This is a genomic window from Microbacterium sp. Root322, from assembly GCF_001425645.1.
GTDB lineage: Bacteria > Actinomycetota > Actinomycetes > Actinomycetales > Microbacteriaceae > Microbacterium > Microbacterium maritypicum.
Genome location: NZ_LMCS01000002.1, coordinates 674,428 through 786,017 on the forward strand (window position 1 = coordinate 674,428; position 111,590 = coordinate 786,017).

Annotated in this window: 110 protein-coding genes, 1 tRNA gene and 1 pseudogene (2 of these 112 only partly in view); 53 read left to right on the forward strand and 59 right to left on the reverse strand. The window is 68.7% G+C overall.

The features are described from left to right. Positions 1-212, forward strand: partial view of a DUF6412 domain-containing protein gene (locus ASC55_RS08120; RefSeq protein WP_055874279.1) — the 3' portion only. Its footprint begins 61 nt before the window's first position; 212 of the gene's 273 nt are visible here — the last part of the coding sequence; its start codon lies beyond the left edge, outside the window; its stop codon occupies positions 210-212. A gap of 66 nt (positions 213-278) precedes the next feature. After that, complete coding sequence (locus ASC55_RS08125) at positions 279-1,058, forward strand: YidC/Oxa1 family membrane protein insertase (RefSeq protein ID WP_055874282.1); 780 nt, start codon at positions 279-281, stop codon at positions 1,056-1,058. Here the strand turns inward: ASC55_RS08125 and ASC55_RS08130 are convergent. The 3 genes from ASC55_RS08130 to ASC55_RS08140 all read right to left on the reverse strand — a co-directional run bounded on the left by ASC55_RS08130 (position 1,030) and on the right by ASC55_RS08140 (position 3,396). Continuing rightward, on the reverse strand, positions 1,030-1,947 hold the full coding sequence (locus ASC55_RS08130) for an EamA family transporter (RefSeq protein ID WP_055874284.1): 918 nt from the start codon (positions 1,945-1,947) through the stop codon (positions 1,030-1,032). The genes ASC55_RS08125 and ASC55_RS08130 overlap by 29 nt on opposite strands. A gap of 50 nt (positions 1,948-1,997) precedes the next feature. Beyond that, entirely contained in the window at positions 1,998-2,882 is an 885-nt protein-coding gene (locus ASC55_RS08135) for an SDR family oxidoreductase (protein WP_055874287.1), read from the reverse strand. Between the two features lie 166 nt (positions 2,883-3,048). Further along, positions 3,049-3,396 (reverse strand): DUF7882 family protein, encoded by a 348-nt coding sequence (locus ASC55_RS08140; protein ID WP_017829293.1) that lies wholly within the window; start codon positions 3,394-3,396, stop codon positions 3,049-3,051. Between the two features lie 187 nt (positions 3,397-3,583). Here ASC55_RS08140 and ASC55_RS08145 point away from each other — a divergent pair, with 187 nt between their 5' ends. The 3 genes from ASC55_RS08145 to ASC55_RS08155 are packed head-to-tail and all read left to right on the forward strand — an operon-like array spanning position 3,584 to position 5,039. After that, a complete protein-coding gene (locus tag ASC55_RS08145; protein ID WP_055874289.1) occupies positions 3,584-4,063 on the forward strand; it encodes a hypothetical protein in 480 nt (159 codons plus the stop codon). Beyond that, positions 4,060-4,473, forward strand: a complete 414-nt coding sequence (locus ASC55_RS08150; protein WP_055865765.1) for a CBS domain-containing protein — start codon at positions 4,060-4,062, stop codon at positions 4,471-4,473. The genes ASC55_RS08145 and ASC55_RS08150 overlap by 4 nt, the downstream gene beginning before the upstream one ends. Then, positions 4,470-5,039, forward strand: coding sequence for a CinA family protein (locus ASC55_RS08155; protein WP_082524273.1), 570 nt, complete (start codon positions 4,470-4,472; stop codon positions 5,037-5,039). The genes ASC55_RS08150 and ASC55_RS08155 overlap by 4 nt, the downstream gene beginning before the upstream one ends. Before the next feature lie 19 nt (positions 5,040-5,058). On the opposite strand, the gene ASC55_RS08160 is transcribed toward ASC55_RS08155, so the two are convergent. From ASC55_RS08160 to ASC55_RS08185, 6 genes are all read right to left on the reverse strand, one after another. Next, positions 5,059-6,147 (reverse strand): alcohol dehydrogenase catalytic domain-containing protein, encoded by a 1,089-nt coding sequence (locus ASC55_RS08160; RefSeq protein WP_055874292.1) that lies wholly within the window; start codon positions 6,145-6,147, stop codon positions 5,059-5,061. 11 nt (positions 6,148-6,158) lie between these two features. Beyond that, positions 6,159-6,866, reverse strand: a complete 708-nt coding sequence (locus ASC55_RS08165) for a phosphonatase-like hydrolase (RefSeq protein ID WP_055874295.1) — start codon at positions 6,864-6,866, stop codon at positions 6,159-6,161. Then, on the reverse strand, positions 6,863-8,002 hold the full coding sequence (locus tag ASC55_RS08170; RefSeq protein WP_055874298.1) for a TIGR03364 family FAD-dependent oxidoreductase: 1,140 nt from the start codon (positions 8,000-8,002) through the stop codon (positions 6,863-6,865). The genes ASC55_RS08165 and ASC55_RS08170 overlap by 4 nt, the downstream gene beginning before the upstream one ends. Beyond that, positions 7,999-9,756 (reverse strand): phosphonate ABC transporter, permease protein PhnE, encoded by a 1,758-nt coding sequence (phnE, locus tag ASC55_RS08175; RefSeq protein ID WP_055874301.1) that lies wholly within the window; start codon positions 9,754-9,756, stop codon positions 7,999-8,001. Before phnE ends, ASC55_RS08170 begins: the two co-directional genes overlap by 4 nt. After that, the gene (phnC, locus tag ASC55_RS08180) at positions 9,753-10,583 is read right to left on the reverse strand and encodes a phosphonate ABC transporter ATP-binding protein (protein WP_017829301.1); all 831 of its coding nucleotides are present in this window, start codon (positions 10,581-10,583) and stop codon (positions 9,753-9,755) included. Before phnC ends, phnE begins: the two co-directional genes overlap by 4 nt. Before the next feature lie 110 nt (positions 10,584-10,693). Then, positions 10,694-11,623: a phosphate/phosphite/phosphonate ABC transporter substrate-binding protein gene (locus tag ASC55_RS08185; protein ID WP_055874302.1), complete on the reverse strand. Its 930-nt coding sequence runs from the start codon at positions 11,621-11,623 to the stop codon at positions 10,694-10,696. A 169-nt stretch (positions 11,624-11,792) separates the two neighbouring features. Between ASC55_RS08185 and ASC55_RS08190 the strand changes: the two genes are divergently transcribed. Next, positions 11,793-12,536, forward strand: coding sequence for a GntR family transcriptional regulator (locus ASC55_RS08190; RefSeq protein ID WP_031205666.1), 744 nt, complete (start codon positions 11,793-11,795; stop codon positions 12,534-12,536). Between the two features lie 254 nt (positions 12,537-12,790). Here the strand turns inward: ASC55_RS08190 and ASC55_RS08195 are convergent, their stop codons facing one another. Next, entirely contained in the window at positions 12,791-13,888 is a 1,098-nt protein-coding gene (locus tag ASC55_RS08195) for a sensor histidine kinase (RefSeq protein WP_235562458.1), read from the reverse strand. 272 nt (positions 13,889-14,160) lie between these two features. Here ASC55_RS08195 and ASC55_RS08200 point away from each other — a divergent pair, with 272 nt between their 5' ends. Beyond that, a complete protein-coding gene (locus ASC55_RS08200) occupies positions 14,161-14,817 on the forward strand; it encodes a response regulator (RefSeq protein WP_031205669.1) in 657 nt (218 codons plus the stop codon). Here ASC55_RS08200 and ASC55_RS08205 read toward each other — a convergent pair whose 3' ends face one another. Both ASC55_RS08205 and ASC55_RS08210 read right to left on the reverse strand, forming a co-directional pair. Continuing rightward, a complete protein-coding gene (locus ASC55_RS08205) occupies positions 14,818-15,681 on the reverse strand; it encodes an EamA family transporter (RefSeq protein WP_055874305.1) in 864 nt (287 codons plus the stop codon). A 238-nt stretch (positions 15,682-15,919) separates the two neighbouring features. After that, the gene (locus tag ASC55_RS08210) at positions 15,920-21,460 is read right to left on the reverse strand and encodes a DUF7507 domain-containing protein (protein WP_055874308.1); all 5,541 of its coding nucleotides are present in this window, start codon (positions 21,458-21,460) and stop codon (positions 15,920-15,922) included. Positions 21,461-21,610: 150 nt separating this feature from the next. Here ASC55_RS08210 and ASC55_RS08215 point away from each other — a divergent pair, with 150 nt between their 5' ends. From ASC55_RS08215 to ASC55_RS08225, 3 genes are all read left to right on the forward strand, one after another. Further along, positions 21,611-22,894, forward strand: a complete 1,284-nt coding sequence (locus ASC55_RS08215; protein WP_055874311.1) for a M18 family aminopeptidase — start codon at positions 21,611-21,613, stop codon at positions 22,892-22,894. A 68-nt stretch (positions 22,895-22,962) separates the two neighbouring features. Beyond that, the gene (locus ASC55_RS08220; RefSeq protein ID WP_055865793.1) at positions 22,963-24,405 is read left to right on the forward strand and encodes a purine-cytosine permease family protein; all 1,443 of its coding nucleotides are present in this window, start codon (positions 22,963-22,965) and stop codon (positions 24,403-24,405) included. Then, on the forward strand, positions 24,402-24,965 hold the full coding sequence (locus tag ASC55_RS08225) for a cysteine hydrolase family protein (RefSeq protein WP_055874314.1): 564 nt from the start codon (positions 24,402-24,404) through the stop codon (positions 24,963-24,965). The genes ASC55_RS08220 and ASC55_RS08225 overlap by 4 nt, the downstream gene beginning before the upstream one ends. Positions 24,966-24,974: 9 nt before the next feature. Here ASC55_RS08225 and ASC55_RS08230 read toward each other — a convergent pair whose 3' ends face one another. Continuing rightward, the gene (locus ASC55_RS08230) at positions 24,975-25,685 is read right to left on the reverse strand and encodes an MBL fold metallo-hydrolase (protein WP_055874317.1); all 711 of its coding nucleotides are present in this window, start codon (positions 25,683-25,685) and stop codon (positions 24,975-24,977) included. A gap of 81 nt (positions 25,686-25,766) precedes the next feature. Here ASC55_RS08230 and ASC55_RS08235 point away from each other — a divergent pair, with 81 nt between their 5' ends. Beyond that, entirely contained in the window at positions 25,767-26,291 is a 525-nt protein-coding gene (locus tag ASC55_RS08235; RefSeq protein WP_055865800.1) for a TetR/AcrR family transcriptional regulator, read from the forward strand. Between the two features lie 54 nt (positions 26,292-26,345). On the opposite strand, the gene ASC55_RS08240 is transcribed toward ASC55_RS08235, so the two are convergent. After that, on the reverse strand, positions 26,346-27,719 hold the full coding sequence (locus tag ASC55_RS08240) for a pyridoxal phosphate-dependent decarboxylase family protein (RefSeq protein ID WP_141388180.1): 1,374 nt from the start codon (positions 27,717-27,719) through the stop codon (positions 26,346-26,348). Positions 27,720-27,729: 10 nt separating this feature from the next. Next, the gene (locus ASC55_RS08245) at positions 27,730-28,416 is read right to left on the reverse strand and encodes a TetR/AcrR family transcriptional regulator (protein WP_082524274.1); all 687 of its coding nucleotides are present in this window, start codon (positions 28,414-28,416) and stop codon (positions 27,730-27,732) included. Between the two features lie 68 nt (positions 28,417-28,484). On the opposite strand from ASC55_RS08245, the gene ASC55_RS08250 reads away from it, so the two are divergent. The 6 genes from ASC55_RS08250 (at position 28,485) to ASC55_RS08275 (ending at position 35,162) form a co-directional block, all read left to right on the forward strand. Next, the gene (locus ASC55_RS08250; RefSeq protein ID WP_055874323.1) at positions 28,485-29,525 is read left to right on the forward strand and encodes an agmatine deiminase family protein; all 1,041 of its coding nucleotides are present in this window, start codon (positions 28,485-28,487) and stop codon (positions 29,523-29,525) included. Beyond that, positions 29,525-31,240, forward strand: coding sequence for an amidase (locus tag ASC55_RS08255; protein WP_055874327.1), 1,716 nt, complete (start codon positions 29,525-29,527; stop codon positions 31,238-31,240). Before ASC55_RS08250 ends, ASC55_RS08255 begins: the two co-directional genes overlap by 1 nt. A gap of 63 nt (positions 31,241-31,303) precedes the next feature. Continuing rightward, positions 31,304-32,155 carry a tryptophan 2,3-dioxygenase gene (locus tag ASC55_RS08260; protein ID WP_055865810.1) on the forward strand — a complete coding sequence of 284 codons (852 nt, stop codon included), beginning with the start codon at positions 31,304-31,306 and terminating at the stop codon, positions 32,153-32,155. Further along, a complete protein-coding gene (locus tag ASC55_RS08265; RefSeq protein WP_055874331.1) occupies positions 32,155-33,111 on the forward strand; it encodes a hypothetical protein in 957 nt (318 codons plus the stop codon). The genes ASC55_RS08260 and ASC55_RS08265 overlap by 1 nt, the downstream gene beginning before the upstream one ends. A 1-nt stretch (position 33,112) precedes the next feature. Beyond that, positions 33,113-34,351 carry a kynureninase gene (locus ASC55_RS08270; RefSeq protein ID WP_200935159.1) on the forward strand — a complete coding sequence of 413 codons (1,239 nt, stop codon included), beginning with the start codon at positions 33,113-33,115 and terminating at the stop codon, positions 34,349-34,351. After that, positions 34,341-35,162, forward strand: a complete 822-nt coding sequence (locus ASC55_RS08275; protein WP_055874334.1) for a PaaX family transcriptional regulator — start codon at positions 34,341-34,343, stop codon at positions 35,160-35,162. Before ASC55_RS08270 ends, ASC55_RS08275 begins: the two co-directional genes overlap by 11 nt. Here the strand turns inward: ASC55_RS08275 and ASC55_RS08280 are convergent. Continuing rightward, on the reverse strand, positions 35,159-35,653 hold the full coding sequence (locus ASC55_RS08280; RefSeq protein WP_055865818.1) for an FBP domain-containing protein: 495 nt from the start codon (positions 35,651-35,653) through the stop codon (positions 35,159-35,161). The two genes, ASC55_RS08275 and ASC55_RS08280, sit on opposite strands and share 4 nt — an antisense overlap. Before the next feature lie 297 nt (positions 35,654-35,950). Here ASC55_RS08280 and ASC55_RS08285 point away from each other — a divergent pair, with 297 nt between their 5' ends. Next, positions 35,951-36,298 (forward strand): hypothetical protein, encoded by a 348-nt coding sequence (locus ASC55_RS08285; RefSeq protein WP_055865820.1) that lies wholly within the window; start codon positions 35,951-35,953, stop codon positions 36,296-36,298. Positions 36,299-36,324: 26 nt separating this feature from the next. On the opposite strand, the gene ASC55_RS08290 is transcribed toward ASC55_RS08285, so the two are convergent. Further along, positions 36,325-36,702, reverse strand: a complete 378-nt coding sequence (locus ASC55_RS08290) for a hypothetical protein (protein ID WP_218683010.1) — start codon at positions 36,700-36,702, stop codon at positions 36,325-36,327. A 215-nt stretch (positions 36,703-36,917) separates the two neighbouring features. On the opposite strand from ASC55_RS08290, the gene ASC55_RS08295 reads away from it, so the two are divergent. After that, positions 36,918-37,124 (forward strand): CsbD family protein, encoded by a 207-nt coding sequence (locus ASC55_RS08295; RefSeq protein WP_017829324.1) that lies wholly within the window; start codon positions 36,918-36,920, stop codon positions 37,122-37,124. Positions 37,125-37,199: 75 nt separating this feature from the next. On the opposite strand, the gene ASC55_RS17610 is transcribed toward ASC55_RS08295, so the two are convergent. Next, positions 37,200-37,364: a hypothetical protein gene (locus ASC55_RS17610; protein WP_017829325.1), complete on the reverse strand. Its 165-nt coding sequence runs from the start codon at positions 37,362-37,364 to the stop codon at positions 37,200-37,202. 123 nt (positions 37,365-37,487) lie between these two features. Here ASC55_RS17610 and ASC55_RS08300 point away from each other — a divergent pair, with 123 nt between their 5' ends. The 4 genes from ASC55_RS08300 to ASC55_RS08315 are packed head-to-tail and all read left to right on the forward strand — an operon-like array spanning position 37,488 to position 41,163. Beyond that, positions 37,488-37,754, forward strand: coding sequence for a DUF7218 family protein (locus tag ASC55_RS08300; RefSeq protein ID WP_017829326.1), 267 nt, complete (start codon positions 37,488-37,490; stop codon positions 37,752-37,754). Between the two features lie 8 nt (positions 37,755-37,762). Then, positions 37,763-38,881, forward strand: coding sequence for a carboxylate-amine ligase (locus ASC55_RS08305; RefSeq protein ID WP_055874337.1), 1,119 nt, complete (start codon positions 37,763-37,765; stop codon positions 38,879-38,881). A gap of 51 nt (positions 38,882-38,932) precedes the next feature. Then, positions 38,933-40,330, forward strand: coding sequence for an MFS transporter (locus tag ASC55_RS08310; RefSeq protein ID WP_055874340.1), 1,398 nt, complete (start codon positions 38,933-38,935; stop codon positions 40,328-40,330). A gap of 2 nt (positions 40,331-40,332) precedes the next feature. Beyond that, entirely contained in the window at positions 40,333-41,163 is an 831-nt protein-coding gene (locus ASC55_RS08315; protein WP_055874343.1) for an endo alpha-1,4 polygalactosaminidase, read from the forward strand. Between the two features lie 13 nt (positions 41,164-41,176). On the opposite strand, the gene ASC55_RS08320 is transcribed toward ASC55_RS08315, so the two are convergent. Both ASC55_RS08320 and ASC55_RS08325 read right to left on the reverse strand, forming a co-directional pair. Continuing rightward, positions 41,177-42,028 carry a phytanoyl-CoA dioxygenase family protein gene (locus tag ASC55_RS08320; RefSeq protein WP_055874345.1) on the reverse strand — a complete coding sequence of 284 codons (852 nt, stop codon included), beginning with the start codon at positions 42,026-42,028 and terminating at the stop codon, positions 41,177-41,179. A 47-nt stretch (positions 42,029-42,075) separates the two neighbouring features. Next, positions 42,076-42,969 carry a helix-turn-helix domain-containing protein gene (locus ASC55_RS08325; protein ID WP_055874348.1) on the reverse strand — a complete coding sequence of 298 codons (894 nt, stop codon included), beginning with the start codon at positions 42,967-42,969 and terminating at the stop codon, positions 42,076-42,078. 154 nt (positions 42,970-43,123) lie between these two features. On the opposite strand from ASC55_RS08325, the gene ASC55_RS08330 reads away from it, so the two are divergent. Together ASC55_RS08330 and ASC55_RS08335 are read left to right on the forward strand one after the other, a co-directional pair. Further along, on the forward strand, positions 43,124-44,167 hold the full coding sequence (locus ASC55_RS08330; RefSeq protein WP_055865841.1) for an iron-containing redox enzyme family protein: 1,044 nt from the start codon (positions 43,124-43,126) through the stop codon (positions 44,165-44,167). After that, positions 44,164-44,370 carry a CDGSH iron-sulfur domain-containing protein gene (locus tag ASC55_RS08335; RefSeq protein WP_055865842.1) on the forward strand — a complete coding sequence of 69 codons (207 nt, stop codon included), beginning with the start codon at positions 44,164-44,166 and terminating at the stop codon, positions 44,368-44,370. Before ASC55_RS08330 ends, ASC55_RS08335 begins: the two co-directional genes overlap by 4 nt. A 14-nt stretch (positions 44,371-44,384) precedes the next feature. On the opposite strand, the gene ASC55_RS08340 is transcribed toward ASC55_RS08335, so the two are convergent. From ASC55_RS08340 to ASC55_RS08355, 4 genes are all read right to left on the reverse strand, one after another. Next, entirely contained in the window at positions 44,385-45,197 is an 813-nt protein-coding gene (locus ASC55_RS08340) for an ABC transporter permease (RefSeq protein WP_055874351.1), read from the reverse strand. 7 nt (positions 45,198-45,204) lie between these two features. Continuing rightward, the gene (locus ASC55_RS08345) at positions 45,205-46,032 is read right to left on the reverse strand and encodes an ABC transporter permease (RefSeq protein ID WP_017829335.1); all 828 of its coding nucleotides are present in this window, start codon (positions 46,030-46,032) and stop codon (positions 45,205-45,207) included. A gap of 77 nt (positions 46,033-46,109) precedes the next feature. Continuing rightward, positions 46,110-47,294, reverse strand: a complete 1,185-nt coding sequence (locus ASC55_RS08350) for an extracellular solute-binding protein (RefSeq protein WP_055865850.1) — start codon at positions 47,292-47,294, stop codon at positions 46,110-46,112. A gap of 48 nt (positions 47,295-47,342) precedes the next feature. Beyond that, positions 47,343-48,410: an ABC transporter ATP-binding protein gene (locus tag ASC55_RS08355; RefSeq protein WP_055865853.1), complete on the reverse strand. Its 1,068-nt coding sequence runs from the start codon at positions 48,408-48,410 to the stop codon at positions 47,343-47,345. Between the two features lie 117 nt (positions 48,411-48,527). Here ASC55_RS08355 and ASC55_RS08360 point away from each other — a divergent pair, with 117 nt between their 5' ends. From ASC55_RS08360 to ASC55_RS08375, 4 genes are read left to right on the forward strand one after another with little or no spacing between them, the layout of a single operon-like run. Further along, complete coding sequence (locus ASC55_RS08360; protein ID WP_055874353.1) at positions 48,528-49,331, forward strand: FadR/GntR family transcriptional regulator; 804 nt, start codon at positions 48,528-48,530, stop codon at positions 49,329-49,331. Positions 49,332-49,368: 37 nt separating this feature from the next. Beyond that, complete coding sequence (locus ASC55_RS08365; protein WP_055874356.1) at positions 49,369-50,076, forward strand: cache domain-containing protein; 708 nt, start codon at positions 49,369-49,371, stop codon at positions 50,074-50,076. A gap of 38 nt (positions 50,077-50,114) precedes the next feature. Beyond that, on the forward strand, positions 50,115-50,900 hold the full coding sequence (locus ASC55_RS08370; protein WP_055874360.1) for a DNA/RNA non-specific endonuclease: 786 nt from the start codon (positions 50,115-50,117) through the stop codon (positions 50,898-50,900). 56 nt (positions 50,901-50,956) lie between these two features. Further along, positions 50,957-51,640: a helix-turn-helix domain-containing protein gene (locus tag ASC55_RS08375; protein ID WP_055874363.1), complete on the forward strand. Its 684-nt coding sequence runs from the start codon at positions 50,957-50,959 to the stop codon at positions 51,638-51,640. On the opposite strand, the gene ASC55_RS08380 is transcribed toward ASC55_RS08375, so the two are convergent. From ASC55_RS08380 to ASC55_RS08400, 5 genes are all read right to left on the reverse strand, one after another. Continuing rightward, positions 51,616-52,014 carry a VOC family protein gene (locus ASC55_RS08380; protein ID WP_055874366.1) on the reverse strand — a complete coding sequence of 133 codons (399 nt, stop codon included), beginning with the start codon at positions 52,012-52,014 and terminating at the stop codon, positions 51,616-51,618. The two genes, ASC55_RS08375 and ASC55_RS08380, sit on opposite strands and share 25 nt — an antisense overlap. Before the next feature lie 67 nt (positions 52,015-52,081). Next, complete coding sequence (locus ASC55_RS08385; RefSeq protein WP_055874369.1) at positions 52,082-53,170, reverse strand: alkene reductase; 1,089 nt, start codon at positions 53,168-53,170, stop codon at positions 52,082-52,084. Between the two features lie 65 nt (positions 53,171-53,235). Beyond that, positions 53,236-53,730: a MarR family winged helix-turn-helix transcriptional regulator gene (locus ASC55_RS08390; protein ID WP_017829344.1), complete on the reverse strand. Its 495-nt coding sequence runs from the start codon at positions 53,728-53,730 to the stop codon at positions 53,236-53,238. 54 nt (positions 53,731-53,784) lie between these two features. Next, on the reverse strand, positions 53,785-54,273 hold the full coding sequence (locus tag ASC55_RS08395) for a MarR family winged helix-turn-helix transcriptional regulator (RefSeq protein WP_055874372.1): 489 nt from the start codon (positions 54,271-54,273) through the stop codon (positions 53,785-53,787). Further along, positions 54,242-55,969 carry a DHA2 family efflux MFS transporter permease subunit gene (locus ASC55_RS08400; RefSeq protein WP_082524276.1) on the reverse strand — a complete coding sequence of 576 codons (1,728 nt, stop codon included), beginning with the start codon at positions 55,967-55,969 and terminating at the stop codon, positions 54,242-54,244. Before ASC55_RS08400 ends, ASC55_RS08395 begins: the two co-directional genes overlap by 32 nt. Before the next feature lie 121 nt (positions 55,970-56,090). Between ASC55_RS08400 and ASC55_RS08405 the strand changes: the two genes are divergently transcribed. Beyond that, positions 56,091-56,987, forward strand: coding sequence for an alpha/beta fold hydrolase (locus ASC55_RS08405; RefSeq protein WP_055874374.1), 897 nt, complete (start codon positions 56,091-56,093; stop codon positions 56,985-56,987). 13 nt (positions 56,988-57,000) lie between these two features. On the opposite strand, the gene ASC55_RS08410 is transcribed toward ASC55_RS08405, so the two are convergent. Continuing rightward, complete coding sequence (locus tag ASC55_RS08410) at positions 57,001-57,762, reverse strand: glycosyltransferase family 2 protein (RefSeq protein WP_055874377.1); 762 nt, start codon at positions 57,760-57,762, stop codon at positions 57,001-57,003. A 154-nt stretch (positions 57,763-57,916) separates the two neighbouring features. Here ASC55_RS08410 and ASC55_RS17290 point away from each other — a divergent pair. Beyond that, positions 57,917-58,211, forward strand: a pseudogene (locus ASC55_RS17290) (integrase core domain-containing protein); the annotation flags it as partial. On the opposite strand, the gene trpS reads toward ASC55_RS17290, so the two are convergent. From trpS to ASC55_RS08440, 6 genes are all read right to left on the reverse strand, one after another. Beyond that, positions 58,208-59,248 carry a tryptophan--tRNA ligase gene (gene trpS, locus ASC55_RS08415; RefSeq protein ID WP_055874380.1) on the reverse strand — a complete coding sequence of 347 codons (1,041 nt, stop codon included), beginning with the start codon at positions 59,246-59,248 and terminating at the stop codon, positions 58,208-58,210. The pseudogene ASC55_RS17290 and the gene trpS sit on opposite strands and share 4 nt — an antisense overlap. A 161-nt stretch (positions 59,249-59,409) precedes the next feature. Continuing rightward, on the reverse strand, positions 59,410-60,711 hold the full coding sequence (gene aspS / locus ASC55_RS08420) for an aspartate--tRNA(Asn) ligase (protein ID WP_055874383.1): 1,302 nt from the start codon (positions 60,709-60,711) through the stop codon (positions 59,410-59,412). A 214-nt stretch (positions 60,712-60,925) separates the two neighbouring features. Continuing rightward, positions 60,926-61,783, reverse strand: coding sequence for a hypothetical protein (locus tag ASC55_RS08425; protein ID WP_055874386.1), 858 nt, complete (start codon positions 61,781-61,783; stop codon positions 60,926-60,928). Between the two features lie 28 nt (positions 61,784-61,811). After that, positions 61,812-62,192 (reverse strand): hypothetical protein, encoded by a 381-nt coding sequence (locus ASC55_RS08430; RefSeq protein WP_055874389.1) that lies wholly within the window; start codon positions 62,190-62,192, stop codon positions 61,812-61,814. Between the two features lie 117 nt (positions 62,193-62,309). Further along, on the reverse strand, positions 62,310-63,809 hold the full coding sequence (locus ASC55_RS08435; RefSeq protein ID WP_055874392.1) for an arylsulfatase: 1,500 nt from the start codon (positions 63,807-63,809) through the stop codon (positions 62,310-62,312). A gap of 86 nt (positions 63,810-63,895) precedes the next feature. After that, entirely contained in the window at positions 63,896-64,789 is an 894-nt protein-coding gene (locus ASC55_RS08440) for a formylglycine-generating enzyme family protein (protein ID WP_055874394.1), read from the reverse strand. A gap of 77 nt (positions 64,790-64,866) precedes the next feature. Between ASC55_RS08440 and ASC55_RS08445 the strand changes: the two genes are divergently transcribed. From ASC55_RS08445 to ASC55_RS08460, 4 genes are all read left to right on the forward strand, one after another. Next, positions 64,867-65,178: an NIPSNAP family protein gene (locus ASC55_RS08445; RefSeq protein ID WP_055874397.1), complete on the forward strand. Its 312-nt coding sequence runs from the start codon at positions 64,867-64,869 to the stop codon at positions 65,176-65,178. A gap of 134 nt (positions 65,179-65,312) precedes the next feature. Next, the gene (locus tag ASC55_RS08450) at positions 65,313-66,359 is read left to right on the forward strand and encodes an NAD(P)/FAD-dependent oxidoreductase (protein WP_055874400.1); all 1,047 of its coding nucleotides are present in this window, start codon (positions 65,313-65,315) and stop codon (positions 66,357-66,359) included. Between the two features lie 264 nt (positions 66,360-66,623). Next, positions 66,624-66,890 carry a hypothetical protein gene (locus tag ASC55_RS08455; protein ID WP_055865915.1) on the forward strand — a complete coding sequence of 89 codons (267 nt, stop codon included), beginning with the start codon at positions 66,624-66,626 and terminating at the stop codon, positions 66,888-66,890. A 14-nt stretch (positions 66,891-66,904) separates the two neighbouring features. Beyond that, positions 66,905-67,768 carry an FHA domain-containing protein gene (locus tag ASC55_RS08460; RefSeq protein ID WP_055865917.1) on the forward strand — a complete coding sequence of 288 codons (864 nt, stop codon included), beginning with the start codon at positions 66,905-66,907 and terminating at the stop codon, positions 67,766-67,768. A 72-nt stretch (positions 67,769-67,840) separates the two neighbouring features. On the opposite strand, the gene ASC55_RS08465 is transcribed toward ASC55_RS08460, so the two are convergent. Further along, positions 67,841-68,668, reverse strand: coding sequence for an SDR family NAD(P)-dependent oxidoreductase (locus ASC55_RS08465; protein ID WP_055865919.1), 828 nt, complete (start codon positions 68,666-68,668; stop codon positions 67,841-67,843). A 60-nt stretch (positions 68,669-68,728) separates the two neighbouring features. Here ASC55_RS08465 and ASC55_RS08470 point away from each other — a divergent pair, with 60 nt between their 5' ends. From ASC55_RS08470 to ASC55_RS08485, 4 genes are all read left to right on the forward strand, one after another. Next, positions 68,729-69,310, forward strand: a complete 582-nt coding sequence (locus ASC55_RS08470; protein WP_055874403.1) for a hypothetical protein — start codon at positions 68,729-68,731, stop codon at positions 69,308-69,310. Positions 69,311-69,378: 68 nt separating this feature from the next. After that, positions 69,379-72,279: a YhgE/Pip domain-containing protein gene (locus ASC55_RS08475; RefSeq protein WP_055874406.1), complete on the forward strand. Its 2,901-nt coding sequence runs from the start codon at positions 69,379-69,381 to the stop codon at positions 72,277-72,279. Next, positions 72,276-74,456 (forward strand): YhgE/Pip domain-containing protein, encoded by a 2,181-nt coding sequence (locus tag ASC55_RS08480; RefSeq protein WP_055874409.1) that lies wholly within the window; start codon positions 72,276-72,278, stop codon positions 74,454-74,456. Before ASC55_RS08475 ends, ASC55_RS08480 begins: the two co-directional genes overlap by 4 nt. Before the next feature lie 28 nt (positions 74,457-74,484). Then, positions 74,485-75,102 carry a TetR/AcrR family transcriptional regulator gene (locus ASC55_RS08485; protein ID WP_055865929.1) on the forward strand — a complete coding sequence of 206 codons (618 nt, stop codon included), beginning with the start codon at positions 74,485-74,487 and terminating at the stop codon, positions 75,100-75,102. A 45-nt stretch (positions 75,103-75,147) separates the two neighbouring features. Here the strand turns inward: ASC55_RS08485 and ASC55_RS08490 are convergent, their stop codons facing one another. The 3 genes from ASC55_RS08490 to ASC55_RS08500 form a co-directional block, all read right to left on the reverse strand. Further along, positions 75,148-75,648, reverse strand: coding sequence for a BLUF domain-containing protein (locus tag ASC55_RS08490; protein WP_235563159.1), 501 nt, complete (start codon positions 75,646-75,648; stop codon positions 75,148-75,150). Beyond that, positions 75,645-75,899: a hypothetical protein gene (locus ASC55_RS08495; protein ID WP_055874412.1), complete on the reverse strand. Its 255-nt coding sequence runs from the start codon at positions 75,897-75,899 to the stop codon at positions 75,645-75,647. Before ASC55_RS08495 ends, ASC55_RS08490 begins: the two co-directional genes overlap by 4 nt. A gap of 63 nt (positions 75,900-75,962) precedes the next feature. Next, positions 75,963-76,313: a hypothetical protein gene (locus ASC55_RS08500; protein WP_157559421.1), complete on the reverse strand. Its 351-nt coding sequence runs from the start codon at positions 76,311-76,313 to the stop codon at positions 75,963-75,965. A 361-nt stretch (positions 76,314-76,674) separates the two neighbouring features. On the opposite strand from ASC55_RS08500, the gene ASC55_RS08505 reads away from it, so the two are divergent. The 4 genes from ASC55_RS08505 to ASC55_RS08520 all read left to right on the forward strand — a co-directional run bounded on the left by ASC55_RS08505 (position 76,675) and on the right by ASC55_RS08520 (position 79,979). After that, on the forward strand, positions 76,675-78,075 hold the full coding sequence (locus ASC55_RS08505) for a threonine/serine ThrE exporter family protein (RefSeq protein ID WP_055865931.1): 1,401 nt from the start codon (positions 76,675-76,677) through the stop codon (positions 78,073-78,075). A 103-nt stretch (positions 78,076-78,178) separates the two neighbouring features. Beyond that, positions 78,179-79,249, forward strand: a complete 1,071-nt coding sequence (locus tag ASC55_RS08510) for a hypothetical protein (protein ID WP_055874416.1) — start codon at positions 78,179-78,181, stop codon at positions 79,247-79,249. A 190-nt stretch (positions 79,250-79,439) separates the two neighbouring features. Continuing rightward, positions 79,440-79,715: a hypothetical protein gene (locus ASC55_RS08515; RefSeq protein ID WP_327038408.1), complete on the forward strand. Its 276-nt coding sequence runs from the start codon at positions 79,440-79,442 to the stop codon at positions 79,713-79,715. Positions 79,716-79,835: 120 nt separating this feature from the next. Next, positions 79,836-79,979 (forward strand): hypothetical protein, encoded by a 144-nt coding sequence (locus ASC55_RS08520; RefSeq protein ID WP_157559422.1) that lies wholly within the window; start codon positions 79,836-79,838, stop codon positions 79,977-79,979. A 30-nt stretch (positions 79,980-80,009) separates the two neighbouring features. Here the strand turns inward: ASC55_RS08520 and ASC55_RS08525 are convergent, their stop codons facing one another. The 5 genes from ASC55_RS08525 to ASC55_RS08545 form a co-directional block, all read right to left on the reverse strand. Beyond that, a complete protein-coding gene (locus tag ASC55_RS08525) occupies positions 80,010-80,582 on the reverse strand; it encodes a hypothetical protein (RefSeq protein WP_055874425.1) in 573 nt (190 codons plus the stop codon). 34 nt (positions 80,583-80,616) lie between these two features. Then, the gene (locus tag ASC55_RS08530) at positions 80,617-82,290 is read right to left on the reverse strand and encodes a DUF7927 domain-containing protein (protein WP_055874428.1); all 1,674 of its coding nucleotides are present in this window, start codon (positions 82,288-82,290) and stop codon (positions 80,617-80,619) included. A gap of 14 nt (positions 82,291-82,304) precedes the next feature. Next, positions 82,305-82,601, reverse strand: coding sequence for a DUF7882 family protein (locus ASC55_RS08535; protein WP_017829372.1), 297 nt, complete (start codon positions 82,599-82,601; stop codon positions 82,305-82,307). A gap of 96 nt (positions 82,602-82,697) precedes the next feature. Then, positions 82,698-83,735: a methionine synthase gene (locus tag ASC55_RS08540; RefSeq protein ID WP_055876038.1), complete on the reverse strand. Its 1,038-nt coding sequence runs from the start codon at positions 83,733-83,735 to the stop codon at positions 82,698-82,700. Positions 83,736-83,755: 20 nt separating this feature from the next. Next, positions 83,756-84,760, reverse strand: a complete 1,005-nt coding sequence (locus tag ASC55_RS08545; RefSeq protein WP_055865944.1) for a DUF1852 domain-containing protein — start codon at positions 84,758-84,760, stop codon at positions 83,756-83,758. A 122-nt stretch (positions 84,761-84,882) separates the two neighbouring features. On the opposite strand from ASC55_RS08545, the gene ASC55_RS08550 reads away from it, so the two are divergent. Next, complete coding sequence (locus tag ASC55_RS08550) at positions 84,883-85,824, forward strand: LysR family transcriptional regulator (protein WP_055874430.1); 942 nt, start codon at positions 84,883-84,885, stop codon at positions 85,822-85,824. A gap of 361 nt (positions 85,825-86,185) precedes the next feature. Here ASC55_RS08550 and ASC55_RS08555 read toward each other — a convergent pair whose 3' ends face one another. After that, complete coding sequence (locus tag ASC55_RS08555) at positions 86,186-86,986, reverse strand: hypothetical protein (protein WP_157559423.1); 801 nt, start codon at positions 86,984-86,986, stop codon at positions 86,186-86,188. A gap of 98 nt (positions 86,987-87,084) precedes the next feature. Continuing rightward, the gene (locus ASC55_RS08560) at positions 87,085-87,504 is read right to left on the reverse strand and encodes a hypothetical protein (RefSeq protein ID WP_151485794.1); all 420 of its coding nucleotides are present in this window, start codon (positions 87,502-87,504) and stop codon (positions 87,085-87,087) included. Positions 87,505-87,740: 236 nt separating this feature from the next. Here ASC55_RS08560 and ASC55_RS08570 point away from each other — a divergent pair, with 236 nt between their 5' ends. Further along, complete coding sequence (locus ASC55_RS08570; protein WP_157559424.1) at positions 87,741-90,167, forward strand: hypothetical protein; 2,427 nt, start codon at positions 87,741-87,743, stop codon at positions 90,165-90,167. Between the two features lie 182 nt (positions 90,168-90,349). On the opposite strand, the gene ASC55_RS08575 is transcribed toward ASC55_RS08570, so the two are convergent. Further along, a tRNA-Ser gene (locus tag ASC55_RS08575) sits at positions 90,350-90,440 on the reverse strand. 51 nt (positions 90,441-90,491) lie between these two features. Further along, complete coding sequence (locus ASC55_RS08580) at positions 90,492-91,538, reverse strand: hypothetical protein (protein ID WP_055874444.1); 1,047 nt, start codon at positions 91,536-91,538, stop codon at positions 90,492-90,494. Between the two features lie 133 nt (positions 91,539-91,671). On the opposite strand from ASC55_RS08580, the gene ASC55_RS08585 reads away from it, so the two are divergent. Continuing rightward, a complete protein-coding gene (locus ASC55_RS08585; RefSeq protein WP_055865960.1) occupies positions 91,672-92,448 on the forward strand; it encodes a hypothetical protein in 777 nt (258 codons plus the stop codon). 22 nt (positions 92,449-92,470) lie between these two features. Here the strand turns inward: ASC55_RS08585 and cydC are convergent, their stop codons facing one another. Genes cydC through ASC55_RS08610 form a run of 5 tightly spaced genes read right to left on the reverse strand, consistent with a single transcriptional unit; the run spans position 92,471 to position 98,999 of the window. Continuing rightward, entirely contained in the window at positions 92,471-94,162 is a 1,692-nt protein-coding gene (gene cydC / locus ASC55_RS08590) for a thiol reductant ABC exporter subunit CydC (protein ID WP_055874446.1), read from the reverse strand. Further along, entirely contained in the window at positions 94,159-95,841 is a 1,683-nt protein-coding gene (gene cydD / locus ASC55_RS08595) for a thiol reductant ABC exporter subunit CydD (protein WP_055874449.1), read from the reverse strand. The genes cydC and cydD overlap by 4 nt, the downstream gene beginning before the upstream one ends. Continuing rightward, a complete protein-coding gene (cydB, locus tag ASC55_RS08600; protein WP_055865966.1) occupies positions 95,838-96,866 on the reverse strand; it encodes a cytochrome d ubiquinol oxidase subunit II in 1,029 nt (342 codons plus the stop codon). Before cydB ends, cydD begins: the two co-directional genes overlap by 4 nt. 14 nt (positions 96,867-96,880) lie before the next feature. Further along, positions 96,881-98,296, reverse strand: coding sequence for a cytochrome ubiquinol oxidase subunit I (locus tag ASC55_RS08605; RefSeq protein WP_055865967.1), 1,416 nt, complete (start codon positions 98,294-98,296; stop codon positions 96,881-96,883). After that, complete coding sequence (locus ASC55_RS08610) at positions 98,283-98,999, reverse strand: helix-turn-helix transcriptional regulator (RefSeq protein WP_031205691.1); 717 nt, start codon at positions 98,997-98,999, stop codon at positions 98,283-98,285. The genes ASC55_RS08605 and ASC55_RS08610 overlap by 14 nt, the downstream gene beginning before the upstream one ends. A gap of 100 nt (positions 99,000-99,099) precedes the next feature. Here ASC55_RS08610 and radA point away from each other — a divergent pair, with 100 nt between their 5' ends. Then, the gene (radA, locus tag ASC55_RS08615) at positions 99,100-100,467 is read left to right on the forward strand and encodes a DNA repair protein RadA (RefSeq protein ID WP_055874452.1); all 1,368 of its coding nucleotides are present in this window, start codon (positions 99,100-99,102) and stop codon (positions 100,465-100,467) included. A gap of 18 nt (positions 100,468-100,485) precedes the next feature. On the opposite strand, the gene ASC55_RS08620 is transcribed toward radA, so the two are convergent. From ASC55_RS08620 to ASC55_RS08635, 4 genes are all read right to left on the reverse strand, one after another. Beyond that, the gene (locus ASC55_RS08620) at positions 100,486-100,896 is read right to left on the reverse strand and encodes a hypothetical protein (RefSeq protein WP_017829417.1); all 411 of its coding nucleotides are present in this window, start codon (positions 100,894-100,896) and stop codon (positions 100,486-100,488) included. Between the two features lie 338 nt (positions 100,897-101,234). Next, complete coding sequence (locus ASC55_RS08625; RefSeq protein ID WP_055865970.1) at positions 101,235-101,885, reverse strand: hypothetical protein; 651 nt, start codon at positions 101,883-101,885, stop codon at positions 101,235-101,237. Positions 101,886-101,950: 65 nt separating this feature from the next. Continuing rightward, the gene (locus tag ASC55_RS08630; protein WP_017829419.1) at positions 101,951-102,451 is read right to left on the reverse strand and encodes an amino-acid N-acetyltransferase; all 501 of its coding nucleotides are present in this window, start codon (positions 102,449-102,451) and stop codon (positions 101,951-101,953) included. Between the two features lie 98 nt (positions 102,452-102,549). After that, a complete protein-coding gene (locus ASC55_RS08635) occupies positions 102,550-105,084 on the reverse strand; it encodes an ATP-dependent Clp protease ATP-binding subunit (protein WP_055865971.1) in 2,535 nt (844 codons plus the stop codon). 218 nt (positions 105,085-105,302) lie between these two features. Here ASC55_RS08635 and ASC55_RS08640 point away from each other — a divergent pair, with 218 nt between their 5' ends. From ASC55_RS08640 to ASC55_RS08655, 4 genes are all read left to right on the forward strand, one after another. After that, complete coding sequence (locus ASC55_RS08640; protein ID WP_055865974.1) at positions 105,303-105,920, forward strand: DUF2975 domain-containing protein; 618 nt, start codon at positions 105,303-105,305, stop codon at positions 105,918-105,920. Beyond that, entirely contained in the window at positions 105,920-106,567 is a 648-nt protein-coding gene (locus ASC55_RS08645) for a hypothetical protein (protein WP_055874455.1), read from the forward strand. Before ASC55_RS08640 ends, ASC55_RS08645 begins: the two co-directional genes overlap by 1 nt. After that, positions 106,564-106,800: a helix-turn-helix domain-containing protein gene (locus ASC55_RS08650; protein WP_017829424.1), complete on the forward strand. Its 237-nt coding sequence runs from the start codon at positions 106,564-106,566 to the stop codon at positions 106,798-106,800. The genes ASC55_RS08645 and ASC55_RS08650 overlap by 4 nt, the downstream gene beginning before the upstream one ends. Before the next feature lie 142 nt (positions 106,801-106,942). After that, positions 106,943-108,367: a dicarboxylate/amino acid:cation symporter gene (locus tag ASC55_RS08655; RefSeq protein WP_055874459.1), complete on the forward strand. Its 1,425-nt coding sequence runs from the start codon at positions 106,943-106,945 to the stop codon at positions 108,365-108,367. Positions 108,368-108,463: 96 nt separating this feature from the next. Here the strand turns inward: ASC55_RS08655 and ASC55_RS08660 are convergent, their stop codons facing one another. Then, positions 108,464-110,194, reverse strand: coding sequence for a cation:proton antiporter (locus tag ASC55_RS08660; RefSeq protein ID WP_055874462.1), 1,731 nt, complete (start codon positions 110,192-110,194; stop codon positions 108,464-108,466). Between the two features lie 53 nt (positions 110,195-110,247). Here ASC55_RS08660 and ASC55_RS08665 point away from each other — a divergent pair, with 53 nt between their 5' ends. Beyond that, a complete protein-coding gene (locus ASC55_RS08665; protein WP_200935160.1) occupies positions 110,248-111,294 on the forward strand; it encodes an LLM class flavin-dependent oxidoreductase in 1,047 nt (348 codons plus the stop codon). 125 nt (positions 111,295-111,419) lie between these two features. Then, positions 111,420-111,590, forward strand: partial view of a hypothetical protein gene (locus ASC55_RS08670; protein WP_055874468.1) — the 5' portion only. 39 nt of this gene lie beyond the right edge of the window; the window shows 171 of its 210 coding nt (coding positions 1-171); it begins with the start codon at positions 111,420-111,422; its stop codon lies beyond the right edge, outside the window.

Genomic DNA, 111,590 nt, shown 5'->3' on the forward strand with positions numbered 1-111,590 from the left:
TGCCCGATGCGGCAGCTCTCGGCCTCGCGATCGCGGTGCTCGCGGTCACGGCCCTCACGCTCGCGATCGTGCTGAGCGTGCGCCCCGAAGCCACCGCAGACGCCCCGCATCCGCTGCGGGCGATCGACATCGGCACCCTCCTCACGCAGAGCGATCCTGATGCCGCAGGCCACCCACGGCCTCGGGCGCCGGGAGTCGCGAGCGCCGCGTAGTCCGTTCACACGACGGGATCACGCGGCCTTCGCCGACCCTTCCCGACGCCACGAACGGACTCTTGCATGGACATCTTCGCCTTTCCCCCTCTCGCCGCCCTCCTCGACGCCGCCTACGGCGCCCTGACCGGGCTCTCCGACCTGCTCACCCCTCTCGCCGGAGCCTCGGCCGCCGCCCTCGCCGTCATGCTCGTCACCCTGCTGGTGCGGGCGCTGCTCATCCCCGTCGGCATCTCCCAGGCCAAGGCCGAGCAGACCAGGGCGCGCCTCGCGCCGAAGCTGCGCGAGCTCCAGCGCCGCCACAAGAAGAACCCCGAGCGTCTGCAGAAGGAGACGATGGCGCTGTACCGCGCCGAGAACACCTCGCCGTTCGCGGGGATGCTCCCGGTGCTGGCGCAGGCCCCCGTCGTCGGCATCCTGTACACGCTGTTCCTGCGCCCGGAGATCGCGGGACACGCGAACGAGTTGCTCGCGCACGACCTGTTCGGCGCACCTCTGGGCACGAGTCTGATCGCGGCGCTCTTCGGCGGCACGGCGACTGCGGCCACGTTCCTCGTCTTCGGGGTGCTCCTGGCGGTGATGATCGCGGCCGCGGAGGTCACCCGCCGCATGTTCCGCCCGACACCGGTCGACGCCGACGACTCCCCGCTGAACTCCCCCATCATGCTGCGCGTCGTCTCGGCGATGCACTACATGACCGCGGTCTTCGCCGTGTTCGTGCCGCTCGCCGCCGCGCTGTATCTCACCGTCACGGTGGTCTGGACGCTCGTGCAGCGCATCATCCTGCGCCGGCGGTTCCCGCTGCCGGCGCAGGGTGTCAGTCGGGCAGCGGTATCGGCGCGGTGAAGGGACCGGAGGGACCTCCGTCGCGGCGGTTCCTCCGCACACCGAGCGTGGTCCCCACGCTCGCGGCGATCACGAGGGCGATGGCCAGCAGCCGCAGCGGGGTCGCATCCTGCCCGAGGATGAGCCATCCGGCGAGGGTGGCGAAGGCGGGCTCGAGGCTCAGCAGCACGCCGAACACTCGTTGCGGCAGACGGCGCAGCGCCGCGAGCTCGAAGCTGTAGGGGATCACCGACGACAGCACCGCGGTGATCGCCGCGAGCAGCAGGAGTTGCGGATCCATCGCCACCGTCGATGCGGCCGGGATGCCGACCGGGATGAGCAGCACCGCGGCGACCACGAGCCCCATGGCCAGGCCGCTGCTGCCGGGGATGAGCGCGCCGACGCGGGCGCTCATCCGGATGTACATGGCCCAGAAGCCGGCCGCGATGAGGATGAACACCACCCCGAGCGGGTCGAGCGGTTCGGCGCCGATCAGGCCGTCGATGCCCAGCACGACCATGCCGAGCAGGGCCACGCCGACCCAGGTGAAGTCCGAGAGCTTCCGGGTGAGCACGGCGGCGAGCACCAGTGGCCCGAGGAACTCGATCGCGACGGCAGGACCCAGGGGGATGCGATCGATCGCGGCGTAGAAGAAGCCGTTCATCGCGGCGAGGGAGACGCCGAAGAGCACGGCGGCCAACCACTGCGGGCGGGTCCACTTCCGCGGCCGCGGCCGCACGATGACGACCAGCAGGACCGCGGCGATCGCGACGCGCAGCGAGGTCACACCCCAGGGCCCCAGAACCGGGAACAGCTGAGCGGCGACCGCGGCCCCGAAGGGAAGAGAGAGGCAGGAGCCGATGACGAGTGCGACCCCCACGAGGGGGCTGGACGCGGCGGGCTTCTGCACCAGACAAGCTTAGGCGGCGGCCCCTCTCCGGGCCGCCGCCTCGGCGCGGATCAGAGGGACTTGCCGCCGGTGACCGCGATGACCGATCCGGAGGTGTACGACGATTCCGCCGACGCCAGGTACACGTAGGTACCGGCGAGCTCCGCGGGCTGGCCCGCCCGCCCCAGCGGGGTGTCGGCACCGAAGGTCGCCAGCCGTTCGGCATCCCATCCGGTCGCCGGGATCAGCGGCGTCCAGATCGGGCCTGGTGCGACGGCGTTGACGCGGATGCCCCGCGGGCCCGCCTCTTCCGCGAGGGCCTTCACGAACGCCACCTGCGCGGCCTTCGTCATGGCGTAGTCGATGAGTCCCGGCGAGGGGTTGTAGGCCTGGACGGATGCCGTCACGATGATGCTCGCTCCGGGCGGGAGGTCGGGATAGGCCGCCCGTGCCGAGAACAGCATGCCGGCGAGGTTCGTGTCGAACACCCGGCGCATCCGCTCCGTCTCCAGGGTCTCGAAGCCGTCGATGTCGTGCTGGTAGCCGGCGTTCAGCACGAGCACGTCCAGTCCGCCGAGTTCGCGCCGCGTCCGGGCGACGATGTCGGTTGCGAACGTCTCGTCGCGCAGGTCACCCGCGAAGCCCACTCCTGCGCGCCCCGTCTCGCGCACCAGGGCGAGCGTGTCCTCCGCGTCGTCCTGCTCTTCGGGCATGTGCGCGATGGCGACGTCGGCGCCCTCCCGTGCGAAGGCGATCGCGACGGCTCGTCCGATGCCCGAGTCTCCGCCCGTGATGAGGGCGCGGCGTCCCTCCAGACGACCGTGGCCGACGTAGGTGCGTTCGCCGTGGTCCGGTTCCGGGCGGGTCTGTTCGGTCAGGCCCGGCTGATCCTGGTGCTGTGCGGGAAAGCCCTCTTCGCGGTGCGCGTGGCGGGGGTCGGTGGTGTCGTCGGTCATGGGTCCCACCCTCTCCGATCGTCTCGTGCTCCGTCAGGGGGTTGACAGCTCCGGCCGACCGACCAGCTCTCGTCGACACCCATGCTCGACGACGAAACCCACCGGCGGACGCGCGTCCACGAGTGGGTTTCGACGATGCAGGTGGGTCTCGAGGCGAGCCCGAAGGTCAGAGAGGAGGGGTGACCGGGACCTCGCCGGCGCCGGGCTCCTCGCCCGCCTCGGCGGGCTCGGGAACGAGGTAGAGACCGCTGGGCGCGTTCGCGGTGAACGCGAGCGCCTCGATCCAGGCCCGGTTGATGGAGGGCTGACGGCTGCCGAAGTACTTGAACACGAGAGAGCTGCCGGGCTGGATCCACACGGTGGTGCGCCCGCCGCCCACGCTCGCGTCTTCGCGCCAGCTGAAGGGGAAGGGCTCCCCGCGCCGCAGCTTCGCGGTGATCACGAGCTGCAGGTGGGTGAGGGCGCGGTCCTCGATCTCGGTCTTCACGCCGCCTTCGTAGACGAACTTTCCCATTGGTGGTGCTCCTTGGTCGCTGCCTGGCCGGGACGACGGCTTCGCTCCATTCTCGCGCACTCCGCCGCCGGATACCTCCTGTCCCCGCGGTCGCGCCCGATGCCCACTCGACGCCCCGAAGTCAACCCCCTCGGCGAGACGTCGCCCGGAGCCTAGCCTCGGGACACTCGACTCGAAGGGCACTGCCATGAACGACCGACACATCGACGACCGTCCCGACGAGGGCTACACGCCCACCACCACGCACGCCGCCTGGGGCGCGGGCAACCCCCGACTGCGCATCACCAGGGACGACGAGCGCACCGAGTTCGCGCTGAGCGACGACGTGGTTCGGATCGGCTCCGCCGAGGACAACGAGCTGCGCCTGGCCGACACCGATCCCGTGCATGCCACGATCACACACGACGACCGCGACGAGTACGTGCTGACGCTGCACGGCGAGGGTGAGACGAACGCGAGCCTGGGCGTTGACGCGACCCACGCCGACGAGAACTCCGAGACGCTGCGCACCGGAGCGCACTTCACGGCGGGCCCGTGGACCCTGGTCTTCGCACGCGAGGAGTTCGCCGATCACGGACGGCCGTACGGAGGCCGTGCGGGTGGGGAGTACTCCGACCAGCCGTTGCAGCCGCCGCGTCCGGACTACGACGAGGGCGAAGAGCGATGACCACCGCGCGCGACCTCATGACTCCGAGGCCGCGCTGCATCGGGGTGAACGATTCCTTGCGCATCGCCGCCTCGGTCATGGCGGATCTGGATGTCGGAGCCCTGCCGATCTGCGGCGAGGACGGCAAGCTGAAGGGCATGCTCACCGACCGCGACATCGTGGTGGGTGCGATCGCCCTGGGCATGGACCCGGAGACCACCCCGGCGTCAGCGCTCGCTAAGGGCAAGCCGGTCACGGTGGATGCGGATGACGACATCCGCGTGGCCCTCGACCGGATGCAGGAGAACCAGGTGCGACGGCTGCCCGTGATGACCGACCGTCGTCTGGTCGGCATCGTGAGTCAGGCCGACGTCGCACGCTCGCTGTCCGCATCGACGACCGGCAAGACCGTGGAGAGCATCTCGCGGTGAACCTGCACGACGACACCCCCGATGCTGCGCAGGCCCCCGGCGCCGAGGCGATGAGCGGCCCCGATACGCGCGGCCACATCGCACGGTTGAGCGAACTCGCCGCCGCCCGGGGGCTGCGCATCGCCGTGGCGGAGTCGCTCACCTCGGGCATGCTCGCGCACACGATCGGCGCCGGCGAGGGTGCCTCCGAGTGGTTCGCCGGCGGCATCGTCGCCTACATGACCGCCGTGAAGGAGCGCGTTCTCGGGCTGACGCCCGGGACGGATCCGTGCTCGGCGGCGTGCGCCGAGCAGCTCGCCGTGGGGGCACGTCGCCTGTTCGACGCCGACCTCACCGTGTCGACCACGGGCGTCGGCGGCCCCGACGCGCAGGGCGGGCATCCCGCAGGGACCGTCTTCCTGGGCTGGGCCACCGCCGAGGACCAGGGCCACCGCAGGCTCGCCCTGGTCGGCGACCCCGAGGAGATCCTGGCCGCGACCGTCGATGCGGCCGTCGGCCTGCTCGCCTTCCACGCCGAAGGGCTGCGCCCACTCGGCCCCCGACGAGGGCAGGACGACGGCGTCTAGGGCCTGTGTCCCGGGCGCGTCACTGCCCCGGAACGAGTCCGATCCGAAGAGGAGCCCCCGGGGAGGCCGCCTCCACGAGCGCCGCGTCGATCTCGAAGAGTCCGCGCACCGCGCCGACCGCGTCCGCGAACGGGTAGGCCCGCCCTCGTCCGGCGAGGAAGGCCACGGCTTCGGCGAGTTCGGCCCCCGTGTAGTTGTGGATGCCGGCGACGGTGACCAGGCGCCGCACGATGCTCTCGGCGTCGAACGGCACCGGATCGGCCGGGAACACACTGCCGACGAGCACGACGGTTCCCCCGACCGCGACGCCCGAGAGAGCCTCGCCCACCGCGTGCCCCGAGGCTTCGATCACGACGTCGGGCTCGCCGTCGAGGGCGGTCGCACCGAAGCGTGCGGCGAGGGCACGTCGCTCGGGGTTGGGATCGAGCACCTCCACGGTCGCACCCTGCTCGGCGGCGATGGCCGCGGCGGAGAGTCCGACCAGTCCCGCGCCGTGGATCCGCACACGCGCTCCGTCGAGATCGCGGTCCTTCGCGGCCCTGGCCACCGCAGCCCAGGCTGTCGCCGTGGCGCAGGACGCGGGCGCGAGAACGGAGGCGGGGAGCGCCTCGGGAACCCGCACGATGGCCGTCCCCTCTCGCAGCTGCACGTGACTCGCGAAGGCTCCGGTGAGGTCGCCGTGCGCCCCGACCTTGTCGTGCCCGTACTTCCCCAGGTCGCGGCACTTCTGCGGCATCCCCTGCAGGCACCGGTCGCAGCTCGCGCACGACACCGTCACCGACCAGACCACCCGGTCGCCGATGCGCAGCGGAGTGCCGTCGACCGTGTGCGCCCCGCCGTCACCGGTCGCGATGACCCGTCCGACGCTCTCGTGTCCGAGCACCAGAGGAGTCGGGGCCGAGCGGCGCCCCTGCACGGTGTGCACATCCGAGCCGCAGATCGTCGACATCTCGACGGCCACGAGCACGTCGCCGTCACCGAGCGCGACGCCCGGCACGGCGATCGTCTCGTGCGGATGGCCTTCGCCGACCCACACCATCGCGGTCGCGGCAGGGCGCAGCGCGACGTCCCGGCGATGGCCGGGAGGACGGATCAGCAGCGTTCCCATGTCGAGTCCTCTCAGGAGGTCGCGACGAGCGGGAGCAGGTCGCGCTGGGCGAGCACACCGCGCAAAGCGGTGACGTCGCTCAGCACGGCATCCGCCCCCGCGGCGCTCAGAGCCGGGCGATCGTGCGCGCCGGTCAGCACACCCGCGACGAAGCCGGCGCCGGCCCGACGTCCCGACTCGACGTCGCTGACGGTGTCGCCGGCGACCGCGACCGCGTGCACCGACGAGGTCTGCGTGCGCAGCAGCGCCGTCAGCACGAGGTCGGGTGCGGGACGCCCGCGACCGGCATCGATCGGCGACAGGGCGAGATCGATCAGCTCGCGCCAGCCGAGTCCGTCGAGCAGGGCATCCCGGGTCACCGGAGCGAAGCCCGTGGTGAGCACGACCTTCAGCCCGGAGTCCTTCAACCCCTGGATCGCGTCGGCGGCGCCGGGGATCTCGGAGACGCCCTGCTCGGAGACGATCTCGGCATAGGCGCCCTCGAAGGCGGCCGTCGCCCGTGCTGCCGCCTCGGCATCGCCGCCGGAGAGGTGCGTGAAGACGTCGATCTTCGACTGCCCCATGGTCACGCGCACGTAGTCCAGCGCCTCGTCCCACGGCATCCGGTCCGCGACACCCGTGCGCTCGGCGGCGCGCTGGAACGCCTGCTCGACGACGCCGTCGTCGAGCACTGTGGTTCCCGCCATGTCGAGCACGACGAGTTCGAGAGGAGTGGTCATGATGTTCCTTCCATTGCTGCCGCCCACCCGAAGGCGGCGGCGAGGTTCTCTTCGGCAAGTCCCAGGCCCGTGGTCATCCCGATGCCGGTGGTCGCGGCGAGCACCAGCACGCCGTCGTCGCCACGATCGATCAGGAATTCCTGCGGCCCCTTCGCGTACACGCCCTGCCAGCGCTCGATCACGCGCGGCGCCGGGGCGTCGAACAGCGCTTCGGCCTCCGCGAGGAAGGCGGTGAACGCAGCCTCGGGCTGGAACGGCGCCGGGGCCGTGGCGGTGGAGTGCGAGTCGCCGATGATGAGCGTCCCGTCGGGAAGCTGCGTGTACATCTGGTTGAGGTCGATCGCGGCGAGGTCGGGGCGCTCGGCGTGCAGGCGCTCGCGCAGGGCCCCGGCTTCCGGCCCGTCGGCGAAGCGGCCGTACCGCACGAGGGACCAACCGGTGAGCAGGGGAGCCGCGAGCGGATGCCGGAACGACACGGCCGCCCGCATCATGTCGAGGGCGCAGCGCACGACCCCGTGCCGCTCTGCGACGTCGGGGAGCAGCTGATCGATGTCGTGGTTCACGGCGACGACGACGCTGCCGCAGGTGATCGGACCGCGCGTCGTGTCCACGTGCCCCTCCCCCACGGCGGTCACCGCGGTGCGGAACCGGAAGTCGACGCCGAGCCCCGCGAGGTGGCGCACGATCGCATCGGCGGCCGTGCGGGGGTCGGTCTGCAGGTCGCTCTCGATGTGCGCTCCACCGACGAGGCCCTCGGCGCGCAGCGGAGCGAGGCGCCGCAGCTCGTCCGCCTCCAGCAGTCGGATCCCGCCCTCGCGGGATGCGGCTTCGAGCACGGCGAGCTCGTCATCGTGGCGGGCGGCGACCAGCGTGCCCGACTCGCGCAGCCAGAAGCCCGCGTCCCGGGAGAGACGCAGCCACAGCTCGCGGGACACGTCGGCGTAGTGCCGCGCCTGCCCGCCCTGCGCGCCGATGCAGAGGTGTCCGAAGTTGCGGATCGTCGCCCCGACGGGAGCATCGGTGCGGTCGACGACGATCACGCGCAGGCCGCGCCGGACCGCCGCGTACGCCGCTCCGAGTCCGACGATGCCGGAGCCGACGACGACCACATCCGCCGTGTCGAGAGGGCGGTTCATCGGAACACCTTCCGCATCCACATCGCGAGTCCTTCGACCACGAGCACGGTGGCGAGGATCATCAGCACGATCGCCGTCACGGTCTCGTAGCGGGAGCCCTGGCTGGCGTTGAGGAGGTAGTAGCCGACCCCGCCGCCGCCGACGATGCCGAGGATCGTCGCCGCGCGGATGTTCGTGTCGAGCATGTAGAAGCTGTGACCGATGAGCGCCTGCATCCCCTGCGGCACGGTGGCCGAGGTGTAGGTCTGCAGACGTGTCGCCCCCACCGCGCGCAGCGCCCGCTCCGGTCCGCGATCGACCTCTTCGAACGAGTCGGCGATGAGCTTGCCCAGCAGTCCGATACCGCCGATCGCGAGGGCGATGACACCCGCCTGGGCCCCGAGACCGGTGATGACCACGAGCACGATCGCGAGGATCAGCTCCGGGATCCCGCGGATGCCGACGAGCAGGAGTCGCGCCGTCCCTCGGGCGCCAGAGCTCGGGGCGACGTTGCGCGCCGCGAGCGAGCCGAGCAGGAGCGAGGGGAGCAGGGTGAGCACGGTGGCGGCGAGAGCGATCGCGACGGTCTCACGCATCGCCTGGAACATGGCGCTGGCGTCATAGTTGCCGAACGACGGGGGCCAGAACTTCCCGGCGACCTCGGGCAGCTTGGCCCAGAAGGTGATGAGGTCCATCCAGTTGATCTGGCTGACGACCACGCTGCCGATCACCACGAGCACGGCGACGACACCGGCGATGGTGTGGCGCACGCGCTGTGCGGTCCAGGGCCGGCGCACCGCCGTCTGCGGGCTCGCGGCCCAGGCGGGGCGGCCGACGGCTGCGGACGCGGAGCGGCTGCTGAGGCGCGGATGCAGGATCCTGTCGATCCACGACCGGGTGTGCGCCTGCTCCCCGAGCATCGCCCCGCGGACCATGCTGGAGACGATCTCCATCGCGACGCACAGGATGAAGATCACCAGGGCGATTCCGAGGCCCTTGCCGTAGTTCAGCGACTTGAACGCGTACGACATCTCGAGGCCGAGCCCGGCGACGCCGACGTAGCCGAGCACGACACTGCCGCGCAGGTTGATGTCGTTGCGGTGCAGCACGGTGGCCACCCAGCTGGGCAGCACCTGCGGCAGGATGCCGGAGGTGAACTCCTGCATCTTCGAACCGCCGGCGGCGCGGATCGCGAGGCGCGGCCCTTCGTCGATCTGCTCGATCGCGTCGGCGAACATCTTCGAGATCATGCCGATGGAGTGGATGCCGATGGCCAGGATGCCGGGAAGGGTACCGAGGGAGAACATCAGCACGAACGCCATCGCGAGGACCACGTCGGGCAGAGCCCGGGTGAGCACGCCGATGAACCTCGCGGCGGCTCGCCATCCGTTGCCCGGGGTCGTGTTGGAGGCGGCGAGGTAGGCGATCGGCACCGACAGCACGGCTGCGAGCAGTGTGCCGACGAGCACGAGACCCACCGTGAGCGCGATCAGCCAGGCGAGGTCGCCGGGAGCCGGGAAGCTGAGTCCGCCGACGCGGGCCATGAAGTTCTCGGCATTGCCCCAGCTCTGCACCATCGCCGGGATCGAGATGTCGACGTCGCGGACGGCGAGGATGCCGAGCACCACGAGGGCTATGAGCGTGAGGGAGGCGGCGATCCGCTCGGGCGAGATCGGGCGCCGGGGGGCGCGTTCGGCGACCGTCGGTCCGCTCCCCTGGTGGGACGATCCGCCACCGCGGGTCGCGGAGTCGGTCGACGCGTCGAGCGCCGTCATGATGCGGCCACCTGCGCCGCTGCCTCGACCAGCTCCTCCTGCACGGCGCGGATCTCGGCCGTCGTGGTGGCCACGCGACCGTAGATCTCCATGACCTCGGCCTTGGTGAGGTCTCCGGTCGGGGTGTCCAGCACCACTTCACCGTGGCGGAGCCCCACGATGCGGTCAGCCCACGAGATGGCGAGGTCGACCTGATGCAGGCTGCACACCACGGTGAGCCCCTCATCGGCGGCGATCTCGCGGATCAGGGCCATGACCTGCTCGCTCGACTCGGGGTCGAGCGAGGCGACCGGCTCATCGGCGAGCAGGATCGCGGGCTTCTGCATGAGAGCGCGGGCGATGGCCACGCGCTGCTGCTGCCCGCCCGAGAGGGTGTCGCTGCGCTGGTAGGCGCGGTCGAGCAGACCGACGCGGTCGAGGTGCTCGAGTGCGGTGAGCTTCGCTGCTCGCGAGTAGCCCCAGAGGCCGAGGCGCGGCCCGCGCACACCCGATAGCGAACCGGTGAGCACGTTCTCGAGCACGGTCAGGGAGGGCACGAGCTCGAACTGCTGGAAGATGAAGCCCACGCGGCTGCGGAGGTCGCGCAGCGCCCGCCCCTTCAGCGTCGGGACCTGGGAGCCCAGCACCTCCACCGAGCCGGAGGTGGGGATCTCCAGGCCGTCGAGGTGGCGCAGCAGGGTCGACTTCCCCGAGCCGGAGAGGCCGAGGAGCACGACGATCTCGCCGCGGGACACCTCCAGAGAGGCCCCCTTGAGTGCAGTGGTCGTCCCGAAGGTCTTCGTCACGCCGTCGAGGCGGATGAGGGCGTCGGATGCCGAGGCGGTCATGTCGTAGCTCCTGTGGTGTCGTGAGTCGTGCGGTGGTGCCCTCCGTCTCGCCCGCACGAGAGGCGGACGAGACGGAGGGCGCCGGGTAAGGCGAAGGGGTCAGGCCGGGCTCAGCCCTGGCACTGCTCCGCTTCGGTCTCCTTGCAGATGTCGCGGATCAGGTCGTAGTACGCGTCGTCGACCGGCTTCGTGGCGTAGAAGACGCTGCGGAAGGCATCGGTGTCCGCGCCGTCGACCCCGGCGGCGATGATGTCGTCGATCGTGATCTCGGAGAGACCGTCGATGAGCTTCTTCGAGACGTCATCGGGGAGCGTCGACGAGTAGACCAGCGGCGCACCGGGGACCATCGTCTCGTCGATGACCTTGACCTTGTCCGACTTCTCGACTTCGGAGTCCTCGGCGAAGCCCGCCTCGCACTCGACGCCCTCGCCGACCTTGGTGACGCTGACATCGTGCTTGCCGGCGAAGACCGGGGTGATGTCGGTCTTGGGGTCGATGCCGGCCTTGAGCAGGTTGTACGACGGGAACAGGTAGCCGGAGGTCGAGGACGGGTCGACGAAGCAGACCTTCTTGCCCTTGAAGTCCTCGATGCTCGTGATGTCGCTGCCCGCGGGCACGATCGCCTGCGAGTAGTAACCGGGCTCCTGGCCCTCTTCGGTCACGATCGAGGAGATGGGGGTGAGCTTGGCGCCGTTGTTGGTGGCGGTCACGTAGGTGAAGCCGGAGAACGACGCGACGTCGACCTTGCCGGCGACGGCGGCCTCGATCAGGGCGGCGTAGTCGGTGGACTCGTGGTACTCGACCGTCTTGCCGGTGATCTCGGCGATGTAGTCCATGAGCGGCTGGTAGTTCGTCTCGGTGTCGACCGAGTCGGGCACGACGCCGAAGACGAGCGTGTTCTCATCGACAGCGAATCCGCTGGCGGAGGACGACTCGTCGGCGCCGGGAGTGCCGGCGGCATCTGCCGAGCCGGAGCACGCGGCGAGGCCGAGGGCGAGGAGCGCGGCGCCGGCGAGGGCGGGGAGAGCGCGAAGCTTCATGAGGACCTTTCAGGGTGTGAGGGGTGATCCACGGAAGACTCTCTCAGGTGCCGAGGCGAGATATGTACCTAACTCGGAAGAGTTCAGGGCTCGTTTACCGAGCATTCTTCTGGATGAACACTCCCGGAACGCGGTCGCGCCGCTCGAACTGACGAAGTAATGTACCTATGTGGCTGAAGCTGTGTACACCCAGATCGCCGATGACCTTCGCGCGCAGATCGCTGCGGGCGCGCTGCGTCCCGGCGACGACGTCCCGACCGAGGCCGACCTCGCCGAGAGGTGGCATACCTCGCGCGGGCCGATCCGCAACGCCCTGGCCGCGCTGCGCGGCGAGGGCCTGATCGAGACGAGCCGCGGCAGACCCGCTCGCGTCGTCGCCCGCAAAGCCAACCAGGCCGTCGACGTGTCGGTGCCGTTCACGCGGTGGGCGCGCGAGCTGGGCGTCACCCCCGGCGCCCAGACGCAGGAGTTGAGCCTGCGCCGTGCCGGCGAGCTGGGAGCGGCGCTGGGCGTCGACGCGAGCGACACGATCGTGAGCGTGGTGCGGCTGCGCCTGCTCGACGGCAGGCCCACCATGTTGGAGCGCCTCAACTACACCGAGGTCGCCGGACGCCGGCTGTTCGAGGTGAACCTCGACGAGGTCTCCATCACGGAGTACCTGTCATCGGTCGGGCATCCGATCGTCACCCTGCAGCACGTGATCGATGCCGTGGCCGCCGACGATCAGGATGCCGCACTGCTGCGGGTGCCCCGGGGTACGCCCATCCTGCGCCTCACCCGCACATCGCGCGACGCGGAGGGGCGGATCTTCGAGGCTTCGGAGGATCGGTACCTCAGCGAGGTGGTGCGCTTCACGGTCGCAGCCTCGGGGATCTCCACGGACGGCCACTACATGCGAGCGGTGGGCGGCTAGCCGGGCATGCGGAACCCCGTGGCGGGAGGCCGGAGAATCGGCCGTTAACGCAGAAGGCGATCGCGAGCGCGCAAAGTGTTTCAGAAGCCAGAAAGACCGCGCCCGCGATCGCAGCGCTGGGGACGCTTTATCTGGGGAGCTTTCAGACTACGGCTGATCGCAACGCGTTCCACAGGGTCGAACGTCGAGACTTCTCTAGACTTTCGTCTAGGCTCTCGCGGATCGTGGAAAGGGTGCTCACACACTCTAGAGCATCAGACGACGGGAAGTCGGGCCGACACGACCCAGAATCCGTCGACTTCGCCGGCGCTGAACTCGCCGCTCGCTCCCATCACCCGCTCCGCCATCCGGCCGAGGCCGGTGCGACTGGAGGAGAGCTCGCGGCGTGGGGTCGTCGGGAGGGGGCTGCGCAGCGTGAGGTGCGCGACCTCGTCGTCCACGGCGAGGTCGATCTGCACCTCGCCGGGGCCTGCGTATTTGAGGATGTTGGTGGCTGACTCGCGCACGATGCGCGCGAGGACGATCTCGACCGCACGCGGGATGCGCTCGTCACGAGGGTCTCCCTCGCGGGCCACGGAGTGACCGGCCGATTCGAACTCTCCCTGCGCCTCGTCGATCGCTGCCGCGAGGTCGCCGGTCTGCACACTGGAGGACTGCGGACCGTCGTCCGCGAGTTCGATCACGAAGCGGAGATCTGTCATCGCCTTGCGCGCGGCGACGCGGATCGCTTCTTGCGAGTCGTTGCTGGTCTCGGGGTCTTCGAGCATCTGCACGTGCAGCGCCACCACCGTGAGGTGGTGCGCGATGCTGTCGTGCAGCTCACCGGCGATCCATCGCCGCTCGGCGAGTACGGCCTGACGTTCCTGCTCGGCTCTCTCCTCGAGCTCACGCTCGAGACGACTCCCCCGGGCGAAGGCGAGCCGAAGGGCGAACCCGACAGCTCCTGCCACGGTGGCGAAGATGAGATACAGCGCGACGTTGACGCCGGAATCGGCGTCGCCGTTGGCCACGATGGCCGCCGCGACCAGGAAAACGCCGGTGTAAGAGAGGATCAGCGATGTCCACCCCAGTCTCATGACGAAGCCGGCCGCGACTGCGGCGGCCGTCAGGACCTGGAGCTCTGATCCGGTGAGGAAAGACGATGCGAACACGACCCCGAGGGCACATGTCGCGATGAGTGGCTTCCAGAGGTAGAGGACGAACGCTGCAGTGGATGCAACGCTCACCAACAGTGCGACCGGGTTGACACCCGGTGTGGTGAAGAAGCCTATGAGGTCCGTGGCGACGGTGATGGTGACGATGACCAAGACGACGATGCGCTCGATCGCGCTGAGCTTCTCACCGCGGGTCAAGCGGAGCGTATCCGCCGATCCTCGAGTGGATTGGTCGAAGGCCATGGTTCACTATCTCCTTTTCGCCAGGTACTCTAGCGGTGAAGACCGAAGAACTTGCCAACCTGCTGCCAGAAAGTCATTACATTCACCTCCATTATGTAGTCGTTTGTCGATGTCTGTATTCATCTTCTCGGCGATCTGCGTGGCGCACATCTGTCTCACGTCCAGAGGTTTTTGGCCAAAGGTCTACATGACGTCGTCCGGGCGCCCGCGCCGTTAGGCTTCCCCCTATGCAGGAAATCCGTGTCGTGATCGTCGACGATGATCCACTGGTCCGTTCGGCGTTGTCGCACTTCGTGTCGCGCGACCCGGAGATCACCGTGGTCGCACAGGCGGAAGACGGCGTGGAGGCGATCGCCACCGTCGAACGCGAGCAGCCCGACGTGGTGATGATGGACGTGCAGATGCCCGAGATGGACGGCATCGAAGCCACCGGTGTGATCGCCGAACGCTGGCCTCACGTTCGTGTGCTCGCCGTCACGACGCTCGATGGCAGCGACACGGTGCTTCCGATGCTGAGCGCCGGCGCCTCCGGCTACCTGCTCAAGGACTCCAGCGCCGACGACATCGTCACCGGCGTCCGCGAGGTGCACAGCGGTGCCAGCTCGCTCTCCCCTCGCATCGCCTCGATGCTCATCAAGCACGTGCGCGACTCGACCCCCGTGGCGGCGGATGCCGCCGCACTCGAGCCGCTCACCGAGCGCGAGGTCGAGGTGCTGCACTGCCTGGCACAGGGCATGTCGAACGCCGAGATCGCCAAGGCGCTCATCGTCTCCGAGGGCACGGTGAAAGCCCACCTCGGACGCATGATGTCCAAGTGGCACCTGCGCGACCGCGTGCAGATCCTCGTGACGGCCGCGCACGCGGGTCTCGTCAGCTTCCGCTGATCACCACGCGAGCAGCACGATCCCGGCGACCACGACGAGCGACGCCGCGATCCGCCAGGCCGGGCGCGACTCCCGCAGCACGAACACCCCGAACAGGCTCACCAGTACGACGCTGACCTCGCGCAGCGGCGCCACCAGCGCGACCGGGGCGATCTGGATCGCCGTCAGCACCAGGATGTACGACAGCGGCGACAGGATGCCGAAGGCGAGGATGCGGCGCCACTGCGTGCGCCCGAGCGCGCGGACCGCACTCCAGCGCCTGCGCACCGCGATCGAGTAGAACGGGATCTGCAGCAGCGTGGTGCCGACCATGAAGGCGACCGGCGAGAGGTTCCAGGTGCGCACGGCGTGCGCATCCCAGATCGTGTAGACCGCGATCGCGACCCCGGTGAGCAGACCGAACACGATGCCGGGATCGAGTCGGCGTGCGCCCGCTCCTCTCCCCCTGTCGACGAGGCCGATGGCGACGACGCCCACGATCACGGCGGCGACGCCGACGAGAGCGACCAACGACGGCCGCTCGCCGAGCAGCAGCACCGCCACGATCACCGAGAGGAACGGTCCGGTGCCCCGCGCGGTGGCATAGACCGTGGAGAGGTTGCCCTCGCGGTAGCCGCGCTGCAGCACGGCCATGTACCCGACGTGCAGCACCGATGAGACGACGACACCGAGGGCGAACGACCACAGATCGTCGGCGCCGAGACCACCGCTGAACGGCACGGCGCCGATCCAGACGACCGTGCTGGCGACAGCACCCCACCACAGGAACGGAGCACCGGCCCTGCTGATGCCGTGGGCGATGATGTTCCATGCCGCGTGGGCGATGGCCGCACCGAACACCAGGACGAATGCGAGTGAGGACATGACGAGACCCTTCCGTCCGGCGCACGGCGCGACGAACAGGGTCCTCCGGGCTTTTGTCCTGTCAGATGACGACTCTCCTGCGGAGGAGTGCCGTGGCGCCGCTCGGACCAGACGGGTGCGAACCCCGGAACCCTAGGCGCTATCGGGACGACCCTATCGCGCCAGGATGAACACCGGGGAAACGACGAAGCGCCCCGCTCGATCATCGGGCGGGGCGCTTCGTGCGGATGGTGCGGGATCAGACGCCGATCTCGCGACGACGCACACGGGCGATCAGCAGCACCAGGGCTCCGACCGCCAGCAGTGCGAGCGCCCACCCGATCCCGGTGATCACGCCACCCGTGGCCGCCAGCCCGTTCAGGTCGACCGTGGCGGTCGCGGCTGCCGTGACCGTCACCGCCCCGCCGATCGCGCTCGCTGTGGCGACGTTCACGACCGTGCTCGCCGCGACGTCCGCCGTGGTGAGGCGGTAGGTGACCGGGCCGCAGTTCGCGGTCGCACCGGGCGCGAGATCCGGGATCACGCAATCGAGGGCGCCGCCCAGCTTCGGATCGTCGATCTTCACGTCCGTCAGGGTCACCGCTCCCGTGTTGGTCACGGTGAACCGGAACGCGATCGTGTCCCCGGCGTTCATCTTCCCGTTGCGATCGACGTCGACGTAGTCGCCGCCGGTCTTGGTCAGGGCGATGGCCGGCTGCGCCACGAGCGGCGTCACCACGGTGTCGGTAGCCACCGGCGGGATCTCCGAGGTGCCGGTGCCCGTCGCCGTCGCCGTGTTCTCGATCTCCCCGGCATCGATCTCCGCCTGCGTGAGCACCGCGGGCGATCCTGCTGAGCAGACGGTCGATTCCCCCGGCGCGATCTCGGTGGCATCGCAGGTGATGACCCCGGCGAGACGCGGGTCGCTGACGGAGATACCCGTCAGGGTCGTGGTTCCCGCGTTCGTCACGGTGAACGTGTAGGCGATCGTGTCACCGGCATCCGTGCGTCCGTTGCCGTTGGCGTCGACCACGGCAGCGGCAGACTTCAGCAGGGAGATGTCGTCGGTGCCGGCGACGGGGACGTCGACCTCATCCTCGTCCTCGGCGCTGCCGTTGCGCGACTGCCCCACGACGGTGGCCACGTTGTGCACGGTCCCGTCGTCGACGTTCTGCTGCGTGAGCGTGTAGTCGACCGGTCCGCAGGTGACCTCGTCGCCCGGGTTCAACGCGAGGCCGTCGAGCGCGGCGCAGTCGACCGCACCGCCCAGGAGCGCATCGTCGAGCACGATGTCACGGAGCACCGTGGTGCCCGCGTTGCGGATCCCGAACGTGTAGCCGACCGTGTCTCCGGCGCCCACCCTGCCGTCCGCTCCGAGCACGATCGCTCCGGCCGTCTTGGTGAGCTCGATGGCGCTCGTGCCCGTGATCACGACATCAGCCGAGGCGTCGTCGGCGACCGGTCCGAGCGGGCTCGTCCCCGTCGTCGTCGCCGTGTTGCGCACGATCTCTGCCTCCACGTCGGCCTGCGTCAGCGTGTACGTGAGCGGACCGCAGTCGGCCGCTGCGCCCACGGCGAGGGTGCCGATCGTGCACAGTGTGCCGGCGCCCAGCAACGGGTCCGAGATCACCACACCGCTGAGGGTTGTGGTGCCGCGGTTGCGTACCGAGAAGGTGTAGTCGACGGTGTCACCCGCGCCGATGAAGCCGTCGCCGTTGACGTCGAGCACGCGCCCGACGTTCTTGAGCAGCTCGATCGTGGCCGTGCCGGTGATGTCGACGTCGGCCTGCGCGGTGTCGGTCACCGTTCCGATCGGGGCGTTCGCGGTGACGGAAGCCTCGTTGTGCACCAGGCCGCCGTCGACGTCCTCCTGGGTGAGCGTGTAGGTGATCGGCGTGCACGACACCGACTGCCCCGGTGCGAGTTCTACTGCGCTCAGCTCGGGGCACGTGACGGTTCCGCCGAGCATGGCGTCGGTGATCACGGCATCGCGCAGCGTCGTGGTTCCGTTGTTCGTCACGGTGAACGTGTAGTCCACGGTGTCACCGGCACCGACGGCGGTGTCACCGTCCACATCGACCACGGTCGAGGGGGCCTTGGCGAGGCTGATGCTGTTGGTCGCCGCGATGGTGACGTTCGCCTCGGCATCGTCGGTCGCGGGCCCCTGGGAGGACTGCGCGGTCACCGACGCGGTGTTGCGCACCGTTCCGGCATCCGCGTCCGCCTGTGTGAGCGTGTACGACACCGGCGCACACGTGACCGAGCCGCCGGGCAGCAGCGGAGCGGAGAACGCCGCACAGGCCACAGCGCCGCCGAGGAGCGGATCGGTGATGGCCGCGCTCGTGAGCGTGACATCACCGGTGTTGCGGATCGTGAAGGTGTAGGCGACCGTGTCGCCGGCACCGATGCGCGCATCCCCGTTGGTGTCGGTCGGGATACCCGCGCTCTTCACGAGCTCGACCTGCGGCGCACCGGAGACGGGGACGGTCACGGTCGAGGTGTTGTCGCTCGGGTCGGGATCGGGCGTGCTCGAGGTGACCGTCGCGGTGTTCGACAGTGTCGCACCCGAGGTCGACGGGTCGACCGTGCCGGTCACGGTCACCGTGAAGGTGGCATCGACGGCGAGCGTCGGCCGCGTGCACTCGAGCTGCGATCCCGTGACGGTGCATCCGGAGGTGGCGGTCGACGGGTTCAGCAACCCGGCGGGGAGCGCATCGGCGACCGTGACGGCGGAGGCGACGCTCGGTCCGTTGTTGGTCACGACGATCGTGTAGGTCACGGCGCCGTTGAGCGGAGCAGGGTTCGCCGAGATCGTCTTGACGATCGCGAGGTCGGCGGACGGCGTGACGGTCACGGTCGCCGTGCCGGTGTTGTTCGACGTGTCGGGATCCGGCGTCTGCGAGGAAGCGACGGCCGTGTTGACCAGCTGCCCCTCCACGTGGACGGTCGCGGTCACGGTGATCGACGCCGATTCTCCGGGAAGCAGCGTCCCCACCGTCCAGCGCGCATCCTCCATCGACCAAGTGCCGACCGACGGCGTGGCACCGGTGAGCATGAAGCCCGCGGGCATGAGCTCGTTCAGCACCACGCCGGAGGCGGCAGACGGGCCCTCGTTGGTCACGGTCACCTCGAACGTGGCCGTTCCGCCGAGCGGGACGGACGGGGTCGAGGTCGTCTTGACGACGCGCACATCGGTGTTCGGCGCGAGCGTGACGTCGACGGTCGAGGTGTTGTCGCCGGTGTTCGGGTCGGGCGTCGCCGATGTGGTCGTCGCCGTGTTCGAGACGATCCCGGTGGCCGTCGTGCTCCAGGTGCCGGTGACCTGGACGACCACCGACCCACCAGGGGCGATGTCGCCGAGTTCGCACCCGACGGTTCCGCCGACGATCGAGCACCCGGAGCCGTTGACGGTGGCATCCAGGAAACCGGCGGGCAGCGTATCGGTGAGCGAGGCGCCACGGGCGACGGATGGACCGCCGTTCGCGACCGTGAGCGTGTAGGTGAAGGCGCTGCCGGGCTCGCCGGTCGCCGGAGCCGTCTTGACGATGCTCAGGTCGGCGCTCTGGACGACCTCGACGTCGACGGAGCTGGCGTTGTTCGTGGTGTCCCGGTCGTCGGCGGGGGCTGCCACCGCCGCGGTGTTCGTCACGGTGCCGATGGGGGCGTCCGCGGCGACGACGGCGTGCACGACGACGTTCGACGGCCCTCCCACGAGGAACGAGGCCCAGTTGCACGTGATCGAGCTCGCGGTGGACGTGCACGTCGCGCCGGGAGGAGCATCCACTCCGGTCACGGAGAAGCCGTCCGGCATGGTGTCGGCGAGCACGACGTTGACGGCGTCCGAGGAACCGAGGTTACGCACCGCGAGGGTGAAGTCGATCGCATCGCCCGCCGAGACCTGCGCCGCGGAGGCCGTCTTGACGACGGACATGTCCGCGATGATGTCGGGCTCGAAGCTGGTCGACGACACGTTGTTCGCGGGGTTCGTGTCGGTCGTGCTCGTCGTCACGGTCGCCGTGTTCTGGAGGACGGCTGTGGCACCGGAGGCGACCTGGACCACCACCACGGTCTCGACGGCCGTCGCGCCCGGCGCGAGCGTACCGATCTGGCACGTGAGGACCGAGGCGTCCACCGTGCACGCTCCCTGTTCGGGAGTGGCGCTGATGAAGGTCGACTCGGGGTCGAGGGGGTCGGAGATCACGACGTTGCGCGCCTCGGACGGCCCGGCGTTGGACACGGACAGGGTGTAGGTCACGTTCTGACCGGCGACCGGGTCCGACGGGGAGAACGTCTTGATGATCGATACGTCGGTCGCCGTCGTCAGCGTGCCGATGACGCTCGCGGTGTTGTTGCCGAGGTTCGGGTCGGTGCGGGTGCCGGAGACGGTGGCCGTGTTCGACAGCGAGGCTCCGGGATCGCTCGACGGCGAGAGCGTGCCCGTCACCTGGATCTGCACGCTCTGACCGACGGCCATGTCGGGGACGGCGCAGCTGACCGCCGCCGCGACCGTGCAGGTCGCGCCGGGAGAGGTGGCGGAGACGTTCGTGACACCGGAGGGGATCGGGTCCGTCACGGTCACCCCGGTCGCCGTCTGCGGCCCGTTGTTCGTCACACCGATCGAGAACGTGACCGGCTGTCCGGCGACGAGCGGATCGGTGTCGAGCGACTTGGTGATGGCGAGATCCGCCGCCGCGCCCACGGGCGTCTGGGTCTCCGGGCTGACCGAGGTGCGGTCCTGGCCCACGACGTCGTCGCGGAAGGCGACCCGCGCCTCGTTGACGATGGTGCTCGCCGCAGCCGAGAGGTTGACCTTGGCGTCGAACGTGTAGCTGGTGCTCGCGCCCACACCGATGGATCCACCGGCGGTGGCGGTGCCGCCGGTGCCGAGACGCACCTGCACCGTGCGGTTGCCCGAAGTGTACGAGCCCCGGTCGTCGCCGGCGCCATCGGTGAGTGAGCCCGCGCCCGCACCGCTGATGATCTTGAGGGAGCCGGGCACGAAGTCGATCCCCGAGGCGAGCACGTCGGACGACACCGACTGCAGGGCCGGGTTTCCGCCGCCGTTGTTCGTCGTGACCGTGTAGCGCAGCGTGTCTCCCACTTCGGCGGTGGTGCCCCCGCGCGTGAGGTTGGTCACCGACTTGGTCGTGAGCAGGCACGGCCCTGTTCCGAAGGTGATGTCGTCGAGGAAGTTGCCGACGGAGGAGACGCCCCCTGCCGAGCTGACCGCCTGGAAGCCGAAGCGCGTCACCGTCTGCCCTGCGGGGACGGTGTAGGTGCCGGTGTGGGAGCCCCAGGCCGCACTCCCGTCCGAGAGGTTGGGGCCGTTCTGCACGAGAGTGCCGGTGGGCGACCCGATCACGACGCGCATCACATCGGTGCCGCTGCGTCCTCGGTGCTTCAGCGACCAGGAGAGCGTCTGCCCCGGGGTCGTCGCGACGTCCTGGAAGAGCCTGCTCGGAGAGTTGGCGTTGAGCTCGGCGAACTGCCGACCCGCGGCCGCGGTGACGCCGTTGAAACCGCTGCTCCAGAGCTCGATCTGGTTCAGGCTGTCGGTGGTCGACCACCCGGGAACCAGCGGGGCCGACGTGAGCGACACCGAGGCGTTCGGGAGCACCGGCGCCTCGAAACCGCCGTTGACCAGCGCCACCGTTCCCTGACAGCTCGTCGGGTCCTGCGCGGCCGAGGCCGGTGTCGGTGCGATCGCGTCGGTCACGACGGTGAGGCCTGCTGCCAGCAGCAGTGCTGATGTGGCGCCCGCGACGGCGCGACGAATGGACAGACGTGTGTTCGCACGCATGTGAAAGCTTCTCCCCGAATACCGGAGACCCCGAACCGGCGTCTCCCCCAGTGGAAGGCTAACCCGGGCGGGCGCGAAAACGATAGCGCCGTTGCCGAACGGAGACCGCGACTACGCTCGAAGGACCGCGCTCTTCAGGAAGGTCACGACATGCCCGTCACCCCCGCAGCCCTCGCCCACGCCGAGGATCTCGCCGACTTCGTCGCCGCGTCGCCCTCGAGCTACCACGCGGCGGAGGAGGTCGCGCGACGGCTGGCAGCCGCAGGGTTCACGCGGCTGCGCGAAGAGGATGCCTGGCCGACACCGGCCGGCGGTCGGTACGTGGTCGTGCGCGATGGTGCGGCGATCGCCTGGGTCGTGCCCGCGGATGCCGTGGCGACCACACCCGTGCAGATCTTCGGTGCGCACACCGACTCCCCCGGTTTCAAGCTCAAGCCCCAGCCGACCACCGGTTCGCGCGGCTGGCTGCAGGCCGCCGTCGAGGTGTACGGCGGCCCGCTGCTGAACTCGTGGCTCGACCGCGAGTTGCGACTCGCCGGGCGACTGGCTCTGGCGGACGGCCGTGTCGTGCTGGCGGACACCGGTCCGCTGCTGCGACTGCCGCAGCTGGCGATCCACCTCGACCGCGGCGTGAACAACGGCCTGGCCCTCGACAAGCAGACCGAGACGCAGCCGGTGTGGGGACTGGGAGAGGCGACAGACGCCGACATCCTCGCCGAACTCGCCGCGTCTGCGGACGTCTCCGCGTCCGAGATCCGCGGCTACGACGTGGTCGTCGCCGACTCCGCACGCGGAGCGGTCTTCGGCAAGGACAGCGCGTTCTTCGCCTCGGGCCGCCTCGACGATCTCGCCTCGGTGCACGCCGGTGTGGTCGCCCTCGAGGCGCATGAACCGGCACCCGGAGCGCCGATCGCCGTGCTCGCCGCGTTCGACCACGAGGAGCTCGGCTCGGAATCGCGCTCGGGCGCCGCCGGCCCCTTCCTCGAAGACGTGCTCGAGCGCCTGTACGCGGGACTCGGCGCCGACGGATCCGCACGGCGCCAGGCCTATGCCTCGTCGTGGTGCCTGTCGAGCGACGTCGGCCACTCGGTGCACCCCAACTACGCCGCCAAGCACGATCCCGTGGTGCAGCCGGTGCTCGGCTCCGGCCCCATCCTGAAGATCAACGCCAATCAGCGCTACGCGACGGATGCGATCGGCACGGCGTCGTGGCGGACCTGGTGCGAGCGCGCCGGCGTCGCGACGCAGGAGTTCGTGTCGAACAACAGCGTGCCGTGCGGCTCGACGATCGGCCCGATCACGGCGACCCGCCTCGGCATCCGCACGGTCGACGTGGGCATCCCGATCCTGTCGATGCACTCCGCACGAGAGCTCGCCGGGGTCAGCGACCTTCACGATCTGGCCCGCACGGCGCAGTCGTTCTTCGCCGGCTGACCCCGGCGGCGGATCCACCCCCTCACGAAAGCCACCCGGCCGCTCCCCGGCAGTGCCAGGATGTGAGGATGACGGACATCAAGCCGGCCCTCATCGAGCGTGCGGGCATCGAGATCATCCCCGAGTCCGAGCGCACCGCGAAGCCTCGCGACCTGTTCTGGCCGTGGTTCGCCGCGAACGTGTCGGTGTTCGGCATGTCGTACGGGTCGTTCGTGCTCGGCTTCGGCATCTCGTTCTGGCAGGCGACCATCGTCTCGGTCATCGGCATCGTGGTGTCGTTCCTGCTCTGCGGGCTCATCGCCATCGCCGGCAAGCGCGGCTCGGCGCCCACCATGGTGCTCTCCCGCGCGGCGTTCGGCGTGCAGGGCCAGAAGGTGCCGGGCATCGTCTCGTGGCTGACCTCGATCGGGTGGGAGACGTTCCTCGCGATCCTGGCCGTGCTCGCCACCGCGACCGTGATCACGCAGCTCGGAGGCGACGGCGACAGCGTGTGGCTCAAGGTCGTCGCGACCGCGATCGTCGCCGCACTGATCGTCACGGCATCCGTGCTCGGCTATCACACGATCATGAAGCTGCAGTCGGTGCTCACGTGGATCACCGGCGTCGTGACCGTGCTCTACATTATCCTCGCCGCACCGGCGATCGACCTCGCCGCCGTGCTGGCCCGACCCGACGGCGGCATCGGCCAGGTGATCGGGGCACTCGTGATGGTGATGACCGGATTCGGCCTCGGCTGGATCAACATCGCCGCCGACTGGTCGCGCTACCAGAAGCGCACGGCATCCGACGGAGCGATCGTCGCCTGGAACACGATCGGAGGATCGGTGGCACCGGTGATCCTCGTGGTGTTCGGTCTGCTGCTGGGCGGATCCGACGAAGATCTCATGAACGCGATCGCTGCGGATCCGATCGGCGCGCTCGCCTCCATCCTGCCGACGTGGGTGCTCGTGCCCTTCCTGCTCACCGCCGTGCTCGCGCTCGTCTCGGGAGCGGTGCTGGGCATCTACTCCTCCGGGTTGACGCTGCTCAGCCTCGGCATCCGCATCCCCCGTCCGTCGGCTGCGGCGATCGACGGCGTGATCCTCACGATCGGCACCGTCTTCGTGGTGTTCTTCGCCACCGACTTCCTCGGTCCGTTCCAGAGCTTCCTGATCACGCTCGGTGTGCCGCTCGCCTCGTGGGCCGGAATCCTGATCGCCGACATCCTGCGCCGGAAGAAGGACTACGACGAAGAGGCCCTGTTCGATCAGAACGGTCGCTACGGCGCGTGGGACTGGACCTCGATCGGCACCCTGGTCGTGACGAGCGTGATCGGCTGGGGCCTGGTCGTGAACAACTTCGCCGAGGATGCCGCGTGGAACAACTGGCAGGGCTACCTGCTGTTCCTCATCGGCGGCAGGGACGGCGAATGGGCGTATGCGAACCTCGGGGTGTTCTTCGCGCTGGTGCTGTCGTTCCTCGTGACCTACTTCGCCAGGGCCGCGAAGATCCGGCGCCAGGAGGCGGTGTGAGCGCTCCGGCGACCGGGGGCACCTGGCTCGTGGTGATCGATCCGCAGGCGATCTTCGCCGCGCCAGACTCCGCGTGGGGTTCACCGTTCTTCGGCGAGGCGATGCCACGCATCCGCGCCCTCGCGGACGCGTTCGGCGACCGTGTGCTCGTCACCCGCTGGATGCCGACGGCCGATCGGTCCACCTCGTGGGGTGACTACTTCGCGGCATGGCCGTTCGCCGACCAACCGCCGAGCGACCCGCTGTTCGCCCTGGTGCCCGAAGCCGCCAGCCTCTCCCCGCATCCGAGCATCGACCTGCCGACGTTCGGCAAGTGGGGGCCCGAGCTCGAGGCGATCGTCGGACGCGGAGGGCATCTCGTGCTCGCCGGGGTCTCGACCGACTGCTGCGTGATCTCGACGGCACTGGCCGCCGCCGACGCCGGCGCTCACGTCACGATCGCGGCCGACGCGTGCGCCGGATCGAGCGCCGAGAACCATGCGGCCGCCCTGCAGGTGATGGGGCTGTATCCCCCGCAGATCATCGTCAGCGACACCGATACCGTGCTCGGCACCCCCTGACCGCGAGCGTCAGGCCGAGGCCCGCACCGCGGCGGCGATGTCGGCCGGGGAGCCGTGCCAGGGCGCTCCGTGGCCGGGAAGCACCCACGATGCCGAGACTCCCGCCAGTTTGTCGAGGGAGGCGAGCGCCCGCTCCGGCTCGTCGGTGAACGGCGCGGGCTGAGCCCCGGTCCGCCCTGTCAGCACGTGCCGGGTGGTCAGCGCATCGCCGACGAACACCGCGTCGACGGCCGGCACGTGCACCGCGATGCTCCCCGGCGAGTGGCCGGGCATTCCGATGACGACCGGAGCACCGGGCAGATCGAGCACGTCGCCGTCGGCGACTTCCGTGACGACGGACACGTGCGGTGTGCGCAGGGCGCTCTTGCGCAGGCCGTAGGCGAAGAAGCCGAGCGTGGGCCCGATCCTCGCCGGTCCCATCGCGGTCTTGGGCTTCTCTCCGGTGCGGACTCGATGCGCGTCGGCCGTGTGGATGTACACCGGCACCTCCGCCTCGGTGCGCAGCCGCTCGGCGAAGCCGATGTGATCGCCGTCGCCGTGGGTCAGGACGAGGCCGCGGATATCGGACAGCGGACGACCGATCAGTTCGAGCTCGCGCTGGAGGTCGCGCCAATGCCCGGGAAGGCCCGCATCGATCAGGGTGATCCCCTCCGGCAGGTCGATGAGGTACGAGGCGACGATGTCGTTGCCCAGGCGGTGCAGGCGGGGTGCGAGCTTCATGACGGATCCTCTCGGGATGATTGCGATGGCTACGTTACGTAGCTATGATGGCTATTGTCAATAGCCATCCAGGAGGATCCGATGCCGACACCCGAACGCACGTCCACCGAGGAGATCGTCGCGGCGGGGCGGGAGATCCTCGAGGTCGCCGGCCCCTCGGGCCTCACGATGCAGGCGGTCGCGGATCGGGTGGGCGTCCGCGCCCCCTCGCTCTACAAGCGGGTGCGGGATCGGGACGCCCTGCACGCCGCCGTCGCCACCGCGTCGATCGACGCTCTCACCGCGCGGCTCGAAGCTGCGGGCGACGACATCGGTGCGCTCGCGCACGCCTATCGCGGCTTCGCACAGGAGCACCCCGAGGGCTTCCGCCTCATGTTCACGATCGCCGCGCCGCACGATGCCCTCGAGCGCTCGGCCGCTCCGCTGATCCGCGCAGCATCCGCCCTGGTCGGCGAAGAGGACGCGCTCGACGCTGCCCGCCTGTTCACCGCCTGGGCGACCGGGTTCCTGCAGATGGAGCTGTCCGGAGCGTTCCGCCTCGGCGGCGACGTCGACCGCGCTTTCGACTACGGCCTGCGTCGACTCACCGCCGGGATGGCCGGCTGAGCCGCAACAGGCACGGGCATGACCCCACCGGCGCGCGCACCAGCGGCGGCGGGGTTACTTCATCGTGTCGAGGATGCCGACGAGGTCTTCGAACGTGGTGAGCGGGTTCAGGATCGCGAATCGCGTGTTCGGGCGCCCGGCGTGCGAGCTCGGCACCACGAACGCGCGCTGCGAATCGAGCAGCGCCGCCGACCACCGGTCGTAATCGGCGCGCTCCCACCCTTCCCGCTCGAACACGACGATCGACAGCTGCGGATCGCGCACCAGTCGCAGCTCGGGGCGACGGGCGATCTCGTCGGCGATGCGTCGGGTCAGCGCGAGTCCCGCACTCACGGCATCACGGTAGGCGGTGACGCCGTACGTCGCGACCGAGAACCACATCGGCAGGCCTCGCGGGCGGCGCGTGAGCTGGATCGAGTAGTCCGAGGGGCTGAACTCGTCGACCTCGGTCAGGATGTCGAGGTACTCGGCGTGCTGCGTGTGCGCCCGTCGTCCGCTGTCGGGATCGCGGTAGATCAGAGCGCAGCAGTCGAACGGCGCGAAGAGCCACTTGTGCGGATCGACGATGACCGAGTCGGCGCGCTCGACGCCCTCGAAGATGTGTCGCGCCTCGGGTGCCAGCATGGCGGTGAGGCCGTAGGCGCCGTCGATGTGCAGCCAGAAGTCGAACTCGTCCTTGAGGGCCGCGATTCCCTTGATGTCGTCGACGATGCCGAAGTTGGTCGACCCGCCGGTGGCGACCACCGCGCAGATCTCGTCGCCGTGCTCGACGAGGGCCTCGCGCACGCCATCGGCGCGGAGCACGCCGTCGTCGCCTGCCGGGACCAGCAGCACGTCGACGTCCATGATCTTCGCGGCCGACTTGTTGGAGGAGTGCGCCTCGACGCTGCACACGATCTTCCACCGGGTGGGCAGCTCTTTGCCTTCTGCGATCAGCCGGGCCTTCGCGGCCTCGCGTGCGGCGACCAGCGCCGACAGGTTCCCGATCGTGCCGCCCTGCACGAACACCCCGCCTGCGGTCTCGGGCAGCCCGAACTCGCTCGCGAGCCACGACAGCACCTCGTTCTCGGCGTGCACGGCCCCCGCGCCCTCGAGCCAGCTTCCGCCGTACAGCCCCGACGCGGAAACGACCAGGTCGAACGCGATCGCGGCCATGGTCGGCGCGGTCGGGATGAACGACAGGTACAGCGGGTGGCTCGTGGTCAGGCAGGCCGGAGCGAGGACGTGCTCGAACACGCTGAGGGCGCGCGCGGCGCCGAGTCCCGCATCGGTGATCGTGGGCCCGACCAGACGGTTCAGCTCCGCCTCGGACTGGGGCTTGTCCAGCGGCACGTCGGAGGCGAGCATGCGGCGGCGCGAATAGTCGAGCACGGCGTCGACGATCGCGGTCGATTCGGGCGAGGCCGCGTGCATGCGCACAGCATCCATGGGCGTTCCTTTACTTGTCATCGGATCGGGGGTCCGTGGGTCGGGGGTCGGTGGAATGGGAGACGGTGGCGCGCGAGCCGGTGGCCTCGGGCGTCGCGCTGTCGAGCACCGCAGCGAGCGCCCGCCTGGCGAGGTCGGCACGGTCGCGGGGCGCCCACTTCACCAGTGAGTGCGCGTTCATGCCGTCGACCATCGCGAGCAGCAGCCAGGCTGCGGTGTCGGCACGACCGGCGGCGATGGCTCCGGCCGCAGCGGCACGGGCGAAGATCTGCTCGAGCGCACTCTGCCACCCGTCCATCTCCTGCCGCACGCGCGCGGCGAGCGCATCGTTTCGGGCTCCGAGCGCCCAGGCCTGCACCCAGATGAGGGTGACGTCGTCGCGGTCGGCATCGAGGAGCGTCTCGATGAGTCGCAGCAGGCTCTCGCGCAGGTCGTCGGTGTCGTCGAACGCGGCGATCACCTCTTCGCGCTCGGCCGCCACGATCAGCCCGAAGACGTCGGCGACGAAGGTGTCCATCCCCGGCCGGTAGTGCGCCACGAGTGCGGGGGTGACCCCGACGCGAGCCGCGACCGCGCGGACGGTGAGGCTCTCGAGTCCGCTCTCGCGGGCAAGGCCGATCGCACCGTCGAGGATCGACTGATCGCGCTCCTCCGGCGACATCCGCCGAGTGGACGTACCTGTTGACGTGGTCTTCATCAGGGGTTACCGTAACACCTGTTGATCGCATGTTCAATAGACGAACCGGCAGCAGCGAGGAGATCACGATGAGCTGGCGCATGCCCACCGAGACCGCACGTCACGAGCGCACCTGGATGGCGTTCCCCGCGGAGGGCGAGACCCTCGGTGACACCGACGCCGCCCGCGAGGAGGGCTACGCCACCTGGACCGCCGTCGCCCACGCCGTCGCCGAGTTCGAGCCCGTGTCGATGCTGGTCGATCCGAGCGAGGTCGCCAGGGCCCGGCGCATGCTCAGCAGCAGCATCGAGATCGAGATCGCGCCCGTGGACGAGTTCTGGATGCGCGATTCGGGGCCGACCTTCGTGGTCGACGACGAGCGTCCTGGCGTGCTCGGCGCGGTCGACTGGATCTTCAACGGCTGGGGCGCCCCGGAATGGGCCGAGTGGCGCAAGGCCGCACAGCACGCACGCATCGTGGCGGACGCCGTCGGCGCCGAGCTCGTGAGTTCGACGCTCGTGAACGAGGGCGGCGGCATCCACGTCGACGGCGAGGGCACCGTGCTCCTCACCGAGACCGTGCAGCTGGACCCCCGGCGCAACCCCTACGCCGACAAGCAGCGGATCGAGGCCGAGATGGCCCGCACGATCGGCGCGACCACGGCGATCTGGCTCCCCCGTGGGCTCACTCGCGACTACGACGACTTCGGGACGAACGGCCACGTCGACATCGTCGCCACCATCGTGTCGCCCGGGCGGCTGCTGCTGCACGACCAGCAGAACCCCGACCACCCCGATCACGCGGTCACGCGCGAGCTGCGCAGCATGCTCGCGGAGCAGACGGACGCCGCCGGCCGCCGCTTCGAGGTGATCGGGCTGCCCGCCCCTTCGACGCTCTCCGACGATGAGGGCCCTGTCGACTGGAGCTACGTCAACCACCTCGTCACGAACGACGGCGTCGTGGCCTGCGGCTTCGGCGACGAGAAGGCCGATGCCGCAGCGCGCGAGATCCTCGCCGATGCCTACCCCGGACGCCGCGTGGTCACGGTCGATGCGCGCCCGCTGTTCGCCCGCGGCGGCGGCATCCACTGCATCACCCAACAGCAGCCCGCCCTCGACGGAAGCCGCTGATGTTCGACGTGGTCGAGGCGTCCATCGCCGATCTGCGGCGCGCCCTCGACGCCGGAGACACGACCGCCGTCGAACTGGTCGACGCATACCTCGCGCGCATCTCCGCCTTCGACGCCCCCGGCACCGAGACCGCCCTGAACGCGGTCGTCGTCGCCAATCCCCGCGCGCGGAGCGAGGCCGCCGCTTCCGACGCGCGTCGCGCCCGCGGGGAGACGCTCGGGCCGCTCGACGGCATCCCGTACACCGCGAAGGACAGCTACCTCGTGCGCGGCCTCACCGCCGCCGCGGGGAGTCCCGCCTTCGCAGAGCTCGTGGCCCAGCGCGATGCCTTCACGATCGAGCGGCTGCGCGCGGGCGGCGCCATCTGCCTCGGACTGACGAACATGCCCCCGATGGCGAACGGCGGCATGCAGCGCGGCGTCTACGGTCGCGCCGAGAGTCCCTACAACGCAGCCTTCCTCACGGCGCCCTTCGCCTCCGGTTCGTCGAACGGCTCCGGCACGGCGACGGCGGCGAGCTTCGCCGCCTTCGGTCTCGGTGAGGAGACCTGGTCGAGCGGCCGTGGTCCGGCTACCAACAACGCGCTGTGCGCCTACACCCCCTCGCGCGGGGTGATCTCGACCCGCGGCAACTGGCCGCTCGTGCCGACCATGGACGTGGTGGTGCCGCACACCCGCTCGATGGCCGACCTGCTCGAAGTGCTCGAGGTCATCGTCGCCGACGACGCCGAGACCCGTGGCGACTTCTGGCGCGCGCAGCCGTGGGTGGCGTTGCCTGCGGCATCGACGGTGCGACCGGAATCGTATCCGGCACTCGCGACAGGCGGCCCCCTCGCCCTCGTCGGCGCGCGTATCGGGATCCCCCGGATGTACATCAATGCGGACCCGGATGCCGGCACTGCCGAGAACCCCGGCATCGGCGGGCCCACCGGCCGGCGCATCGAGACACGGGCGAGCATCATCGAGCGCTGGGAGGTCGCCCGCCGCGACCTCACCGCCGCCGGAGCGACCGTGATCGAGGTCGATTTCCCGGTGGTGTCGCACTACGAGGGCGACCGTCCGGGGGCGCACACCATCGCGACCCGCGGCCTGGTGTCGCCGGAGTACCTGCGCCGCGAGATCGTCGATCTCTCGGCGTGGGCGTGGGAGGACTTCCTGCAGGCGAACGCCGACCCCGCTCTGCACTCGCTCGTCGACGTCGACGGCGCCACGATCTTCCCCCACCCCCCGGGCGCACTCCCCGACCGCTACACAGGCTTCGACGACGACATCGCCGAGTATCCGGACTGGGTGCGCCGCCACCCCGATGCCTCGTTCACGGACATGCCCGAACTCGAAGACGGCCTGCGCGGCCTGGAGGAGACCCGTCGTCGCGACCTGGAGGTGTGGATGGATGTGCTGCGGCTCGATGCCGTGGTCTTCCCGGCGGTCGCGGATGTGGGTCCGGCCGATATGGACGTGAACCCCGAATCCGCCGACCGCGGCTGGCGCAACGGCGTCTGGATCGCGAACGGCAACCTCGCCGTGCGCCACCTCGGCATCCCGACCGTCACCGTCCCGATGGGGGTGATGAGCGACATCGGCATGCCGATCGGCCTCACCTTCGCAGGTCGGGCGCATGACGACACGCGACTGCTGCGCCTCGCGGCGGCGTTCGAAGCGACAGGCGGCCCTGGCACGCGTCGCACGCCGCCGCCGCGCACCCCCGCGCTCTGAGGGACGTCGACGCAGAACATATCACTCCTGTGACGCTCGCCACGAAAGTGATATATTCGGCGCATGCACACCGAGAACGAACGCGCCCTGGAATCCGGCATCGTCACCGACCTCTCCGGCCGGATGACGTACGGCTCCTACCTGGCGCTGGACCAGCTGCTCACCGCGCAGCATCCGGTGAGCGAACCGCAGCACCACGACGAGATGCTGTTCATCATCCAGCACCAGACCACCGAGCTGTGGCTCAAGCAGCTGCTGCATGAGCTGTCCTCGGCGCGTGAGCTGCTCGCCCGCGACGACCTCCGCGAGGCACTGAAGCGCATCGCCAGGGTCAAGCGCATCCAAGACGTGATGACCCAGCAGTGGTCCGTGCTCGCGACCCTCACCCCCACCGAGTACGCGCAGTTCCGCGGGGCACTGGGCAACTCGTCGGGCTTCCAGTCCGTGCAGTACCGGGCGGTGGAGTTCGCCCTCGGCAACAAGAACGAGAAGATGCTGAGCGTCTTCGCCGACCACCCCGCCAACCTCGCTCTGCTCACCGCCGAGTGGGAGAAGCCGACGCTCTACGACGAGTTCCTGCGCTTCGCCGCCCGCCGCGGGCTGCCGATCCCGAGCTCGATCCTCCAGCGCGATGTGCGCGAGCCCTACCGGGAGACCCCGGAGCTGGTGCCCGCGATCCGCGAGATCTACCAGGACCCGAGCCGGTACTGGGACCTGTACGAGGCGTGCGAAGACCTGGTCGACCTCGAGGACAACTTCCAGTTCTGGCGCTTCCGACACCTCAAGACCGTCGCGCGCACGATCGGCATGAAGGTCGGCACCGGCGGCTCCAGCGGCGTCGGCTTCCTGCAGCGCGCACTGGATCTGACCTTCTTCCCCGAGCTCTACACCGTGCGCACCGAGATCGGCAGCTGATGCACGCCGCGACGTTCTTCGACGGAGTCGGGTGGCGCGAGGGCGTCGTCGAGCTCGTCGACGGGCACCTGCGGCTGCGCGATGCGGTGCCCGCGTCGGGAGCTCCCCGGCTCGATGGTGTGATCGTGGGCGGATTCACCGACCACCACGTGCACCTCCAGCTCATCGAGCATGGCGTGCTGGCAGAGTCACGCCTCGGCCGCGTGGTCGACCTGGGCGGAAACCCCGAGGCACTGCGTCTGATCGCCGTGCCGGAACCGGTGTCCGTCCACTTCGCCGGAGCCTTCCTGACCACCCCCGGCGGGTACCCCTCCGACCGCGGTTGGGCGCCGGAGGGCTCGGTGCGCGAGATCGCCGACGCCGCGGCCGCAGCCGACGCCGTCGCGGAGATGGCCGACGCCGGCGCGACCTGCATCAAGGTCACCAGCAACAGTGCCGCAGGACCCGTCCTCACCGACGATCTGTTCCGCACGATCGTGCGGCTCGCTTCCGCGCGCCGTCTCCCCGTCGTCGCCCACGCCGAAGGGGCGGGCGAAGCACGGCGTGTGGTCGGTCTCGGAGCCGCCCGGCTCGCGCACGCCCCGTTCACGGAGCGACTCGACGATGACGAGATCGGGCGCCAGGCCGCCTCCGCCTCCTGGATCTCGACGCTCGCCATCCATGACGACCCCGAGCGTGCGATCGCGATCGACAACGTGCGCCGCTTCCGCACCGCAGGCGGCAGCGTGCTCTACGGGACCGACCTGGGCAACGGACCGAGGCCGGTCGATCTGAACCCGCACGAGGTCGCCGCTCTCCGCGAGGCAGGACTCGACGATGCCGCCCTGCTGCAGGCTCTCGCCCCCGTGGACCCGCGCGAACCCCACTCCGCTCTCCTCCTCATCCCCGGCGGAACCCCGTCGAGCGCCGATCCGCTCGTCGCCCGCCCCCTCACCCCCGCAGACCTGAAGGTGTGACATGACCATGACGCCCGACTCCTCCCTCCTCGAACTCGCCCGCGCTCTCGATGCGGCCGATCCGCTGCACGCCCACCTCGATGCGTTCGCCGAGGCTCCTGGCGTCACCGCGTACCTCGACGGCAACTCGCTCGGGCGTCCCCTGCGCGATGTCCCCGAGAAGATCGCCGCCTTCGTGCGGGACGACTGGGGCACGCGGCTGATCCGCTCGTGGGACGAGCAGTGGATGGCGCTGCCGATGGAGCTGGGCGACCGCATCGGACGGGTCGCTCTCGGCGCCGCCCCCGGCCAGACCGTCGTGGCCGATTCGACCAGCGTGCTGATCTACAAGCTCATGCGCGCCGCCGCGTCGGCCGACCCGGACCGCACCGAGCTCGTGATCGAGGCGGGCAACTTCCCCACCGACCGGTTCCTCGCCGAGGGCGTGGCCGCCGAGACGGGGATGACGCTGCGGTGGATCGAACCCGACCCGGTGCACGGGGTGACCATCGCCGATGTCGAGGCCGTCGTCTCCGCACGCACCGCCCTGGTGTCGCTGAGCCATGTCGACTATCGCTCGGGAGCCCTGGCCGACATGCCGGGCATCACCGCGACGGTGCGCGAGGCCGGCGCCCTGATGATGTGGGATCTGTGCCACTCGGCCGGCGTCGTGCCGATGCAGCTCGACGAGTGGGGTGTCGACATGGCTGTCGGCTGCACCTACAAGTACTTGAACGGCGGGCCGGGCTCCCCCGCCTTCGCCTACCTCCGACACGGACTGCAGGGTGTGCTGCGCCAGCCGATCCAGGGCTGGTGGAGCGCGGCCGACATCTTCGCGATGGGGCCGGAGTACGTACCGTCCGGCGACATCCGCCAGCTGCTCAGCGGCACTCCCCCGGTGACGTCGATGCTCGCGATGCAGGGGATGCTCGACCTCATCGAGCACTCGACGATCGAGGGCGTGCGGGCCAAGTCGCAGTCGTTGACCGATCTCGCCGTGCGTGCCTACGACGAGGTGCTCGCCCCTCTCGGTGTGCGACTGCTCAGCCCTCGCGATGCCGAGCTGCGAGGCGGACACGTGACGATCGGGCATCCGGACTTCCGCGACGTCACACGTCGCCTGTGGGCCGACGGCATCATCCCGGACTTCCGATTCCCCGACGGCATCCGCCTCGGACTCTCTCCGCTGAGCACCTCGCACGTCGAGACCATCACCGGCGTGCTCGCGGTGCGCGACGCCTTGGAGTCCGGTGACTTCTGACCGTGCCGTCGCGCCCGTCCTCGACGACATCGATGCGCGCCCGGGCAGCACCGCATCGTTGCTGCGGACGTTCATCGGCGTCTTCCTGCGCCCGCTCGGCGGGTGGATCTCCGCCGCCGACCTGGTCGCCCTCGCCGGCGACCTCGGCATCGAACCGGCCCCGGCGCGCACCGGTGTCGCACGCCTCAAGCAGAAGGGCCTGCTGCTCGCCGCCCGTGAGAAGCAGATCGGCTACCGGCTGAACCCGGCAGCGATCCCGATGCTCGAACGCGGCGATCGGCGCATCTTCGAGATGCGCGAGATGACGGACGCCGACACGTGGTGCCTGGTCTCGTTCTCGATCCCCGAGAGCGCGAGGAGCGTGCGCCATCAGCTGCGTCGACGACTGCAGTGGATCGGTGCGGGAGTCGTGTCGCCCGCCCTGTGGATCTGCCCCGGCCACCTTCAGGACGAGGTGGTGCAGATCCTCGACGAACTCGATGCGCGCCCGTGGGCGACGCTGTTCCCGGCATCCGCCCCCGTTCCCGCCGGCAGCCTCGTCGACGCTGCGGCGCAGTGGTGGGATCTGGATGCGCTGCGCGACGAGCACCTCGCCTTCCAGGCGTCGCTCGCAGACCTGCCAGCGGAGCCGTTCGCCGCGTACGTGCAGCTGATCGACCGCTGGCGGGTGCTGCCGTACACCGATCCGGGGCTTCCCCCGTCGATGCTGCCGGCCGATTGGCCCGGTCGTGACAGCTTCGACGAGTTCGCCCGCCGGTCGGCGGCGCTGACAGCACCCGCCTGGGCGCACGTGCGCGCCCGGATCGTCTAACCCGCCCGCCCCGCGACCTCGGCGAGGAAGCCCGCCACGTGCTCCTGCAGTCGCAGGATTCGCAGGTCGCGCGCGAACTCGCGGTCGAACCCCTGGTAGGCCAGCGGCGGCAGGACCCGCACGTTGTGGTTGCAGCCGAACTCGGCGCAGGTGAGCACACCCACGCTGTCGCCCTTGCGCCCGGCCGGTCCGGCCTTGCGCGCTACGTACAGCTGCACGTCGTTGCGGAGCGTCACGTCTTCGCACCACGAGCACTGCGCTCTGGCGATCACGCGCTGCTCGGCGCGCTGCAGGAAGACACCGACCGGGGCGTCATCGATCCAGGTGACGACGTAGGCCCGGCGGGGCATCTTCGGGTCGGCCCACCCGAGGAAGTCGAGCCGGTCGAAGTCGATCTCGGCGAATCCGGGCGGAAGGGTCAGGTCGGAGACCTCTTTGCGGGAGGCGTTGAGGAAGGAGGCGCGGATGGCGCGCTCGTCGATGGGACGCATGGGAGTGGTGCTTTCGGAGTGGTCGCCGCGAAGGCGGGTCGATGAGAGGAAGGAACCCGGACACGGTGGCCGGGTACGTCGCGACACCGGGGACGGGGGTTCCGCCTCCGGTGGGTCCTCAGCCTCTGCCTGCGGCGCGGGAAGCGCCTGCAGCTCCGCTCTGCGCCCCGAGGGCGCTCATCGACGACAGCACCCGGCGAGCCTACACCCGTTTGTTTCACTCCATGTCGGCCCGCCTGGGCACCACGCGAAGGGCGTCTTAGTCTTTCCGGAACGTCCGACCAGAAGGAGACCACCGTGTCCACGCCGCTGAACCGCCTTTCGCCCCTCCCGGTGCGTGAGCGTGCGGCGTGCATGTGCAGCCACGGCGGCCGGTGCTCCTCCTTCGCCCCCGGCCATGCTCTGCACCTCATCCAGGCACGCATCGCCTCGGCGACGCCCGCCGGGTGGATCGACGCCCTCGTCGAGTCCGCCGACGCCAGCTCCGGTGACCTCGTGGTGCGCACGCTCGAGGGCGAAGCGCATGCGCTGTGGAACGGTTCCGGTGCCGCCCTCGAGGCCGCCCCCGGCACCCCCGTCGCGCTGCACGCGCGCTACGGAGTGCTCGCCGTCGGCGGCACGCAGTTCAACGTCGCCGCCGTCTGATCGTTCTTCCTGAGCCCGCCTCCGGTTCAGGCGCTCGCCATCAGCATGTCCTTCATGGCCGAGCAGGCGTCCATGCAGGCCTGGCACGCCTGAGCGCACATCCGACACACGTCGCTCTCGTCGGCATGCCGCGCACACGCGTCCATGCACGTCTTGCACATCGCGATGCAGGCGTTGAGCATCGCCATCATCGACGCCGGGGTCATCCCCTGCATCCGCATCATCGACCGCATCATGGTGCCTGCCATGTCGGCGCAGTTCATGCAGGCGGGAGAGCAGTCCATCATCTGCGTCGAGCACACCGTGCAGGCCTGTTCGCATGCGGCGCACGCATCCATGCACGCCTGCATGACGGACATGTCCATCATCTGCATGTCGGGCATCGACTCCATGCTCTTCGACATGGCGCCCATCATCATCGAGTCCATCGCACACCGCTTCCTTGGTCGAGGTCCGCGGGCAGGACCACCCGCCTGGCGCCAGGCTAGTCCTTCGCGAGGCGTGAGTCGATGGCGACCGAACGTTGTCACGGCCCGGGCGGATTGTCAATCCCGTGGCCGCTTCTCCGAAGGAGTGAGAGTGTCGGAGGCAATCGATCCGCCTACGAGAGGAGCCGCACATGAGTGCCGCAGACGACATCAAGAACGCCGCCGAGAAGGCCGCCGGAAAGGTCAAGGAAGGCGTCGGAAAGCTCACCGACAACGAGAAGCTCGAAGCCGAGGGCAAGGCGGATCAGGTCAAGGCCTCCGCCAAGCAGGCCGGCGAGAACGTGAAGGACGCCGCGGGCAAGGCCGGCGACAGCGTCCGGGACGCGTTCGAGAAGTAAGGCGCCCCACACACCGAAGAGGTGAGGTCCGCCGAAGGGCGGGCCTCACCTCGATGGGTCAGACGTGTGGTGTCGTCAGACCTTGCGGCTGCCGCTGATCGCTCGGATCAACCAGGCGATCACGGCGATCGCGAGGAGGACGAGCCCGACCCACAGGAGGAACTGGAGCGACTGCACCAGTCCTCCGGTGATCGCAAGAATCACTGCGATGACGATGACGATGATCAGGAGGATGTTCATCGGTCTTTCCCTTCTTTCGGCAGGCGCGAACGCCCGACTGTGGTGCCCCCACGCTAGCCGCGGTGGGAGTTCTGTCCGAGGGGGTTGACTTCCGCCCTCCGAGTGCGCGAAGGAGATGGGAACATGCCAGGAAGACGCGACAACGCGCTGAAGGATCCCGAGCTGTACGAAGAGCTCAGGAAAGACGGGGCCTCCAAGGAGAAGGCCGCGCGCATCTCGAATGCCGCGGCGAAGGAGGGGCGCAGTGCCGTAGGGCGTCGCGGCGGCGAGCACGGCGACTACGAGGACTGGACCGTTCCCCAGCTGCGTGCGCGCGCGAAGGAGCTGGGGCTGACCGGCTACAGCGGCAAACGGAAGTCCGAGTTGATCTCCGCGCTCAGGAATCACTGAGGCCGCCGATGTCGCGCTTCGGCGTCGAGGAGGAGTTCCTCTTCCTCGATGAGCATTCGCTGGTGCCCGTGGCCCTCGCCTCCGGCACTCGCGAGCGCATCACGCGCCTCCGCACGGGCGGAGAGGTCACCACGGAGTATCTGACCTCGCAGATCGAGTGCCTGACCGAGCCGGTCGCGACCGCGGTGGATGCCGAGGCGCAGCTGAGGCACCTGCGCGGGCTCATCGGCTGGCATGCCCGGGAGCAGCACGCGATCGCCGCCGGTACCGGCACGCCGTTCGCCACGACCCGCTCCTCCACCGTGTCGCCCTCACCCCACTACGACGAGGTGGCCGAGCAGCTCGGACACCTCACGCGCGACCACGAGGTCAACGGCCTGCACGTGCACGTCGAGGTCGCCGATGACGAGGACAGGGTCCGCGCGCTCGATCGCGTGCGCGGCTGGCTCCCCGTGCTGCTGGCGCTCACCGGCAACAGCCCCTTCGTGAACGGACGGGATTCCGCCTTCGCCAGCTGGCGCAGCATCCTGATCCGTCGCCTGCCCTCGTCTTGGGCGCCGCCGCGGTTCCGCGACTACGACGAGTACCGGGCAGGTGTGCAGCGCCTCGTCGACGTCGGAGCCCTCGCCGATGCGGCGTCGCTGTCGTGGTCGGCGCGAATCTCGGAGCGCTACCCCACCGTTGAGGTGCGGGTCTTCGATGCGCAGCTGACGGCCGAGGACGCGGTGTTCGCCGCCCTCCTCTCCCGAGCGATCGTGCTCACCGACGATCAGCCGCTCGCCGACATCGGAGTGGACGGCATCGACGCCTCACTGTGGACGGCGGCCCGCAGAGGCATGGGTGCGCGCCTGATCGATCCGACGACGGGCGAGATCGAGGATGCCTGGACCGTGGCCGACCGGATGCGGGCATCGATCGCCCCCGCCCTCCGCGAACTCGGTGACGAGGAACGGGTGTGGGAGGGTTTCGAGCGCCTGCGCACACTCGGCACCGGCGCCGACCGGCAACGCCGCGCCGTCCACGACGGTGGAGCGCCCGCACTCGCCGAGCTCCTGCGCGCGGGGACACCGGCCCCGTTCCCCGCCTCCCCGCCGGCAGCTCCGCGCGTGACCGCGCCGAAGCCCTGACCGACCTGGCCAAACCGCCCCGACGTCGACTGCCGGGGGTAGTGTCGGCCTGTGGCATCCTTCGCTCCGCTCCAGCGGCTCGTCATCTCCATCGCGGTGCTCGCGTCATTCGTGACCTTCCTCGACGGCACGGTCGTGAACGTCGCGCTACCCGCGATCAGTCGTGAGCTCGGCGGCGGCATCACCACCCAGCAGTGGGTCGTCGACGCGTATCTCATCACTCTGAGCGCTCTGATCCTGCTCGCCGGTTCGGTGTCGGACGCCTACGGCCGTGTGCTCGTAATGCGGATCGGACTGATCGCCTTCGGCGTCGCCTCCATCGCGGTCGCCGCAGCGTTCGATCCGCTCACACTGATCATCGCCCGCGCCGCCCAGGGAGCCGCGGGGGCGCTGCTGGTGCCCAGCTCGCTCGCCCTGATCACCGCCACGATGCGCGCCGACGTGCAGTCGCGGGCCATCGGAGTCTGGACCGCCTTCACCACCGGTGCGCAACTGGTCGGTCCGCTGCTGGGCGGGCTCTTCGTCGACTACCTCTCCTGGCGCTTCGTGTTCCTCATCAACGTCATCCCGATCGGGATCACGCTCCTGCTGCTCTCCCGCCTGCGTCTGCCCGAGCATCCCCGCGGCATCACCGTCGACTGGTGGAGCGGGGCGCTGTGCGCGATCGGTCTCGGCGCCGTGGTCTTCGCGCTCATCGAGCAGCCGAACCTGGGATGGCAGTCGCCCGCGATCTGGATCCCCGCGGTGGCCGGCGCCGCCCTGTTCGCGCTGTTCCTGTGGCGCCAGCAGCACTCCGCGTCGCCCCTCATGCCGCTGTGGCTGTTCCGCGTGCGCGACTTCGGCTGGGGCAACCTCGCCACGTTCTTCGTGTACGCCGCACTGTCGCTCAACGGCTTCGTGGTCGGCGTCTACCTGCAGCAGGGCGCGGGGCTCAGCGCGACTGCCGCAGGCCTGGCGAGCCTCCCCATGACGATCCTGATGATCCTCGTCAGCTCGCGCGCAGGTCAGTGGGCGGGCCGATGGGGACCGCGTATCTTCATGACGGTCGGGCCGCTGCTCATGGCCGTCGGCGCCCTGATGCTGCTTCTCGTCTCCACCGACTTCGACTACTGGTGGCAGGTGCTGCCGGCCATGATCGTGATGGGTCTCGGACTCTCCCTCACGGTCGCCCCGCTGACGGCCGCGATCCTCGGGGCGATCGATGAGAACCACTCGGGCATCGCCTCGGCCGTGAACAACGCCGTCTCCCGCGTCGCCGGTCTGCTCGTCGTGGCCATGCTGTCGACCATCGTCGGCGGCACGCTCGACCTCGACGGCTTCCACAACGCCGCGTGGTTCACGGCGATGCTGCTCGTGATCGGCGGCGTGGTCTCGTGGATCGGCATCCGTCGTAATCCGGCCGCGCCGGCGCCGGTCGACGCGGCGGCGACCGGACCCGCCCCGCATTGACCGTGTCGAATCGAAGACTCGTTCGTGGGGGGCGCGCGGTCCTGATCGGCGTCGTGGCGCTCGTCCTCACGGCGTGTTCCGCAGCATCGACGACCCTTCCGTCGCCCGCCATCGCCCTCCCGCCCTCCGGCGCCGTGCCCGACTACCAGCTCGGTGGCGCCTACGACCCTTCGCCAGAGGTCGGCATCGTGGGGCGCGACCGGGGCGCGGAGCCCGCACCCGGCGTGTACTCGATCTGCTACGTCAACGGCTTCCAGACGCAGCCCGGTGAACTCGATGCCTGGCCCCGCGAGCTGCTGCTGCAGCGCGACGGCGAGGTGGTCTTCGATCCGGATTGGCCCGATGAGGCACTCATCGACACCTCGAGTGCGGCGCACCGGGAGAAGATCGCCGACACGGTGATCCCCTGGATCGAGGGCTGCGCGGATGCCGGCTTCGACGCGGTCGAGTTCGACAATCTCGACTCGTACTCGCGGTCGGGTAGTTCCCTCTCGCTCGATGACAACCTGGCCCTGGCCGCGCTGCTCGTCGATGCCGCGCACGCCGTGGGGCTCGCCGCCGGCCAGAAGAACGCCGCAGAGGATGCGGCGCTGCTCCACGAGCGGGCCGGTTTCGACTTCGCGGTCACCGAGGAGTGCGCGGCCTATGAAGAGTGCGGCGCCTACACCGCGGTCTACGCCGACCATGTGATCGACATCGAGTACACCGACGAGCTTCCGCGCCCCTTCGCCGAGATGTGCGCCGACGACAGGTCTCCGGATTCCATGGTGCTCCGCGACCGTGACCTCGTCACTCCCGACGACGACGCCTACGCGTTCGAGACCTGCGACTGAGCGGCACTTCTCCTCACAGACCGTCATCCTCGTGCCAGTGCTCCTGCCAGCGCCAGTCGATCGGCTCGGATGCCCGCTGATAGCGGATGTCGGTGGAGAGGCGGATGCGCCCCTGCGGATCGACGTTGTCGGTGCTGGCGTGCACGATGTAGGAGGAGTGCACCATCACGTCGCCCGCGCGATAGTCCGCCATCAGCCAGCGGGCGTCGCGCGCGTCGGCGAGCGCGGGGAGGTCGGCCGTGATCGACGCGGCGGGGCGCCTGTCGCCGCGCGCGCGTTCTTCGGCGAGCGCCCAGTGATGACTGCCTTCGAGGTAGGTGAGGCCGCCCTGCTCGACGGGGCAGTCTCCCAGGGGGATCCACATCGAGAGCACGCGCTCGCTGCCCTCGCGCAGATAGACGAGGTCGTAGTGGGCCTGCGTGGCCGTGCCGATCCCCGACTCGCCGGGACGGATGTGGCGGATGATCTTGCGCCGGTGCAGATGCACGTCGTCGCCCAGGAACCACTCGAACCATCCGCGGATGTCGGGGTGTGCGGTCAGCGCCGCGTACCGCTCACCGGTAACGATGTCGTCGAATAGGACCGCGCGGATCTTCGCCCTGTCGATCGCTCCCTGCGCTCCGACGCCGACGGCGGGATCGGAGCCCGGCTCCACGATCCCGGTGTCCGCCATCGCGGTGAAGTAGTGCTCGCGGAACGCGGTGACGAGCTGCGGATCGAGCTGCTGCGGCAGGAACAGGTAGCCGTCCCTGCGCAGGCGGCTCCACAGCGCCTGCTTGTCGGTGCGGATGGCGTCCGGCACGGGCTCGATCCACCCGAGCCGAGACGGCGAGTCGTCGAGCGTGTATCCGTTGGAGGTGAACATGATTCCAGGATCGGCTAGACCTGGACTTCCGTCCATGGACTTTCTCGTCAGATCATTGGATTTTCCGGGACGCTCTCGGCACGACTTGGATGATTCTCGTCAATATGCTCTCGGGATTGCTGTCGCCGGAACGCCGAGGGCGCAGCTCCTGTGCGGCGGTGGAAGATGCGGGAGAAGTAGGCAGCGTCGTCGTAGCCGACCTGCGCGGCGATCTGACCGACATCGAGAGCCGTCTCCGCCAGGAGCGACTGCGCCCGCGCGATGCGCACCTCGATGACGAAGTCGTTCACGGTGAGCCCGGTCGCGGCCCGCACGAGCACCCCCAGCTCGCGGGTGGAGAGCCCGACCGCAGCCGCGCGCGCGGCGACCGAGAGGGTGCGGGTGGCGTCGCGGCTGACGAGGTCGATGACGCTCGCGCCGTCCGTCGTCCCCTCCACCGGATCGGCGGCATCGAGGATGGCGAGCAAAAGCCGCTGGGTCGCGACGGAGGCGGCGATCTCCGCTCGCGGACCCACCGCACCCACGGCCTCTCGCAGCTGATCGAAGATCTCGTCCGCGTCGTCCACCGGACGCGCGAGCGCCTGCACCGGGCGATGGTGTCCTCCCAGCCCGCTCGCCTCGAACGCCGCGAACGACTCGCCCTCGAACAACACCCAGTGCTCGGACCATCCCCGGGCGTCGGAGCCGTACCCGTGGAGCGTTCCGGGGGTCAGCCAGATCACCGCCGGCCCCAGGACCGGCACCTTCCGGCCGTGCGGTTCGTACTCCTCGTATTCCCCGTGCCCCTCGGAGATGTAGACCAGGCCGCGGGTCGGAAGCGACCGACGACGAAACGGCGGCTGGGGACCCGACTGCTCCCCCGCACCGTGGCACGAGATCAGCAGTCGCCGCATCGCATGTCGCGGTGCGGCGTAGTGGGACCAGGAGGACGGCTGCGTCATCGACGTCAGCCTATCTCCGCGCCCGCCGCCGACTCCGACGCCGAGACGGGCACCCGCGCGCATGCCCCGCGCGGCGCGGCCCGTCAAGTCCCTGGCCGGATCTGCTCCTCGACCGCAGGATACGGATGTGCGCATCGATTGGGAACCCCGACACATGACCTCATCCGCCCCGGCATCCACCCCGCCTCTCGCGTTCTCCGACAGAGGGGCGCTGAGCCGCGCCGTGATCGCGCACCTCACCGGATCCGGCGAGGGATGCGGCCACGCGGCACTCGCCGAGGAGGCCGTCGCGGCGAGCGCCGACATCGCCCGCGACGACGACATCCAGCTGGCACTGTTCGTGCTCTACGCCTCCGCGTACGGGTCACTCCCGCAGCTCGACCCCGATCTGGAATGGGACCCCGCGCTTGTGACCACCCGGCGCATCCTCGAGGCGGCGTTCGAGCGCGAACTGCGTGCCGGCGTGCCGATGCCGAGCCTGCCGGAGCCGACCGTCGATGCCGTCGGTCGGTCGCTCTTCGCTCTCGCGGAGGCCGACACGGGGCCGAGCCTTTCCCGGTACTTCGTCAAGAAGGCCACCGCGACGCAGGCGCAGGAGATGCTCATCCAGCGCTCGGCATACACGCTGCGCGAGGCGGACCCGCACTCCTGGGCTATCCCCCGACTGGACGGACGCGCCAAGGCCGCGCTCGTCGAGATCCAGTCCGACGAATACGGCGGTGGCCGTCCGCACCGTGTGCACGCTGCGCTCTTCGCGCGCGCCATGCGGGCGGCAGGTCTCGATGACACCTACGGTGCGTACGTCGACGACCTGCCCGCCGTCACTCTCGCCTCTCTCAACATGATGTCGATGTTCGGCCTCAACCGCCGCCTGGTGGGTTCGATCGTCGGCCACCTCGCCGCTTACGAGATGACCTCGTCGATCCCGTGCCGTCTGTATGCCGACGGCCTGCGTCGTCTGGGCTTCGGCTCCGATGTCTCGGACTACTTCGACGAGCACGTCGAGGCCGACGCGGTGCACGAGCAGATCGCCGCGCGAGACCTCGCCGGCAGCCTCGCCGAGGATCACCCCGAGCTGCTGCCCGACATCATGTTCGGTGCCGCCGCGTGCCTGACCGTCGACGGCTGGGGAGGCGCGCACATCCTGGACGCCTGGTCCACGGGCACTTCCTCGCTTCGCACGCGGATGCCGTCATGAGCGCCGGCCACGACCGCCCGACGATCACGCCGTACCCGGACGGCCCGTTGCTCGTGCGCGGCGACGTGGAGCTGCAGACGACCGAGGGCGAGCCGATCGCACCCCACCGCCGCACGGTGGCCCTGTGCCGATGCGGACTCTCCGCCCTCAAGCCGTTCTGCGACGGCACCCACAAGGCGACGGGTTTCCGCACCGACGACTGAGCGGTGTCCCTGCGTCAGTCGCGCTCGTCGACCTCCTTCCCCAGCCGTTGCGAGATCCACACCGGGAGGAAGGAGGCGACGATGACGACCGTCGCGACCACGTTGACCACGTTCGCCTCGTTGGGCCTGGCCATCTGGTTCATGATCCACAGAGGCAGGGTGTCGACGCCCGGCGGGGCGGTGAAGATCGTGACGTAGACCTCGTCGAAGCTGAGCGCGAAGGCGAGGATGGCCCCCGCGATCAGCGCACTGCGGAACTGCGGGAGCGTGACGAGCCGGAACGTCTGCCACGGACTCGCGCCGAGGTCCTGCGAGGCCTCCTCGATGCTCGGGTTCATCCGCCGAAGCCGCGCGAGCACGTTGTTGAAGACCATGACGATGCAGAAGGTGCCGTGCGCGATGATCATGCCGTAGAAGCCGACCTGTATGCCGATCGGCTCCAGCAGCTGGTTGTAGGTGTTGTTCAGGGCGACGCCGGTGACGATGCCGGGGAGAGCGATCGGCAGCACCACCAGGAGGTTCACGGCGCGCTGTCCGAAGAACGAGTACCGCTGCAGCGCGAAGGCCACGAGGGTGCCGAGGATGACGGCGATCACGGTCGCCCCGGATGCGACGAGTACCGAGTTCAGGAGTGCGGCGCGCACAGGCTCGCTGGTGAACGCCTTGCCCCACCATTCGAGGGAGAACCCGCTCACCGGCCAGCTGACGATACGCGCGGAGTTGAAGGAGTTGAGCACGACCAGCGCGAGCGGGATGTACATGAACGCGAGGACGATCGCGACGATGACCCCGAGGACGATCTTGGAGGTGCGGGACAGTCTCAGCATGCGCGACTCACATCCTTTCCAGTGCGCCGGTGCGCTGCACGCTCACCAGGTAGATGACGACGAACGCGATGGGGACCAGCGAGTACGCGGCCGCCAGCGGGGGGTTCAGGTTGATGTTCGATGCGATCACGCTGCCGATCATCTGGGTGTCTCCGCCGACGAACCGGGCGACCAGATAGTCGCCGAGGCTCAGGGAGAACGTGAAGACGGAGCCGGCGATGAGGGCCGGCTTGATGATCGGCAGCACCACCGATGCGATCGTCCGCCACGACCCGGCGCCGAGGTCGGCGGAGGCGTCGAAGAGGTTCGGCGGCACCTGGCGGATCGCGGTGTACACCGGCACGGCCATGTACGGCAGCCACAGGTAGGTCAGGGTGAGCACGACGGTGAGCACGCTGAAACCCGGTCCGGAGAGACCGAACGGCGCCAGCAACCAGTTCGCGAACCCCTGCTCGGTGAACGTGATCCGCATCGCGAGGACCTTCACCAGGTACCCGGCCCACAGCGGCAGGGTGATCGACACGGCCAACAGCGCCCGCAGCCACGGCGATGCGACCTTGGCCATGAAGATGCCGAGGGGCACCGAGATGAGGATGGCGAGCACCGTCACGGCGAGGGCGATGCCCAGCGTGCGCATCGACGTCGACAGATAGGCGGGGTTGACGAAGAGCTGCTCGAAGTTGCGCAGCGTGAACCCCGGCTTCACCTTGGAAGTGAAGGGGTCGGTGATCCAGAAGGCGGTCACGAGGAGCATGACCAGCGAGAAGATGTAGATCCCGATGAGCCAGGTCATCGGAAGGGCCAGGAGCCCGGCGATCCGGAGGCGGCGCTTCATGTCGATCCCGTTCGTGGTTGCGGAAGATGCGGGAGGGTGAGGGGGCGGGTCGGCAGGACCCACCCCCTCGATGCGGCTCAGCCCTTGACCGAGAGCCAGGCGTCCGTCCACTGCTGGAAGTTGGTGCAGGTGACGTCGGTGCGGCCGTCGATGCACTGCTCGATCGGCGTCGTCCAGAACCAGACCTTCTTGAAGTACTCCTCATCCGTGGCGTTGAAGTAGTCGCAGTGCGCCTTCGCCTCCTCGCTGGTGTCGCAGAAGGCGGCGTTGGCCGGGGCCATGCCGAAGTTCATCGCGATCGCGCCGTTCACCTCCGGCGAGGACGAGTAGTCCATCCACGCATACGCGCAGTTCGGGCTCTTCGACTCGGCGGCCAGCATCCAGGCGTCCGACCAGCCGGTCGAGCCCTCCTCGGGCAGCACGCTCTTGAACCTGTCGTCCTCCGTGAGCTTGCGCAGCACCTCCCATGAGGTGCCGAGCACCGTGGTGCCGCCCGCGAACGACGTGATCTGCGCGGCGGGGTCGGACCAGTACTCCGACACGATCTCGTTCTGCTGCTTGAGCAGCTCGACGGCGGCCTTCAGCTGCTTCTCGTCGAGCGCGTACGGGTTGGTGATGCCGAGGTCGGGCTCGTGCGCCATGAGGTACACCGCGGCGTCGGCGATGTAGATCGGGGCGTCGTAGGCGATGACCTTACCCGCGTAGGGGCTGTCCTTCTCCCATGCGACATCCCAACTGGTGGGCTCCTCGGTGACGACGTCGCTGTTGTACTGCAGGATGTTCGCGCCGCGGCCGATCGGGATGCCGTAGGACTTGCCGTTGATGGTGTCGTAGATCTGGCCCTTCATGCCCTCGACGATGTCGTCGCCGAAGTTCGGGATGAGCTCGAGGTTGAGCGGCTGCACGTCGCCGCCCGCGATCAGGCGCAGACTCGCGTCGCCCGAGGCGGAGACCAGGTCGTAGTCGCCGGTGCGCATGAGCTGCACCATCTCATCGCTGGTTCCGGCGACGCGGCGGTTCACCACGCATCCGGTCTCGGCGGTGAACGCGTCGCTCCACGCCGGCTCGACGAATCCGCTCCAGGCGACGATGTTCACCTCGCCCTCGTAGTCGCCGAGTTCCTCCTGCATGGCGATGTCGGGAACGTCGATCTGGAGTTCGCCGGAGCCCTCGGATGCCGTCTCGCCTCCGGTGGCGCAGCCGGAGAGGGCGAGGACGGCGACGGCCGCCATCGCCGTGGTGGCCAGGATCTTCTTACGCATGGATCGCTCCTTTGTGATCAGTGCTGGGGGTGGGGATGTTGCGGTGTTTCAGGGAAGCCGTGCCGCGTGGCCGGGAGACCAAGCGGCACGGACGTGGTGTCCTCGAGCGAGATCGTCATCGGCACCGTGTCGGGTGTTGGGGCGTTCGGCGATCAGGTCGATCCCGGCATCGGTCGCGACCAGGTAGCGGGTGGCCGGGCCGGTGTAGACGATTTCGCTGATCGTCCCGTCGAGAGCGACCTCGCCCGCGGCGAGCGTGCCCTCACGATCGATCAGCCGCATCCGCTCCGGACGCACGCTCATGGTTCGGCGGTCGCCGGTGAGGCGCTCGGCGAGGTCTCCGCCGATGAGGTTCGAGAGCCCGAGGAAGCGCGCGACGAACTCGGTCTGCGGGCGCTCGTAGACGTCGCGCGCGGTGCCGATCTGCTCGATCCGACCGCCGTTGAACACCGCGACCCGGTCGCTCAGTGTGAGCGCCTCCTCCTGGTCGTGGGTGACGAAGATGAAGGTGATGCCGACCTCGCGCTGGATCTGCTTGAGCTCGATCTGCATCTGCTCGCGGAGCTGCTTGTCGAGCGCGCCGAGCGGCTCGTCGAGCAGCAGCACCTGCGGACGCAGGATGAGCGCGCGGGCCAGGGCTATGCGTTGACGCTGGCCGCCGGAGAGCTGGTGCGGCAGGCGATCGGCCACGTGGTCGAGTCGCACCTGCTCCAGCGAGGTCTGCACCCGGGCGGCGCGGGCGGCTTTCCCCTCACCGCGGACGCGGAGACCGTAGCCGACGTTGTCGGCGATGGTGAGGTGGGGGAAGAGTGCGTAGTCCTGGAACACCGTGTTCACCGGACGTGCGTGCGGCGGCGTCCGTGTCACGTCCACGCCGGAGAGGCGGATGCTGCCACCGGTGACGTCCTCGAAGCCGGCGATCATGCGCAGCACCGTCGTCTTGCCCGAGCCCGAGGGCCCGAGCATCGACAGGAACTCCCCCGAGGCGACCTCGAGGTCGAGGTCGCGGACGGCGGTGAACTCGCCGAAGGATTTCGTGACGCTGCTCAGTGTCACCGTCCCGTCCGGGCGGGTGGCCTCGGGGGCTGCGGGTGCTGCGGGGGCCGTGGCGATCATCTCGCGCTCCTCGGATCGTCGTCGAACGGGGAAGATTCACCAAAACATATAAACCCAGAGGTAATATGTCAACAGGAACTTCTTGGGTATCGTGATCACGGAAGGGAGAATCGCAGGATGGCATCGAGCTCGACGACGCACCCGACGCACGCCTCCGCTGAGCGCTCCCTGGAACTCGAGCACGAACCCGAGCACGAGCAGCCGCACCGTCTTCAGGGCGCGCTGTTCCAGCCCATCGGCGATGAGGGACGGGCGGAGCTCGTCGAGCGCCGCCTCGTCGACGCCATCACCCGCGGACACCTCCGCGCCGGCGAGCGCCTCCCGTCGGAAGCCGATCTCAGCAAGAGTCTCGGCGTCGCTCCCGTGACCGTGCGCGAAGCACTCCTGGCTCTCCGCGGACGCGGCCTGGTCGTCACCCGCCGTGGGCGCAACGGGGGCAGCTTCGTCGCCGCGCACGCGGATCCCCTCACCTTCGCCAGAGAGGCCGTGCGCCGCACATCGCGCCTGGCCCTGCGCGACCTCGGCGCCCACTACGCCGCCATCACCGGAGCCTGCGTGCGCCTCGCGGCGCGACGCGCCGACCCCAGCGAGACGCAGCGGGTGCGTCGCCGGCTGGAGCGGATCGAGGAGCTCGACCCGGAAGCGCAGCGCCGTCTGCTCGACGACGTGCAGATCGAGATCGTCGCGTTGAGCCAGTCGGCGCGCCTCACCCGCGAGCAGATGAAGCTGCAGGCAGAGCTCTCGCCCTTCCTGCGTCTCGTCGCGCACGAGACAGAGAACCTTCGGCGCCAGGGAGCCCACCTGGCCGCCGTCATCGACGCCGTGGAGGCCGGGGATCCCGATGCCGCCGGGGCGAGGACCGAGCTCATGGCCGCCGAGACCATCGACGCGCTGATCCGGCTCCAGGCAGCGACCGGGTAGATCAGAGGACCAGCATCGACGTGCACAGGAGGACGCGATGAACACAGCAACCGACACCGCCATCCAGGCAGCAGCCGCGATCGTGGAGGACTACTTCACGGCGCCCGTGCGCACCCTGCTCGACTGGGTGGACCCGTTCGCCGCGGAGGTCTTCGACGCCAGGGCAGCCGGGCCGCTCACGCGCTCGAGGATCGACGCGCTCGTGGAACCGCATGCATTGAGGACACTCGACCTCCCCGGCGTCCCGGTCTACGGCGCGGGCTTCATCGCCGCGATCGACCTCCTCTCCGATGCCCACAGCCATCTCGCGTGGTGGCAGGGTGAGGACCGCCGGCAGCTCGTGCTCGCCTCGCAGTCGCTGAACAAGGAGAACATCGACTACAGCGCCCTGGAGTGGTTCCGCGTGCCGATGGCCACCGGCGAACCGCACGTCGCCGGACCCTACGTCGACTACCTCTGCAGCGACGAGTACACGATCACGATCGCCGTCCCCGCCGAGGTCGACGGCCGTCGCATCGGCGTCGCCGGCCTCGATCTGCTCGTGTCGTCCGTCGAACAGGATCTGACGCACCGCTTCGCCGCCCTGGGGTGCGAGGTCACCCTGACCAACGGCGTCGGCCGCGTCGTGGTCTCGACCGATCCCCGCTGGGCGACCGGCGACTCGGTCCGCGGCAGCGGACTCGCCGACCTGCCGCGCGTGGCGTGCGCTGGCGTGGCCCTCGACGTCATCGTCGATCCGCGCTGACAGGTGCAGGCGTCGGAGGCACCGTGCACGATGGGATCATGACCGACGGCTACGACGTGGACTTCCTCGGCACGCGACTCCCCCTCCCTCTCCCCGCCCAGACCGTGCGCACACTCCCGTATCCCCGGTTCACGGTGCTGCTCGACCCCGAGCGGCGGCTCGCCGCGGTGACGGCCGTGAACATCGACGGCGCCACGCTGCAGAACCTGCCGCGCACCGGCGACTGGCGACTCGACGAGCGCCTTCCGCCCGATGAGCAGGCGGGGCCCGAGGTGTACGCCCGCAACGACCTCGATCGCGGGCACCTCGTGCGTCGACGCGACCCGGGGTGGGGAGCGGTCGCGACCGCGCGCGCGGCGAGCGAGGCGACGTTCTTCTATCCCAACGCCGCACCGCAGGCCGCCGGCTTCAACCAGTCGAAGCAGCTCTGGCTCGGCCTCGAAGACCACGTGCTCGCCTACGCCGAGACCACCGAGCAGCGCGTGTCGGTGTTCACCGCCCCGGTCCTCGCCGAGAACGACCCGAGCTACCGCGGCATCCGCGTGCCGCTCCGGTTCTGGAAGATCGCGGCCTGGCACGGCCACGACGGCCTTGCCGCAGCCGGCTTCGTGCTCGATCAGTCCGCCCTGGTCGACACACGGGAGGGGACGCTCGACGTCGCACCGCTCGGCGGCTTCCGCACGTTCCAGGTGCCGATCGCCGACATCGCGGCGCTGACCGGCATCGACCTCGCCGCGATGATCGCGGCCGACGTGCTCGTGCGGCCGGGCGCCCGCGAGACCGCATGGCGGGCCCTCGACTCGGCGGGCGACATCGTGCTCTGATGCCGGTCGCCCACCCCTGAGACCACGCCTGAGACCACGCCTGAGACAATGACGTGATGTACTCCGAGACGCACCTGCCCCACGGAGCAGCGCTGTGGCGCTCCCGTGGCAGCGCGGGTGGGGGTCCCATCCCTGCAGACGGCTGCGTGGACCTGATCCTGCGTGACGGTCGCGTCTCGGTGGCCGGTCCCTCCACGCGATGGATCACGGCGGGTGGCGATGGGGCTGGCGACTCGTTCGGGTTCCGGTTGCCCCCTGGGCGCGCCGGCCACCTGCTCGGCCTCGACCTCGAGGAGATCGCCGACCAGCTCGTCCCTCTCGAAGACCTCACCTCCCACGGGCGTGCCGAGCGCCTGCGTGCGGCGATGGCGCCGTTCGCCGACGGCGCGCACTCCACGGGCGCGCTGTCCTCACTCGCGGTGCAGGCCTCGGAATCGAGCCGCTGGTCCGCCGCCGTGCACCGCTCGGCAGCGGCTGCCGAGCCGGCCGGCCGTGCCGCCGCGGGATACGGGACCTCGGAGCGCTCCTTCCGGAGGCGGATGCTCTCGACCTTCGGCTACGGATACGCCACGCTCGTGCGCCTCGAGCGCTCCCGCCGCGCACAGGCGCTGCTGCGACGAGGAGCACCCCTCGTCGCAGCCGCCGCCGAAGCCGGTTTCGCCGACCAGCCGCATCTCTCGCGCGAGTTCCGACGGCTGGTCGGCGTCAGTCCCGGTCAGTTCGCGGCGAGCTCCGCATAGAGGTCGACCGAGTTCCCGTCGGGATCGAGAAGCGTCGCGTAGCGCTGACCCCAGTGCGCGTCCCAGGGCTCGACGTGCGCCGTGTATCCGGCGCTCACGAGAGCGGCGAACGCGGCATCGACCTCCGCCGCCGTCCCCTTGTCGAAGGCGAGGGCGATGCGATGCCCACCGGTCGCCGGCACGAAGCCGGGGTCGAAACCACGGATCGTCTCGATCGTGTCCCAGGCGAGGGTCACGCCGTCATCGAGCTTGGCGTCTACGTGCGCAGCGTCGTCCTGGCCCTGCGCGATGTCGACGCCCAGGGCGCGGTAGAAGGCGAGGGAGGCCGCCATGTCGTGGGTCACGATGCCGATGAAGCCGAGTTTCAATGTCATGCCTCCACGCTACGACCGGTTCACGGACGCGGTCGTGAACAGAACGGCCACGCTGTCCTGCGCGACCTCAGACTCCGGCGCGCACCGACTCCAGCGACGGGTAGTCGCTGTATCCCTCCGCCGTCCGGCCGTAGAACAGCTCTGGCCGCGGCTCGTTGAGCTCCGCCCCCTGGATCCAGCGCTCGACCAGGTCGGGGTTGGCGATCACGGGTCGGCCGACGGCTACGGCATCCGCCCATCCGTCGGCGACGAGAGACTCGGCCTCATCCTTGGTGGTGTCGGTCGCGAAACCGGTGTTGACGATCAGAGGCGCGCCGCCTGTGCGGCGGATGTGCTGCACGAGCTCACCGGCAGGGTGCGCGTTGAGCACGTCGATGAAGGCGAGACCGAGCGGCGCGAGCCCTTCGGCGACGGCGGTGTAGGTGGCGAGGACATCCGCGTCGTCCTCCTCCAGCACGCCCTGGATGTTGTGCTGCGGCGAGAGACGGATGCCGGTGCGGTCGGCGCCGACCGCCGCGGCGACGGCCGCGGTGACCTCGATCGCGAAGCGGGCGCGGTTCTCGGGCGACCCGCCGTAGCGGTCGTCACGGATGTTCGACACCGGAGACAGGAACTCGTGCACGAGATAGCCGTTCGCACCGTGCACCTCGACGCCGTCGAACCCGGCCGCGATCGCGTTGCGCGCCGCCTGGGCGAACTGCTCGATCACCTCGGGGATCTCGTCGAGGGTGAGCGCGTGTGCGACGGGGAGGTCTGCCTTCCCCTCGGGCGTGCGCGTCTGTCCGGGCGCGGCGAGCGCGCTGGGTGCGACGACCCGCGGCTCCCCCGAGATCGCGGGGTGACCCACACGGCCGCCGTGCATGAGCTGCATGACGATCGTTCCGCCCGCATCGTGGACCGCCGCGGTGATCGGCTTCCACCCCTCGATCTGCGCGGGTGTCACGATGCCCGGCTGTCCGGGATACGACTTGCCCTCGACCGCCGGCCACGTGCCCTCGGAGATGATGAGTCCCTGCCCGGCACGCTGGCGGTAGTACTCCGCCATGGTGGTGGTCGGAACACCGTCGTCGTCGGCACGGGTGCGGGTGAGAGGCGCCATCACGACGCGGTTGGACAGCTGCAGGGCGCCGAAGACGGCCGGTTCGTAAAGACTCACAGAGGGAGGTAAGGCGCGAGCGGTGCGCCGTATTCCCGCGGCTACTTCCGCCCGGTCGGTTCCTGTCAGCCGCCGAGGCCGGCGAGCAGGTCGGCGAAGTGGTCGAGGTCGGCGGCGGTCCAGTTGCGCAGCCTCTCACCGATGCGACCCTCATAGCGCGAGCGGGCGAGAGCCACCCGCTCCTGGGCGAGTTCTGTGGCCACGAGCACGCGGGCCCTGCGGTCCTCGGGGTCGGGCACGCTCTCGACGAGTCCCAGCTGCTCGAGCTGTCGCACCTGGCGGCTCACCGCCGACTTGTCGGTCTGCAGCCGTTCGATGATCGCGCCGGCCGAGGTCGCCTTGCCCGTCGCGATGGAGGTCAGCACCTGGTAGCCGAGCGGCTGCAGGTCGGGGTGCACGGTGGCCGCGGCTTCCCGCCAGCCGATGCGGATCCGCGCGAAGAGCCGTCCGAGTTCCTGCTCCACTCTGGTGACGGCCTGATCGAGGTCGTCGTCTCCCAGGCGGCCCGGCGCTGACGCGGATGCGGGGGTCTCGGAAGGGGCGTCGGAGGAGGCGCTCATGATCGCCAGTGTACGGCGAAGCCCCGCTGTCGATCGGGACAGCGGGGCTTCGAGTCACACCTCGGCGAGCAGCCGGAAGGCCTTGGAGGCCGCCCTGATCTCCTCGGGCGTCAGCTCGTCGATCACGGCCTGGAGACGGGAGCCGTAGTCGCGGCGCACCTCGGCGAGTGCGCTGCAGGCCGAGGCCGTCGCGCTCAGCACGCGGAGCCGCCCGTCGCGCTCATCGGGGCGGGACTCGAGAAGCCCCAGCTCCTCGAGCATCCGCACCTGACGACTGATCACCGACTTGTCCATCTCGAACCGCTCGGCGAGCTCATGCGCGTTCGCGGTGCCCGCCCGATCGATGAACGTGAGCAGCTTGTAGCCGCCCACCTGAAGCTCCGGATGGACCCGGGCGGCGGATTCCCTCCACAGCGACCGGGTCCTCGCGAAGATGAGGTTCAGGTGCGCCTGGAGGTCGCCGAGAGCACTGTCGACATCCGACGGCGCGACCGCTGCCGAGGCCACGACCTCAGCGCTCCCCGTCCCGGTCTTCGCGTTCACGGTCTTCGCGCTCGAGAACGCGGACCGAACCGGTCGTGGGCCCGCTGCTCGCGCCCTGAATCCGGATGGATCCGGTGGAGAGCGAGGCTCCGACCTCGGCCTCGGAGACCTCGATCACCGACTCCTCGGCCTGCTCGAGCATCTGCTCGGCGGCGTTCTTCGTCGACAGCGGCTTGTTCTTGATGAACGCGATGGCGATGATGGCGATCACGGCGAGCGGAATCGCGATGATGAAGGAGTCCGCGATGCCGTGACCGTAGGCGCTCTCGACGATCGCGCGGATCGTATCGGGCAGCTGACCGACCTTCGGGACATCGCCGGAGGCGAGGTGCTCGAGCGCGTCGATCTCGGCCGGCGTGGAGGGCACGAAGCCGTCGAGGGCGTCGGTGATGTAGTTCGCGACGCTGGTCGACAGCAGCGAACCCATCACGGTGACGCCGATGGTGCCGGCGATCGTGCGGAAGAAGTTGACGTTCGACGAGGCGGCACCCAGCTGCTGCGGCGCGGTGTCGTTCTGCACGATGAGCGTGAGGTTCTGCATGACCATGCCGAGGCCGGCGCCGAGCACGAACATGTACACGGCCACGAGCGGGAACGGGGTGTCGTAGCGCAGGGTTGCCATCAGGCTGACGCCGATCGTCGTGAGGATCGAGCCCGTGACCATCCAGCCCTTCCACTTGCCGAAGCGACTTACGAGCTGGCCGATGATGATCGACGCCCCCATCTGGCCGATGATCATCGGGATGGTCATGAGGCCCGACTCGGTGGGCGTGGCGCCACGGGCGAGCTGGAAGTACTGCGCGAGGAACACCGACGTGGCGAACATCGAGACACCGATGGCGATCGAAGCGATGACCGACAGGGTGAAGGTGCGGTTTCGGAACAGCGACATCGGCACGATCGGTTCCTTGACGAAGAACTCGACCGTGATGAACGCGGCGATCGCGACGCCGGCGGTGACCACGAGCATGATGCTCGTCGAGGAGTCCCAGTCGAACTGGTTGCCGCCCATGGAGACCCAGATGAGCAGGGTCGAGACGCCGACGGCGAGGAGCACGATGCCGAAGTAGTCGATCGAGACCTTGGTGTCGCGCTGGGGCTTGGGCAGGTGCAGCGTGAACTGCAGCAGCACGAGGGCGAGGATCGCGAAGGGCACGCCGACGAAGAAGTTGGAGCGCCAGCCCCATACGTCGGTGAGGAGTCCTCCGAGCAGAGGGCCGCCGATGGTGCCCAGGGCCATGATCCCGCCGACGACGCCCATGTACTTGCCGCGCTCACGCGGGGAGATGATGAGGGCCACGGCGATCATGACGAGCGACATCAGGCCGCCGACGCCGATGCCCTGGACGACGCGCACAGCGATGAGCATGTTCGTGTCGGTCGAGAAGCCGGCGATCACGGTGCCGACCGTGAAGAGGATGAGGGAGATCTGGACCAGGACCTTGCGGTCGACCAGGTCGGCGAGCTTGCCCCAGATCGGGGTGGAGACGGCGGTGGCCAGAAGGCTCGCGGTGATGACCCAGGTGTACTGGGACTGCGTGCCGCCGAGGTCGGCGATGATGACCGGCATCGAGGTCGACACGACCGTGCCCGAGAGCACGGCGACGAACATGCCGACGACGAGACCGGAGATCGCGGTGAAGACCTCGCGGGCCGAACGGGTCGTCTCAGGGGGTGCGGATGGGGTGTCTGTCACGGGGTGGCGCTCCTGCGTAGAAAGTTGATCGAGGTCAACCATACGCCTTTAGTTGCCAAAGTGCAACTAAAGGCGAGACACTCCCGATGTGCTTCTGCACGAGGGAGCCGAGGGGTAGCTTGTGAGCGTGTCGACAGATTCGAGGAGCGAGCGGGCATCCCGCACCCCGGCCTCCCTCGACGCGGCCATCGGCGACATCGACTGGACGACGCCTCCCCCCGGGTCGGTGCGGTCGCGGTTCTCCGCCCCGAGCGGTGAGCTGTCCGTGATCTCGATCGGCGACCCGGGACATCCGCGGGTGGTACTGGTGCCGGGGGCGACGGGGTCCAAGGAGGACTTCGCTCTGATCCTGCCGCTGCTGGCGGAGGCCGGCTACCTCGTGCAGTCGTTCGACCTCGCTGGGCAGTACGAGTCGCACGCCGCCGGTGCGAACTCCGCCTACACCTACGAGCTGTTCATCGGCGACCTGGTCGCATTCCTCGAAGCGGGCACACCCGCACATCTGCTGGGGTATTCGTTCGCCGGCACGGTTGCTCAGCTGGTCGCCGTCCACCGCCGGGACCTCGTGCTCTCCCTCGCGCTGCTCACCACACCTCCGGGGTCCGGCAACGTGTTCGCGAGCATGAAGTGGCTGGGTCCCCTCGCCCCGATCGCGAGCCCACGGCGCGGAGCCGGCCTCATGATCTGGGGGATCGTGACGAACAAGAACCGGGTCCCACCCCGACGGTTGGAGTTCGTGCGCTCACGGTTCGCGCTCACGAGCAGGCGCAGCGTCGACGAGATCGTCGGCCTCATGATGATCGCGCCCGATGTGCGCAGCCGCGTGCGGGAGCTGCCCGTGCCCAAGCTCGTCGTCGCCGGGTCGCATGATCTGTGGCCCCTCGCCGCCCACGAGCGGTACGCCCGCGACATCGACGCCGAGTTCCGCTCGTATGCGACCGGCCACAGCCCGAGCGAGACCACCCCGCATCAGCTCGCCGCCGACCTGCTCGATCTCTACGCGCGGGCTCGCGACTGAGCCACCGACGGCGTCACCGGCCGACCGAAGAGCGCTCGGCCTCGCGGCGAGCCTGGCGCCGCCGGTGCAGAGGCTCTTCCGACAGGTGCAGCCGCACGGTGGGCACCACATAGCTCAACCGCCGTCGGAGCGACGCCCAGTCCTGGAACGGCCGCGCCGAGACCTCGACCACGAGGCCCCGATCGCGCAGCACCGTCATCCCCGGCCGCACGTGGAACGACAGGTCGAAGTCGTCGTGGATGTTCTGCTCCTCGCGGTGCACCTCCCCGCTCAGCATCCGCCAGGCGGCGGCGCGCATCGCCATGTTCGATCCGTAGAGGGGCGCATGCCCGAGAAGCGGACCCATCGCGGCGTACATGCCGCCGATGTAGAGGTGCGCCCCCATCCAGTGCACCAGGGGCGTCGCACCGTAGAAGCGCGGCTCCCCCGTGACGAAGTCGACGCCGCCGCGGGTGCGGAACGTCCGCTCGATCCGCGCGATCCAATCCGGCCCCGGGCGGGAATCGGCGTCGAGCCGGGCGATGATGTCGCCCGTCGCCGCGTCGTAGCCGGCCGCCGATGCGCGAGGAATCCCCCAGATCGGCTCGCTCACGACCCGTGCGCCGAACCGCTCGGCGACGGCGGCCGTGTCATCGCTGCTGCCGTTGTCGACGATCACGATCTCGTCGGCCTTCCGGGTCTGCCGGGCGAGGGCGCTCAGACACACCTCCAGCAGGCGGGCATCGTCGCGCACCGGGATGACGACGGAGACGGAACGCGGGAACTCGGTCGTCATCGTTCTCCTCCCCTGCACGGCTCGGCACTCAGACACAGTCTCCACCGTGGACGACCTCGCCGGGCGATTGAGCGAGGATGGTCGCGGATGTCCGGGGACGTTGTTGCGTGAATGGCTCGTGACTGCTGAGGGGTGAAAGCCTCCGGGTGCGACAGTGCTCTCCGACAACGGCTCCGCCTACAAGTCCCACGCCTGGGCCGACGCCTGCACCATGCTCAACATCCGCCCCCAGAAGACCCACCCCTACCACCCACAGACGAACGGGAAGATCGAGCGGTTCCCGCACCCTCGCCGACGGCTGGGCCTACGCCCGCTTCTACGAATCCGAGACCGAGCGACGAGCAGCACTACCCACCTGGATGCACTTCTACAATCATCACAGGCACCACTCCGCCATCGGAGACCCACCCATCAGCAGACTCAACAACCTGCCTGGACATCACAACTAGTACACGGTCCCCATCGCCTCGCGCACCTCGTCGAGGGTTGCGTCTGCGATCGCCCGGGCGTGCTCGTTGCCTCGACGAAGCACGCTGCGCACGATCTCGCCGTCTGCAGCGAAGCCTCGACGCCGCTCCCGCAGGGGTGCCAGGAAGTCGTTCACAGCCGTCGCAGTGTTCTTCTTCAGTTCGCCGCTGCCGCCGTCACCGATGTCGTCCGCCAGCTCCTCCGGCGCGACGTCGAGGCACAGCGCGGTCGTCGACAGCAGCGCCGAGACGCCCGGCCGATGCTCCGGATCGAACGTGATCCGCCGATCCTGATCCGTTCGGGCACGGCGGATCGCGGCGACGGTCTCGTCCGCCGTCATCGACAGGGCGATCGCGTTGCCGTAGCTCTTCGACATCTTCCGGCCGTCGAGCCCCGGCACCTCCGGGGCCGCGGTGATCAGCGCATCCGGAACGGGGAAGATCGGGCCGTAGCGCTCGTTGAACCGTCGGGCGATCACCCGCGTCATCTCCACGTGCGGCAGATTGTCCTTTCCCACCGGCACCAGGTTGCCCTTGCAGAACAGGATGTCGGCGGCCTGATGCACCGGATAGGTCAGCAGCAACCCGCTCAGCGCACGCCCCGAGGCCTCGAGCTCCGCCTTGACCGTGGGGTTGCGGTGCAGCTCGGCCTCGGTGACGAGACTGAGGAACGGCAGCAGCAACTGGTTCAGCGCAGGGACCGACGAGTGCGTGAAGACCGTCGTCCGCTCCGGGTCGATCCCGGCTGCAAGGTAGTCGAGAACGGCCCCGTGCACGTTGTCGCGCACGTGCGCCGTCGTATCCCGGTCGGTGATGACCTGGTAGTCGGCGAGCACGAGGAACGTCTCGACCCCCGCCTCCTGCAGCCGCACCCGCTCCCGGATGGTCCCGAAATAGTGCCCGAGGTGAAGCGCCCCGGTCGGGCGCTCGCCCGTGAGCACACGGAACCTCTCCGGGTGCCGGGCCACGGCGTCGGCGACCTCCGTCGATCGCTGCGCGGTCGCGGTGAACGAATCCATCTGTCTCTCCCTGAATCGGGAGCCGCACGGAGTTCTCGGGTGCTGTCACGAACTGCCGTGCAGCCCGTGAACATGCTTCAACCGGCTGCTATCGCAGCCACCACCATGCGGAGCGGTTGAAGTTCATGCCACAGATGCTATCGCGCACCGCGACCGCGGGCTCACGGGGTGAGCCGGTGCAGGTCGCGCGGGAAGAGCGTCACCTCCCGGATGTTCGACGCCTCGATGAGTCGCGACACCCAGCGCTCCAGACCGATCGCGAAACCTCCGTGCGGCGGCATGCCGTGCGCGAAGGCCGAGAGGTACGAAGCGTACGCGTGGGGCGACTCGCCCCGCGCCTCGATGGCGGCGACGTAGTCGGAGTACCGATGCCGTCGCTGCCCACCGGTCACGAGCTCGAGGCCGCGGAAGATCAGGTCGAAGCTGTTGCTCCACCGCGGGTCGTCCGGCTGCGGGTGCGTGTAGAAGGGCCGCTTGCGCATCGGGTACCCCTCGACCGCGATCACGTCGCTGCCGTACCGCTGCTGGGCCCACTCGCCGAGGGCGCGCTCGTGCGCCGGTGCCAGGTCGGGCTCGTCATCCGGGGCTCCAACCCGCCGCAGCGCGTCCTGGAAGTGGATCACCGGGATCTCGTCGGGGATCGCGGGAAGCGCGAGGCCGAGGCGCGCGACCGCGTCCCCGCTCTCGGTGCGGATGCTCTCGATCATGCCGAGCAGCACCCGGTGCAGCAGCGCGAGCACATCGCGGTGGTCGCGGATGAAGCCGAGCTCGGCGTCGAGGGAGACGTACTCGGCGAGATGACGCACCGTGTCGTGCGGTTCCGCGCGGAACACGGGGCCCGTCTCATAGACGCGCTCGAAAACGCCGACGAGCTGCTGCTTGAAGAACTGCGGACTCTGCGCGAGGTAGGCGGTCGTGCCGAAGTAGTCGACCGGGAACACGTTCGCTCCCGACTCCGTCACGGAGTCGACGAGCTTCGGCGTCTGGATCTCGGTGAATCCCTCGGCGTCGAGCGTGCGACGGAATCCGCGCAGGCTCGCCGCAGCCAGCTCCCACTTCGCACGCTGAGCGGGATGCCGCCAGGTCACCGCCGCATGATCGAGCACCGTGGGAAGCGCGGCGTCGAGGGTGGGCCGCCACAGCTCGACCACCGGGGTGCGCGCGGGCTCCGAGAGCAGGGTGATCTCGGGTGCTGTCACCTCGATGCCACCGGGGGCGTGCGCGTTCGCGGTCGCGGTGCCTTCGATGCGCACGACCGTCTCCTCACCGGGCAGACCGACGGTCGGGAGCTGCTCGGGGCGGAACACGATCTGCGCGAGTCCTGTGCGGTCGCGCAGGATCAGGAACGAGACGGTGGCGAGTTCCCTGCGCCGGTGCACGTGTCCCATGAGGGTGATCCGTGCGCCAGGGGGCGTGTCGGGAAGCTGAGTGGCGAGAGTGCGAGCGGGGTCGGTCGGCGACATGATTCCTCCAGGTGGCGAAAGCCCTGGAGGTGCGGGCGGGGGCTAGATCGCGGTGCCACCACACCTTCGCCGATCGCTCATCGGCCTCTCGTCGATACGCCGGACGCGCGAGCCGCCACCTGCCCCGGAGGGCCGGGGGTCGTCACTCCCCCGCAGCTGCTGCGGCCATCGTAACATCGCGCTGGACCGCTCCCGCGGCGGGCGTTTCGCTCGCCTACTCGCTGTCGAGGAAGACCCCGACCCGTTCGCCGTCGTACACGAACTGCAGTGCGGTCGCTGCGGGGAAGCGCTCGCTCAGCTCCTTGGGGACATTGCTGTCGAAAGGCACCTCGACGGTCGCGGGGAACGTGCCGACGGCGCAACCCGTGTATACGGGTCCGTCGTAGCTCCATCCGTTGGAGGAGTCGAACTCCTCCGCCTTCGGGATCTGGTCGGCCCTGGCGACGGTGAAGCACTCGCTTCCGATACCCCCGCCGCCGTATCCACCCGTGGTCTCCACCAGAGCCAAGCCGTAGAAGTCGAACACAGCGGAGCTCGGGCCTGCTCCCATCCACCCCGCCGGGACCTTGAGTGTCGATGTCGCGTCGAGTGTGGTGATCTGCGGAGCCCCCGAAGACGAGGCGACGGGGGTGACCTTCACGAGTGCGAAGGTGACGGCCGCCGACATCACGGCCGCCGCCACGATCGCGACCACCCACAGGATCCTGGTCGTGCGCACCGTGAACCAGGCCGCCAGCTTCTCGGCTGGTTCCTGTTTCGGCGCGAGCGGATCCGTCGCATCGACGGCGGCATCGGCGAACATGTCGAGTTCGTCCTTCTCCGCTTCCTGCGCGCTCTGCTCCGGCCGCGCATCCCTTCGAAGGGGCTCGGGTGGTCGAATCGGCTCGGGCTGCCGCACGGGCTCGATCTCCGACGCGGAGGCGTCGGCATCACCGGTGGATGCCCTCGGCTTCGTCATCGCCTCCAGCTGCTGGAGGCGATGCAGGGCGGCAGGATCGCTCTCGATGTCCGCCGTCGGACCATAGGCGCGGGCCCGGAGGGCGCGAAGCTCTTCATCAGCCGCAGTGCTCATCTCCGGCATCGTCTCACAGGCCGCCGGGTCAGCCGCAGAAGGCCGAGGCCGAGTCCTTGAGCTGCTCGATCGCCTCGACCGTCTCCGGGGCCTGCAGGTCTGTCATGCCGCCGATCTGGGTGGCGCCGGAGCGGATGAGGTCGCCCAGCTGTCCGTCGACGTTCGCCGCGAGCCCCTCGAGCGATGCGACGAGCTCGTCGCGCGCCGCGTCGGCCTGCTCGGCCGAGATCTCGCCCTGGTCGAGCAGCGCCTGGTACTGCCCGTAGGCGTCGTCGATCGTCGTGCACGTCGCCTGGACGTCGACCCCGATCGCGTCGCCCGCCATCTGCGTGACCTGCGAGCAGCCGGAGAGGAGTCCGGCAGTGAGGCCGGCGGCGAGGACGAGAGGAAGGACCACGATTCGGCGCATGGCCTGAGGGTAGCGGCTCCACCTGACGGCCTCCTGCGGCCGATATCACCGGGGATGAACGGCGCGCCGAAACGCGCGACCTCGGGCGGGAACATGACGATCGGCGCGGCTCGTGGGTCAGGAGCTGCCGGCCGTCGCATCCAGCTTCGCCATCACCTGGTTGATCGTGAACGACGCCGACTCCTGCCGCGCGGGGAACTCCACGAGACTCTGCAGCATCCGCGCGACATACGCCTGCGCCGGCACGAACAGGAAGATGTGGTCGAGCACCCAGTCCCAGTAGGTGTTCGACGTGATGTCGGCCCGCTCGTAGGGGTCTGTGCGGAGGTTGAACAGCTTCGGGAAGCGCAGCTCGATGTAGGGCTCCTGCCAGACGAGCAGGGTGCCGGCGGCGCGCTGCTCGAGGAACACCACCTTCCAGTTCTCGAACCGCAGCGCGGTGAGGTCGCCGTCGTCCGACACGTAGAAGAAGTGGCGACGCGGGCTCTGTTCGACGGCACCCGTGATGTAGTCCAGCTGGTTGTTCCCGTCGAGGTGCACTCTGAAATCCGTGCCGTGCAGCTCGGTGCCTTCCTTCAGACGCTCGGCGATGTCCGCGTCTCCGGCCGCGGCCAGCAGCGTGATGAACCAGTCGTTGTGGCTGACGATCCCGTTGAGCGTCGTCCCCGCCGGAATGCGCCCCGGCCAGCGGACCATCGCGGGCACGCGGTAGGCGCCCTCCCAATTGGAGTTCTTCTCGTTGCGGAACGGCGTCATCCCGGCGTCGGGCCAGCTGTTCATGTGCGGGCCGTTGTCGGTGGAGTACATGACGATCGTGTTCTCGGCCAGCCCGAGCTCGTCGATCAGGTCGAGCAGACTTCCCACGATGTCATCGTGGTCGAGCATCGTGTCGTGGTAGTCCGACTGCCAGCGTCCGGCGCGCCCCTTGCTCTCTTCCTTGGTGTGGGTGCGGAAATGCATGTGCGTCGAGTTGAACCAGACGAAGAAGGGGGTGTCGTCCTGCGCCTGGGTGCGGATGAAGCCCGCGGCCGCATCGCGGAACTCCTCGTCGACCGTCTCCATCCGCTTCTTCGTCAACGGTCCGGTGTCTTCGATGCGCTGGGTGCCGTCGGCGTTCGCCCAGGAGTGGAGCACGCCGCGGGGACGGAACTTCTCACTGAAGCCGGGGAACTCCTCATCGGTCGGGTAGTCGGGGTGCTCGGGCTCCTCCTCGGCGTTGAGGTGATAGAGGTTGCCGAAGAACTCGTCGAAGCCATGAGCGGTCGGCAGGTGCTCGTCGCGGTCGCCGAGGTGGTTCTTCCCGAACTGTCCGGTGGCGTAGCCGTGGTGCTTGAGGGCGTCGGCGATCGTGGGGTCCTCCGGCTGAAGACCCAGTCTCGCGCCGGGCATCCCCACCTTCGTGAGTCCAGTGCGGTACGGGTTCTGCCCGGTGATGAAGGCCGCGCGCCCTGCGGTGCAGCTCTGCTCGCCGTAGTAGTCGGTGAACTTCACGCCCTCGTCGGCGATCCGATCGATGTTCGGCGTGCGGTAGCCCATCAGGCCGTCGGAGTACGTGCTCAGGTTGCTGATGCCGATGTCATCGCCCCAGATGATGAGGATGTTGGGCTTGTCCGCCATGACGACTCCTTGCTCGACCCGCGAAACGGGGGCGATCGCCCTCCGTCGAAGCCAAGCACTCCCTCACGGGTGCGCCCAGAGGCGCCTCACTCGGAACGGGTGAGGCGGAATCCGATGTGCGACATGCCGGTGTCCTCAGCCTGCGGCGAGCGCGCGGCCGGACGGAAGCGCAGGCAGTAGTCGGGCGAGCAGAGGTGCGATCCGCCCTTGAGCACCCGACGCGGGATGTCGGGAAACCCCTCCTGCGCGCTCGCGGCGGCGAGCAGGTTCGTGCGCTTGCCCGGGTCGACCGGGGCGTCGGAGAGGCGGAGGTGCCGCGGCGTGTAGAAATCGGTCGTCCACTCCCAGACGTTCGCGATCATGTCGTAGAGGCCATAGCCGTTCGGAGGGTACGAGCCGACCGGGGCCGTGCCGCCCACGCCCTGGTTGTCGTAGGGGAAGCGTCCGAGCCAGGAGTTCGCCTGGGCGATGCCGCCCGGGTACGCCTCGTCACCCCAGGCGAAGGGGGCGCCGTCCACTCCCCCGCGTGCCGCGTACTCGTGCTCGGCCTCGGTCGGCAGCCGCATCCCCACCCAGTCGGCGTAGGCGACCGCATCCTCGAACGCGATGTGCACGACGGGATGCTGCAGCAGATCGTCGATCGAGGAGTCGGGTCCGAACGGCCGGCGCCAGGACGCCCACGGCTGCCAGCGCCACCAGTTGCGCCATTCGCGCAGATCCGTCGGACCGGACGTCGGCGTGAACACCATCGCACCGGGCACCAGGTCCGCGGGGTCGGCTCCGGGGAAGGCCGCGGGATCGAGCTCGCGCTCGGCGACCGTCACGTATCCGGTCGCCTCGACGAATTGGGCGTACTGCGCGTTCGTCACCTCATAGCGATCGATGAAGAACGGGGCGACCTCGCGCTGATGGGCCGGTCGCTCGTCCGGGTAGAAGTCATCGGAGCCCATCAGAAACGTGCCACCCGGGATGTGAACCATGTCGCGCGAGTTCGTCACGTGCTCAGCGTAGTGTCGGGGTTCCCCGGCACCCTGGCCGATCTGGAAGGATCATCCTCATGATCACCGTTCATCTGCGCTACGAGATCGATCCGGACAAGCTCGACGACTTCACCGCGTACGGACGCACCTGGATACGCCTCGTGGAGAAGCATGGCGGCACCCACCACGGCTACTTCCTGCCGAGCGAGGGCGACAGCGATGAGGCCTTCGCGCTGTTCACCTTCCCCTCCCTGGCGGAGTACGAGGTCTATCGGACCGCGTCGAAGACCGACCCGGAGTGCGTCGAGGCATTCGACTTCGCCCGCAGGACCGGGTGCATCCGCCGCTACGAGCGCCGCTTCCTCAGCCCGGTCTTCGACGGGGCATAGGTACGAGAAGGCGGGTTTCCGGTACGAGGGCCGCCAACTGGACACGATGTTCTGGGACGGCGGATGGGTCGACTCCATCCTCATGGCGGTGCTGAGCACGGACGAGCGTCCCCTCGATCCTTAAGCTGGAGGCGATGTCTGACCTCCGAGCACCCGCGAACGCCCCCATCGTCGTGATCGGCGCCGGTGTGATCGGCGCCTCCATCGCTCACCATCTGGCTCGCGCCGGACGCGAGGTGGTCGTGCTCGACAGCGGAACTCCGGGCACGGGAGTGACAGCCGCGTCATTCGCCTGGGTCGGCATCGCCAAGAGCCCCGCCGACGCGTATGCGGGTTCGCTCCGCGAGCGTGCGCGGCCGGAGTTCGATCGCGTCCTCACCGAGATCACCGCGCCCATCGGGCTTCGTCCGTTCGGTGCTCTCACGTGGGAGGAGTCCGAGGAGCGGACTCGCTCCTTCGTCTCCGACCACCAGGCTGCAGGGCACCGGATGAAGCTGATAACGGCGTACGAGGCGCGGATGCGGGAGCCGAGCCTGCGCGACGTGCCAGACGTGGTGGCATACGCCCCCGACGATGTGGGGGTCGATCCGGTCGCCTTCACGCGCGCCCTTCTGCAGAGCGCACAGGAGCACGGGGCGGAGGTGCGCACCGGCACCACCGTCCTGCGGATCGTTCACGATGACGGCCGCGTTCGTGGGGTTGCGACCGACTGGGGTGTGCTCGCCGCGAAGAGCGTCGTCCTCGCGGCCGGCACCGCGTCGACCGGCCTCGCCGCGTCGGTCGGAGTCGATATCGACGTCGCGGGGTCTCCCTGTTGCCTGCTGCGCTTCTCCACACCCCGCCCGCTCGTGCGGGGCATCCTCTCCGCCCCGGAGTTCGAGGTCCGCCAGCTGGACGACGCCACGCTCCTCGCCGCGGAAGACGTTCCCGCAAGTTTCTCCGGTGACCCGAGAGAGCTCGCCGTGGCCACTCTCGCCGCGATCCGCCGGTCCTTCGTCGACGCCGACGACGTCCGCCTCGAACATGCCGTGATCGCCGACCGACCGATGCCGGCGAACGGACAGCCGCTCGTGGGCCCGGTGCCGACCATGCCCGGCCTCCACCTGGCGATCGCCCACCCCGGCGTGATCCTGTCCGCCGAGATCGGACGCCAGGTCGCCGCGGCCCACACCACGCCCTGAGGTCTCCTCCACACGCGATCAGACGTGGAGGTGCCGACACGGGGGGTGATGACGTCGTGGATCACCACGAGCTGTTCCGGTGAGAACACGTCGACGTAATCGTGTGCTGCTCTCTCGCTTGAGGAGAGGGCCTCAGTGGGGCGCTCCGCACGGGGATCGTCTGCATAGCTCGAAGCCCGGGAGACGGGTGTGACTGCATTGTAATTCCCGCTTCTCGGGCGCATAATCTGAACAACAGGACATGGCGTCAGCGAAGGAGCTCCCATGAGTGACCAATCGGAAGACTCGGGGCTGTTCTCTTCAGCCTCAGGTCCCAGCGGTGCGTCGATCACCGACTGGACGGATCTCGGACGGGAGATGTGGTCCTATCTCACCGGTCGTGGGGCAGCTGTCAACTACACGTTCGAGGACATGACGGTGGAAGTGCCCAGAGACATCGGACCTGACGCGCCCCGGGCGACCTGGAAGTTCAACGGCACCCTTCGGGTCACCACCAGCGACAGCGCCTCGGGCGAATCTCGGTCCGACTGAGAAGACCGACGCCGATGATCCATCTCGATATCGACCTGCAGGTGGAGCAAGCCGCCGCGGACGGCGGCCCTCCGACGAGGTTCGAGGTGCACGCTGCGGGCCGCGAGATCGTCATCACCTTCGAGTCCTCCTCCGGCTTCGGAGGGATGGGACGCCACGAACTCACTCAGCTCGGTCCACTCGCCGACGGGCTCGCCCGACGAGGTATCCGCGTGCGTGTGGAGGGTCCGAAGGGGACTTTGGTTCAGTTCGGCGACGTGAAGTCCGGTCCGGTCGGTCGGGCGATCTCGGGCTCCACGCACATCCGGCTCGGGCATCTCACCACGTTGCTGTCCGAGGCGAAGCAGCGGGAACGCGGTGATGGCTTCCAGCTCCCGCTGCCCCCACCCACACTGTTCCCTCTCGTGCCCACTCTGAACCGGCGAGTACCGCGGCGAGTGACCACGACCCACTATCTCCCGGGTTCAGGTAGGCCGCGATTGATCTTCGCCGTCGGTGACGGCGACTGGGACCGCAGCCGACCACGAGAGTTCGATCTGCTTCCCGACCGGACGACGATCGGCTCCGATTCCAGTGCCGACCTCCGCCTCGAAGGCTTGAAGGCCATCCACGCTGAGGTGCGTCGCAACGAGGACGACGAGTACGTCCTCTACTCGTATGGCGCGACCGGTGGAGGTCGGCCGAACCTGCCGCACAGTTCCGACGACGCGAGGATCCTGCGCACAGGTTCACGGATCGAGATCGGATCATGGCGTCTGGCTTACTACCGTGAGGAGTTCGCCGACCACGGACGCCCGTTCGGTGGGCGGCAGGGCGGCGAGTACGAATTCCAGAAGCAGCAACCCGTGCGCCCATACGGTTCAGGGGAGCTCGGCTGACGCCGAGCCGAACTCCCCAGGTCCGCTGATCGGGACCCCGCCCTTGGAGTCGGGCACTTCAGTCGATGCCGATCAGCCGGCGGCGATCCAGGATCGCGTGAAACCGAGCACCCCGCTGCCGTCGGTGTCCGCGAGGGAGACCCCGACGAATCTGGTGGCACCCTCGGAGCTCTGCCAGCGGAACCGGTACTCGTCGGACAGGACCGCGTCTGCGATCGCCGCCCCCGCGGATTCGGCGGACTGCGCATTCGCGAACGCGCCTGCGGTGCGGGAGATGTAGGCGTCAAGGAGCGAGCCGTAGGGGCCACCGCTCTCCGGCCGGACGGCGTTGTCGACGAAGGCGCTGGCGACCGCGGCGGGCTCGATCACACTGACCCCGACGCCGAACCGTTCCGCGACAACCGCCAGCGACTGCATGAAACCCTCCACCGCGAACTTCGCTCCGCAGTAGGCGTCGGCGAACGGCTGGCCGACGGCTCCGCCGACGCTCGTCACGGTGAGGATGCGCCCGCTGCCGCGCTCGCGCATGCCCGGCAGCACGAGTTTGGTGAGGTTGACCGGCGCCAGGTAGTTGATGTCGAGTTGCGCCTGGACCTCCTCCATCGTCAACTGCTCGGCCGTCGCCACGCTGCCTTGCCCGGCGTTGTTCACGAGCACGTGGATGCCCCCGAGCTCCGCCTCGATCTGCGCCACCAGTCGTGCCGCGGCGGCATGATCCACCACGTCGAGAGCGCGCACATCGACCTCGACCCCCGCTTCTCCGGCCGCAGCCCGCAAGGCGCCTGCTTTCGCCGTGTCGCGCATGGTCGCGACCACGTGCAGCCCGCGTCGTGCCAGCTCGACGGCGGCGTGGAGTCCCATTCCCGATGACGTTCCGGTGATCAGTGCGATGTCGTTCATGAGGTGACTCTACGACGAGCCGCCCGGAGGCGGCGGGGTGCTCCGGGCTAGGATCCCAGGATGTCGGCGACGATCATGGAGGCACCGATGCCCAGCACCGTACGTCTGCGCGCAAGCGCGCTCCTGGTCGCAGGAGTGCTGGCCTGCGCCGGTTGCTCCGCGGCGATGCCCAGCCCGCCGGCGGCTGTCGGCGATGGCTTCCCCGGCACCTGCCTGCCGTCCGAAGTCTCCTGGCCCTCCGACTTCCTCGAGTCCCTGCCCGGAGAATCGGAGGCGATCGGCGGCACCATCGTGGGCCTTCGCCTCGAGTGGGTCGACTCCGACTTCGTGTGGCGGCTGCGCAGCGCCGACACCCGGGTCGACATGTTCGGCGAACGGGTCGACGATCCGGCCTTCGGCAGGGAGTCACTGGTCGACGTCCGCACGCTCGAAGTCATCACGACGGACGAGACCGAGCTCACCGAGGCGGAGCAGCAGATGAACGGCAGCAGCGCCTACAGCGCGGCCCAGCTCTCGGGCGAGGAATACCCGAGTCCGCTCATCGTCGAGATGGCACGGGTCATGGAAGACGGCTCGCCCGCGTGGCGGCTGACCATGTGCGACACCGCCACGAACGAGATGACCGTCACGACTCTGGGCTGACCCGTGTCTGCGCACATCCCCTCAGCTAACTTGCACGTTCGTGTGCACGTAACGTGTAAACTCGTCCCGTGAAACAGAGCTGGCGGATCTACAAGCGCGACGTCAAGAGACTCTCCCGCGTACCCAAAGCCTGGATCATCATCATCGGGGTGCTCATCACCCCGGCCCTGTACGCGTGGTTCAACATCAACGCGTTCTGGGACCCTTACGCCAACACCGCGAACATCCGCGTGGCGGTGGTCGATCTCGACGAGGGCGCCACCTCCGACCTCACCGGACACATCGACATCGGCGAGCAGGTGACCGAGCAGCTCGAGGACAACGACCAGCTCGGCTGGCAGTTCATGGGCGAGGACGAGGCCCAGGAGGCGGTGAAGAAGGGCGACGTCTACGCCGCCATCGTCATTCCCGCACAGTTCAGTGAGGATCTGCTCAGCATCACCAGCGGCGACTTCACCCAGCCGGCACTGCAGTACTACGTCAACGAGAAGGCCGGCGCGATCGCGCCGAAGATCACCGACGTCGGCGCCTCTGAACTCGACAAGCAGGTCACGACCGCCTTCAAGGAGCAGGTGGCGCTCGCAGCGACGAACGCCCTCAAAGACGTCGGCGACTCCACGGAGCTGCGGCTGCTGAACGCCAGGGACAACACCCTCAACGCCTTCGACCAGGCGACCCAGACCCTCTCGTCAGCGCGCGAGAACCTCGCAGAGACGGAGGAGGGGCTCACATCCTCCCGGGGCACCCTCTCGTCAGCGCGGGGCACGCTCGGCGACGTCGACAAGACGCTCGGCGACGTGCAGAAGTCGCTCGCCCAGACGCAGTCGATCATCGCCGAGACGCAGAAGGAGGTGATCGCCTTCACCGACAGCGCCACCACGGCGTTCCTGAAGGGCACCACCCTGCTCGCCGACGCCTCCTCGAAGGCGAACGTCTCGATCACCCGTCTCACTCAGAGCCTCGAACAGGCGGGCGTGCGCATCGACGCCGGGATCGACGACGTCTCGAACGTGCTGAAGGCGAACGAGGCGGCGGCCGCCCGGCTGCAGACGCTTCTCGACAACACCGACCTCAGCGACGACACGAAGCAGCGCCTGACCGAGGTCATCGCCTCGCTCCAACAGCGCAATGCCACCGATCAGCAGCTGCTCGCGGATCTGAAGACCCTGAAGGCCGGTGCCTCCGACACCGTGGCTTCCGTTCAGGCGGCAGCCGACGCCGTGGACCAGGCGATGCAGGACACCCGGGATGCCTCGGCGGCGATGCGCGACGTCCTCACCCGCACCGTGCCCTCGCTCAACAGCGCCATGTCGCAGCTGTCGGCGAGCGTCGGATCGTTCTCGGCGGCGCTGGACGCGCAGAAGGGCGTGCTCGCACAGGCCGATCAGCTGCTCGCCGGGCTGGACTCGCAGCTCGTGGCCACGTCGTCGGCGCTGCAGAGCTTCGACAACGACCTCGCGGGCATCGAGCAGGGTCTGCAGACGTCGCGCACCGACGTCGTCGCCCTCAACGCCGCATCCGAGTGGGGTCTGCTCGGCACCCTGACCGATCTGGAGCCCGAGCAGATCGCCCAGTTCATCTCCTCCCCCGTCGAGGTCGACGAGCATCTGGTGTTCCCCGTCGACACCTACGGGTCGGCGATGGCCGCGCTCTTCACGAACCTGTCGCTGTGGATCGGCGCCTTCGTGCTCATGGTGATCTTCCGCGTCGAGGTCGACACCGAGGGCGTCGAAGACGTCACCGTGCGCCAGGCCTACTTCGGCCGCTTCTTCCTCTTCGCGACGCTCGCCATCGGCCAGGCGCTGATCGTGTGCATCGGCAACCTCATCATCGGTGTGCAGACCGTCAGCGCCGCGGCCTTCGTCGGCACCGGTGTGCTCATCGCCCTCGCCTACGTGAGCATCATCTACGCCCTCTGCGTCGCATTCGGCCACGTCGGCCGGGGCCTGTGCATCCTGCTGGTGATCATGCAGATCCCCGGCGCGTCCGGCCTGTACCCGATCGAGCTGATGCCCGGGTTCTTCCGTGCGATCTACCCGCTCCTGCCGTTCTCCTACGGCATCGACGCGATGCGGGAGACGATCGGGGGCTTCTACGGCGGCCACTACTGGCGCTTCCTCGGCGCTCTCGCCGTGTTCGTCGCTCTCGCGTTCCTCGTCGGGCTCGTCCTGCGGCGCCGTCTCGCCAACTTCACCCTGCTCTTCAACCGCCAGGTGCTCTCGACCGACCTCCTGATCGGCGAGAAGGTGCAGGTCGTCGGCAGCGGGTACCGGCTCACCGACGTGATCAGGGCGCTGTCGAACCGCGCCGAGTACCGCGACGACCTCGCTCGACGGGCAGAGCCGTTCACCCGCCGCTACCCGACGCTGCTGAAGGCGACGGTGCTCACGGGAGCCGCGGGCCTCGTCGTGCTCGGTGTCCTCACCTGGGCGCTTCCCGAGTCGAAGGCACTGCTGCTGGGACTGTGGACCCTCTGGATCCTGCTGGTCATCGGATTCCTCGTGACCATCGAGTACATCAAGCACAGTTTCGAGAACGGCGAGGAGGTCGCCGCTCTCGACGAGGCGGAGCTGCGTCAGCTCGCCCTCGCGGGCCCCGCCGGCCATGCGGCGGTCCTGCCCGTCACGACAGCCGAACCGCTGCCCTCGACCTCATCCGCCCCGATCGCCGCGACCGAGGCCGAGGCCCCGGTGACGGATGCGACGGCCGAGCGGGACGAACCGGCCGCCGGTGTCGAGGCCGACGCCCTGCTCACGGAGTGGTTCGGTTCCGAACCACAGCCCGACGCCGCCCCGGAACCGGACCCCGGCGCCGAACCGGATGCCGACCCCGTGCAGCCCGAGACGACCGCGGCGGTGGACGCCCCGGAGGACGAGGGACCGACACGAACGGCGGAACCGGAAGAGGACGAACCGGAAGAGGATGAACCGGCCGAGCACCAGCGAGCAGAAGGAGAGGACCGCGCGTGAAGGACATCCTGCACCTGACACTGCGCGACGTTCGTCACGCCACCCAGAACGTGATGGCATGCATCGTCCTGTTCGGTCTCGTCGTCATCCCCTCCCTGTTCACCTGGTTCAACGTGATCGCCAGTTGGGATCCGTTCGCGAACACTAAGGACCTGAAGATCGCGGTCGCGAGCACCGATGCCGGCTACGAGAGCGACCTCGTCCCGATCCGCGTGAACGTCGGGGAGCAGGTTCTCTCTCAGCTCCGCGGGAACGACCAGCTCGACTGGGTCATCACCGATGAGCACGACGCGATCGACGGGACGAAGTCGGGCGAGTACTACGCCGCGATCGTGCTGCCCGAGACCTTCAGCGCGGACATGCTGACCTTCTACGCCGACGGTGGCGACCGCACGCACATCGCGCTCTACACGAACGAGAAGAAGAACGCGCTGGCGCCGAAGATCACCGGACAGGGCGCGGAAGGGGTGTCGTCCGAGATCAGCGACACGTTCGCCCAGACGCTCGGCGACGTCGCGCTCGGCCTCGTCTCGTCGTTGTCGGACTACCTCACGGATGAGGACACGCAGGCAGCACTCACCCGGGTCGAGGCGCGCCTGGGGAGTGTGGGCGATCAGCTGCGCTCCGGTGCGCACACGGCCGACACCTTCACGGCTCTGCTCGAGGGGAGCCGGCCGCTGCTCGACAGCGCCTCGGCCCTGGTCGACACGGCCGGTGACGCGTTCACGGACACCTCGGGCGCGCTCGGCAGCGGGGTGGACGCGGCGAACACACTGAAGTCCACTCTGCAGACGGCGGCACAGTCGCTCGCCGATGCCCTCGCGGCGACCTCGAACAGCTACGACGCCGTGGGGCAGCGCATCGATGAGCTGTACGCCGCGGGCGACACGCTCAGCGGCGCCCAGGTGCAGGCGATCACCACACTCGCCGAGCGTGTGCAGCAGCAGGCCGATCAGTACGCGGCGCTCAAGAACACGCTGGAGACCGAGGTCGGACCGAACCTGCCGGAATCCGCGCAATCCGACTTCGATGCCCTGATCAGCCGGCTCGACGAGGCGATCGCGCGGCAGCAGGCTCTGCAGGATCGCCTCCAGACGGCGGCGACCGACATCGCCGCCGGCAACGACGCGGCGCAGAGCTCCCACCAGGAAATCTCCGCCGCCATTGCCGAAGCCAAGAAGGCGCTCGCCGACGCACGGAGCACCTACGACAACGGCCTGAAGGCGCAGCTGAGTTCGCTGTCGACGACTCTCTCCCAGATCGGGTCCGATGTCTCGGCGATCCGCTCCGACCTGTCCGGCATCACCTCGGGCCTGTCCGGTGCCTCCGATTCCGTGCTGTCCACGCTGTCGCGCGCTCAGGAGGCCACGACGCAGCTTTCGGCATCGCTGAACACGATGGCCGACAGGTTCGACGCCGTCCAGCAGTCGATCGCGAAGGCCGCCGACACCGGCGACCTCAGCGAACTGACCGGCGCCGACCCCGGTGTGCTCGCCACGTCTCTCGCCGAGCCGGTGCGCCTCGACCGCACCGCGGTCTTCCCCGTGGCGGGATTCGGTGCGGCCATGGCGCCGCTGTACATGATCCTCGCGCTCTGGGTGGGCGCGCTTCTGATGACCGTGACGATCCGCGTGGATGTGAACGCCGAGACGCTCCCCGACCGCCCTGAACTCACGCCGACGCAGAAGTACCTCGGCCGCTACGGCATCTTCGGGCTGGTCGGTCTCGCACAGAGCACGCTGCTGACCCTCGGGCTGATCCTCTTCGTCCAGGTCGAGCCCGCGCATCCGCTTCTGCTGATCCTGGCAGGGTGGGCGATCTCGACAGTGTTCACACTCATCGTGTACACCGCGGTGGTCGCTTTCGGCAATGCGGGCAAGGCGCTCTCGGTACTGCTCCTGGTGATCCAGATCTCGGGCTCGGGCGGCGCGTACCCGCTGCAGCTGCTGCCCGACTGGTTCCAGAGCATCAGCCCGTTCCTTCCCGCGACCTACGCGGTGAACATGGTGAGGTCGGCGATCGCCGGCGTCTATCAGGCCGACTTCTGGTGGGCGCTGGGTGCCCTCGCGCTGTTCATCATCCCGGCACTGCTCCTCGGGCTCGTGCTGCGGCGCCCCCTGATGACGTACAACCGCAAGCTGGTCGAAGCCCTCGCGTCGACCAAGCTGATGTCCTGATCCCCGCGACTCCGCGAAAGGACCCGAAGTGACCGCACCGAATCCGCCGCGTCGACGCGACGCCCTGGCCAACCGCGAGGCCCTGCTGCGCGCGGCGCAGTCGGTGCTCGCGAGCAACCCCACGGCGTCGCTCGACGCGATCGCCCAGGCCGCAGGTCTCACCCGCCGAGCCGTCTACGGCCACTTCGCCGACCGCGACACCCTGCTGCGGGAGGTGATCGCCGCGGGTGCTCAGCGCTTCAACGCGATCGCCGAGACCACCGACGAGTCCGACCCCCGGGTGACCCTGGCACGGATGGCGACGCGTCTGTGGCGGGAGGCCTCCGCTGTGCGCGCATCGGCCAACATCGCCCTCGACGACGCGCATCTGACCGACACCGTGCTCGCCCTCGCGCCGCTGCGTCACCGCATCCGCGATCTGACCAGGGCCGGTGTCGACTCCGGGGCGTTCCGCGGCGATATGCCCGCCGAGCTGCTCGCCTTCCTCATCGAGGAGACGGCACGAGCCACGCTGCGCGAGCTGCGGCTCACCACGGCCGACGCCGACTCGACCGTCGTGCGCGTCGTGCTCAGCATCGTGGGGCTCTCGTGGAGGGAGCAGGCCGAGCTCATCAGCGCGCACCCCGAAATCTTCGCCCAGGACTGAGCCCGCGGGCGAGCGACCCGTCGGCGGCACCCGCTCGAAGGCGGGTCAGACGCTCACGTCGTCGCGGCGCACGACCCCCGTCGCACCCCGTGGAAGCTCTGCCCGATCCCGCGCGCGCACGCGGAACCAGAGCGTGAGCTCGGTCAACGCCCTGACGGTGGTGTCGATGTCCGATCCGGCATCCAGGTCGGCGAAGGAGTCGCGATACCCGGGCGGACGGCTCTCTCCGTGGTTGAGAACCCGGTACCCCATGGTCCAATCCGGGAACCGGCGCTCGGCGATCGGCTCTTCCAGGAGCACGCGCAGGTCGTGATGGCGGGAGTCGCTCCGGATGATGTCGACGAGCTCGGCAACCGTGTCCGGATGCCCCTCCAGCACCTGGATGAAGCGCCCGTCTCGATGAAGGAGCAGTCCGGTGATCCCCTGCCCGTCATTGCGTCGTCGGCAGACAGCCAGGAGATGCTCGAGCGCGGTCTCCCGAAACGGCTGAGAAGCAGTGCTGGTGTAGACGAGAGAGATCAGGTCGGTCGCCACTGTGGTGCTCACAGCGCCACCCCCTGCTCGCTCCCGTCGACCTGCAGCGACGCCGGGTTCGAAAGCTGCTCTACGGCGGTCGTCGCCGCCTGCAGCGTCGCGAAATCTCCGACGGGCGAAGACCGGGCGTCGAACGCGCGATATCCGCCATCGCCCTGCCTGTCGACGTATCCCAGAAAGTCGCCACGCCGGCTTCCGACGTGGAATCCTTCTTCGACGCATGCCCAGAGGACATCGTTATCAGGTCGGACATCGTGCGGCACCTCAGCAGGATATGCGTGCGGTGTCCGCAGCGCCCTCCCCTTTACATCCGCCGTACCTGTGCGCTAAGCGCGAGCGCCATGATCGATGTCGATGTCGAGCGAGGGGATTCCGATCTCCTCGCCGTCCTCGTCTTCCCCCGCACCGCGCTGGGGGAAGAGAGGGTGCTCGCGGATGGCCGCGGCGTCCTCCGAGAAGTCCGGGTCGTCGTCGCCGGAGATGTGCGGGCCGACCAGGAGGTCGTTGCCGACCCCGACGATCAGATCCGCGGTGTCCCTCTTCCCGTCGATGACGATTGGCAACCGCAGGGCCGCCGATTCGCCCTCGCTCGCGATGGCGGCGGCGAGCGAGACGAGCGCTTCGGCGACGTCGTCGGTCGTGACCACCTGTTGGCCTGCATACGACACGAGTTTCATGACTCAGACGGTGTCATGGCCACAGCGGCACACCCAAGGGGGTTGTGCGCACCGCATCGAAAACGCTAGTCCGCCCGCGTCCGCTCGATAGCAGCGTCGCCGCCCGTGCGTCAAGGGACGGCGGACGATAGGGGCGCTCGCCTCGTGCGTGCGTATCGTGGAGGACACGAAGAGTCGCTTGAGCGCTCTGAGTCGGTCGAACCGGCGCGCATTCGGATTCTCTCTCGGGTCTGGGATGCGGCCCGGGGGTCGGTGCGCATGCGCAGCTTCTCACTCGATTTCGCCGGTCCTCCGCGTTCGGGTCGCGGAGGACCGGACAGTCTTCCCCCCGATCGACGGCATGGACGGGAGAATGGACGATATGTCCGCGAGATCCCGCCGGCCGCTGCTCTCCTCCGTGCGCCGCCTGCTGCACACCGATCCCTCGGCGGTCGCGCACACCGAGGCCATGCCGGTCATCGACGAACGCACGGTTCCCCGGGTGCTCGATCTGGCCACGCGCATCGGAGAATCGATGTTCGCGGTCGGAGCCTCGGCGCACGAGGTCACGCTCGCCATCACCCGGGTGTGCGACGCCTACGGGATGCGGGGCGTGCAGGTCGACGTCACGTACAACTCGATCACCGTGTCGTTCCATCTGAGCGGCGAGGTCTGGCCCGAGACGCTGGTGCGCGTCGTGCGCGTCACCGCCCCCGACCACGCGAAGCTGCAGCGCGTGCAGGCCCTGGTCGCCGACATCGACGGTGGACTCGACCTCGAATCCGCACGCACAACGTTCCGTGCCATCCGACGGGTGCCGTTCCGCTACCAGCAGCCCGTCGTCATCGTCGCCAGGGCCCTCCTCGCCGTGGGCGTGAGCATCATGCTGGGTGCCTCGCCGATCATCGTCGGCCTCACCTTCGTCGCGGCCCTGTGCGCCGCACTCACCCAGGCCGGTCTCGCCCGACTGCGTGTGCCCCTGTTCTTCAGCCAGATCGCCGGAGGGTTCGTGACGACCGTCGTGGCCGTCGTGGTCTCCGCCCTCGGCACCGCGGGGATAGAGCCGTTCGTCGGCATCCGCCCTTCGATCATCGTCGCCTCCGGAATCGTGCTGATGCTCGCCGGCCTCACCGTGGTCGGTGCGGCACAGGATGCGATCGACGGCTTCGCGTTGACCGCGGGCGGACGCATCCTCGATCTGACCATGCAGACCCTCGGCGTCGTGATCGGCATCCTCGTCGGCCTGGAGCTCGGCGGCGTCCTGGGGTTCACCATGGGCCTGCCCGACGATCCTGCGCCGTTCGGCCCGCTCGTGAACCAGTTCGCCGGGGCGATCATCATCGCCGTGGCCGTGGCCGTGTTCAACGGCGCCGGCCTCCGGATCATCCTGGTCAGCGCGCTGCTCAGCGCCGTCACTCTCGCGGGCTACTCCGCCTCGGTCGCGCTGAACCTGCACCCGGCTGCGGCGAGCGCGATCGGCGCCCTGCTCGCGAGTTTCCTCGGGATGCTGATCGCCCGCAACCTCCACGTGCCCTCGGTCGCGGTGACCACCGCGGCGATCGTGCCCCTCGTTCCCGGTGTCGCCGTGTTCCAGGGACTGCTCGAGATGGTCCACGCCGCCGGCACCTCCACCGGCATGCTGCTCGCCGGCGGGTCGCTCATCGATGCCGCGGTCATCGGCATCGGCCTGGCATCCGGCGCGTCACTCGGCCTGTACCTGGGCACCCCGGTGCGCGCCACGCTCGCGAGCGTCGCGAAGACCCGCGCCCGCGTGCGCCGCTGACCCGACCCGGAGCGGTTCCGCGGCGCCCCCGCCGAGAGTCGGAGAGCCGAGAGTCGGCTGGGGATTCCGGTGCTCGACGCCCGTTGCCGCATAGGCTTCCCACGTGACTCCACCCCCGCCTCCCCCTCGGCGGACCATCACGTGGATCGCCGGCGGTGTCTTCGCCTGCGCCACGGCCGTCGTCTTCTGGGTCGTGGCGGTGTCTTCTGCCTCCTCGGGGGCGGCATCCGTCCTGATCGGACCGCTCGACGAGCTCAGTCTTCTCACTCTGTCTGTACTCCTGGCTTTCGGCTCCCTCGGCGTCGGCCTGTGGAGCATCGAAGCGCCGCGGAGGATGCTGCCACTGAAGGTCATCGGCGTCGTGCTGGCCACGTGCGCCGGGGCCCTCGCTGCCCTCGCTGCGGTCTTCACCGTCGACGCGAACGTGACGCCCGTACTGCACAGGGGCTGCGACACCGGGTACGTGGTCGTCGAGCGCTCGTTCCTCATGGGATCGAGCGGCACGGTGTACCGGCAGGACGGGGCGTTCATCGTCACTCAGGTCGGGTGGTCATCCGGTGACAACGGGCACCAGCCGTTCTCGATGGGCGGCTACGCCGTGACCGAAGAGCGCGGCATGCTGACCGTCTCCTACGCCGTCAACCGCCCTGTCGCGAGCACGGGGGTTACGGCCGGTTCCGGCACGTCGCTCTCGCTGCCGGTTCTCGACGACCGCACGCCGCAGTGCGGGCTGCACACAGCGAGGAGCGCCGATCAGGCTCCGTACCCGCCGATCCCCTCCCCCGAAACGGAGAAGCTGACGGTGGAGAACGTCGACGGCGCGATGAGGGAGATGATCGGCGCGTCGTTCGACGCCGCTGCGGGAGTGGTCGTCGATGCCTCGGGTGCGCCGTTGGACTCTTCCTCGCTGCCCTTGTCGTCGACACCCTGCACGGAAGGCCCCGGCACGCAGCGCGAAGTGCAGATCGCGTTCCGCACCGACGACAACAGCCGATCTCTGGAACGGATTCTGGCGGTGTGGGACCAGGCTGGCTATGCGAAGGACCGGGCGATGCAGGAGGACATCCGCTACAGCGAGAGCCTTCCGGTGGCACGCGTGGGCATCAAGGACACCTCGAGCCTCGATGGGCTGATCCACCTGACGTCGACGTCGGTCTGCATCCCTCCCGCATAGCGTTCCCGATCGCTGCGCGACCGCGGGACGAGTTGAGCAATATATCGGCTCCGACGTACAATTCTGCTGAGTTCTGGCGGGCTGAAGAGCGCCCGTTGACCGCGCGGATGCCCGACCGGCACCGCCCGGGGGTGGTGCGCTCCTCGGCAGCCGATACCGGCCAACCGATTGGAGTGTTGAGATGTTCACGATGCCCGATCCCCGATTCGAGCTGAGGAAGATCACCGATACCGAGTGGCTGATCCTCGATCACCGCTATGCCGAGGATGACTCACGGCGCACGGTCGCCTGCGTCTATCAAGTCGATGCCGTCGAGGTCGAGGTCGTCTGGTTGCGCGACCTCCCGCTCGCGAGCTCCTACATGTCCGCAGCCGATGTGTTGGAAGACGTGCAGCGCTTCCACGCGCCCCGCCGCGCGGGTCGTCCGATCCCGATCCCGTACCTGCCACCCCTCGCCACCGCCTGACGGAGGCTCACGCGCAGACGGAATTCTGCGGGTGGACGCGCCCGCCTGTCAACGGGCAGGCGGGTGCGTCTCGCAGAGGCGAGACTGATCGATCACCACATCCATCGATCGGAGAATCTGATGTCAGACCCGCAGAACCACGACGGCGACACCCCCGAGGTCGAGGCCGAGGGGATCGATCCCGACATGCCCTCGACCGATGACTCCGACGACGACGAGGAAGACGACGACGACGAAGGTCTCGACGTCGCCGACCTGCCGTAGCCGTCCGCGGACGGGAGACGCCGTGGCGGGTCAGCCCTGTCCGGGCTTTCCCCACATCTCCCCGGGGGCGAGGGACGGACATGTCGCGGACGCGCTGAGGGCGGCGACCTCTGCGCGGATCGCGACGCCCGACTCCGCCTTCGAGACGGTGTAGACGATGCCCTGCTGCGACTCATCGGCCGGGATGTAACCCACGAGCACGCCGTCGAGGTTCGGGTCCTCCTCCCACGGTGAGCCCCCCGCCGTGCTGACGAGGTCTGCCGTGGGGTTCTCCCGCAGCCAGTTGGCAGCCCCCGCCACTGTGGAGTCGGCGAGGGTCCAGTAGCCCTCGAGCTCGGCGACCGGCCGGCACGGCCACCCCTGATACGAGTTGAACGAGGCGGGGCTGTCCGCCACGCGCACGGCTCCCGGTGGCACCACGGCCGCGTCCAGCCACGCCTGCGCCTGCTGCTCCGCGGCGGCATCGTCTCCTGAGGTCTCGACACTCGGAGATGCGGTGGGTTCGCTGGTCGGGGCTGCGGCATCGTCACCGGCGCCGGTGGCGCACCCCGTCAAGACGAGGAGGGCGGAAAGGCTGAGGATCAGAGCGGAGCGCCGGTGCATGCCCCCACTATAGGGAGCGCGGTCCCCGCCGATCTCAGGCGAGCGGGTGGCGCGCACGCCTCCGGACGAGGAGCATCGCACCGGCCGACGCGAGCGCGATTCCGAACGCGACGAGCCCGGGGCCGCCCCCGCCGGAGCGGGCGAGCTCTGCGGGAAGTGTCTGGTTGCCCTGTGCGACGGCCGGAGGCGGGAGAGCGACGACCTCGCGCGTGAGCGTCTGACGCTCTACCGGCACGGCGCCCCCTCGAGCATCAGGACTCGCGGCCTCCACGTCGACGACGATCGCTGCGCCGCCCGTGATCACCAGGGCGGAGAACGACAACGTCACGCTGTCTCCGGGCGCGATCGCTCCCGTCCAGCGCAGCACGTCTCCCTCGAGAACGGCGACGCCCGTGGTCGCGCCGATCGGACGATCGATGCGAGCCGCCCGGAGCAGCGATGCCAGATCGGCGGTGAGGGCCGCATCCGTCAGCGGTACGTTCCCGCTGTTCGTGAGCGTGAACTCGTAGCCGACCCGGTCACCCGGCCGCAGCGACGTGCCCTCAGCCGGCGATGCGGTCGTGTCGAGGTCGAGTCGCGGCGACGCCGCCTCGGTGACGCCGATGCCTGCGCTTGGCCCCGTGTACATCAGCAGGGTCGACGTCTGGGTCGATCCCGAAGGATCGTGGAGTGCATCCGAGACGCTGCCTATGGCGTTGAACAGCCCCACGAACCGACCGGCCTCCGGCACCGCGGGGTTGTCGGCGGGGAGGTAGGTGACGGCACCCGTGACCTCGCGCGGGGACGAGAGCAGATAGAAGGCACCATCGATCGGGCTCGGGATCGTGGCGCTCACGACCGGGACACCATCGAGGGAATCGTCGCAGTCGAGGATGTAGTCGGAGCCGGCGACGAGAACGGTGCCGCCGCTGACGGGGATGTTCACGGGTCCGGGGTCTGCGGCGAACTCGCGCAGCTGCACGGCGTCGCAGTCCGGTGTCGATCCGCTGAACGGAGGGCTCGGGTCGGCGCTCGCGGTCACCCACTGTCCGCCCCGTGCGGCGAGCGCCGAATCGCCCTCCGCCTTCGTCTGGACCACGAACCTCCCGGCCGAGGAAGGCGTCGCACCGTGGACCCAGTGCCCACCGACGTGCTGGAACAGGTCGATGGACACCCCGTAGGCGACGTCGACGGTGTGACGCGCACCGTCCGCGGCGAACTCGGCGTGGTAGATCCCTCCCCCGGCGGCGAGGATCCCGCTGCCGACGACCTGGAGGAAGAACGTGAACGTGCCGCTCATCTTCCTGCTGTTCGCGGCGGCCTCGGTGAACGTTCCGGTCATCGTGTCGCCGTCGGCGCCGTGGGCGGTCACGACGACGTCGACGAGGGCCGCTCCCGACGCATCCACGATCGATGCGTCTTCGCTCAAGACGACCCTGGCACCGGCGGGCGCGCGCACTTCGAAGGTGTCGCCTGCGTTCGGGAGTTCCCGCTCCACGGTCAACGTGACGGCGAGGAAGGGCAGGGCAGCCGACGGGACCAGCGGATTCGACGCCTCATACGGAGCCACCGAGATGTCCGTGACCGTGGGGGCGGGTTCCGCGGCGAGCGCGGGGGCGTCGGCGATGCCGGCGATGCTCGCGGCACCGACGAAGAGACCGACGACGAGCGCGAGCGCGGATCGGCTGAGGGAACGACGGATCCCCGACGCGCGGAAGACCCCTGACACCTCGCTGATGTCGCCTATCCGAGCTGGTCGAGGACGAGTTCTCCGCGGGCGTTGAGGTTCTCCATCATGCGCTCGATCCGCTTCGTGTCGATCTCCGGCATCCTCGAGCCGTCGAACGCGAGGATCAGCGGAATCGCCGGATGCATCCAGATGGTGAGTCGGCCGGCGGGGTTCTTCTCCTCGGGCAGCCAGGTCATCATGAAGCTCTCGTGACGGCGGAGCTTCGTGCCGATCACGATCTTCAGGTGCGCCAACGTCGCATCATCGACCTCGATCGGAGGACGAGAGCTGTTGTACTCGAGAGTTCCCATGGTCTGAGAATACGCGCTCCCGCGTGCCGCATCTCGTGTCGGCGCCGGGTCTCGATCGGGGACCTAAGTGCACCCGTCGAGATCCGCCCCGGTAGATCAGGCCCCGGCGGCCGTGAGCTCCTCGCGAAGCAGAGCAGCGCCCGCGCTGAGCGCTCGCAGCTTGCCGCGTGCGAGGTCACGTGACAACGGCGCCAAGCCGCAGTTCGTGCTCGGGATGAGCTTGTCGGCGTCGACGAAGCGGAGCGCGTTCCTGAGGGTGTCGGCGACCTCCTCCGGGGTCTCGATCGTGTGGCTTGCCACATCGATGGCTCCGAGCATGACCTTCTTGCCCCGGATGAGCTCGATCAGGTCCAGCGGGACGTGCGAGTGGTGGCTCTCCAGCGAGACGATGTCGATGCTGGACTGCTGCAGCAGCGGGAACGACTTCTCGTACTGCCGCCATTCCGAGCCGAGAGTCGCCTTCCAGTCCGTGTTCGCCTTGATCCCGTAGCCGTAGCAGATGTGCACGACGGTCTCCGCGCGCAATCCCTCGGCCGCCCTCTCGAGCACTGCCACGCCCCAGTCCTGCACGTCGTCGAAGAAGACGTTGAACGCCGGCTCGTCGAACTGGATGATGTCCACCCCGGCCGCCTCGAGCTCCTTCGCCTCTTGATTGAGGATCGTCGCGAACTCCCAGGCCAGCTTCTCGCGGCTCTTGTAGTGGCGATCGTAGAGGGTGTCGATCATCGTCATCGGCCCAGGCAGTGCCCACTTGATGGGCTGATCGGTCTGCTGGCGGAGGAACTTCGCGTCTTCGACGAACACGGGCTTCTCGCGGCTCACGGCGCCGACGACCGTCGGCACGCTGGCGTCGTACCGGTCGCGGATCCGCACGGTCTCCCGCTGGTCGAAGTCGACGCCGGAGAGATGCTCGATGAACGTCGTGACGAAGTGCTGGCGCGTCTGCTCCCCGTCGCTGATGATGTCGATGCCGGCCTGGCGCTGCTCCTGAACGGCGATGCGGAGCGCATCCTGCGTGCCCTCGACCAGGGCGTCGCCCTGCAGTTTCCACGGAGACCAGAGCGTTTCCGGCTCGGCCAGCCAAGACGGCTTCGGAAGACTGCCGACGATCGAGGTGGGAAGGAGTGTGTGCATGATCGGTGAGTCTCCGTTGGTCATCCGACGGGGACCAGGCACGCGTCGGAGTAGTCGGCGGCCCACTGCTCGAGCAAGGCACCGTGCGGCTTCATGAGATGCGCGTCGGCATACTGCCCCTGCTCGGTCGCGAGCCGACTGCGCTCGTCGCGGTCGTAGGCGATCTTGGTCACCGAGTAATCCTGCTGCTCCAGGGTCGGCCGGTAGATGCTCGCGGCTTCCGAGTTCGCGTTGTATATCTCGGGCCGGTAGATCTTCTGGAACGTCTCCATCGTGCTGATCGTGCCGATGAGCTGGAGGTTCGTGTAGTCGCCGAGCAGATCGCCGCGGAAGTAGAACGCCAACGGCGCGACGCTGCCGCGCGGCATGAAGTACCGGACGGAGAGGCCCATCTTGCCGAAGTACTCGTCGGTCAGCGAGGGATCCTTCTGCTCGTACTCGACGCCGAGGATCGGGTGGTGGTTCTCGGTGCGACGGTAGGTCTTGCTCGTCGAGACGCTGATGCAGATCACGGGCGACACGGTGAAGCGCTCCTGATAGGCCTCCGAGTCGAGGAAGTGCTGGAACAGCTTGCCGTGCAGCTCGCCGAAGTCGGCGGGAACGCTGAACCCTCCTGCGGCCTCGCTGGCCGCCGGCAGTCGCACGCTGAAGTCGAAGTCGCGGATGTAGGACGAGAAGTTGTTCCCCACGATGCCGTGGCTGCGCGACCCGGTGAGACGGTCGAGGACATGGATGTCCAGGACCTCGAGCAGCGGGAACTCCTGGTCCTCGCCCTCCGCGGCGAACTGCACCGCCACCGAGACGATCTCGAGTTCGACGGTGTAGCGGTCCCGGTCCGGGTTGTCCCAGTGCGCCAGATCGTTGAATCGGCGGTCGATCATCGTCAGGGCGTTGCGGAGATTCTGCTGACGATGCTCCCCCCGCGCCAGGTTGGCGAAGTTCGTGGTGATCCGGGAGTTGTCCGACGGCGAGTAGTCCTCGTCGAAGCGGGTGGTCGTGATGCGGAAGGTGAATTCGGATGCCATGAGGGCCAATCGGAGGGTGATCGGCCGGGCTCGGCCTCACGAAACGGGATCCCTCCATCGTGCTGCCGGAGGGACCCCATCGGGTAATGCGCCGCGACTATGCCGTGACATAGTCTGGGGCTATGGCCAAGCGCTCGAGCGGCATCACCCTGCAGCACCTCACGTACTACATAGAGGTCGCTGCGGAGGGCTCGATCAGCGCCGCCGCCGACCTGCTCTACGTCGCCCAGCCCACCATGTCCGCCGCGATGAAGGACCTCGAGAGCAGAGTGGGGCGCACGCTCCTGCTCCGCTCCGCCCGCGGCGTGACGCTCACCACCGACGGCGTGGAGTTCCTCGGGTATGCCAGGCAGGTCGTCGAGCAGGTGGCACTCCTCGAACAGCGCTACCTCGGCCGACCGCCGTCGCGACGACTGCTCGGAGTGTCGACCCAGCACTACTCGTTCGCGGTCGACGCGCTGGTGCGGATGGTGAAGGCGACCTCGGCGGCGGAGTACGAGTTCTCGCTGCGCGAGACGCGCACGTGGGACATCATCGAAGACGTCCGGACCCTCCGCAGCGAGCTGGGGATCCTCTACCGGAACGACTTCAACCGCAACGTCATCGACAAGCTGCTCCGCGACTCCGGTCTCGCGTTCCATCCGCTCTTCGTCGCGGAACCGCACATCTTCATCTCCCGCAAGAACCCCCTCGCCGCTCGAGAGCGCGTGACCCTCGCCGATCTCGCCGACGTACCCAGGCTCACCTTCGACCAGGGCGCCAACAACTCCTTCTACTTCGCCGAGGAGATCCTCTCCACCCTGTCGAGCCCGCGGGACATCCGCGTCTCCGACCGCGCCACCATCTTCAACCTGATGATCGGACTCGACGGATACACCATCTCGACGGGCATCATCAGCGATGACCTCGATCCCGAGATCGTCGCCATCCCCCTCGACATCGACGAACAGATCGAGATCGGCTGGATCGGCCACTCCGCGATCCCCCTCACCGAACAGGCGCAGCGCTACCTCGCCGAACTGCGCACCGTCGTCTCCGACTTCGGGGTGGAACTGCTCGGCTGAAGTCGTCGATGCCGGCCGTCCGCCGAGCCGCACGCGGGCAAGGATGCCGGAGATCGGGAATCCCTGCGGTGAAGGGTGCTCCCTCTATGTGAGCCAAGGGGCGCGGACCGGCGTCCGCGTCGTCTCGATCCGCAGGTTCGCGTCGGAGCGGTCGACCGTCTTGTGCCACTCATTGCGGCCATCTCGCGTGAACCCCGCTTCACCGGCGGCGCGGTCGCTGGAGCCCAGGAGCACTCTGCCTCCGCCGGCCGAGGCGATCTGGATCGGAACACCGGAGTATGTACCCCCGTGTGCAATGCGGAAGAAGGGCAGCTCCTCCGGCCGATCAATAGCTCTCTAGGAGAACAGGCCCGACTTCAGATCATTCACCGGCCGGGTCCTCCGTCTCGGGCGCCCCGGCGATCTCCTCGAACGTGACGGACCGGGAGGAGGAACTCATCCGGTAGAACGTGAACTTTCGCTGCCCCCGGCTCCACACCGGAGTGCGGTTCGGGCTCGGGTCGTCACGTTCACCGAGCACCTCGGTCAAGTACGTCAAAGTGGCCACGTACGCGTCATCGTCACTCTTCGCGATCAGCCCCGGCGGCCGGCGACTGGCGGGGAAGGTCAAGCTGGCGCGCACACGACCGTCCGGGAACATCCGACCGGTCGGATTCTGCGAGACTCCTGCCGGTTTCGGCCAGAACCCCTTGTCGTTCTGCACGGCTCCCTCGTCTATGAGCCCGTGCGTCAGCAGCCAGGTCTTCCCGTCTGCGCCGTCCAGAAAGTCCTTCGCGGCGGCACGCACCGCCCGCAGCGAGTACGTCGACGTGAACTGCAGCTCCAGCTCCCCGCCGATGACCCGCGCGGTCATCGTGAACGGGCCGAGGTCCCAGTGCTTGTCGGATCCGATGGTCTTGCCGGCTTGGCGGGAGATCGCTGTCCGCAGCCGCCGCTCCGCCGCCGCGCCATCATCGACTCCGGTCAGGTCGGCGCGAATCCACAGGTACGGGCTGACTTCCTCGTCTTCGTCTTCACCGTCGTCGTAGCGCACCTCGTGCAGCCCGATGGCGGCGAGCTCGGCTACGAGCTGCTCACGCGTCGTCGCCTGCTCACCGCTCACGGCACCGCATATTGCCGGAAGGTGCGTCAATATCCCGTCGAACTCCACAGAACCGTTCATCGAAGTCAGCGTAGCCACGACCGGCGGGTTCGTGATGAAGCACGCTCACCGAGCCGAGATCACTCGCCGGGACGTACTTGTCGAATTATCACCGGAACCTAGCAATTCTGAGCGCACCACTCAGTCGTCTCGACTCTCTCGACGGCCAATTGCTGCCACGCGAGATCCTCAGCCTCGGGACCACTGGCCCAGAGACCAACCAGTCGGTCACCTTCAATCGCAGCGACGTGGACGCCGGGGACTCCCCAGTTGACAATTCGGAACTCACGCCCGTTGCCGTCGCCTTGACTGAATGCGGCACCGACTGCCGGGATCATGATCGTGGGTGTGCCATCAGAAAGAACCAGTGATGACCCGGCCAGGTCACACTCGGGGGTGCCCATCTCGTCGAGTTCGTCAATGGGGATCTCTGAGATCTCGCAGGGTGAAAGCTGCTCCGCGCCAGGTGGAACCTCGACCCCGCCCGCCTGGCAACCAGCGAGGCACAACGCCAACACGACGGCTGCAGCAACGCTCACGCTCCACCGAGTAATCCTCACAGGGCCAACATACACACGTGGTGGAGAAACACACGCCAGGAGCGCATTCGGACACGCATCATCACCGCTGAGGTGTCCCCCGTTTGGCGGACAGACACGAGCTTCAGCTCTCTGCTAGCTTCAGCGAAGTGGCGGTCGCGGCATTGCAGCCAAACGAGCTGCGAGATCCCAGCACTCTGACTAGGGCTTATGCCTTCTCGTCCGAAAGGTCCATTATGCGCAAAGCTTCGGCGTCCATTCTCACCGTGCTTCTTCTGGCGGGATTGATCACAGGGGTAGACACCATATCAGCCGAGCCAGCACAGGCCGCTCCCATCACGCGACTCGTCACAGGATCCACGGTCGCGATCACTTCGGACAACGTGCGAGCAATCACGCATCCTGGCAACGCCACGACGGGAATAGTGAGCCCAGCCAGCGATCCAATAGCAATTGCGCAAGCGGCCGCACTCGCCAACGTCTCGGGTGCGGCAGTGATCGTCTCGTCATCGGCCACCGACGCGGCGGCCGTAAACACAGTTGTCGCGCAGAAGAACATCACTGGCCTGACGTTCATCGGGTCCGCGACCGATTTTCCTCAGAGCTACCGGGACGCAATCGATTCACGCGTGACCGCAAAATTGGCGGTCCTGAACAACAGCCCGTTCGAGCGGTCAAAGCTACTCGCTCCCGCCGACACGACCGCTTTCGTCATCGCGAAGAGCTCGAACATTCCCGCAATGGAAGCAGCTCTCTCCTATAGTTCGGCGACGAGCAGCGCCCTGTTGGTCATGACTGGCGCGGAACCGGCGAACTCCATCAGAGACTTCCTGTCACCGATCGCTGATCCGAAGGTGACGCTGGCCGGAGATCCCGGAGTCTCCGATCAACTCGACACCGACGACACGGACCACTACGGCGAGCTCCTCGTGGACAGCGCCACCTCCACGAATTCGTCCTACGACAACATCGTGCAGTTGCACGTCGACGGAAAGGGCCGGGCCGCCAACAGCGTGTCGATCGCGCCCGGCGGCGATCTTGCGTCGTTTGCACTCGCCACGCTCGTTGGGCGGGCGGATGGGTCAGTGACACTTCCGGCCGGTGCAGCTTCGAGCATCACGACGAACAGCCCCGCCGACTATCATCTGCAGCTGCTCAAGTCGGAGTTGAAGAGTCTGACTTTGGTCGGCACCGCTACGACCAACGCGCAGCTCGCCGCCGCCGCAGGGCCATCTGCGACCGCGAGAGTGTCCGCCCCGGCATGGACCGTCACCAACACGACTCTCGGCACCGGCACGTACACGATCACGTTCACCGCCCGGGCCGGTGCGACGAAGTACAGCGTCCTCGATTGGGACAACTCCGTCATCGCCACCACCACCAGCACCACCATCACTCTGCCCGGAACACCTGACTACATGACGCTGGCGGCATTCGGCCCGTCGAACACCGAAATCGATCGGATGTACTACCGAAGCAACACGTACAACGCGCCCGCAGATCGCGGAACTGTGATTACCGGAACGATTCAGAACGGCACAGCCAACCTCCGCATTCTCGGTGAGGCCGGCGTGCCGAGGAAGATCGTCCGGACCATGTTCGACCCTTACGCCATGCTGGGTGACGAGCCGATCCCACCTCAGACGGTCGCGATCACCTGCACCACGAGCTACACGGAGACCGGATTGGACCCAGAGGTCCAGTGGACGTACGAAGTCGTCAACTTGACCCTACTCACGGGATCCGGGTGTGGAGCCACGTCGGGCACGCCCATAGCTGGAACCAGCCTCCCGGTCGCCGCCGTCAGCCTGCCCCTGACGCAGGATCCGTGGGCGCAGGCTCGAATCGGAGTACGAGGGACGGAGGATCTGCAGCAACCGCGCCAAGGCGACGCGAGCACGCAGCCGTTCCTGCCCCGACCGGGGCAGACTCTTTCGGACGCAGCTCGCCAACGGCTCGCCTACGAGGAGCTCCACCCCGAAGTGGCCGCCGCTGAAAGCTCTGCGCTACGCACGTCAGGGGCCGCAGAGACGATGGGGGCCGCTGTCCCGGACGCGGTGGCAGCCGCAGCGACCGGCTCTCAGTTCGTCTTTTCCTACCAGGCGTACATTCCTGAGGCCGTTGTCGTCGGGCCCGGCCACAGCTTGGACCCGTTCAAGCCCGTTATCGTCTACAACGGCTCCAACCGGGCGTGGTGGGACGTCAACAATGTTCATACGAAGTTCGACATCCGCGCGTATGTCGGCGACACCCAGATCTTCCCCACCAAGTTCATGGGAGAAACGAAGCGCTGGCACTGTGGGCCGAACTTTTTCCGCCAGACGACGGAGTGCTCGCTCGTTGGCACGACAACCGCCTCATTGAACGAACTCGCAGTAACGGGGACGATCTCGGGGTCAACGACGACCATCAACTTCACCGCGCATGCGACCAACCCGCTGGAACCGTTTGCCGCGGCGATCGATGGCCAGATGAAGTTGACGTTGACCCCGCGGTCATGGGATCTATACGGCACCCACGACCGGATGCCGGTACACCAGTTCTGGTGGTCGCCGCTCTACTCGGAGGGCACCCTTGCGTATACAAGCGAGGACTTCTATAAGCTCTACTGCCTCGTTCCGGGCGTGCGGGCTTGCACAGCAGTCGTAAACGTTCGACTGTAGGCGCACCCTACGTGAAGAATGACCACTGCGATGATGCCGTTGTCGTTTCGGAGCGACGACAACGGCATCATCGCGTTGATCGGCAAGTGCTCGCCACCTCGCTCGACAACGAGGGGCCAGAAACCTGCACCCCCTCTGGCGCTCAGATACGGAAAAACCCCCTCACGAGGAGGGGGTTTCCATGGCGGTGACGGTGGGATTTGAACCCACGGTAGGGGGTTACCCTACACAACTTTTCGAGAGTTGCACCTTCGGCCGCTCGGACACGTCACCGCGGAATAGCTTACGCGACGCGGGGCCTGCACGCGAATCGAGACCCGCAGGTCACCAGGCGGCGGCGACCTCGGCGTGCGTGCGCAGGATGCCCTCGGTCGATCCTGCGGGCGCGCGGCCGATGCCGCACTCGGTCGCGACCCCGAACTCGGGGGCGAACGGGGCGGCGGCGGCGATGCGACGGGCGGCACCTTCCGCACCGTCCTCCCGGTGCACGAGGCCCAGGTAGAGCTCGCCGACCGGGGCGAGGTCTGCGAGCGGGGCGAAGTACGCCTCGTCGTCATGGTCGATCGGCACCGGCAGGTGCAGCCAGGTGAGCGGACGATCGGATGCGGCCACCACGGCGTTCGCGTAGCGGACGAGATTCCCGGCGTCCCGCGGCTCGAAGAAGTGCTTCTCCCCCGCGTCGCCGTAACAGAGGTGCACACCCACTTCGACGTCGGCAGGCACCGCGTCGACCAGCGCGGCCAGGCGCGAGACGAGACCGTCGAACGGGTCACCGGGCCACCACGCCTCCATGACGGAGCCATAGCCGGCCGCGCGTTCGATGATGCCCATCTCGCTCGCGACATCCCACTGCACCGCGAGGTCTTCGTGCGGGATGGCGGCCAGGATCCGGTCGAGCTCGCGCACGATCGCGGAGGTGTAGACGGGCTCGATCGCCGCGCGGTCATCGCCGTGGAAGAACGAGGAGATCACGGCGAGCGGCGTCGGCAACGACACCTGGAACCGCACACCGGCGGGCACCGCGCCCTTGGCCTGGAGCCGCGTGAACACCGCGTAGGACTCGATCGCGGCAGCGGCATAGCCGAGCGGAGGCAGCTCGATGCTCGCGGCATCCACTCCCTCGCCGATGCGCAGACCGCGGGCGTCGATACCGGCGGGGAACGGGATGGGTTCGTCGCCGATGCGCTCGATGCCCTCGGCCCGGCCGATCACGTCGGGCTGGAACATGATCCAGTGGAACCGCTTGCCGACCTCGCCGTCGGGGATGCGGCGCAGTCGCGTGCCGAGCAGGTCCGCGGCGGTGCGGATCGTGGTCTCGGCGTCGTCGTAGTTCACGCTGCCCACGAGAAGGGCGCCCTGGGGCTGAGTCATGTCCTCAGAATATCGACGCACCCCGAGGGACTTTTCCCCGGCGGCGGCTCCGCTCACACCGGGGGCATTCGAGTTAGGATGGCCTAATAACCCGCCGCCTGTGGGGGCAGCGATGACGGGAAGGGCAATCTTCATGGGCTTCATCACGTCCGACGCGCTGGCCGAGACCGGCTACGTCGTGCTCGACGACCACACCGGTCCCGCCGATCCCGCCGAGTGGCTCGCCCTCGAATACGTCGGCTGGCGCTCTTCCGGCGTCACGCGCTTCGCGCCGCTCACCAGCTATGCGGGCGATGTGGACTGCAACGGCTTCTGGAACCACACCCCGCCGCGTGCCGACAAGGACGGCGTGTGGGTCGACTCGCAGGTCGCGATCGCCCCCACCCTCCAGCGCCGCGCCCAGGAGCCTGGTGCCGGCATCGGTCGCTGCCGCGTGATCGAGCTGCAGCCGAACGAGTACGCCGACGCGATCTACAACCTGCACCAGGACGACAACAACCGCCTCAATGAAGAGGGCACCGGCTGGGTGGTCCGCGGGTTCTTCAACCTCTCCGACGACACCGAGTCGATGCTGATCCTGCGCGCCGACCGCTTCGACCCGGCGACCGAGATCCGCCTGCCCCTGCGCGCCGGATCCCGCATCATCGTCGACACCCAGCGCTTCTGGCACGCGGTCTGGCACCGCGGCACGGCGCCGCGCTACGCGCTCATCACGTCCTGGACCAGCGGCCCGGAGCTCGATGCGTACATCGCCGCGAACCACGGCGACCCGCACCCGCCCACGGTCGACCTCGACGCGCAGTTCGTCGACGCCGCCCAGGTCGAGCTGCACCGGCGCATCGAGGAGCGCCGTCGCGCGTTCGAAGCGCAGGGCATCGTGATGGAACCGCCCGTCGACATGAACGCTTGAGGCGTCGCAGAAGCGAACACCCTCAGACCGTGCGGCCGCCCTCGATCCGCACCGTGCGTCCGACGGTTCCCGCAGGTGGCGCGACGTGCGAGATCAGCAGCACCGTCTGATCGCCGGCGGCCTGCAGCAGGTCGCGCAGCAGCGCATCCGACGCCTCCGGATCCACCCCGGCCGTCGGCTCATCGAGCACCAGCACGGGGAACCCACGCAGCAGCGCCCTGGCGAGGGAGATCCGCTGCGCCTGTCCGCCGGACACCAGCGCGCCACGGTCGCCGACCCGTTCGTCCAGACCTCCGCGCTCACGCACCCAGGTGCCGAGACCGACCCGGTCGAGCACATCCAGCAGCTCCTCGTCCGTGGCGCTGTCCCGGGCGAAGAGCAGGTTCTGGCGGATGTCCTCGTCGAACAGCTGCGGACTCTGCTCGCACAGCCCGATCACCCGACGCAGCGCCGGTCCCGAGAGCTCCGCGGCATCGCGCCCATCGATCAGATACTCGCCCTCCACGCGCAGGAAGCCGACGAGGGCCGCGGCCAGTGAGCTCTTGCCCGCTCCGCTGGGGCCGGTGACCAGCACCCGTTCCCCGGGACGGAGGTCGAGATCGATCCGCCTCAGGGCCGGGGCACCGCCCGGCCAGTTCGCCCGGACGCCGCGCAGACGCACGGTCGGGGTGCCGTCGATCTCGATGTCGTCGCCGGCGTCGGAGCGCAGCTCGTCCGGCATCCGCTCCGGCAGCACGTCGACGATGCGCTCGGCGCTGGAGCGCACGCTCCGCCACGATGCCGCAGCGATCGGCACCGCACCGAAGATCTCGAAGACCACCATCGGCACGAGCACTGCCACCGCCAGCCACGGGCCGTCGATCGACCCGTCGACGAGTCCGGGAGCCGCGGCTGCGAGCGCCCAGACCGAGGCGGCCCCGGCGACCGCGGAGACCACACCGGCGGCGATCGCCTGCGCGAGCGAGGCGCGGTCGACGACCTTTCTCAGTGCGGCATCCGCTGTGCTGATCCGCGCGCGAGCCTGCTCCTCTGCTCCGTACGCGATGAGCACGTCGAGGCTGCCGAAGTAGTCGACGAGAGCGGCGGAGAGGTCGGCGCGACGCGCCGAGACCAGCACCTCGGCGCGGGAGCCGAAGACCCAGCCGAGACCGATCGCGGCGGCTGCGGCGACGAGCAGGCACACCGCAAGGGTGAGCGCGGCCGGGGGCGAGACGAACGCCACGAAACCGACGGCCCCGACGGCGACGAGGGCCGCGACCCCGAGCGGCTGCACCACGCGCAGCGGCAGGTTCTGCAGATTCTCGACGTCGTCGACGAGCGCCGTGAGCACCCGACCACGATCCGTCGAGCCGAGGCCGGCCGGAGACAGCGGGATCAACCGGCGCACCATGTCGGCGCGGGTCGAGGCGAGCTGACGCAGCGCGGCATCGTGTCCGCTCAGTCGCTCGAGGTAGCGGGTGACCGCGCGCGAGACCGCGAAGAAGCGCACCCCCACGACGGCGACCGATAGCGGCACGAGCGAGTCGACGATCGAGGCGCTCACGATCAGCCAGCCGCTGACCGCGAGCAGACTCACGGCGGCAGCGGCCGAGAGCAGACCCCAGATGAGACCGGGCACGAAGCGCCCGACAGGGGGCTGCGCGAGGCGGAGGATGTCGCGGACCCGGTGGGTGCGCGGGTGTACGGCGTCGGCTGCGGCGCGGCGTGCGGTCATGCGCTCACCCCCAGCTCCACGATCTGATCCGCGATCTCCCGTGCGGTGCGACGGTGCGAGACGAGGAGGATCATGGCTCCGGCATCGGCCCTCCGTCGCAGCGAGCGCCACAACCGGTACTCGGTCTCGGGGTCGAGCGCGCTCGAGGGCTCATCGAGTGCGAGCACACGGTCGGTGGCGGATGCCTGGCGGTACAGCGCCCTGGCCACGGCCACGCGCTGGGCCTGCCCGCCCGAGAGCCCCGCTCCCTGCACACCGAGCTCGAGATCGGCGTCGACGGTCTCGGCGCAGGCGTCGTCGAGGGCGGCGCGGGTCCGGTCGGCGTCGGGGACCGGGTCGCCGAGCGCAACGTTCGCCGCCACGGTCCCCCGGGTCAGACCGGGAGCCTGCCCCGCCCACGCGAGCCATGCCGACGGCGCGAGCCCCCGCACGTCCTTCCCCGCGAAGGCGGCCGTCCCCTCGAACTCGACCGCGCCGCGGAGAGCCGCGAGCAGCGACGACTTCCCCGACCCGCTCGGCCCTTCGATGACGGTGATGGTCCCCGGCGCGGCCGTGAACGACACGGGCGGCAGGTCGCGCACGCGCAGCCCCGCGACCACGAGGCTTCCCTCATCCGTGCGGTCCACATGCAGGACCGATTCCCGGATGTCGGAGGTTCCGACGGCGATTCCTCCTGCATCCGTCGAACGCTCCTGCATCCGTGCGCTCTCCTCCGAGCGCTCCCCCGTGCGCTCCCCCGCGGCGTCGAGCACGTCGAAGACGTCCTCGGTCGCGGCGACTCCTTCGGACGCCGCGTGGAACTGCACGCCCACCTGTCGGATCGGCAGGAATGCCTCGGGCGCGAGCAGCAGCACGAACAGCCCCACCTCGAGCGTCAGGTCACCGGAGAGAAGTCGGAACCCCACCGACACCGCGATCAGAGCCACGGCGATCGAGGCCAGCAACTCCATCGCGAAACCCGACAGGAACGAGAACCGCAGCACCTTCATGGTCTCGCGGCGGTACTCGTCGGCCGTGACCTCGATGCGATCGGCCGCGCGGCGATCACGTCCGAACAGTCGCAGCGTCGACAGTCCCTGCACCGTGTCGGCGAAGCGGGCGGCCAGGCGCTGGAGCGTCTGCCACTGGCACGTCTGCACCGTGCGCGTCGCCATCCCGATCAGGATCAGGAAGATCGGGATCAGCGGCAGGGTGATCACCGCGGTGAGACCGCTCGGCCAGTCCTGCCACCACATCACCGCGACCAGCACCGGCGTCGCGATCACGGTCAGCACCAGTTGCGGGATGTACCGGGCGAAGTAGGCGTCGAGCGCCTCGAGCCCGTGACCTGCGGTGACCGCGAGCTCGGTCTGATTCCGCTGTGCCAGCCACCCCGGGCCCAGCTTCCCGACCGCCGCGACGAGCGCCGAACGCAGCTGCATCCCGGTCTTCGCGGCTGCGCGTGTGCCTGCCGCGTCGGACGCGGCGATCAGCAGTCCGCGCAGGAGCGCCGCCAGTAGCAGCCAGAGCAGCGACGAGGTGACGTCGCGCCCCGCGATCGCACCGATGATCGCGTCGGTCAGCAGCCACGCGAACGCGATCGTGACCACCGTCTGGATGACGCCGATCAACGCGGATGCCGCGAGGAATCCCCTCGCGGCACCCGCGTAGCGCAGCAGTCTCGGATCGACGGGTTTCACGCGTGCGCCGGAGCCCCCTCGATCGACTTCCGGGTGACGCGCTTGCGGAAGACCCAGTACGTCCAGGCCTGGTACGCGAGCACGAGCGGCATCGCGATCAGGGCCGTCCAACTCATGATCTGCAGCGTATACGGCGTGCTCGACGCATTCGCGATCGTGAGGCTGTACGCCGGGTCGATCGTCGAGGGCATCACGTACGGGAACAGGGCGGAGAAGAGCATGACCACGGCGAACAGCACCGTGAGGATGCCGGAGAAGAACGCCCACCCGTCGCGTCGGACGAGCGAGAATCCGACCGCCGCGATCAGGCTGACCGCCGCGAGCGCCCCGGTGCCGATGACCAGCCAGAGCAGCGGAGCCTCACGGCCCATCGCGATGAACACCGTCCAGATCACGGTTGCGGCCGCGACGAGGATCGTGGGAATCGCGGCCTTCTTCGCCAGGTTCCGTGCGTCCTCGTGCACCTGTCCGTCGGTCTTGAGCGCCACAAACAGCACGCCGTGCAGGAAGAACAGCAGCAGCGTGGTGACGCCGACCAGCAGCGAGTACGGGTTCAGCAGGGCGAAGAAGCCACCCACGTAGATGTGGTTCTCATCGATCGCCACTCCCTGCACGATGTTGCCGAACGCGACACCCCACAGCAGCGCGGGGACGACCGAGCCGATCACGATCATCCGGTCGAAGCCGGCCTTCCACTTCACGCTGTCGCGCTGGTGCCGGTATTCGAACGACACCCCGCGCAGGATCAGTGCGAGCAGGATCAGCAGCAGCGGCAGGTAGAACCCGCTGAACAGCGTGGCGTACCACTCGGGGAACGACGCGAACAGCACGGCGCCGGCGACGATGACCCAGGTCTCGTTGAGATCCCAGACCGGACCGATCGTGTTGATGACCTGACGGCGCGAGACGTCGTCCTTGCCGAGGAACGGCAGTGACATGCCGACGCCGAAGTCGAACCCGTCGAGGACGAAGTAGCCCACGAAGAAGAAGGCGACGATGAAGAACCAGAGCGTTGCGAGATCCATGATGCTCCTCCCTCTCAGTAGACGACCGACGGCAGCTGGGCCGTCTCGTCATGCGGCTTCTCTTCGGTGTCGGGCCCCTTCTGCGCGGCCCGGATGATGAGACGGATCTCGACGACGGCGAGCGCCGCGTAGATCGCGGTGAACGAGATGAGCGATATCAGCACTTCGAGCCCGCTGACGCCCGGCGAGACACCGTCCTGCGTCGTCATCAGCCCGAACACGATCCAGGGTTGCCGTCCCATCTCGGTGAAGACCCAGCCCATGATGTTGGCGGCCAGCGCGAGCGGGAACGACCAGATCGCGACCTTCCACATCCACGGGGCGACAGGCTTCTTGGCACCCTTGCGGGTGACCCAGAGACCGGCGACGGCCACGAGCGCTGCGGCGATGCCGAGGCCGATCATCCAGCGGAACGCCCAGTACGTGATCCACAGGATCGGGGCGAAGTCGGTCAGACCGGTGGAGGCGTACGTCTGGGCGTACTCGGCGTTCAGGTCGTTGATGCCGTGCACGCACGCGTCGAGCGTGTGGGTCGACAGCAGCGAGAGCAGATACGGCACGCGGATGGAGAACAGCTCCGAGCTGCCGTCCGGTGTGCCGAGCGTGAAGATGCTGAACGAGGCATCCGGCCCGCACACCGTGTTGAACGTCGCCTCGGCGGCGGCCATCTTCATCGGCTGCGCGGCGTACATCGCGAGTCCGAGCTGGTCGCCCGTGAGCACCACGCCGGCGGTCGAGACGATCATGGCCCACAGCCCGAACTTGAGCGAGATGCGCATGGTGTCGAAGTGCTGGCCACGCGAGAGGTGCCAGGCCGAGACCGAGATCACGACACCGGCCGCGAACATGAACGCGCCGAAGATCGTGTGCGGGAACGCGGCGAGCGCGACCGGGTTGGTCAGCAGTGCCCAGAAGTCGGTCAGCTCCGCACGGTTCGTCGCCTCGTTGAACGTGTAGCCCACGGGGTTCTGCATGAACGCGTTGGCGGCGATGATGAAGTACGCCGACAGGATGCTGCCGATCGAGACGCACCAGATCGTGGCGAGGTGCAGCTTCTGCGGGAGCTTGTCCCAGCCGAAGATCCACAGCCCGATGAAGGTCGCCTCGAAGAAGAAGGCCAGCAGGCCCTCGAAGGCGAGCGGTGCGCCGAACACGTCGCCGACGAAGCGGGAGTAGTCCGACCAGTTCATGCCGAACTGGAACTCCTGCACGATGCCGGTGACGACGCCCATGGCGAAGTTGATGAGGAAGATCTTGCCGAAGAAGCGGGTCAGATGCAGGTACTGCACCTTGGCGGTGCGCACCCACGCGGTCTGGAAGATCGCGGCGACCAGCGCCATGCCGATCGTCAGCGGCACGAAGAGGTAGTGGTAGACGGTCGTCAGCCCGAATTGCCATCGGGCGAGAGCGAGCGGATCAAGCCATTCCATGCGCGACTCCTGTTCTGTGGTGCTGCGGCGTCGTGCGGTGACGCGGCGGCTCCGTTCCCTCGATCAGCGACGCGGTGGTGTCGCGCAGCTGCACGGTGCAGTCCGAGGCGAGGACGGCATCACGAACGCACTCGGCTTCGAGTGGTCCGCCTGCCTCGTTGAGGACGCCTTGCATGAGTTCGAGGTGCACACGGCACAGCATCGGACGATCTTCCGAGCGTCCGGCGGCGTGCGGGCAGGGGCTGAGGTCGACCGTGAGCCGCTGGTCGTCGAGCACGGGCTCGAAGCCGCTCTCCTCCAGGTGCTCCACGAGCGCGTCGAGCTGGTAGGTGGCGTCTCGGCCGAGACCGGATGCCACATCGGGAAGCATGCTCCGCATCAGGTCGCCGCGGCGCGCAGCGGCCTTGGCCTTGTCGCGGGCGACGGGGCTGGAGGCGCCCGGCGCTCCGGTCGCGGCGCTGTACAGCGTGCGCGGCCGGCCCCGCGTGGTGCGATGCTCGATCGTCGGGATCACGTAGCCGCCCTCGATCAAGCGCCCCAGGTGCTCGCGGACCGTGTTGGGGTGCAGCCCCGTGGCCTCGCACAGCTCGGTGATCGAGAGCTCGCCTCGGGTCTGCGAACTTCCCGCTTCGAAGAGCAAGTGCAGGATCTGCACCCGGGAGTAGCTCGAGATCGGCCCGCAAACGGGCCCGCCGTTGGCCATGAACCCAGTATCCCGCGAGACTGCGAGTTTGCAGAGAGGATGGGCCGTGAATAAACACCTGGCCGATAGGGATGTCTGATCCCGGCGATAGCCTGGGGGCATGGCCACCCGGAAACCCGCTCCACCCGCGTACGTGTGCACGGAATGCGGGTGGACGACCGCGAAGTGGGTCGGGCGCTGCGGCGAGTGCCAGCAGTGGGGAACCGTCCAGGAACAGGCGGCGCAGACCGGCATCCTCCGACGGGTCGGCCCGGTCGCACCGACGGCCGATCGCGCCGCACGGCCCATCACTCAGATCACGACGCAGGATGCTCCTCGGCGCTCGAGCGGCGTCGGCGAGTTCGACCGTGTGCTCGGCGGGGGCATCGTGCCGGGCGCGGCGATCCTGCTCAGCGGCGAACCCGGCGTCGGCAAGTCGACTCTCCTCCTCGAGGTCGCAGCGCAGGCCGCTCGCGGCGGACGCCGTGTGCTCTACGCGAGCGCCGAGGAGTCTCCCGGCCAGGTGCGACTGCGTGCCGAGCGCACCGGCGCCCTGCACGACGAGCTCTATCTGGCGAGTGAGACCGACCTGGCGACGATCCTCGGTCACATCGACGAGGTGAAGCCGCAGCTCGTGATCGTCGACTCGGTGCAGACGGTCTCATCGTCGTTGATCGACGGTGCTGCCGGGCAGCCGAGCCAGGTGCGCGAGGTCGCGGCGGCGCTGATCCGCATCGCGAAAGACCGCGACCTGCCGATCATCATCGTCGGCCACGTCACGAAAGACGGACAGGTCGCAGGCCCCAGGGTGCTCGAGCACCTCGTCGACGTCGTGTGCCACTTCGAAGGCGACAGGCAGACGTCGCTGCGCTTCATCCGCGCCCTCAAGAACCGCTTCGGGCCGACCGACGAGGTCGGCTGCTTCGAGATGACCGGAGACGGCATCGCCGAGGTGCCCGACCCTTCGGGCCTCTTCCTCTCACAGGGGGCCACCGAGCCGGGCACCTGCGTCGCGATCTCGCTCGAAGGCCGGCGTGCTCTTCCGGTCGAGGTGCAGGCTCTCACGGTGCCCAGCAACGCGCCCAACCCCCGCCGCATCGTGCACGGCCTCGACTCCTCGCGGGTGGCGATGGTGCTGGCGATCCTCGAGCGTCGCGCAGGTGTGCCCACCGGCAGTCTCGACGTCTACGTGTCGACGGTCGGTGGCGTGCGCTTCACCGAGCCGGCGGCCGACCTCGCGATCGCGATCGCCGTGGCAGGGTCCATCCAGCAGATCTCGGTCCCGCGCACGGTGGCCGCCGTGGGCGAGCTGAGCCTCGCCGGCGAGATCCGTCCGGTCACCCAGGCGGCGCAGCGACGGTCCGAGGCCGCACGCCTGGGATACGAGCAGGTGGTCGACGACCGTTCGAAGACACTCCGCGCCGCGCTCGGCGATGTGCGAGCACGCAACACGTCACGCCGCTCCGATCGCGACATCCCGCCGTTCTGACGCGAACGGTCGGGGCTCTCAGGCGTCGAGCGCCTTGAGCAGCTCGGCAGGGTCCGCCTGCATGGGGTGAGGGCCGGCGATGTCGAGGAACACCGTCGTGATCGGGTGTGCGGCGAGGAACTTGCGCAGCCAGTCGGCACCGTAGATGCCGACGCCAGGGGGCAGGTTGGCCGGCTTGTTCTTCGCGTCGCTGAACAGCAGCAGCGCGAGGTCGCCGGTCTTCGGGTCGCGGTAGGTCCACACCTCGCCGCTGTCGAGCGGGTTGTCGCGTGCGCCGGGCTTGATCAGCGGCACGACCGTGGTGCCATGGCGGAGGGCGAGAGCGACCGCAGCGACGTCCTGCTTCTCCAGGGCCTGCGCCAGAGCATCCGAACGGAAGTCCTCGGGTGCGGGCTTGTTCTTCGCGGCCTTCGCCTTCTTCGCTGCCATGTGTCCAGCTTATTCACGGCACGAAGCGCGAAGCGCCGATTCGGCAGCGGAGACGATTGGGGCCCTCTCGAGTCCCACATTGGGGACTGGGGTACTCGAGAGGGCCCTCGGACTCTCGAGCGGCGGTGTCGAAGCGCTGGGGACGCTGTAGTTCGACGCCACTGGGGATGGCTTGGTGCCGCAGATGCGGAGAGTCGCTTCTATGGTATCCCAAAGAGTCACCGTTGTCAGCATCGCGTGCCGACGGCGGCAAACATCGCCCGATTTCGTAGCGACAGCGCCGACTTGCGACGATTTTCGAAGAGCGTCTTCGGAGTTCGCTTCGAACTCAGCGGGCCTCAGTAGAGCAGGATCTGCGCGCTCGAAGGGCTCGTGAACCCGCCGATCGAGACCTCCACGTGGTACGAAGCTCCTCCGCCCGGTGCCCGCTGTCGATTCTCCTGCGCGCACGTCTCGACGCTCGACCGAGTGCGATCCCAGGTGACGGGGTCTTTGCTCGTGACCGTGGTGCCCGCCGTGAGCGTGGCGATCATGCTGCTCGGGTTCTCCTGGCAGTCGGTCGAACGCCACCAGACATCGGCGCCGCTGGAGATCGTGAAGACCTGGGTCGTCGACCCCACATCGATCGTGCAGTCTTTGGCGCCCTTGTTCGTCAGCGAGATCGAGAGCTTCGGCAGCACCCCGGCCGCGTACGTGTCGGAGTCGGTGACTGCCGTGACCTCGATGTCGGCCGCCTCGCAGGCCACGATCGCCGGGGTCTGCACGGCTGAGGGTTCGGGAGCGGGCGACTCTCCCCCGGCGGACGGATCGGCAGACGGCGAGGGCGACATCGACGGCGTCGCCGGCGCGGGCGAAGCCGTGTCGGCGGCGGCCCACGGGCGCGCGATCAGGAGCCAGGATCCGATCCCGATGGCCGCGACGGCCAGGACGAGCCCTCCGATCACGGCCAGTCGCCGACGACGGTAGACGGCGGCGGAGCGACGGGGCATGACTCCAGGCTAAGCGATCCTCCGCCCTCAGCCTGGGAGGCCCCACGGCACGGGCGGAGGCGGAGTCAGAGCACCTTGAGCATGCGGGTGTTGCCGAGCGTGTTCGGCTTGACGTGGGCGAGGTCGAGGAACTCCTCGACACCCGCGTCACCGCTGCGCAGCAGCTGCGAGTACACGTCGGAGTCGACCACCTGCTCACCGATCGGCGTGTAGCCCCGCCGGCCGAAGAAGTCGACCTCGAAGGTGAGGCAGAACAGGCGGGTCAGCCCGAGCGTGGCGGCGTTCTCCTCCAGGCGGTCCACGATCGCACGTCCGACGCCGTGGTGCAGCCAGTCGTCGCGCACCAGGAGGGTGCGCACCTCGCCGAGGTCTTCCCAGAACACGTGCAGGGCGCCGCATCCGATCAGCACCCCGTCGGCCTCCGCGACGACGAACTCCTGCACGGCGCCGTACAGCACCGCCAGGTCTTTGCCGAGCAGGATGCGCTGCTCCACGAGCGGCTGCAGCAGGTCACGGATGCCGACGATGTCGGCGCTCCGCGCCGGCCGGACGATGTACTCGCTCACATCACAAGCCTAGAACCCGTGACCCGGTGGCGCCTGTGCCGGACACAGGAAAGGGGCGGATGCCGCAGCATCCGCCCCTTCTCGTGATTCAACCGAGGTCACTCCCCGCTGGCGACCGCCAGGTCGGGGGTGCCGGAGATCGCGCCGCCGCCGGTGTTGACGCCGACCGCGACGGGGCCGCCGTCGCGCGGGCCGTGCTCGAACAGGAACTGCCCGTCCTTCGCATCGACCTTCACGTGGTCGCCGGAGTTGAGCTCGCCGTGCAGGATCTTCTCCGACAGACGGTCCTCGACCTCGTGCTGCATCGCGCGACGCAGCGGTCGGGCGCCGAGCGCCGGGTCGAATCCGATCTCGATGAGGCGCTCCTTGGCGGCCTGCGACAGCTCGATCGTCATGTCGCGGTCCAGCAGACGCTCGCCGAGGCGCTTGGTGAACAGATCGACGATCTGCACCAGCTCGCTCTTGGAGAGCTGCGGGAACACGATGATGTCGTCGACACGGTTCAGGAACTCGGGCTTGAAGTGCCGCTTGAGCTCTTCGTTCACCTTGCCCTTCATCCGGTCGTAGCTGGTCGAGTCGTTGCCCTCGATCTGGAAGCCCACGGGACCGCCGGCGATGTCGCGCGCACCGAGGTTGGTGGTCATGATGATGACCGTGTTCTTGAAGTCCACGATCCGACCCTGACCGTCGGTGAGACGACCCTCTTCGAGGATCTGCAGCAGCGAGTTGAAGATGTCAGGGTGGGCCTTCTCGATCTCGTCGAAGAGCACCACGCTGAAGGGCTTGCGCCGCACCTTCTCGGTGAGCTGGCCACCCTCTTCGAATCCGACGAATCCGGGAGGGGCACCGAACAGACGCGAGACGGTGTGCTTCTCACCGAACTCGCTCATGTCGAGCGAGATCAGCGCAGCCTCGTCGTCGAACAGGAACTCGGCGAGAGCCTTGGCGAGCTCGGTCTTTCCGACACCCGTGGGGCCGGCGAAGATGAACGAGCCGGAGGGGCGCTTCGGGTCCTTGAGACCGGCACGCTGACGACGGATCGTCTTGGAGAGGGCGGCGATCGCCTCTTCCTGACCGATGACGCGCTGGTGCAGGGCCTTCTCCATGAAGACGAGTCGGCTGGACTCCTCCTCCGTGAGCTTGAAGACGGGGATGCCGGTGGCCTGTGCGAGCACCTCGGCGATCAGCCCCTCGTCGACGACCGCGGAGGTCGCGACGTCGCCTGCACGCCACTGCTTCTCGAGACGCAGACGCTCGGCGAGGAGGCTCTTCTCCTCATCGCGCAGGGATGCGGCCTTCTCGAAGTCCTGCTCCTCGGAGGCGACCTCCTTCTGCTCACGCACGGCGGCGATCTTCTCGTCGAACTCGCGCAGCTCGGGCGGGCTCGACAGGATCGACAGACGCAGGCGTGCGCCGGCCTCGTCGATCAGGTCGATGGCCTTGTCCGGAAGGAACCGGTCGGAGACGTAGCGGTCGGCGAGGTTCGCCGCGGCCACGATAGCGCCGTCGGTGATCTGCACCTTGTGGTGCGCCTCGTAGCGGTCGCGGAGTCCCTTGAGGATGTTGATCGCGTGCGGCAGTGTCGGCTCGTTGACCTGCACCGGCTGGAAGCGACGCTCGAGCGCTGCATCCTTCTCGAAGTGCTTGCGGTACTCGTCGAGCGTGGTGGCACCGATCGTCTGCAGCTCGCCACGGGCGAGGAGCGGCTTCAGGATGCTGGCCGCGTCGATCGCGCCCTCAGCGGCACCCGCACCCACCAGGGTGTGGATCTCGTCGATGAAGACGATGATGTCGCCGCGCGTGCGGATCTCCTTGGTGACCTTCTTCAGGCGCTCCTCGAAGTCACCGCGGTAGCGGGACCCGGCGATGAGCGAGCCGAGGTCGAGCGAGTAGAGCTGCTTGTCCTTCAGCGTCTCGGGCACATCGCCCTTTACGATCGCCTGTGCCAGACCCTCGACGACGGCGGTCTTGCCGACGCCGGGCTCGCCGATCAGGACGGGGTTGTTCTTGGAACGGCGGGAGAGGATCTGCATGACCCGCTCCGCCTCCTTCTCGCGCCCGATGACCGGGTCGAGCTTGTTGTCACGCGCGGCCTGCGTGAGGTTGCGGCCGAACTGGTCGAGCACGGCGGAGCCGCCCTGGGCGCTGGCCTGCGAGTCGTTCGTCTGCGCACCGACGGAGGCCGGCTCACGGCCGGGAGCGCCGGAGAGCAGCTGGATGACCTGCTGGCGGACCTTGTTGAGGTCGGCGCCGAGCTTGACGAGCACCTGGGCGGCGACGCCCTCGCCCTCGCGGATGAGGCCGAGCAGGATGTGCTCGGTCCCGATGTAGTTGTGGCCGAGCTGCAGGGCCTCGCGGAGGCTGAGCTCGAGCACCTTCTTGGCGCGCGGGGTGAACGGGATGTGCCCGGTCGGCTGCTGCTGACCCTGGCCGATGATGTCCTGCACCTGCTCGCGCACGGCGTCGAGGGAGATGCCGAGGCTTTCGAGCGCCTTGGCGGCGACACCTTCGCCCTCGTGGATGAGACCGAGCAGGATGTGCTCGGTTCCGATGTAGTTGTGGTTGAGCATCTTCGCCTCTTCTTGGGCGAGGACGACCACTCGACGGGCTCGGTCCGTGAATCTCTCGAACATGCTGTGACTCCTTATTCGCACGGGGCGAAGACGCGTGAAGCGCTTGTACATCGAGAGTAACCACCACATCGGGCACGTATGCCCGTGTTCGCCGTGGGCATACCGGGGCTATGGCAGGCGGTGTGACGAGGTGTCGAAAGCGACGGGGATTGACGAGCTTATCGATTGTCGTTATCTTATCGTTTATCGCTAACAACGATCATCGATAAGGAGCGATCATGACCTCGACGAAACAGGGCACGCTGTCCCGCGGCGACGCCGCTGCACTCATCGCCTTCTGCATCGCCGGCGTGGCGATCGCGGCGTACATCACGGTCTTCTCGATCATCCGCATCGTCACCCTGCTCAGCGGCACGATGATCCCGGTGATGGTCGAGTTCGTGGATCAGCCGATCGAGGCTCCGCTCGGCGCAGGTGGTGCGAACATCACCCTCGAACTGGACAGGGCGATCCTCACCGCCCCGACCCTGCCGGGGATCGCGATCGGCGCGGGCGTCATCGGACAGCTCGCCCAGATCGTCGCGATCATCGTCGTGATCGGATGCCTGATGCTGCTGGCGCGCAGCATCCTGAGCGGCACGGTGTTCAGCCGACGCAACACGCGACTCGTGATGGTCGCCGGCATCGTCGGCCTGCTCGGCTTCGCGGCCGTGCGGTTCTTCGACAACATGCTGGCCAACGCCGCCGTCTCCGCGGTCACCGAGAACGCTGTCGACAATGCGGTGATCAGCATCGAGCCGTTCACCTTCATCCTGGCCGCGTTCATCATCTCGGTCATCGGCACCACGTTCGTGATCGGCGATCGACTGCAGCGCGAGACGGAAGGATTGGTCTGATGACCATGACGAAGACGACTTCCCCGGCCACCCGCTCCGAGACCGCGGACGCCATCACCGTGATCCTCTACGCGGCTGCGGCGCTCGTCACCGTCGCATTCGCCACGATCCTGCGCGTCGCCAGCACCTTCCGCGAAACGGGGATCGCCTGGACGGTCCCCATCGACCAGCAGCCGATCTCCGCCACAACCGACTCCGGTGCCATCTCGATCGAGGGGTTCGCGGACGAGGCGATGGTCATCGCCGACGGGGTGAACGCGGCCTCGGTCACGGCCATCATCGCCGCCATCGCGCTGTGGGCTCTCGCGGCCGTCGCGGTCATCGCTGCGGTGACGCTGGTCGCCTGGAACTTCCTCCGCGGACGCTTCTTCGTCCGTCCGAACGCGCGAGCCTTCGATGTGATCGGCTGGACGCTCGTCGGCGCTCCGATCCTGATCGTGATGCTCGAGACGATGGGCCGCAACGGCGTCACCTCCGCTCTCGGCATCGGCGACGGGGAACCGGTGCATCCGATCGAGTTCTGGAGCGTCGCGCCGATCTTCGCCACCGGGGTGACGGTGGGCCTGATCGCGGTGGCATTCCGCCGCGGCATCCGGCTGCAGAACGAGAAGCTCGCGCTCGAGAAGGACACGGAGGGACTGGTATGACCCCGGCCGAGAGCGACGACGAGTTCACCGGCATCCACTGCCGACTCGACGAGCTGCTCGCCGACCGCGGGATGACGCTCACCGAGCTGAGCGCCGCGGTGGGGGTGAGCATCGTGAATCTGTCGGTGCTGAAGAACGACCGGGCCCGCGCCATCCGCTACTCGACCTTGCGGGCGATCTGCGAGGCGCTCGACTGCGAGGTCGGCGACCTGCTGGTGCTCGCACCGCGCTGACGGGGATCCCCAGCCGGCCACCGAACGGATCCGGGCTCGCGCGTCATCCTTCGTCATATCCACCCAGGGAATTCTCAGGCAGCCATAGCGTTGGGCCTCATGGCGCGTACTCGGCGCGTCGCGATTCTGGAGTCCCCACCTCATGAGCACCACCGCACGCGCCCAGAAGGCGCCTGACACCCGCGGGCCGGTCCGGAAGCTGCTGACCTCGTTCGGCTTCCAGATCCTCGCAGCCCTCGTCCTCGGCATCGCCGCCGGTCTGATCGGCCGCCAGCTCGGCGCCACCGCTGAGAACCCGACAGGGCTGTCGGCCACGCTCGACACCATCGGCAACTCGTACGTGACGCTGCTGCGCGCCGCCGTCGTGCCGCTGATCTTCACGGCCATCGTCGCCAGCATCTCGAACCTGCGCCGCGTGCAGAACGCCGCGCGCCTCGCCGGCCAGACGATCCTGTGGTTCGCGATCACCGCGTTCATCGCCGTGATCATCGGCATCGTGCTCGGCCTCGTGATCCAGCCCGGCAACCGCGCCGGCGAAGGCCTCGAGCCCGGTGACCCGTACACCGTGGGCACCTGGTGGAACTTCCTGCTGGGCCTCATCCCGCAGAACTTCCTCGGCCTCACCGTCAACACCTCGCCCGGTGCCGTCGAGGGGACCTTCTCGTCGAGCGTCGGCTTCAACATCCTGCAGGTGATCGTGGTCGCCGCCGTCGTCGGCATCGCCGCTCTCAAGGCCGGCAAGAAGGCCGAGCCGTTCCTCGTCTTCACCGAGTCGCTGCTCAAGGTCATCCAGCGCGTGCTGTGGTGGATCATCCGCATCGCCCCGCTCGGCACGTTCGGCCTCATCGGCTCGGCCGTGATCAAGTACGGCTGGGAGAAGCTGGCCTCCCTCGGCTGGTTCGCCGCCGCGGTCTACATCGGGCTCGCACTCGTACTGTTCGTGGTCTACCCGATCCTGGTGCGCACCCACGGCCTGTCGATCAAGCAGTACTTCTCGGGCGTGTGGCCGGCGGTGCAGCTGGCCTTCGTCAGCCGCTCCTCGATCGGAACGCTGCCCCTCACCGAGCGCATCACCGAGCGCAACCTCGGCGTGCCCCGCTCCTACGCGTCGTTCGCCGTGCCTCTGGGCGCCACCACCAAGATGGACGGCTGTGCCGCGATCTACCCGGCCATCGCCGCGATCTTCGTCGCGCAGTTCTTCGGCATCGAGCTGAACTTCGTGCAGTACCTGCTGATCGTGATCGTCTCGGTCGTCGGCTCCGCTGCGACTGCCGGCACCACCGGTGCTGTGGTGATGCTCACGCTGACGCTGTCGACCCTGGGCCTGCCGCTCGAGGGCGTGGGACTGCTGCTCGCGATCGACCCGATCCTCGACATGGGCCGCACCGCGGTCAACGTGGCGGGCCAGGCGCTGATCCCGACGATCGTCGCCAAGCGCGAGGGAATCCTGAACGAAGAGCTCTACAACGCGCCGCGCGAGGGGCTGCCTTTCGCCGACGACTCCGGTGACGACGACGCCCCCGAGGCGGATGCGTCCACCGACAAGGAGCCGGTCAGCGCCCGCTGACCTCACCCCGCGACGCCAGAGCGCCTCGTCCCTGCATGGGGCGAGGCGCTCTGCCGTTCAACGATTCAAGAGTGCGGGGAGGCGGGGTACGGGGAATCAGGCCCGGCTCTGCTGGCGGGTGGCTCCACGGGTGTCGAGCGCGAGCTCCTCGGCATCCATCGCGGCGATCAGCTCGCGCATGACCTCTTCGTCGAGGTTGCCCGCATCCCGCTCGGCGAGGAGGATCTCGCGACGCACCTGCAGCCAGCCCTTCGACAGCGTGACGAGGTCTTCATAGGAGGGCCGGCTCGCGGCGTCCTCCACCTTCTGCGCCTCGTCAGTGTCCCTCTCGACCCGGGTCATGCGCTTGGTGAAGGCGTCGAAGACGCGGAGGTCGACCTCGCCGTACTTGGCCTCCCACTCGATGCGCTTCTCGGCGAGGTACTTCTTCCCGGCCTCGCGGCTCTTCGCGCGGACCTCGGCGAGGGCTGCCTCGTCCTCCTCCTCATCCACGTCGCTGGCGATGCCGAGACCGCGGATCAGCATCGGCAGCGTCAGCCCCTGGATCAGCAGCGTGCCCACCGTGACGATGAACGCCACCACGACGATCGCGTGCGAGGCCTCGGTGTCGAGGGTCGCGAGGTCGGCGGCCGCCACCGCGATCGCCAGCGTCACCACTCCGCGCATTCCCGCCCAGGAGATGACGGCGCTGTCCTTCCAGGTGAGCTGGAGCCCTGCCATCTGCTCGCGCACGATGTGACTGCGCAGTTCGTCGGCGGTGTACTTCGCCCAGCGCCTGGACCTGCGGTGCCGCTTGTCGAACTCCCCGGATTCGACACCGCGATCCCAGCGTTCGAGACGTTTGCGATCCTGGAAGTTCGACCACGCACTCGTCGGGTAGATGAAGAGGGGCCGCACGATGACGACGACGAGCAGAACCGCCCCGGAGAGCAGCAGGATCTGCCCGACCGATTCACTCCCGAGGTCGCTGAGCACGCGCGGGAACTGGAGGCCGATGTACGCGAACACGAAGCTCTCCAGCAGCAGATCGGCCGAGAGCCACAGCGGCTTCTCCTGCTGACGCGTCGTGTAGTCGGTGCGCGGCGAGTTGTAGCCGACGTAGAGCCCCATCGCCACGACGGCGAGCACTCCCGATCCGAGCAGATGCTCGGCGATCGCGTAGGCCCCGAACGGCGCGAGGAGCCCGAACGTGCCGATCACGACCGGATCGCTGATGCGCATGCGCAGCTGGTGCAGGACGATGCCGAACACGAGGCCCACGGCCACGCCGACGCCGACCGCGAGGAGGAACTGCCCGATGCCGCCCAGCACGGAGACGGTGGCGCCGGCGAGGATCGCGGCGAAGACCCGGTACAGCGTGAGCGAGGTCGCATCGTTGATCAGGCTCTCTCCTGAGAGCACCGTCATGATGCGGCGGGGCAATCCGAGTCGGCGGCCGATCGCCGCGGCGGACACCGCGTCCGGCGGGGCCACGATCGCACCGAGGAGCAGCGCGCCGGGAAGGGTGAGGGAGGGCAGGATCCACCACGCGACGAAGCCGACGGCGAGTGCCGTGAGCAGCACCAGCCAGATGCCGAGGCGGCGGATCTGCGGCAGGCTCCGTTTGAATCCGACGAACGACACGTCCAGCGCCGCCGAGTACAGCAGCGGCGGCAGTACCAGGCTGAGGAGGAGGTGCCCGTCGATGTCGAGTTCCGGCACGAACGGCAGGAAGGATGCGGCGAGCGCCACGACCGTCACGAGCAGCGGTGCCGGCCATCCGCGCCAGCGCGCGAACGCGGCGACGGCGACCGACCCGACGAGGACGTAGAAGATGCCTGCTTCCATGCCCCCACGGTAGCGGGGGAATGGAGCCGCACAGGCCCGCGTTGTGGTCCATGATGTCCGATACAGCTCTCTCCGTCCTCGACCTCGTTCCGGTGCGCACCGGCCAGACCAGCGCCGAGGCCATCGCCGCCTCGCTCGCCCTCACGGAGACCGCCGAGCGCCTCGGCTATCGCCGCTACTGGTTCGCCGAGCACCACAACATGCCCTCGGTGGCATCCACCACTCCTCCCGTGCTGATCGCCGCTGCGGCCACCCGCACCTCGCGTCTGCGCCTGGGCTCTGGCGGCGTGATGCTGCCCAACCACGCACCGCTCATCGTGGCCGAGCAGTTCGCCGCCCTCGAGGCGATCGCGCCAGGACGCATCGACCTGGGCCTCGGCCGTGCACCGGGCAGCGATCCGGTGATCACGCAGCTGCTGCGCGGCTCCGGAACCACCAGCGACGTGGAGCAGTTCCCGCGTCATGTGCAGGACATCGCCGCACTGCTCTCGGGCGACGGCGCCACCGTGCGCTTCACCTCCGGCGGCGAGTACACGGTGCGTGCGACACCGGCCGCGACCGGCACCCCCGAGGTGTGGCTGCTCGGGTCGAGCGACTACTCCGCGCAGCTCGCCGCCTCGCACGGACTGCCCTACGTCTTCGCGAACCACTTCTCGGGGCAGGGTCTCGAGCGCGCGCTGGATCTCTACCGCACCGGCTACCGCCCGAGCGAGGAGCACCCGGAGCCGCGCACGTTCCTGACCGTGAACGCCGTCGCCGCCCCCACCCAGGAGGAGGCGGTGGCCCGTGCACTCCCCCAGCTGCGGATGATGGCGCGCCTGCGCCTGAACCAGCCCCTCGCCGCCCTCGAGACCGTCGAGCAGGCGGCGGCCGCCGTGACCGACGCCGCGACCGACGAGGTCGTGCAGGCCGCCCGCTCGCGGTGGTTCGTCGGCACGGGCGAAAGCGTCGCGGCCGAGGTGCGCGCCTTCGCCGACCGCTACGGCGTCGACGAGGTCATGCTGTCTCCTGTCGCGGGTGCCTACGACGCCGAGCCGAACGATGTCCCGACCGGCCGCGCGCAGACGCTGGAGCTCATCGCCGCCGCCCTGCACCGCTGATGTCGAGCGCCTGTCAACCCCTGGCATTCCCGGCGGCACAGGCGTAGCGTCACGAACAGTGCCGTCGACAGGGGCGCGGCCCCTTCGGCGAACGCACTCTCGGCAGCAGCAGAAGGAGTTCGACGATGAGCACGACCAAGACTCTCGCCCTCTGGGTCGCCTACGGCCGCAACGGCGTCGTCGGCAGCATCCGCCACGACGAAGACGGCTACATGGTCACGATGGTCGGATCCGACGCGGCCACGGGCACGTACCCGAGCCTCGCCTCGGCGAAGGGTGCCCTGCACTCCCATATG

Excerpts from the sequence above, each read along its gene's own strand:
- ASC55_RS08125 (WP_055874282.1), top strand. The coding sequence starts at position 279 with ATGGACATCTTCGCCTTTCCCCCTCTCGCCGCCCTCCTCGACGCCGCC.
- ASC55_RS08135 (WP_055874287.1), bottom strand. The coding sequence starts at position 2,882 with ATGACCGACGACACCACCGACCCCCGCCACGCGCACCGCGAAGAGGGC.
- ASC55_RS08140 (WP_017829293.1), bottom strand. The coding sequence starts at position 3,396 with ATGGGAAAGTTCGTCTACGAAGGCGGCGTGAAGACCGAGATCGAGGAC.
- ASC55_RS08145 (WP_055874289.1), top strand. The coding sequence starts at position 3,584 with ATGAACGACCGACACATCGACGACCGTCCCGACGAGGGCTACACGCCC.
- ASC55_RS08150 (WP_055865765.1), top strand. The coding sequence starts at position 4,060 with ATGACCACCGCGCGCGACCTCATGACTCCGAGGCCGCGCTGCATCGGG.
- ASC55_RS08160 (WP_055874292.1), bottom strand. The coding sequence starts at position 6,147 with ATGGGAACGCTGCTGATCCGTCCTCCCGGCCATCGCCGGGACGTCGCG.
- ASC55_RS08165 (WP_055874295.1), bottom strand. The coding sequence starts at position 6,866 with ATGACCACTCCTCTCGAACTCGTCGTGCTCGACATGGCGGGAACCACA.
- ASC55_RS08170 (WP_055874298.1), bottom strand. The coding sequence starts at position 8,002 with ATGAACCGCCCTCTCGACACGGCGGATGTGGTCGTCGTCGGCTCCGGC.
- phnE (WP_055874301.1), bottom strand. The coding sequence starts at position 9,756 with ATGACGGCGCTCGACGCGTCGACCGACTCCGCGACCCGCGGTGGCGGA.
- phnC (WP_017829301.1), bottom strand. The coding sequence starts at position 10,583 with ATGACCGCCTCGGCATCCGACGCCCTCATCCGCCTCGACGGCGTGACG.
- ASC55_RS08185 (WP_055874302.1), bottom strand. The coding sequence starts at position 11,623 with ATGAAGCTTCGCGCTCTCCCCGCCCTCGCCGGCGCCGCGCTCCTCGCC.
- ASC55_RS08200 (WP_031205669.1), top strand. The coding sequence starts at position 14,161 with ATGCAGGAAATCCGTGTCGTGATCGTCGACGATGATCCACTGGTCCGT.
- ASC55_RS08205 (WP_055874305.1), bottom strand. The coding sequence starts at position 15,681 with ATGTCCTCACTCGCATTCGTCCTGGTGTTCGGTGCGGCCATCGCCCAC.
- ASC55_RS08210 (WP_055874308.1), bottom strand. The coding sequence starts at position 21,460 with ATGCGTGCGAACACACGTCTGTCCATTCGTCGCGCCGTCGCGGGCGCC.
- ASC55_RS08215 (WP_055874311.1), top strand. The coding sequence starts at position 21,611 with ATGCCCGTCACCCCCGCAGCCCTCGCCCACGCCGAGGATCTCGCCGAC.
- ASC55_RS08220 (WP_055865793.1), top strand. The coding sequence starts at position 22,963 with ATGACGGACATCAAGCCGGCCCTCATCGAGCGTGCGGGCATCGAGATC.
- ASC55_RS08230 (WP_055874317.1), bottom strand. The coding sequence starts at position 25,685 with ATGAAGCTCGCACCCCGCCTGCACCGCCTGGGCAACGACATCGTCGCC.
- ASC55_RS08235 (WP_055865800.1), top strand. The coding sequence starts at position 25,767 with ATGCCGACACCCGAACGCACGTCCACCGAGGAGATCGTCGCGGCGGGG.
- ASC55_RS08240 (WP_141388180.1), bottom strand. The coding sequence starts at position 27,719 with ATGGATGCTGTGCGCATGCACGCGGCCTCGCCCGAATCGACCGCGATC.
- ASC55_RS08245 (WP_082524274.1), bottom strand. The coding sequence starts at position 28,416 with ATGAAGACCACGTCAACAGGTACGTCCACTCGGCGGATGTCGCCGGAG.
- ASC55_RS08250 (WP_055874323.1), top strand. The coding sequence starts at position 28,485 with ATGAGCTGGCGCATGCCCACCGAGACCGCACGTCACGAGCGCACCTGG.
- ASC55_RS08255 (WP_055874327.1), top strand. The coding sequence starts at position 29,525 with ATGTTCGACGTGGTCGAGGCGTCCATCGCCGATCTGCGGCGCGCCCTC.
- ASC55_RS08260 (WP_055865810.1), top strand. The coding sequence starts at position 31,304 with ATGCACACCGAGAACGAACGCGCCCTGGAATCCGGCATCGTCACCGAC.
- ASC55_RS08265 (WP_055874331.1), top strand. The coding sequence starts at position 32,155 with ATGCACGCCGCGACGTTCTTCGACGGAGTCGGGTGGCGCGAGGGCGTC.
- ASC55_RS08270 (WP_200935159.1), top strand. The coding sequence starts at position 33,113 with ATGACCATGACGCCCGACTCCTCCCTCCTCGAACTCGCCCGCGCTCTC.
- ASC55_RS08280 (WP_055865818.1), bottom strand. The coding sequence starts at position 35,653 with ATGCGTCCCATCGACGAGCGCGCCATCCGCGCCTCCTTCCTCAACGCC.
- ASC55_RS08290 (WP_218683010.1), bottom strand. The coding sequence starts at position 36,702 with ATGTCGAAGAGCATGGAGTCGATGCCCGACATGCAGATGATGGACATG.
- ASC55_RS08295 (WP_017829324.1), top strand. The coding sequence starts at position 36,918 with ATGAGTGCCGCAGACGACATCAAGAACGCCGCCGAGAAGGCCGCCGGA.
- ASC55_RS17610 (WP_017829325.1), bottom strand. The coding sequence starts at position 37,364 with ATGAACATCCTCCTGATCATCGTCATCGTCATCGCAGTGATTCTTGCG.
- ASC55_RS08300 (WP_017829326.1), top strand. The coding sequence starts at position 37,488 with ATGCCAGGAAGACGCGACAACGCGCTGAAGGATCCCGAGCTGTACGAA.
- ASC55_RS08305 (WP_055874337.1), top strand. The coding sequence starts at position 37,763 with ATGTCGCGCTTCGGCGTCGAGGAGGAGTTCCTCTTCCTCGATGAGCAT.
- ASC55_RS08320 (WP_055874345.1), bottom strand. The coding sequence starts at position 42,028 with ATGTTCACCTCCAACGGATACACGCTCGACGACTCGCCGTCTCGGCTC.
- ASC55_RS08325 (WP_055874348.1), bottom strand. The coding sequence starts at position 42,969 with ATGACGCAGCCGTCCTCCTGGTCCCACTACGCCGCACCGCGACATGCG.
- ASC55_RS08330 (WP_055865841.1), top strand. The coding sequence starts at position 43,124 with ATGACCTCATCCGCCCCGGCATCCACCCCGCCTCTCGCGTTCTCCGAC.
- ASC55_RS08335 (WP_055865842.1), top strand. The coding sequence starts at position 44,164 with ATGAGCGCCGGCCACGACCGCCCGACGATCACGCCGTACCCGGACGGC.
- ASC55_RS08340 (WP_055874351.1), bottom strand. The coding sequence starts at position 45,197 with ATGCTGAGACTGTCCCGCACCTCCAAGATCGTCCTCGGGGTCATCGTC.
- ASC55_RS08345 (WP_017829335.1), bottom strand. The coding sequence starts at position 46,032 with ATGAAGCGCCGCCTCCGGATCGCCGGGCTCCTGGCCCTTCCGATGACC.
- ASC55_RS08350 (WP_055865850.1), bottom strand. The coding sequence starts at position 47,294 with ATGCGTAAGAAGATCCTGGCCACCACGGCGATGGCGGCCGTCGCCGTC.
- ASC55_RS08355 (WP_055865853.1), bottom strand. The coding sequence starts at position 48,410 with ATGATCGCCACGGCCCCCGCAGCACCCGCAGCCCCCGAGGCCACCCGC.
- ASC55_RS08360 (WP_055874353.1), top strand. The coding sequence starts at position 48,528 with ATGGCATCGAGCTCGACGACGCACCCGACGCACGCCTCCGCTGAGCGC.
- ASC55_RS08365 (WP_055874356.1), top strand. The coding sequence starts at position 49,369 with ATGAACACAGCAACCGACACCGCCATCCAGGCAGCAGCCGCGATCGTG.
- ASC55_RS08370 (WP_055874360.1), top strand. The coding sequence starts at position 50,115 with ATGACCGACGGCTACGACGTGGACTTCCTCGGCACGCGACTCCCCCTC.
- ASC55_RS08375 (WP_055874363.1), top strand. The coding sequence starts at position 50,957 with ATGTACTCCGAGACGCACCTGCCCCACGGAGCAGCGCTGTGGCGCTCC.
- ASC55_RS08380 (WP_055874366.1), bottom strand. The coding sequence starts at position 52,014 with ATGACATTGAAACTCGGCTTCATCGGCATCGTGACCCACGACATGGCG.
- ASC55_RS08390 (WP_017829344.1), bottom strand. The coding sequence starts at position 53,730 with ATGAGCGCCTCCTCCGACGCCCCTTCCGAGACCCCCGCATCCGCGTCA.
- ASC55_RS08410 (WP_055874377.1), bottom strand. The coding sequence starts at position 57,762 with ATGACGACCGAGTTCCCGCGTTCCGTCTCCGTCGTCATCCCGGTGCGC.
- trpS (WP_055874380.1), bottom strand. The coding sequence starts at position 59,248 with ATGGATTCGTTCACCGCGACCGCGCAGCGATCGACGGAGGTCGCCGAC.
- aspS (WP_055874383.1), bottom strand. The coding sequence starts at position 60,711 with ATGTCGCCGACCGACCCCGCTCGCACTCTCGCCACTCAGCTTCCCGAC.
- ASC55_RS08425 (WP_055874386.1), bottom strand. The coding sequence starts at position 61,783 with ATGAGCACTGCGGCTGATGAAGAGCTTCGCGCCCTCCGGGCCCGCGCC.
- ASC55_RS08430 (WP_055874389.1), bottom strand. The coding sequence starts at position 62,192 with ATGCGCCGAATCGTGGTCCTTCCTCTCGTCCTCGCCGCCGGCCTCACT.
- ASC55_RS08435 (WP_055874392.1), bottom strand. The coding sequence starts at position 63,809 with ATGGCGGACAAGCCCAACATCCTCATCATCTGGGGCGATGACATCGGC.
- ASC55_RS08440 (WP_055874394.1), bottom strand. The coding sequence starts at position 64,789 with ATGGTTCACATCCCGGGTGGCACGTTTCTGATGGGCTCCGATGACTTC.
- ASC55_RS08445 (WP_055874397.1), top strand. The coding sequence starts at position 64,867 with ATGATCACCGTTCATCTGCGCTACGAGATCGATCCGGACAAGCTCGAC.
- ASC55_RS08450 (WP_055874400.1), top strand. The coding sequence starts at position 65,313 with ATGTCTGACCTCCGAGCACCCGCGAACGCCCCCATCGTCGTGATCGGC.
- ASC55_RS08455 (WP_055865915.1), top strand. The coding sequence starts at position 66,624 with ATGAGTGACCAATCGGAAGACTCGGGGCTGTTCTCTTCAGCCTCAGGT.
- ASC55_RS08460 (WP_055865917.1), top strand. The coding sequence starts at position 66,905 with ATGATCCATCTCGATATCGACCTGCAGGTGGAGCAAGCCGCCGCGGAC.
- ASC55_RS08465 (WP_055865919.1), bottom strand. The coding sequence starts at position 68,668 with ATGAACGACATCGCACTGATCACCGGAACGTCATCGGGAATGGGACTC.
- ASC55_RS08470 (WP_055874403.1), top strand. The coding sequence starts at position 68,729 with ATGTCGGCGACGATCATGGAGGCACCGATGCCCAGCACCGTACGTCTG.
- ASC55_RS08500 (WP_157559421.1), bottom strand. The coding sequence starts at position 76,313 with ATGAAACTCGTGTCGTATGCAGGCCAACAGGTGGTCACGACCGACGAC.
- ASC55_RS08505 (WP_055865931.1), top strand. The coding sequence starts at position 76,675 with ATGTCCGCGAGATCCCGCCGGCCGCTGCTCTCCTCCGTGCGCCGCCTG.
- ASC55_RS08515 (WP_327038408.1), top strand. The coding sequence starts at position 79,440 with ATGCCCGATCCCCGATTCGAGCTGAGGAAGATCACCGATACCGAGTGG.
- ASC55_RS08520 (WP_157559422.1), top strand. The coding sequence starts at position 79,836 with ATGTCAGACCCGCAGAACCACGACGGCGACACCCCCGAGGTCGAGGCC.
- ASC55_RS08525 (WP_055874425.1), bottom strand. The coding sequence starts at position 80,582 with ATGCACCGGCGCTCCGCTCTGATCCTCAGCCTTTCCGCCCTCCTCGTC.
- ASC55_RS08535 (WP_017829372.1), bottom strand. The coding sequence starts at position 82,601 with ATGGGAACTCTCGAGTACAACAGCTCTCGTCCTCCGATCGAGGTCGAT.
- ASC55_RS08540 (WP_055876038.1), bottom strand. The coding sequence starts at position 83,735 with ATGCACACACTCCTTCCCACCTCGATCGTCGGCAGTCTTCCGAAGCCG.
- ASC55_RS08545 (WP_055865944.1), bottom strand. The coding sequence starts at position 84,760 with ATGGCATCCGAATTCACCTTCCGCATCACGACCACCCGCTTCGACGAG.
- ASC55_RS08550 (WP_055874430.1), top strand. The coding sequence starts at position 84,883 with ATGGCCAAGCGCTCGAGCGGCATCACCCTGCAGCACCTCACGTACTAC.
- ASC55_RS08555 (WP_157559423.1), bottom strand. The coding sequence starts at position 86,986 with ATGAACGGTTCTGTGGAGTTCGACGGGATATTGACGCACCTTCCGGCA.
- ASC55_RS08570 (WP_157559424.1), top strand. The coding sequence starts at position 87,741 with ATGCGCAAAGCTTCGGCGTCCATTCTCACCGTGCTTCTTCTGGCGGGA.
- ASC55_RS08580 (WP_055874444.1), bottom strand. The coding sequence starts at position 91,538 with ATGACTCAGCCCCAGGGCGCCCTTCTCGTGGGCAGCGTGAACTACGAC.
- ASC55_RS08585 (WP_055865960.1), top strand. The coding sequence starts at position 91,672 with ATGGGCTTCATCACGTCCGACGCGCTGGCCGAGACCGGCTACGTCGTG.
- cydC (WP_055874446.1), bottom strand. The coding sequence starts at position 94,162 with ATGACCGCACGCCGCGCCGCAGCCGACGCCGTACACCCGCGCACCCAC.
- cydB (WP_055865966.1), bottom strand. The coding sequence starts at position 96,866 with ATGGATCTCGCAACGCTCTGGTTCTTCATCGTCGCCTTCTTCTTCGTG.
- ASC55_RS08605 (WP_055865967.1), bottom strand. The coding sequence starts at position 98,296 with ATGGAATGGCTTGATCCGCTCGCTCTCGCCCGATGGCAATTCGGGCTG.
- ASC55_RS08610 (WP_031205691.1), bottom strand. The coding sequence starts at position 98,999 with ATGGCCAACGGCGGGCCCGTTTGCGGGCCGATCTCGAGCTACTCCCGG.
- radA (WP_055874452.1), top strand. The coding sequence starts at position 99,100 with ATGGCCACCCGGAAACCCGCTCCACCCGCGTACGTGTGCACGGAATGC.
- ASC55_RS08620 (WP_017829417.1), bottom strand. The coding sequence starts at position 100,896 with ATGGCAGCGAAGAAGGCGAAGGCCGCGAAGAACAAGCCCGCACCCGAG.
- ASC55_RS08625 (WP_055865970.1), bottom strand. The coding sequence starts at position 101,885 with ATGCCCCGTCGCTCCGCCGCCGTCTACCGTCGTCGGCGACTGGCCGTG.
- ASC55_RS08635 (WP_055865971.1), bottom strand. The coding sequence starts at position 105,084 with ATGTTCGAGAGATTCACGGACCGAGCCCGTCGAGTGGTCGTCCTCGCC.
- ASC55_RS08640 (WP_055865974.1), top strand. The coding sequence starts at position 105,303 with ATGACCTCGACGAAACAGGGCACGCTGTCCCGCGGCGACGCCGCTGCA.
- ASC55_RS08645 (WP_055874455.1), top strand. The coding sequence starts at position 105,920 with ATGACCATGACGAAGACGACTTCCCCGGCCACCCGCTCCGAGACCGCG.
- ASC55_RS08650 (WP_017829424.1), top strand. The coding sequence starts at position 106,564 with ATGACCCCGGCCGAGAGCGACGACGAGTTCACCGGCATCCACTGCCGA.
- ASC55_RS08655 (WP_055874459.1), top strand. The coding sequence starts at position 106,943 with ATGAGCACCACCGCACGCGCCCAGAAGGCGCCTGACACCCGCGGGCCG.
- ASC55_RS08660 (WP_055874462.1), bottom strand. The coding sequence starts at position 110,194 with ATGGAAGCAGGCATCTTCTACGTCCTCGTCGGGTCGGTCGCCGTCGCC.
- ASC55_RS08665 (WP_200935160.1), top strand. The coding sequence starts at position 110,248 with ATGTCCGATACAGCTCTCTCCGTCCTCGACCTCGTTCCGGTGCGCACC.